The organism is Mycobacterium sp. SMC-19 (assembly GCF_045310815.1).
Taxonomy (GTDB): Bacteria; Actinomycetota; Actinomycetes; order Mycobacteriales; family Mycobacteriaceae; genus Mycobacterium.
In genome coordinates this window covers 223,864-337,408 of the sequence record NZ_JBJIAM010000006.1, presented here as the reverse complement: position 1 = coordinate 337,408, position 113,545 = coordinate 223,864, and the positions used below count along the sequence as shown (strand labels likewise).

105 protein-coding genes and 1 pseudogene (2 of these 106 running past the window's edge) are annotated in these 113,545 nt (G+C 67.5%); 63 read left to right on the top strand and 43 right to left on the bottom strand.

The genetic code is table 11. The annotated features are described in order from the left end of the window. The 7 genes in view from ACJH5R_RS16020 to ACJH5R_RS15990 are tightly spaced (at most 50 nt apart) and all read left to right on the top strand, a layout consistent with a single transcriptional unit that may run on beyond the window. Positions 1–30, top strand: partial view of a hypothetical protein gene (locus ACJH5R_RS16020; protein WP_406782343.1) — the end only. 528 nt of this gene lie to the left of the window's left edge; only the last 30 of its 558 coding nucleotides appear in the window; its start codon lies off the left edge, out of view; its stop codon occupies positions 28–30. Continuing rightward, positions 30–746, top strand: a complete 717-nt coding sequence (locus ACJH5R_RS16015; RefSeq protein ID WP_406758870.1) for an NIPSNAP family protein — start codon at positions 30–32, stop codon at positions 744–746. Before ACJH5R_RS16020 ends, ACJH5R_RS16015 begins: the two co-directional genes overlap by 1 nt. A 50-nt stretch (positions 747–796) precedes the next feature. After that, positions 797–1,972: a cytochrome P450 gene (locus ACJH5R_RS16010; protein WP_406782347.1), complete on the top strand. Its 1,176-nt coding sequence runs from the start codon at positions 797–799 to the stop codon at positions 1,970–1,972. 3 nt (positions 1,973–1,975) lie between these two features. After that, positions 1,976–2,944: a zinc-binding dehydrogenase gene (locus tag ACJH5R_RS16005; protein ID WP_406782342.1), complete on the top strand. Its 969-nt coding sequence runs from the start codon at positions 1,976–1,978 to the stop codon at positions 2,942–2,944. Then, positions 2,941–3,690 carry an HpcH/HpaI aldolase family protein gene (locus tag ACJH5R_RS16000; protein ID WP_406782341.1) on the top strand — a complete coding sequence of 250 codons (750 nt, stop codon included), beginning with the start codon at positions 2,941–2,943 and terminating at the stop codon, positions 3,688–3,690. Before ACJH5R_RS16005 ends, ACJH5R_RS16000 begins: the two co-directional genes overlap by 4 nt. After that, positions 3,687–4,418, top strand: a complete 732-nt coding sequence (locus ACJH5R_RS15995) for an SDR family NAD(P)-dependent oxidoreductase (protein ID WP_406782340.1) — start codon at positions 3,687–3,689, stop codon at positions 4,416–4,418. The genes ACJH5R_RS16000 and ACJH5R_RS15995 overlap by 4 nt, the downstream gene beginning before the upstream one ends. Further along, positions 4,400–5,881, top strand: a complete 1,482-nt coding sequence (locus ACJH5R_RS15990; RefSeq protein ID WP_406782339.1) for a flavin-containing monooxygenase — start codon at positions 4,400–4,402, stop codon at positions 5,879–5,881. The genes ACJH5R_RS15995 and ACJH5R_RS15990 overlap by 19 nt, the downstream gene beginning before the upstream one ends. Here ACJH5R_RS15990 and ACJH5R_RS15985 read toward each other — a convergent pair. Continuing rightward, positions 5,862–6,977 (bottom strand): alcohol dehydrogenase catalytic domain-containing protein, encoded by a 1,116-nt coding sequence (locus ACJH5R_RS15985; protein ID WP_406782338.1) that lies wholly within the window; start codon positions 6,975–6,977, stop codon positions 5,862–5,864. The genes ACJH5R_RS15990 and ACJH5R_RS15985 overlap by 20 nt on opposite strands. Before the next feature lie 14 nt (positions 6,978–6,991). Between ACJH5R_RS15985 and ACJH5R_RS15980 the strand changes: the two genes are divergently transcribed. The 16 genes from ACJH5R_RS15980 (at position 6,992) to ACJH5R_RS15905 (ending at position 23,152) form a co-directional block, all read left to right on the top strand. After that, positions 6,992–7,468: an acyl-CoA thioesterase gene (locus ACJH5R_RS15980; protein ID WP_406758875.1), complete on the top strand. Its 477-nt coding sequence runs from the start codon at positions 6,992–6,994 to the stop codon at positions 7,466–7,468. Positions 7,469–7,504: 36 nt separating this feature from the next. Beyond that, on the top strand, positions 7,505–7,945 hold the full coding sequence (locus ACJH5R_RS15975; RefSeq protein ID WP_406758876.1) for an SRPBCC family protein: 441 nt from the start codon (positions 7,505–7,507) through the stop codon (positions 7,943–7,945). Between the two features lie 20 nt (positions 7,946–7,965). Next, complete coding sequence (fadD5, locus tag ACJH5R_RS15970) at positions 7,966–9,549, top strand: fatty-acid--CoA ligase FadD5 (protein ID WP_406782337.1); 1,584 nt, start codon at positions 7,966–7,968, stop codon at positions 9,547–9,549. A 323-nt stretch (positions 9,550–9,872) separates the two neighbouring features. Beyond that, positions 9,873–10,610, top strand: a complete 738-nt coding sequence (locus ACJH5R_RS15965; RefSeq protein WP_109413487.1) for an ABC transporter permease — start codon at positions 9,873–9,875, stop codon at positions 10,608–10,610. 1 nt (position 10,611) lies between these two features. Further along, positions 10,612–11,481: an ABC transporter permease gene (locus ACJH5R_RS15960; protein WP_406782336.1), complete on the top strand. Its 870-nt coding sequence runs from the start codon at positions 10,612–10,614 to the stop codon at positions 11,479–11,481. A 5-nt stretch (positions 11,482–11,486) separates the two neighbouring features. Then, a complete protein-coding gene (locus ACJH5R_RS15955; protein ID WP_046190985.1) occupies positions 11,487–12,698 on the top strand; it encodes an MCE family protein in 1,212 nt (403 codons plus the stop codon). Beyond that, the gene (locus ACJH5R_RS15950; protein ID WP_046190986.1) at positions 12,695–13,723 is read left to right on the top strand and encodes an MCE family protein; all 1,029 of its coding nucleotides are present in this window, start codon (positions 12,695–12,697) and stop codon (positions 13,721–13,723) included. The genes ACJH5R_RS15955 and ACJH5R_RS15950 overlap by 4 nt, the downstream gene beginning before the upstream one ends. Further along, the gene (locus ACJH5R_RS15945; RefSeq protein WP_083071079.1) at positions 13,720–15,324 is read left to right on the top strand and encodes an MCE family protein; all 1,605 of its coding nucleotides are present in this window, start codon (positions 13,720–13,722) and stop codon (positions 15,322–15,324) included. The genes ACJH5R_RS15950 and ACJH5R_RS15945 overlap by 4 nt, the downstream gene beginning before the upstream one ends. Then, positions 15,321–16,886 (top strand): MCE family protein, encoded by a 1,566-nt coding sequence (locus ACJH5R_RS15940; RefSeq protein ID WP_046189170.1) that lies wholly within the window; start codon positions 15,321–15,323, stop codon positions 16,884–16,886. Before ACJH5R_RS15945 ends, ACJH5R_RS15940 begins: the two co-directional genes overlap by 4 nt. A gap of 14 nt (positions 16,887–16,900) precedes the next feature. Next, positions 16,901–18,052 carry an MCE family protein gene (locus tag ACJH5R_RS15935; RefSeq protein WP_046189171.1) on the top strand — a complete coding sequence of 384 codons (1,152 nt, stop codon included), beginning with the start codon at positions 16,901–16,903 and terminating at the stop codon, positions 18,050–18,052. Next, positions 18,046–19,638, top strand: a complete 1,593-nt coding sequence (locus ACJH5R_RS15930) for an MCE family protein (protein WP_046189172.1) — start codon at positions 18,046–18,048, stop codon at positions 19,636–19,638. The genes ACJH5R_RS15935 and ACJH5R_RS15930 overlap by 7 nt, the downstream gene beginning before the upstream one ends. Continuing rightward, a complete protein-coding gene (locus ACJH5R_RS15925) occupies positions 19,608–20,264 on the top strand; it encodes a hypothetical protein (protein ID WP_046189173.1) in 657 nt (218 codons plus the stop codon). The genes ACJH5R_RS15930 and ACJH5R_RS15925 overlap by 31 nt, the downstream gene beginning before the upstream one ends. Beyond that, a complete protein-coding gene (locus ACJH5R_RS15920) occupies positions 20,261–21,217 on the top strand; it encodes an RDD family protein (RefSeq protein WP_406782335.1) in 957 nt (318 codons plus the stop codon). Before ACJH5R_RS15925 ends, ACJH5R_RS15920 begins: the two co-directional genes overlap by 4 nt. After that, positions 21,214–21,762: a mammalian cell entry protein gene (locus tag ACJH5R_RS15915; protein WP_406782334.1), complete on the top strand. Its 549-nt coding sequence runs from the start codon at positions 21,214–21,216 to the stop codon at positions 21,760–21,762. Before ACJH5R_RS15920 ends, ACJH5R_RS15915 begins: the two co-directional genes overlap by 4 nt. After that, complete coding sequence (locus ACJH5R_RS15910; RefSeq protein ID WP_406782333.1) at positions 21,729–22,454, top strand: mammalian cell entry protein; 726 nt, start codon at positions 21,729–21,731, stop codon at positions 22,452–22,454. The genes ACJH5R_RS15915 and ACJH5R_RS15910 overlap by 34 nt, the downstream gene beginning before the upstream one ends. A 29-nt stretch (positions 22,455–22,483) precedes the next feature. After that, positions 22,484–23,152 (top strand): YoaK family protein, encoded by a 669-nt coding sequence (locus ACJH5R_RS15905; protein ID WP_406782332.1) that lies wholly within the window; start codon positions 22,484–22,486, stop codon positions 23,150–23,152. A gap of 23 nt (positions 23,153–23,175) precedes the next feature. On the opposite strand, the gene ACJH5R_RS15900 is transcribed toward ACJH5R_RS15905, so the two are convergent. The 10 genes from ACJH5R_RS15900 to ACJH5R_RS15855 all read right to left on the bottom strand — a co-directional run bounded on the left by ACJH5R_RS15900 (position 23,176) and on the right by ACJH5R_RS15855 (position 33,739). Further along, positions 23,176–23,961: a mannan-binding family protein gene (locus tag ACJH5R_RS15900; RefSeq protein WP_406758882.1), complete on the bottom strand. Its 786-nt coding sequence runs from the start codon at positions 23,959–23,961 to the stop codon at positions 23,176–23,178. Between the two features lie 10 nt (positions 23,962–23,971). Next, entirely contained in the window at positions 23,972–24,589 is a 618-nt protein-coding gene (locus ACJH5R_RS15895) for an Mce protein (protein WP_406782331.1), read from the bottom strand. Positions 24,590–24,608: 19 nt separating this feature from the next. Continuing rightward, entirely contained in the window at positions 24,609–25,859 is a 1,251-nt protein-coding gene (locus tag ACJH5R_RS15890; RefSeq protein WP_406782330.1) for an MlaD family protein, read from the bottom strand. Next, positions 25,856–27,103: an MCE family protein gene (locus tag ACJH5R_RS15885; RefSeq protein WP_406758885.1), complete on the bottom strand. Its 1,248-nt coding sequence runs from the start codon at positions 27,101–27,103 to the stop codon at positions 25,856–25,858. Before ACJH5R_RS15885 ends, ACJH5R_RS15890 begins: the two co-directional genes overlap by 4 nt. A gap of 2 nt (positions 27,104–27,105) precedes the next feature. Beyond that, complete coding sequence (locus ACJH5R_RS15880) at positions 27,106–28,245, bottom strand: MCE family protein (RefSeq protein WP_406782346.1); 1,140 nt, start codon at positions 28,243–28,245, stop codon at positions 27,106–27,108. Between the two features lie 62 nt (positions 28,246–28,307). After that, complete coding sequence (locus ACJH5R_RS15875; protein WP_406782329.1) at positions 28,308–29,360, bottom strand: MCE family protein; 1,053 nt, start codon at positions 29,358–29,360, stop codon at positions 28,308–28,310. 4 nt (positions 29,361–29,364) lie between these two features. Continuing rightward, complete coding sequence (locus ACJH5R_RS15870) at positions 29,365–30,444, bottom strand: MCE family protein (RefSeq protein ID WP_406758887.1); 1,080 nt, start codon at positions 30,442–30,444, stop codon at positions 29,365–29,367. Next, a complete protein-coding gene (locus ACJH5R_RS15865) occupies positions 30,441–32,009 on the bottom strand; it encodes an MlaD family protein (protein ID WP_406758888.1) in 1,569 nt (522 codons plus the stop codon). The genes ACJH5R_RS15870 and ACJH5R_RS15865 overlap by 4 nt, the downstream gene beginning before the upstream one ends. Position 32,010: 1 nt before the next feature. Next, positions 32,011–32,868 carry an ABC transporter permease gene (locus ACJH5R_RS15860; protein WP_406758889.1) on the bottom strand — a complete coding sequence of 286 codons (858 nt, stop codon included), beginning with the start codon at positions 32,866–32,868 and terminating at the stop codon, positions 32,011–32,013. A 1-nt stretch (position 32,869) separates the two neighbouring features. Beyond that, positions 32,870–33,739, bottom strand: a complete 870-nt coding sequence (locus ACJH5R_RS15855) for an MlaE family ABC transporter permease (RefSeq protein ID WP_406758890.1) — start codon at positions 33,737–33,739, stop codon at positions 32,870–32,872. A gap of 425 nt (positions 33,740–34,164) precedes the next feature. Between ACJH5R_RS15855 and ACJH5R_RS15850 the strand changes: the two genes are divergently transcribed. Both ACJH5R_RS15850 and ACJH5R_RS15845 read left to right on the top strand, forming a co-directional pair. Beyond that, positions 34,165–34,710, top strand: a complete 546-nt coding sequence (locus tag ACJH5R_RS15850; protein ID WP_406759024.1) for a hypothetical protein — start codon at positions 34,165–34,167, stop codon at positions 34,708–34,710. Between the two features lie 140 nt (positions 34,711–34,850). Further along, positions 34,851–35,486 carry an Mce protein gene (locus ACJH5R_RS15845; protein WP_406782328.1) on the top strand — a complete coding sequence of 212 codons (636 nt, stop codon included), beginning with the start codon at positions 34,851–34,853 and terminating at the stop codon, positions 35,484–35,486. A gap of 24 nt (positions 35,487–35,510) precedes the next feature. On the opposite strand, the gene ACJH5R_RS15840 is transcribed toward ACJH5R_RS15845, so the two are convergent. Both ACJH5R_RS15840 and ACJH5R_RS15835 read right to left on the bottom strand, forming a co-directional pair. Next, complete coding sequence (locus ACJH5R_RS15840; protein WP_406758892.1) at positions 35,511–36,599, bottom strand: phosphodiester glycosidase family protein; 1,089 nt, start codon at positions 36,597–36,599, stop codon at positions 35,511–35,513. A gap of 124 nt (positions 36,600–36,723) precedes the next feature. Beyond that, complete coding sequence (locus ACJH5R_RS15835; RefSeq protein ID WP_406758893.1) at positions 36,724–37,446, bottom strand: pirin family protein; 723 nt, start codon at positions 37,444–37,446, stop codon at positions 36,724–36,726. Positions 37,447–37,570: 124 nt separating this feature from the next. Between ACJH5R_RS15835 and ACJH5R_RS15830 the strand changes: the two genes are divergently transcribed. Beyond that, positions 37,571–39,484, top strand: a complete 1,914-nt coding sequence (locus tag ACJH5R_RS15830) for an alpha/beta hydrolase (protein ID WP_406758894.1) — start codon at positions 37,571–37,573, stop codon at positions 39,482–39,484. An 83-nt stretch (positions 39,485–39,567) separates the two neighbouring features. After that, the gene (locus ACJH5R_RS15825) at positions 39,568–40,041 is read left to right on the top strand and encodes an LppA family lipoprotein (RefSeq protein WP_406758895.1); all 474 of its coding nucleotides are present in this window, start codon (positions 39,568–39,570) and stop codon (positions 40,039–40,041) included. A 4-nt stretch (positions 40,042–40,045) separates the two neighbouring features. On the opposite strand, the gene ACJH5R_RS15820 is transcribed toward ACJH5R_RS15825, so the two are convergent. Continuing rightward, complete coding sequence (locus ACJH5R_RS15820; protein ID WP_067968924.1) at positions 40,046–41,170, bottom strand: NDMA-dependent alcohol dehydrogenase; 1,125 nt, start codon at positions 41,168–41,170, stop codon at positions 40,046–40,048. A 68-nt stretch (positions 41,171–41,238) separates the two neighbouring features. Further along, complete coding sequence (locus ACJH5R_RS15815; protein ID WP_406758896.1) at positions 41,239–41,982, bottom strand: glucose 1-dehydrogenase; 744 nt, start codon at positions 41,980–41,982, stop codon at positions 41,239–41,241. Positions 41,983–42,030: 48 nt separating this feature from the next. Between ACJH5R_RS15815 and ACJH5R_RS15810 the strand changes: the two genes are divergently transcribed. The 5 genes from ACJH5R_RS15810 to ACJH5R_RS15790 all read left to right on the top strand — a co-directional run bounded on the left by ACJH5R_RS15810 (position 42,031) and on the right by ACJH5R_RS15790 (position 46,225). Next, complete coding sequence (locus tag ACJH5R_RS15810; RefSeq protein WP_406758897.1) at positions 42,031–42,870, top strand: alpha/beta hydrolase; 840 nt, start codon at positions 42,031–42,033, stop codon at positions 42,868–42,870. A gap of 45 nt (positions 42,871–42,915) precedes the next feature. Then, on the top strand, positions 42,916–43,665 hold the full coding sequence (locus tag ACJH5R_RS15805; protein WP_406758898.1) for a DUF2786 domain-containing protein: 750 nt from the start codon (positions 42,916–42,918) through the stop codon (positions 43,663–43,665). Then, positions 43,662–44,171 (top strand): TIGR04338 family metallohydrolase, encoded by a 510-nt coding sequence (locus ACJH5R_RS15800; protein ID WP_406758899.1) that lies wholly within the window; start codon positions 43,662–43,664, stop codon positions 44,169–44,171. The genes ACJH5R_RS15805 and ACJH5R_RS15800 overlap by 4 nt, the downstream gene beginning before the upstream one ends. 59 nt (positions 44,172–44,230) lie before the next feature. Beyond that, positions 44,231–45,670 (top strand): hypothetical protein, encoded by a 1,440-nt coding sequence (locus ACJH5R_RS15795; protein ID WP_406782327.1) that lies wholly within the window; start codon positions 44,231–44,233, stop codon positions 45,668–45,670. Positions 45,671–45,838: 168 nt separating this feature from the next. Then, positions 45,839–46,225 (top strand): hypothetical protein, encoded by a 387-nt coding sequence (locus tag ACJH5R_RS15790; RefSeq protein ID WP_406782326.1) that lies wholly within the window; start codon positions 45,839–45,841, stop codon positions 46,223–46,225. Positions 46,226–46,323: 98 nt separating this feature from the next. Here ACJH5R_RS15790 and ACJH5R_RS15785 read toward each other — a convergent pair whose 3' ends face one another. Then, positions 46,324–46,680: a DUF732 domain-containing protein gene (locus ACJH5R_RS15785; protein WP_406782325.1), complete on the bottom strand. Its 357-nt coding sequence runs from the start codon at positions 46,678–46,680 to the stop codon at positions 46,324–46,326. A gap of 125 nt (positions 46,681–46,805) precedes the next feature. On the opposite strand from ACJH5R_RS15785, the gene ACJH5R_RS15780 reads away from it, so the two are divergent. Beyond that, positions 46,806–47,420, top strand: coding sequence for a transglutaminase family protein (locus ACJH5R_RS15780; RefSeq protein ID WP_406782324.1), 615 nt, complete (start codon positions 46,806–46,808; stop codon positions 47,418–47,420). A gap of 83 nt (positions 47,421–47,503) precedes the next feature. On the opposite strand, the gene ACJH5R_RS15775 is transcribed toward ACJH5R_RS15780, so the two are convergent. Further along, complete coding sequence (locus ACJH5R_RS15775) at positions 47,504–47,653, bottom strand: metallothionein (protein WP_125079112.1); 150 nt, start codon at positions 47,651–47,653, stop codon at positions 47,504–47,506. A gap of 122 nt (positions 47,654–47,775) precedes the next feature. Here ACJH5R_RS15775 and ACJH5R_RS15770 point away from each other — a divergent pair, with 122 nt between their 5' ends. Then, positions 47,776–48,435: an O-methyltransferase gene (locus ACJH5R_RS15770; protein WP_406782323.1), complete on the top strand. Its 660-nt coding sequence runs from the start codon at positions 47,776–47,778 to the stop codon at positions 48,433–48,435. 129 nt (positions 48,436–48,564) lie between these two features. Beyond that, positions 48,565–49,008 carry an SPW repeat protein gene (locus tag ACJH5R_RS15765; RefSeq protein ID WP_406758906.1) on the top strand — a complete coding sequence of 148 codons (444 nt, stop codon included), beginning with the start codon at positions 48,565–48,567 and terminating at the stop codon, positions 49,006–49,008. A 55-nt stretch (positions 49,009–49,063) separates the two neighbouring features. Here ACJH5R_RS15765 and ilvD read toward each other — a convergent pair whose 3' ends face one another. Next, a complete protein-coding gene (gene ilvD, locus ACJH5R_RS15760; RefSeq protein ID WP_406782345.1) occupies positions 49,064–50,788 on the bottom strand; it encodes a dihydroxy-acid dehydratase in 1,725 nt (574 codons plus the stop codon). Between the two features lie 73 nt (positions 50,789–50,861). On the opposite strand from ilvD, the gene ACJH5R_RS15755 reads away from it, so the two are divergent. From ACJH5R_RS15755 to ACJH5R_RS15740, 4 genes are all read left to right on the top strand, one after another. Beyond that, positions 50,862–51,434 (top strand): DUF305 domain-containing protein, encoded by a 573-nt coding sequence (locus ACJH5R_RS15755; RefSeq protein WP_406782322.1) that lies wholly within the window; start codon positions 50,862–50,864, stop codon positions 51,432–51,434. After that, positions 51,431–51,724 carry a metal-sensitive transcriptional regulator gene (locus ACJH5R_RS15750; RefSeq protein ID WP_406758909.1) on the top strand — a complete coding sequence of 98 codons (294 nt, stop codon included), beginning with the start codon at positions 51,431–51,433 and terminating at the stop codon, positions 51,722–51,724. The genes ACJH5R_RS15755 and ACJH5R_RS15750 overlap by 4 nt, the downstream gene beginning before the upstream one ends. Positions 51,725–51,803: 79 nt before the next feature. Then, positions 51,804–53,015 (top strand): MFS transporter, encoded by a 1,212-nt coding sequence (locus ACJH5R_RS15745; protein WP_406782321.1) that lies wholly within the window; start codon positions 51,804–51,806, stop codon positions 53,013–53,015. 160 nt (positions 53,016–53,175) lie between these two features. Beyond that, on the top strand, positions 53,176–54,306 hold the full coding sequence (locus tag ACJH5R_RS15740) for a L,D-transpeptidase family protein (RefSeq protein WP_406758911.1): 1,131 nt from the start codon (positions 53,176–53,178) through the stop codon (positions 54,304–54,306). A 45-nt stretch (positions 54,307–54,351) separates the two neighbouring features. Here ACJH5R_RS15740 and ACJH5R_RS15735 read toward each other — a convergent pair whose 3' ends face one another. Next, positions 54,352–56,358 (bottom strand): M13 family metallopeptidase, encoded by a 2,007-nt coding sequence (locus ACJH5R_RS15735; protein WP_406758912.1) that lies wholly within the window; start codon positions 56,356–56,358, stop codon positions 54,352–54,354. Between the two features lie 51 nt (positions 56,359–56,409). On the opposite strand from ACJH5R_RS15735, the gene ACJH5R_RS15730 reads away from it, so the two are divergent. After that, positions 56,410–57,132: a hypothetical protein gene (locus ACJH5R_RS15730; RefSeq protein ID WP_406758913.1), complete on the top strand. Its 723-nt coding sequence runs from the start codon at positions 56,410–56,412 to the stop codon at positions 57,130–57,132. After that, entirely contained in the window at positions 57,129–57,842 is a 714-nt protein-coding gene (locus ACJH5R_RS15725; protein WP_406758914.1) for a hypothetical protein, read from the top strand. Before ACJH5R_RS15730 ends, ACJH5R_RS15725 begins: the two co-directional genes overlap by 4 nt. Before the next feature lie 26 nt (positions 57,843–57,868). Here the strand turns inward: ACJH5R_RS15725 and ACJH5R_RS15720 are convergent, their stop codons facing one another. Beyond that, positions 57,869–58,363 (bottom strand): helix-turn-helix domain-containing protein, encoded by a 495-nt coding sequence (locus ACJH5R_RS15720; RefSeq protein ID WP_406758915.1) that lies wholly within the window; start codon positions 58,361–58,363, stop codon positions 57,869–57,871. Next, positions 58,360–61,359, bottom strand: a complete 3,000-nt coding sequence (locus ACJH5R_RS15715) for an MMPL family transporter (protein WP_406758916.1) — start codon at positions 61,357–61,359, stop codon at positions 58,360–58,362. Before ACJH5R_RS15715 ends, ACJH5R_RS15720 begins: the two co-directional genes overlap by 4 nt. Before the next feature lie 328 nt (positions 61,360–61,687). Here ACJH5R_RS15715 and ACJH5R_RS15710 point away from each other — a divergent pair. Then, positions 61,688–62,041: pseudogene (locus ACJH5R_RS15710) on the top strand (hemophore); the annotation flags it as partial. A 19-nt stretch (positions 62,042–62,060) separates the two neighbouring features. On the opposite strand, the gene ACJH5R_RS15705 reads toward ACJH5R_RS15710, so the two are convergent. Then, positions 62,061–63,245: a YbhN family protein gene (locus ACJH5R_RS15705; protein WP_406759025.1), complete on the bottom strand. Its 1,185-nt coding sequence runs from the start codon at positions 63,243–63,245 to the stop codon at positions 62,061–62,063. 153 nt (positions 63,246–63,398) lie between these two features. Here ACJH5R_RS15705 and ACJH5R_RS15700 point away from each other — a divergent pair, with 153 nt between their 5' ends. Beyond that, positions 63,399–64,547 carry an AI-2E family transporter gene (locus ACJH5R_RS15700; RefSeq protein ID WP_406758917.1) on the top strand — a complete coding sequence of 383 codons (1,149 nt, stop codon included), beginning with the start codon at positions 63,399–63,401 and terminating at the stop codon, positions 64,545–64,547. Here ACJH5R_RS15700 and ACJH5R_RS15695 read toward each other — a convergent pair. From ACJH5R_RS15695 to trmB, 3 genes are all read right to left on the bottom strand, one after another. Continuing rightward, positions 64,507–67,413 carry an MMPL family transporter gene (locus tag ACJH5R_RS15695; RefSeq protein ID WP_406758918.1) on the bottom strand — a complete coding sequence of 969 codons (2,907 nt, stop codon included), beginning with the start codon at positions 67,411–67,413 and terminating at the stop codon, positions 64,507–64,509. The two genes, ACJH5R_RS15700 and ACJH5R_RS15695, sit on opposite strands and share 41 nt — an antisense overlap. Positions 67,414–67,487: 74 nt before the next feature. Next, entirely contained in the window at positions 67,488–68,183 is a 696-nt protein-coding gene (locus ACJH5R_RS15690; RefSeq protein WP_406758919.1) for an NYN domain-containing protein, read from the bottom strand. Then, complete coding sequence (trmB, locus tag ACJH5R_RS15685) at positions 68,183–68,944, bottom strand: tRNA (guanosine(46)-N7)-methyltransferase TrmB (protein WP_406758920.1); 762 nt, start codon at positions 68,942–68,944, stop codon at positions 68,183–68,185. Before trmB ends, ACJH5R_RS15690 begins: the two co-directional genes overlap by 1 nt. Before the next feature lie 217 nt (positions 68,945–69,161). Between trmB and ACJH5R_RS15680 the strand changes: the two genes are divergently transcribed. From ACJH5R_RS15680 to fadD4, 4 genes are all read left to right on the top strand, one after another. Beyond that, the gene (locus ACJH5R_RS15680; RefSeq protein WP_406782320.1) at positions 69,162–70,106 is read left to right on the top strand and encodes a hypothetical protein; all 945 of its coding nucleotides are present in this window, start codon (positions 69,162–69,164) and stop codon (positions 70,104–70,106) included. Continuing rightward, positions 70,103–71,590, top strand: a complete 1,488-nt coding sequence (locus ACJH5R_RS15675; RefSeq protein ID WP_406758922.1) for a hypothetical protein — start codon at positions 70,103–70,105, stop codon at positions 71,588–71,590. Before ACJH5R_RS15680 ends, ACJH5R_RS15675 begins: the two co-directional genes overlap by 4 nt. 131 nt (positions 71,591–71,721) lie before the next feature. After that, on the top strand, positions 71,722–73,542 hold the full coding sequence (locus ACJH5R_RS15670) for a phosphoenolpyruvate carboxykinase (GTP) (protein ID WP_406758923.1): 1,821 nt from the start codon (positions 71,722–71,724) through the stop codon (positions 73,540–73,542). 141 nt (positions 73,543–73,683) lie between these two features. Further along, positions 73,684–75,225: a fatty-acid--CoA ligase FadD4 gene (fadD4, locus tag ACJH5R_RS15665; RefSeq protein WP_406758924.1), complete on the top strand. Its 1,542-nt coding sequence runs from the start codon at positions 73,684–73,686 to the stop codon at positions 75,223–75,225. Positions 75,226–75,231: 6 nt separating this feature from the next. Here the strand turns inward: fadD4 and ACJH5R_RS15660 are convergent, their stop codons facing one another. Beyond that, on the bottom strand, positions 75,232–76,608 hold the full coding sequence (locus ACJH5R_RS15660; protein ID WP_406758925.1) for a PGRS repeat-containing protein: 1,377 nt from the start codon (positions 76,606–76,608) through the stop codon (positions 75,232–75,234). Positions 76,609–76,927: 319 nt separating this feature from the next. Here ACJH5R_RS15660 and ACJH5R_RS15655 point away from each other — a divergent pair, with 319 nt between their 5' ends. After that, positions 76,928–79,213: a PGRS repeat-containing protein gene (locus tag ACJH5R_RS15655; RefSeq protein WP_406782319.1), complete on the top strand. Its 2,286-nt coding sequence runs from the start codon at positions 76,928–76,930 to the stop codon at positions 79,211–79,213. 75 nt (positions 79,214–79,288) lie between these two features. Here ACJH5R_RS15655 and ACJH5R_RS15650 read toward each other — a convergent pair whose 3' ends face one another. Continuing rightward, complete coding sequence (locus ACJH5R_RS15650) at positions 79,289–80,440, bottom strand: acyl-CoA dehydrogenase family protein (protein WP_406782318.1); 1,152 nt, start codon at positions 80,438–80,440, stop codon at positions 79,289–79,291. A gap of 27 nt (positions 80,441–80,467) precedes the next feature. Here ACJH5R_RS15650 and ACJH5R_RS15645 point away from each other — a divergent pair, with 27 nt between their 5' ends. Further along, positions 80,468–81,436: a MaoC family dehydratase gene (locus tag ACJH5R_RS15645; protein WP_406782317.1), complete on the top strand. Its 969-nt coding sequence runs from the start codon at positions 80,468–80,470 to the stop codon at positions 81,434–81,436. A 101-nt stretch (positions 81,437–81,537) separates the two neighbouring features. Here the strand turns inward: ACJH5R_RS15645 and ACJH5R_RS15640 are convergent, their stop codons facing one another. Genes ACJH5R_RS15640 through ACJH5R_RS15630 form a run of 3 tightly spaced genes read right to left on the bottom strand, consistent with a single transcriptional unit; the run spans position 81,538 to position 84,665 of the window. Beyond that, positions 81,538–82,695, bottom strand: coding sequence for an acyl-CoA dehydrogenase family protein (locus ACJH5R_RS15640; protein ID WP_406758929.1), 1,158 nt, complete (start codon positions 82,693–82,695; stop codon positions 81,538–81,540). 1 nt (position 82,696) lies between these two features. Beyond that, positions 82,697–83,764, bottom strand: coding sequence for an acyl-CoA dehydrogenase family protein (locus tag ACJH5R_RS15635; RefSeq protein WP_406758930.1), 1,068 nt, complete (start codon positions 83,762–83,764; stop codon positions 82,697–82,699). Between the two features lie 4 nt (positions 83,765–83,768). Continuing rightward, positions 83,769–84,665 (bottom strand): alpha/beta hydrolase, encoded by an 897-nt coding sequence (locus ACJH5R_RS15630; protein ID WP_406758931.1) that lies wholly within the window; start codon positions 84,663–84,665, stop codon positions 83,769–83,771. An 89-nt stretch (positions 84,666–84,754) separates the two neighbouring features. Between ACJH5R_RS15630 and ACJH5R_RS15625 the strand changes: the two genes are divergently transcribed. Together ACJH5R_RS15625 and ACJH5R_RS15620 are read left to right on the top strand one after the other, a co-directional pair. Continuing rightward, on the top strand, positions 84,755–85,987 hold the full coding sequence (locus ACJH5R_RS15625; protein WP_406758932.1) for an alpha/beta hydrolase fold domain-containing protein: 1,233 nt from the start codon (positions 84,755–84,757) through the stop codon (positions 85,985–85,987). 44 nt (positions 85,988–86,031) lie between these two features. Next, positions 86,032–87,450 (top strand): WS/DGAT/MGAT family O-acyltransferase, encoded by a 1,419-nt coding sequence (locus tag ACJH5R_RS15620; protein ID WP_406758933.1) that lies wholly within the window; start codon positions 86,032–86,034, stop codon positions 87,448–87,450. A gap of 3 nt (positions 87,451–87,453) precedes the next feature. Here the strand turns inward: ACJH5R_RS15620 and fadD12 are convergent, their stop codons facing one another. Further along, positions 87,454–89,088, bottom strand: a complete 1,635-nt coding sequence (fadD12, locus tag ACJH5R_RS15615) for an acyl-CoA ligase FadD12 (protein ID WP_406758934.1) — start codon at positions 89,086–89,088, stop codon at positions 87,454–87,456. Between the two features lie 5 nt (positions 89,089–89,093). Beyond that, positions 89,094–89,834 carry a 1-acyl-sn-glycerol-3-phosphate acyltransferase gene (locus tag ACJH5R_RS15610; RefSeq protein WP_406759026.1) on the bottom strand — a complete coding sequence of 247 codons (741 nt, stop codon included), beginning with the start codon at positions 89,832–89,834 and terminating at the stop codon, positions 89,094–89,096. Between the two features lie 189 nt (positions 89,835–90,023). Here ACJH5R_RS15610 and ACJH5R_RS15605 point away from each other — a divergent pair, with 189 nt between their 5' ends. The 4 genes from ACJH5R_RS15605 to ACJH5R_RS15590 are packed head-to-tail and all read left to right on the top strand — an operon-like array spanning position 90,024 to position 93,876. Beyond that, the gene (locus ACJH5R_RS15605; protein WP_406759027.1) at positions 90,024–90,854 is read left to right on the top strand and encodes an arylamine N-acetyltransferase; all 831 of its coding nucleotides are present in this window, start codon (positions 90,024–90,026) and stop codon (positions 90,852–90,854) included. Next, positions 90,854–91,480 carry a S1 family peptidase gene (locus ACJH5R_RS15600; protein ID WP_406758935.1) on the top strand — a complete coding sequence of 209 codons (627 nt, stop codon included), beginning with the start codon at positions 90,854–90,856 and terminating at the stop codon, positions 91,478–91,480. Before ACJH5R_RS15605 ends, ACJH5R_RS15600 begins: the two co-directional genes overlap by 1 nt. A gap of 50 nt (positions 91,481–91,530) precedes the next feature. Then, on the top strand, positions 91,531–93,366 hold the full coding sequence (locus ACJH5R_RS15595) for an acyl-CoA dehydrogenase (RefSeq protein ID WP_406758936.1): 1,836 nt from the start codon (positions 91,531–91,533) through the stop codon (positions 93,364–93,366). A 15-nt stretch (positions 93,367–93,381) separates the two neighbouring features. After that, complete coding sequence (locus tag ACJH5R_RS15590; RefSeq protein WP_406758937.1) at positions 93,382–93,876, top strand: hypothetical protein; 495 nt, start codon at positions 93,382–93,384, stop codon at positions 93,874–93,876. Between the two features lie 7 nt (positions 93,877–93,883). On the opposite strand, the gene ACJH5R_RS15585 is transcribed toward ACJH5R_RS15590, so the two are convergent. The 3 genes from ACJH5R_RS15585 to ACJH5R_RS15575 form a co-directional block, all read right to left on the bottom strand. Further along, entirely contained in the window at positions 93,884–94,639 is a 756-nt protein-coding gene (locus tag ACJH5R_RS15585) for a hypothetical protein (protein WP_406758938.1), read from the bottom strand. A gap of 65 nt (positions 94,640–94,704) precedes the next feature. Continuing rightward, positions 94,705–96,177 (bottom strand): aldehyde dehydrogenase, encoded by a 1,473-nt coding sequence (locus ACJH5R_RS15580; protein WP_406758939.1) that lies wholly within the window; start codon positions 96,175–96,177, stop codon positions 94,705–94,707. Between the two features lie 54 nt (positions 96,178–96,231). Further along, positions 96,232–96,999: a class I SAM-dependent methyltransferase gene (locus ACJH5R_RS15575; RefSeq protein WP_406758940.1), complete on the bottom strand. Its 768-nt coding sequence runs from the start codon at positions 96,997–96,999 to the stop codon at positions 96,232–96,234. A 123-nt stretch (positions 97,000–97,122) separates the two neighbouring features. Here ACJH5R_RS15575 and ACJH5R_RS15570 point away from each other — a divergent pair, with 123 nt between their 5' ends. Then, a complete protein-coding gene (locus ACJH5R_RS15570) occupies positions 97,123–98,277 on the top strand; it encodes a glycosyltransferase family 4 protein (protein ID WP_406758941.1) in 1,155 nt (384 codons plus the stop codon). Between the two features lie 12 nt (positions 98,278–98,289). Here ACJH5R_RS15570 and ACJH5R_RS15565 read toward each other — a convergent pair whose 3' ends face one another. After that, complete coding sequence (locus tag ACJH5R_RS15565; RefSeq protein ID WP_406758942.1) at positions 98,290–99,624, bottom strand: amidase; 1,335 nt, start codon at positions 99,622–99,624, stop codon at positions 98,290–98,292. Between the two features lie 115 nt (positions 99,625–99,739). Between ACJH5R_RS15565 and ACJH5R_RS15560 the strand changes: the two genes are divergently transcribed. After that, the gene (locus ACJH5R_RS15560; RefSeq protein WP_406758943.1) at positions 99,740–100,165 is read left to right on the top strand and encodes a thiol-disulfide oxidoreductase DCC family protein; all 426 of its coding nucleotides are present in this window, start codon (positions 99,740–99,742) and stop codon (positions 100,163–100,165) included. Beyond that, a complete protein-coding gene (locus ACJH5R_RS15555) occupies positions 100,166–100,945 on the top strand; it encodes a PhzF family phenazine biosynthesis protein (RefSeq protein ID WP_406758944.1) in 780 nt (259 codons plus the stop codon). It begins immediately after the preceding gene. Here the strand turns inward: ACJH5R_RS15555 and ACJH5R_RS15550 are convergent. Both ACJH5R_RS15550 and ACJH5R_RS15545 read right to left on the bottom strand, forming a co-directional pair. Then, positions 100,923–102,632, bottom strand: coding sequence for a hypothetical protein (locus ACJH5R_RS15550; protein ID WP_406758945.1), 1,710 nt, complete (start codon positions 102,630–102,632; stop codon positions 100,923–100,925). The genes ACJH5R_RS15555 and ACJH5R_RS15550 overlap by 23 nt on opposite strands. A 7-nt stretch (positions 102,633–102,639) precedes the next feature. Further along, entirely contained in the window at positions 102,640–103,908 is a 1,269-nt protein-coding gene (locus ACJH5R_RS15545) for a DUF3068 domain-containing protein (protein WP_406758946.1), read from the bottom strand. 104 nt (positions 103,909–104,012) lie between these two features. Between ACJH5R_RS15545 and ACJH5R_RS15540 the strand changes: the two genes are divergently transcribed. Beyond that, positions 104,013–105,203, top strand: a complete 1,191-nt coding sequence (locus ACJH5R_RS15540; RefSeq protein WP_406758947.1) for an acyltransferase family protein — start codon at positions 104,013–104,015, stop codon at positions 105,201–105,203. On the opposite strand, the gene ACJH5R_RS15535 is transcribed toward ACJH5R_RS15540, so the two are convergent. Further along, positions 105,140–106,468 (bottom strand): DUF2236 domain-containing protein, encoded by a 1,329-nt coding sequence (locus ACJH5R_RS15535; RefSeq protein WP_406758948.1) that lies wholly within the window; start codon positions 106,466–106,468, stop codon positions 105,140–105,142. The genes ACJH5R_RS15540 and ACJH5R_RS15535 overlap by 64 nt on opposite strands. A gap of 78 nt (positions 106,469–106,546) precedes the next feature. Continuing rightward, the gene (locus ACJH5R_RS15530) at positions 106,547–107,875 is read right to left on the bottom strand and encodes an oxygenase MpaB family protein (RefSeq protein ID WP_406758949.1); all 1,329 of its coding nucleotides are present in this window, start codon (positions 107,873–107,875) and stop codon (positions 106,547–106,549) included. Positions 107,876–107,966: 91 nt separating this feature from the next. Between ACJH5R_RS15530 and ACJH5R_RS15525 the strand changes: the two genes are divergently transcribed. Continuing rightward, positions 107,967–108,548, top strand: a complete 582-nt coding sequence (locus tag ACJH5R_RS15525) for a TetR/AcrR family transcriptional regulator (protein WP_406759028.1) — start codon at positions 107,967–107,969, stop codon at positions 108,546–108,548. A 4-nt stretch (positions 108,549–108,552) separates the two neighbouring features. Here the strand turns inward: ACJH5R_RS15525 and ACJH5R_RS15520 are convergent, their stop codons facing one another. Then, the gene (locus tag ACJH5R_RS15520) at positions 108,553–109,530 is read right to left on the bottom strand and encodes a phosphotriesterase-related protein (RefSeq protein WP_406758950.1); all 978 of its coding nucleotides are present in this window, start codon (positions 109,528–109,530) and stop codon (positions 108,553–108,555) included. Positions 109,531–109,583: 53 nt separating this feature from the next. Continuing rightward, positions 109,584–110,042: a MarR family winged helix-turn-helix transcriptional regulator gene (locus ACJH5R_RS15515; RefSeq protein WP_406758951.1), complete on the bottom strand. Its 459-nt coding sequence runs from the start codon at positions 110,040–110,042 to the stop codon at positions 109,584–109,586. Positions 110,043–110,200: 158 nt separating this feature from the next. Between ACJH5R_RS15515 and ACJH5R_RS15510 the strand changes: the two genes are divergently transcribed. The 3 genes from ACJH5R_RS15510 to wrbA are packed head-to-tail and all read left to right on the top strand — an operon-like array spanning position 110,201 to position 112,527. Next, positions 110,201–111,298: an LLM class flavin-dependent oxidoreductase gene (locus tag ACJH5R_RS15510; RefSeq protein ID WP_406759029.1), complete on the top strand. Its 1,098-nt coding sequence runs from the start codon at positions 110,201–110,203 to the stop codon at positions 111,296–111,298. After that, entirely contained in the window at positions 111,295–111,894 is a 600-nt protein-coding gene (locus tag ACJH5R_RS15505) for an FMN reductase (protein ID WP_406758952.1), read from the top strand. Before ACJH5R_RS15510 ends, ACJH5R_RS15505 begins: the two co-directional genes overlap by 4 nt. 30 nt (positions 111,895–111,924) lie before the next feature. Next, positions 111,925–112,527, top strand: a complete 603-nt coding sequence (gene wrbA / locus ACJH5R_RS15500) for an NAD(P)H:quinone oxidoreductase (RefSeq protein ID WP_406758953.1) — start codon at positions 111,925–111,927, stop codon at positions 112,525–112,527. Positions 112,528–112,536: 9 nt separating this feature from the next. On the opposite strand, the gene ACJH5R_RS15495 is transcribed toward wrbA, so the two are convergent. After that, positions 112,537–113,545, bottom strand: the 3' portion of a protein-coding gene (locus ACJH5R_RS15495) for an NADP-dependent succinic semialdehyde dehydrogenase (RefSeq protein ID WP_406758954.1). Its footprint extends 374 nt past the window's final position; 1,009 of the gene's 1,383 nt are visible here — the last part of the coding sequence; the start codon falls outside the window, past its right edge — the gene reads right to left on this strand; its stop codon occupies positions 112,537–112,539.

Here is a 113,545-nt window from a genome sequence, read left to right as displayed (position 1 = left end):
GTCAATTCCGACCTGGTCCCGGTCGGCTGATGCGCAAACACTACGACCACACCCTGCTGTATCTGCACGAGACGATCGACCTGGGCCGCGGCCTGCGCGACGAGTTCACCCGCAACTTCACCGAGATCTACCAGCCGATGATGACCGAGTTGGGCGCCCGCCTGTTCGCGCTGTGGGAGAGCACCGCCTACAACGGGCACTGGCCGCAGGTCACGGTCATCTGGGAGATCGACGCATTTGCCGACTACGCCCGAATCGGGCGGGCGCAGAGCAGCGGCGGCAGCCACGCCCAGCGCGCGACCGAATGGTCGACCTACCTCGGCGGTATCGGAGCGTCGGGGGAGGGCCGCATCATGTACCCCGGCCCGCACAACAAGACCCTGGCTGCGCTGCGCGCGGCGGAGTTCGACGCGACCGTGGTGATTCAGGAGATCATGCAGACCAAGCCCGGTCGCCAGGACGACTACATCCGCGAACTGGAGCGGCTGTACGTGCCGTGGTCGGAGAGCACCGGCAAGCGCTGGCTCGGTTCGTTCACCACCACGTTCCGCTACAACGAGGTCATCCACTACTGGGCGCTTGACGGCGGTTGGGAGTGCTTCGCCGAGCACTACCCGTCGTGGAAGGACCACCCGCCGGCGGAGATCGTGACGTGGATGAGCGTGGCGCCCGCGTTACGCGACGGCTGGGAGGACTCGATCCTGCAAGCCCTGCCGCCCTCCCCGCTGCAGCGAGACGCCACGTGACAAGCGTTGCCGCACCGCAGTTCTCCTACGATCCGTTCGACCCGGCGGTGATGGCCGACCCCCTGCCCTACTACCGCGTGCTGCGCGACCGGCACCCGATGTACTACGTCCCGCAGTGGGACCTGTACGCCTTGTCCCGTTTCGATGACATCTGGGATGTGCTGGCGGTCAGTGACGGAACCTTCGTGGCTTCCGAGGGAACGCTGCCGGCGGCCAATGTGCTGGCGCAGCACAACAACGGGGCGGTCCCGGATCCGCCGCTGCACCCGCTGCCCTTCCACGCCGTCTTCGACAAGCCGATCTACGACGACATTCGCCGCCTGCAGTCCCCGGCGTTTCGGCCCCGGTCGGTGGCCGACTGGGAAGACCGGGTCCGCAACTTGGCCAACCAGCGGCTCGATGAGTTGCTTCCGCTGGGCCGCTTCGACCTGACCTGTGACTACGGCGGAGTCGTGGTGGCCCAGGTGGTCTGCGAACTGCTGGGCATTCCGATCGAGTGCGCCGCGGAGGTACTGGCAGCGGTGAACGCCGGCAGTCTCGCGCAGGCCGGCAGCGGGGTGGACACGGCCGCGGCACGGCCCAACTACCTGCAATACCTCATCCCGGCCGTGCAACGCCGGCGCGCCGAGCGGGGTCCCGCCGAACTGCCGATCGTCGACGGGATGCTCGCCTACCGCCTACCGGACGGTAGCGATCTCGATGACGTCGAAGCCGCGACGCAACTGCTGTGCATCTTCATCGGCGGTACCGAGACCGTGCCCAAGATCGTCGCGCATGGGTTGTGGGAACTGGCTCGGCGCCCGGACCAACTGGCCGCGGTACGGGAGAACCCGCAGGACACGGTGCAGCTGGCACGCGAGGAGATGATCCGGTATTGCGCACCGGCGCAATGGTTCGCCCGCACCGCCCGCAAACCGTTCACGCTGCACGGGACGACGGTCGAGCCGGGCCAACGCATCATCACCCTGCTGGCGTCGGCCAACCGCGACGAGCGCCAGTATCCCGAGCCCGACGAATTCCACTGGGACCGGCCGATCAAACGGTCACTGGCATTCGGGCGCGGGCAGCACTTCTGCATCGGCTACCACCTGGCCCGACTGGAAGTGACCGTCCTGGTACAGGAATGGCTGCGCCGAGCTCCGAATTATCGGATCGTCGACGACGGCGCGACCAGGCTGCCGTCCAGTTTTCAGTGGGGCTGGAACACCATCCCGGTGGAGGTCTGAAACATGTGGGCATACCGGTTGATCGCGCCGTATGAGTTCGAGAAGGTCGAGCTCGCCGATCCCGCCGCGCAGCAGGTCGGTTCGGGGCAGGTGCTGTTGCAATTCATCGCCGCCGGGGTGTGTGGCAGCGACCTGCCGGCCTTTCGTGGCGCGCAAGGCAGATTGCCCGGTGACGACGGCGCCGGCGCCGCGGAGAAGCTCGGCTTCCCGATCCACGAAATCGTCGGCGACGTCATCGTCAGCCGGCACCCGCAGCACCAGCCCGGGGACCGCGTCGTCGGCTGGGCGTCGGGCTTCGACGGACTGAGGGAACAGGTGATCAGCGACGGCGAGGGCCTGGTGGCCTACGACCCGGCGCTGGCGCCCGCCCAAGCCGTAGGCCTGCAACCGCTGGCCTGCGTGCTCTACGCCGTCGAACAGTTGCCCGACCTGGCCGACCGCCACGTGGCGGTGATCGGTCAGGGCTCGATCGGTCTGCTGTTCAGCGCTGTCGCCAAAGCGGCGGGTGCGCGCCGCGTCACCGGCGTGGACCCGATCGACCGCCGAGATATGGCCTCCGCCTTCGGGGTTGACACCGTGGTGCAGGCGACCAGTGACCGGTGGGTACGCCACCTGGACGCGGGCGACCGCCCGGAGATCGTGATCGAGGCCGTTGGCCATCAGGTTGCCACCCTGGGCCACGCCATCGAGGCCGTCGCACCCGGCGGCACGGTGTTCTACTTCGGTGTCCCCGACGACGACAGTTATCCGATCAGTATGCGCACCATGCTCCGCAACAATCTGACCCTGATCTCCGGAGTCACCCAGGATCGGCGGCGGATGCTGGCCGCCGCAGGCCGATTCGCCGCTGATCATCCAGAACTGCTGGGCAACTACGTCACTCATGTCTTCGGTTGCCACGAAGCCCAGGCGGCGTTCGAGTTGGCGACCCGACCGGTGCCGGGCCGAGTCAAGATCGCCATGGTCGCATGACGTCGGCGCTGCGTGCCGCCCTGGCCGACCGGGCACCGCTCTGGGGCGGCTGGGTCACGGGGCCCACGGTGCTGGGCCCGGAGGAATTCGCCCGTGCCGGCTATGACTACGTGGGTTTCGACGCCCAACACAGTTACCTCGACGATGCCGATATCGCCGCCATGCTGCGGCACACCGAACACCTGCCGATCGCCACGGCGGTCCGGTTGCCCAATGCGGATCCGGCTCCCATCGGGCGGGTGCTCGATGCCGGGGCCGACGCGGTCATCATCGCTCTGATCGAGACCGCCGAGCAGGCGGCCGCCGCAGTGGCCGCCACGCGCTACCCGCCGGCGGGGGTCCGCAGCTTCGGGCCGCTGCGGCTCGGCCTGGGCCGCGACCTGGCCACGCTGGAATCGCGGGCAGACGTCTTCGCGATGATCGAGACCGCCGCCGCCTTGGCCGATGTGGAACGGATCTGCGCGGTTCCCGGACTGGCCGGCATCTACGTGGGGCCCGCCGACCTGGCGATCTCGATGGGCGTCGACGTCTCCCAATCCACCACGCACCCCGAACTGGTCACGGCGATGACACGAATCCAGTGCGCGGCAACGGAAGCGGGCGTGATCGCGGCGATTCACGGCGGATCGGGCGCGATCGGAGCGGCGCTGGCCGCGCGGGACTACCAGATGATCACGCTGGCCGCCGAGTCTGCGGCGCTGCGCCGCGGAGCCCTCGAACACCTCGACGAGGCGAGGGGCCGATGAGCTCAGCCCGCGTAGCGCTGGTCACCGGCGCAGCCCGCGGCCAGGGTTGGGCGATCGCCGAACGGCTGCGCACCGACGGATTCGCCGTAGTCGCCTGCGACATCAACGACGCCGAACTGAATGCCGCCGTCGCCGCGAGGGCCGACGATGCGCTGATCGGCGTTCGGCTCGACGTGACCCGCCCCGAGCAATGGAAGGCCGCGGTGGCCACCACCGTCGAGCGGTTCGGGGCGCTGACCGCGCTGATCAACAACGCCGGCACCCTGCGCCGTGCGGCGATCGCCGACGAAACACCCGAGGACTTCGAAAACGCTTGGCGGGTCAACTGTCTCGGGGCGTTCCTGGGAATCCAGGCGGCGCTTGCGTCCCTGTGTGCCGCCGACGGTGCCGCCATCGTCAACACCTGCAGCACCGGGGCGATCCGCCCCTTCCCGCAGCACAGCGCCTACGGGTCGTCGAAATGGGCGCTGCGCGGCCTGACCCAGACCGTCGCCGCCGAGCTCGTCTCGGCCGGCGTCCGGGTCAACGCGGTGTTTCCCGGGCCGATCGCCACCCCGATGCTCGACGACGTCACCCAGCAGCGCCTGGCCGCGGTGTCGGCGGGCGGCCGGCTCGGCCGGCCGGTCGAGGTGGCCGACGCGGTGGCGTTCCTGGTATCCGAAGCCGCATCGTTCATCACCGGCGCCGAGCTCGTCGTGGACGGCGGCCAATGCCTGCAGATCCGATGAAGATCGGCATCATCGGCGCCGGACCGGGCGGGCTGGCACTGGGAATCCTTTTGCGGCGTGCGGGATTTTCCGACTTCACCATCTTCGACCGGGAGGACGGGGTCGGTGGAACCTGGCGGATCAACACCTATCCCGGGCTGGCCTGTGACGTCAAATCACACCTGTACTCCTATTCCTTCGACCTGAATCCGCACTGGTCGCGGCAGTGGTCGCAGCAGCCCGAGATCCTGGCCTATTTCGAGCGCTGCGCGGCCGAGCACGGCCTCGATGCGCATCTGCGGCTGCGCACCGAGATCCGTGCTGCCCGTTGGGAGCCGGACCGACGGCAGTGGTGTCTGAGCAGCAGCGACGGCGCGCAGCATCGGTTCGACGTGGTGGTCTCGGCGGTCGGGCTGTTCACCCAGCCGGTGCTGCCCGATCTGATCGAAGAACAGCCCTTCGCCGGCACGGTGATGCATACGGCGCGGTGGGACCATTCGGTGCCGATCGCCGGAGCCAAGGTCGCCGTGCTCGGCACGGGTTCGACCGCGGCGCAACTGCTGCCGGAGCTGGCGGAGGTCGCCGAGAAGGTGTACTCGCTGCAGCGGTCTCCGACGTGGATCCTGCCCAAGCCGGACCGGCGCTACACCCCGCGGGAGCGGTGGGCCTTCGTCCGCATTCCGCTGGCCAAGCGGCTGTACCGGATGCGGCTGTGGCTGCGCAGCGAGTCGAACATCTCGGTGATCGAGAACGGCAGCGACAAGACCCGAGAGTTCACCGATATCGCACGAAAACTCTTGAACAACACTATTTCCGACGAGCAACTGCGGGCAGCGCTGACCCCGGACCACCCGCTGGGCTGCAAGCGTCTGGTGTTCTCCTCGGACTACCTGCCCGCGTTGGCCCGACCGAATGTCGAAGTGGTGACCAGCCCGGCCCGGGCGCTGCGCTCGCGATCGGTGGTCACCGAGGACGGCACCGAGTGCGAGGTCGACGTGGTGGTCTGCGCCACCGGATATGCCGCGGCGGACTACCTCGGTCAGATCGAGGTGACTGGCGAGGCAGGCACCACACTCAAGCAGGCCTGGCGCGACGGTCCGCGTGCCTACCTCGGTATGGCGATGCCCGGCTTTCCCAACTTCTTCATGCTCTACGGACCCAACACCAACGTCGGCTCCAACAGCGTCATCTTCGTGCTGGAAGCCCAGGCGCGCTACATCGTTCGGGTGCTCAAACATCTGCGGCGCACATGCAAGTCCTATGTCGCCGTGCGGCCCGCCGCGCTGACCGACTTCATCGCCAAGGTGGACCGGTGGATGCACGGCACGGTGTGGACCACCCGCTGCAGCAACTACTTTCGGGCTGCCAACGGCCGGGTGGTCACCCAGTGGCCGCGCAGTGCCGGAGCGTTCTGGGCGATGACCCGCCGGTTCCGGGCCACCGACTTCACCTTCGAACCGGCAGTCAGTGCGGATCGAAGGTAATGATCTGACGTACCGCGGCGCCGTCGGCGAGTTGGTCCATGGCCTCATTGATCTGCTCGAGCGGCACGGTCGCCGACACCAGCTGCTCAACCGGAAGACGGCCGGCCCGCCACAACTCCACGAAGCGCGGGATGTCGCGCGCGGGGACCGCCGAACCCAGATAGCTGCCGATCAGTGAGCGCCCCTGCGCAACCAGACCCAGCGGGGACACGCTGATCCGGGCATCCGGTGGCGGCAGCCCGACGGTGATGGTGCGCCCGCCCGGTGCGGTCAGACCAATCGCGGACTCCAGCGCGGCGGGATGACCCGCCGCCTCGATCACCACCGGTGCGCGCACGCCGCCGTCGAGCGCCTGCTGCGGGGTGTAGGTGCGATGGGCGCCCAGCGCGGTTGCGGCGGCCAGCTTCTCCGGAAGGCGGTCGATCGCGATGACCTGCACGCCGTCGTGGGCCAGCGCGGTCAGCACCGCAGCCATCCCGACTCCGCCGAGCCCGACCACCGCGACGGTGTCACCCGGGGCCGGACGGCCGACGTTGAGGACGGCGCCGCCGCCGGTCAGCACCGCGCAGCCCAGCAGGGCGGCCACCGTCGGCGGCACGTAGTCGGGCACCGGCACCGCGCTGGCCTGGCTCACCACCGCATGTGTGGCGAACCCGGAGACCCCAAGGTGGTGGTAGACGGTTTGGTCGGCGCGGTGCAGCCGCAGCCCGCCACCGAGCAGCGTGCCCGCGCCGTTGGCGGCGCTGCCGGGCTCACACGGCGCCAGGCCGTCGGTGGCGCACGCCGGGCAGTGCCCGCAGCGCGGCAAGAAGGTCAGCACCACCCGCTGGCCCGGCTGCATCCCGGTGACTCCGGCGCCGACCGCTTCGACGACGCCGGCGGCTTCGTGGCCGAGCAGCATCGGCACCGGCCGCACCCGGTTGCCGTCGACCACCGACAGATCGGAGTGACAGACCCCGGCGGCCTCCACCCGCACCAGCAGCTCGCCCTCGCCGGGCGGGGCCAGCTCCACCTCCGTCACCGTCAGCGGGCGCGAGACGGCGTAAGGGCGCGGCGCCCCGATCCGCTCCAGCACCGCCCCGCGGATCGTGGTCATGCTGGAATACAACCATGAGTTCGGACGCAGCGGTCCCGCCCGCTCCGGAAGGGTTGACCAGCCACGACTTCCCGGTGCACTGGCCGGTGCTGACCCGTTGGGCCGACAACGACATGTTCGGCCACCTCAACAACGCGGTGTACTACCAGCTGTTCGACACCGCGATCAACGGATGGATCGCGGCCCATGTCGACGTCGACCCGGTCGCGATGCCGGAGCTGGGGGTGGTCGCCGAATCGGGCTGCCGCTTCCTGGGCGAACTCGCCTTCCCGGACCGTCTCGCGGTGGGACTGGCCGTCACCCGGTTGGGCCGCAGCAGCGTCACGTATCGGCTCGCGCTGTTCCGGGCCCCTGAAATCGGAAGTGACACCGGCGCCGTACCGCTCGCCGCGCTCGGGCATTGGGTGCACGTTTATGTCGACCGCGCCACCCGGCGGCCGGTGCCGATCCCCGACGGTATTCGCGCGCTGTTGGCCACCGCCCAGGTTTAGCCCGGCGGCTTTTTCGCCGGTGGCTATGCTCGGCGGATGCCGCTCGTGAGCAAGACTGTCGAAGTCGCCGCCGACGCCGCCACCATCATGGGGATCGTCGCCGACTTCGAGGCGTACCCGCAGTGGAACGAAGAGATCAAGGGGGCTTGGGTGCTGGCTCGCTATGACGACGGCCGGCCCAGTCAGCTGCGGCTGGACGCGTCCTACTCGGGCTTCGACGGCACCTTTATCCAGGCCGTCTACTACCCCAGTGGCACCCAGATCCAGACCGTGCTCCAGCAGGGCGACCTGTTCACCAAGCAGGAGCAGCTGTTCTCGGCGGTCGAGATCGGCCCCACCACGTTGCTCACCGTCGACATGAACGTCGAGACCCAGATGCCGGTGCCCAAGCCGATGCTCAAAAAGGCATTCAGCAACGCCCTGGACTATCTGGCTGACAATCTCAAACGGCGCGCCGAAGAACTGGCTTCGGGCTAGCACGAAGCGGGAGACCCGAATTGAGCCACCCAACCGTCGATCCCGCCGAGCAGCCCTACCGGGCTCGTCGCCAGAACTGGGTCAACCAGCTGGACCGGCACGCGCTGATGCAGCCGGACGCTCCGGCGCTGCGGTTCCTGGGCCAGACCACCACCTGGTCGCAGCTGCGTGATCGGGTCACCGCGCTGGCCGACGCCCTGAGCCGCCGCGGGATCCGCGCCGGTGACCGGGTGATGATCCTGATGCTCAACCGCACCGAGTTCGTCGAGTCGGTGCTGGCCGCGAACATGCTGGGCGGCATCGCTGTCCCGGTCAACTTCCGCCTCACCCCACCGGAGATCGCCTACCTGGTCACCGACTGCGAGGCCAGGGTGCTGATCACCGAACCGGCGCTGGTGCCGGTCGCCACCGGTGTGCGCGAGCTGACCGGACTGCTGGACCACGTGGTGGTGGCCGGCGGTTCAGCGAGTGAGGGCCTGATCGCCTACGAAGACCTGATCAATGAGACCGGCGAGCCGCACGCGCCGGTGGACATCCTCAACGACTCACCAGCCCTGATCATGTACACCTCGGGCACCACCGGCCTGCCCAAGGGAGCGGTGCTCACCCACACCAACCTGGTCGGTCAGACGATGACGGCGCTGCACACCGCCGGAACCGGCACCGCCGACGTGGCCTTCATCGGGGTCCCGTTCTTCCACATCGCCGGTGTGGGCAACCTGCTGCCCGGCATGTGGCTGGGCATCCCGACCGTCATCAACCCCCTGGGTGCGTTCGACGCGGGCCAACTGCTCGACGTGCTGGCCGCCGAGCGGGTCACCGGAATCTTCCTGGTGCCGGCCCAATGGCAGGCGGTCTGCGCACAGCAGCAGGCCAACCCGCGCGACATCCGGTTGCGGACCATGTCGTGGGGAGCGGCGCCGGCTTCGGACGCCTTGCTGCGCCAGATGGCGGAGACCTTCCCCGGCACCAAAATCCTGGCGGCCTTCGGGCAGACGGAGATGTCGCCGGTGACCTGCATCCTGCTCGGCGAAGACGCCACCCGAAAGCTCGGCTCGGTCGGCACCGTCATTCCGACCGTCTCCGCCCGGGTCGTCGACGAGCAGATGAACGACGTCGCCGTCGGCGAGGTGGGCGAGATCGTCTACCGGGCGCCCACCCTGATGGCCGGCTATTGGAACAACCCGGAGGCCACCGCGGAGGCGTTTGCCGGTGGCTGGTTCCACTCCGGCGATCTGGTCCGGATGGACGAAGAGGGTTACGTCTGGGTGGTCGACCGGAAGAAGGACATGATCATCTCCGGCGGCGAGAACGTGTACTGCGCCGAAGTGGAGAACGTGCTGGCCGATCACCCCGCCATCACCGAGGTCGCTGTCATCGGCCGTCCGGACGAGCGATGGGGTGAGGTCCCCATCGCGGTCGCGGCGCTGTCCGGGGCGGGCCTCACCCTGGCCGACCTCGACGATTTCTTGACCGAGCGGCTCGCGCGCTACAAGCACCCCAAGGCGCTCGAGATCGTCGACGCTCTGCCGCGCAACCCGGCCGGGAAAGTGCTCAAAACCGAACTACGCATTAACTACGGGTCGGCTCAGGGATCCGAGTAGGACAGCGCCCCAAGCGATGCCGCCCGAAACAGCGATGAGTGAGGTCGCGGCACGTTACTCTCCGGTAGGAAACCCGCGGAGGTTCCTACCGTTCGATGCCCCTCTCACGCAGCCATCAGGTATTGTCCGATGGTCGCCAAGGGCACTTCGGGCCGATAAGGTGACGCGGGTCTCGCTGATCGACGGACGGGAGAAGACACTGTGCGACGCGGTTCCTTGCTGAGTCGTGCGGCGGGATTTCTAGTGAGGGGGGTGGTGTGACGGCTCCAGCGCGTCCTCGTGTCACCGACTTCCTCCGGGATCGGGTGCTGCCGCCGCTGATCATGGTCGGCGGATTCTTCAGAATGTGTGCTCTGACCGCTCGTGCGCTTTTCGTACGGCCGTTCCAATGGCGTGAGACTCTGCAGCAGGGCTGGTTCATCACCAGCGTCGCCATCATTCCGACCATCGCGGTCGCCATTCCGCTCACCGTGCTCCTGGTCTTCACCCTGAATATCCTGTTGGCGCAGTTCGGTGCTGCCGACGTTTCGGGTGCCGGAGCCGGCATCGCCGCGGTCACCCAGCTGGGTCCGCTGGTCACCGTGCTGGTGGTCGCCGGAGCCGGGTCCACCGCGATCTGTGCCGACCTGGGAGCCCGGACCATCCGCGAAGAGATCGACGCGATGGAAGTGCTCGGGATCGATCCGATCCATCGACTGGTGGTGCCCCGGGTGATCGCCGCGACCGTGGTGGCCTTGCTCCTCAACGCATTGGTGATCGTGATCGGCCTGACCGGAGGCTTCCTCTTCGGCGTGTACCTGCAGAACGTGTCCGGCGGCGCCTATCTCTCCACGTTGACTCTGCTCACCGGGCTGCCCGAGGTCATCATCTCGACCGTGAAAGCCAGTGTCTTCGGACTTATCGCCGGCTTAGTCGGGTGCTATCGGGGACTTACCGTCCGCGGCGGCTCCAAGGGGCTGGGCACGGCCGTGAACGAAACCGTCGTGCTGTGCGTGCTTGCGTTGTTCGCCGTGAACGTGGTGCTGACCACCATCGGCGTGAAGTTCGGAACGGGGACCTGACATGTCGACATCGACAGTGGTTCGGGGCCGCTTTCCCGGGCTGGTTGCGAACTACCAGCGCTACGTCGGGATGGCCGGCCGCGGGCTCGAAAGGAGTGGTCGGCTCGGCTGGTTCTCGCTGACGGCCCTGCGCCAGATCCCCTGGGCGCTGCGTCGGTATCGCACCGAGACGCTGCGCCTGGTCGCGGAATTGGGCATGGGCACCGGCGCCATGGCCGTGATCGGCGGCACCGTCGCCATCATGGGGTTCGTGATGCTGGCCGGCGGCTCGCTGATCGCCATTCAGGGTTTCACCTCGTTGGGCAACATCGGTGTGGAGACTTACACCGGTTTCGCCGCGGCCCTGGTCAACGTCCGCGTGGTCGGCCCGGTCAACGCCGGTATCGCCTTGGCCGCGACGGTCGGAGCGGGCGCCACCGCCGAACTCGGCGCGATGCGCATCAGTGAGGAGATCGACGCCCTCGAAGTGATGGGTATCAACTCGATCGCCTACCTGGTGTCCACCCGCGTGGTGGCCGGTTTCACCGTGATCATCCCGCTGTACGCGCTCGCGCTGATCATGGCGTTCGCCGCACCGCAGATCGTCACCACGTTGTTCTTCGGCCAGTCGTCGGGTACCTACGATCACTACTTCCGAACGTTCTTGCGGCCAGACGATGTGTTCTGGTCCTTCATCGAGACCATCTTGATCGCGGTGGTGGTCATGGTCACGCACTGTTATTACGGGTTCAACGCCAGTGGCGGTCCGGTCGGCGTCGGCGCCGCCGTGGGCCAGTCGATGCGCCTGTCCCTGATCACGGTGCCCACAGTCGTGCTGCTCGCAGCGTTGGCGCTCTACGGCGTCGACCCCAACTTCAACCTAACGATGTGACGGGCATGGCAACCGGCAAGCAGAACAAAGTGCACAACCCGCCGTTCCGGATCGCGGGCCTGGTGACCTTCGCGGTCCTGGCACTGATCGGCGGGCTGGTCTACGGCCAGTTCCGCGGGTCCTTCACCAAGACCACGTCGCTGACCATGGTGGCTCCGCGCGCCGGCCTGGTGATGGATCCGGGTGGGCCGGTGACGTACAACGGCGTCCAGATCGGCCGCGTGGCCGCCATCGCGCCGACGGAGTACGAGAACAAGCCGGCCGCCAAGTTCACCCTCGACGTGAACCCCAAATACATCAAGCTGATCCCCTCCAACGTCAAAGCCGACATCCTGGCGACCACGCTGTTCGGCAACAAGTACGTGTCGCTGACGGCCCCGGAGCATCCCGCGCGGGAACGCATCACCAGCAAGAGCATCATCGCGACCTCGGTGACGACGGAGCTCAACACGCTGTTCGAGACCGTGAACAACCTGTCGGAACACATCGACCCGATCAAACTGAACCTGACGCTGCACGCCGCAGCCGAGGCGCTGACCGGGTTGGGTGACAAGCTCGGCGAATCGCTGGTCAACGGCAATGCGATTCTCGACGACGTCAACGCGCGGATGCCTTCGTTCCGCCGCGACCTCAAGGGCTTCGCGACCCTGGGCGAGGTCTACGCCGACGGGGCGCCGGATCTGATCGGCTTCTTGGACACCTCGGTCGTGACGGTCAAGACGATCACCAACCAGCAGAAGGAACTGGACTCGGCGTTGCTGGGCGCCGCCGGAGTGGGCAACCTCGGGGCGGACGTCACCGAGCGGTTCGGGCCGTACTTCCGCCGGCAGTTCTCCGACTTGGTCCCGGTGTCGGCACTGCTGGATGAGTACAGCCCGGAGTTGTTCTGCGCCATCCGCAACCTGGCCGAGGGCGCGCCCAAGGTCTACGAATTCCTCGGCGGCGACGGCTACGCGCTCGACACCGTCAGTGAACTGGTCGGACCGGCCAACCCGTACGTCTATCCCGAGAACCTGCCGCGTTACAACGCTCGCGGTGGCCCAGGCGGTGCGCCGGGCTGCTGGCAGGAGATCACTCACGACTTCTGGCCGGCGCCTTACCTGGTGGCCGACACGGGAGTCAGCCAAGCGCCGTACAACCACTTTGATACCGGATCGCCCCTGGCCATTGATTACGTCTGGGGTCGCCAAGTCGGGGATAACACGATCAACCCATGAACATCACCAGAACCGCCCTCAAACTCGGCGCCGTCGGCTCGGTGCTGCTGCTCTTCACGGTTGGCCTCGTCGTGGTCTTCGGGCAGATCCGGTTCGACCGGACGGCCCGCTACTCCGCGGAATTCAGCAACGCCAGCGGCCTGCGTCAGGGGCAGTTCGTCCGCGCCTCCGGCGTGGAGATCGGCAAGGTCAAAAAGGTCCGGCTGGTCGACGGCGGCCGTCGGGCCGTGGTGGACTTCGACGTCGATCGGTCACTGCCGCTGTTCCAATCGACCACCGCGCAGATCCGCTACGACGACCTCATCGGCAACCGCTACATGGAGCTCAAGCGGGGCGAGGGTGAGGGCGCCGACCAGCGGTTGCCCATCGGCGGATTCATTCCTGCCTCCCGTACCGAACCGGCGCTGGACCTGGATGCGTTGATCGGCGGATTCAAGCCGGTGTTCCGGGCGCTGGACCCGGAAAAGATCAACACCATCGCCTCGACGATCGTCACGGTCTTCCAGGGGCAGGGCGGCACCATCAATGACATCCTGCAGCAGACCGCCCAGCTGACCGCCCACATCGCCGACCGCGATGCCGCCATCGGCGAGGTGGTCAAGAACCTGAACGTGGTGCTGGACACCGCGGTGCGGCATCGCCAGACCTTCGACGAAACGGTCGACAACTTCGACAAGCTGGTCAAGGGTTTGAACAGTCACGCCGACCCGCTGGCGAACGGTACCGCGGAGTTCGGTAACGCCGCCGGCAACCTGGCGGATCTGCTGGCCGACAACCGCACCCAGTTGCACAGCCTGTTCCCGGTGGCGGGCCCGGAGCCGCCAGACCGGCTCAACGACGTCGACGAGCTGCTGCAGAAGATTCCCAAGGCGCTGAAGCTGATCGGGCGCACCGGTGTCTACGGTGACTTCTTCAACTTCTACATCTGCGACGCGACCATCAAGCTTCCTGGCTTGCAGCCGGGCGGGCCGGTCCGAAACGTCCGGTTGTGGCAGCAACCGACGGGGAGGTGCACGCCCCAGTGAGGACCCTGGAACCGCCCAACCGGGCGCGGATCGGCATCATCGGTGTCGCCACAGTGGCGTTGGTGACCCTGGTGGGTCAGACCTTCACCACGGTGCCGATGCTCTTCGCCGAGCCGAGTTACTTCGGACAGCTCTCCGACACCGGCGGCCTGACCGCCGGTGACAAGGTGCGCATCTCGGGCGTGGACGTCGGCAAGGTCCAAGACCTGTCGATCGAGAACGACCACGTGCTGGTGAAGTTTTCGGTCGGGGCCAACCCGATCGGCAGCGACAGCGTGATCGGCGTCAAGACCGACACCATCCTGGGCCGCAAGGTTCTGTCGATCGAGCCCAAGGGCGAGCGCCGCATTGCGCCGCAGGCCGTCCTGCCGTTGGGCCAGAGCACCACCCCCTACCAGCTCTACGATGCGGTCTTCGACGCCACCAAGGCCGCCTCCGGCTGGGACATCGACACGGTCAAGAAGTCGTTGAAGGTGCTGTCGGAGACGGTCGATCAGACCTACCCCGACTTGAGCGAGGCGCTCGACGGCGTCGCGAAGTTCTCCGACACCATCGGCAAACGCGACGACGAGATCACCCATCTGCTGGCACAGACCAACCAGGTGGCGAGCGTTATCGGTGACCGCAGCAACCAGATCGATGCGCTGCTGCGCAATACCCAGACCCTCTCGGCAGCGGTCAACCAGCGCAGCCAGGCGATCTCGGCGTTGCTGGGCAACATCGCCTACTTCGGCGAACAGGTGCAGGGCTTGGTCCGCGACAATCCGGGCCTGGATCTGAGCCACGTGTTCACCGAGGCCTCCAACATCACCGACATGTTGGTGCGGCGCCAAGATGACCTCAGGGAGATGTTCACCATCCTGGGCAGGTACCTGACGATCGTGAATGACGCGATCGCCTCGGGGCCGTACTTCAAGGTCTCGACCCTGAACCTGATCCCGTACTGGATCCTGCAGCCCTGGGTCGACTCAGCCTTCAAGAAGCGCGGCATCTCGCCGGAGGAATTCTGGCGCAACGCCGGGCTGCCCGAGTTCCGCTACCCCGACCCCAACGGAACCAGGTTCGCCAATGGTGCACCGCCGCCTGCTCCGCAGGTGATCGAGGGCACCGCCGAGCACCCCGGGCCGGCCGTCGCACCCGGATCGCCGTGTTCCTACGCACCGGCTGCGGGCATGTTCCCGACTCCGGGCAACCCGCTGCCGTGCGCCAACCTGGACCCGAATGATGGTCCGTTCGGACGGAGCGGACCGTACCCGGGCCCGACCGATGTGTTGGTCTCGCCGGCAAACCCCGATGGCATCCCGTCCTCGCCGGGCATCTCGATCGCGGGCCGTCCGGGCGAGACGCCGCCGGTGGTGCCTGGCACCCCGGTCCCGATGCCCGACGCCAACCCCGGCGGGCGTTCCGAGCCGATGGGCCCGATCGCCGGTCCGGCTCCCGCCAACCCGGGCGCGGCACCGCCGCCGGCACCCCGGGCACCCGGTCCGCCGGCTCCGCCTGGACCCGGCAACCAGCTACCGGCACCGTTCATCACGCCCGGCGAAGGTGGCAACAGTCAGCCCGGTGGTGGCGGTGGCGCAAGAGGGAGTGAGCGGCCGTGAGTACCGTCTTTGATGTTCGCAACCTGCGACTGCCGGAGCGGTCCCGGTCGACGATGATCGTCGGTTCGCTGCTGCTGGCGCTGGCGCTAGTGGCCGGCTTCGGGGGCATGCAGCTCTTCCGCAAGCTGAACAGCACCAGTGTCGTCGCCTACTTCCCGCAGACCGACGCGCTGTACCCCGGCGACGCGGTACAGATCATGGGTGTCCGGGTGGGCGCGATCGACAAGATCGAGCCCGCCGGCGACAAGATGAAGGTCACCCTGCACTTCAACAACAAGTACAAGGTGCCCGCAGACGCCAAGGCGATCATCTTGAACCCGACACTGGTTGCGTCGCGGACCATTCAGTTGGAGCCGCCGTACCGGGGCGGGGCGGTGCTGGCCGACAAGGCCGTGATCCCGGAGGAGCGCACTGAGGTCCCGGTCGAGTGGGACACGCTGCGCAACGATGTCACCAACATCATCAACAAGTTGGGTCCGACGGCCGAGCAGCCGAAGGGGCCCATCGGTGACGCCATCGAATCGTTCGCCGATGGACTCTCTGGCAAGGGCCAGGAGATCAATACGGCGTTCAACAGCCTGTCGGATGCGCTGACCGCACTGAACAAAGGCCGCGGGGATTTCTTCGCGGTGGTGCGCAGCCTGTCGTTGTTCGTGAAGGCGCTGGACCACAACGACCAGCAGTTCGTCGCGCTGAACCATGACTTGGCCAAGTTCACCAGCAACCTGAACAGCACCGACCAGGCACTGGCAACGGCTACCGACCAGTTCTACGCCACCATGACGATCATCAAGGCGTTCCTGAACCAGAACGCAAAGCCGTTGGTACAGAGCATCAACAACGTGGCCGAGGTGACCACGGCGATCACGCAGCCGGATGCATTGGACGGTTTTGAGACCGCGCTGCACATCCTGCCGAACGTGCTGGCCGGTGTGGACGAGATCTACCACCCGGCGCAGGGCATGGTCCTCGGTTCCCCGGTTATCGTGAACTTCGCGAACCCGATGCAGTTCATCTGCAGCGCGATTCAGGCCGGCAGCCGTTTGGGCTACCAGGACTCCGCGGAGTTGTGCGCGGAATACCTGGCACCGGTGGCCGACGCGATCAAGTTCAACTACCTGCCGTTCGGTATCAACATCTGGACGAACGCGTACACCACGCCCAAGCAGATCGCCTACTCCGAGCCGCGGCTGCAGCCGCCACCGGGGTACAAGGACACCACCGTCCCGGGGATCTGGGTGCCGGACACCCCGACCTCCCACCGCAACACCCAGCCGGGCTGGATCACCGCGCCCGGGATGCAGGGTGTGGAGCCCGGTCATGACACGGCGCGACTGCTGACCCCGGAGTCGCTGGCGCAGTTGATGGGTGGCCCCGACCCGGCCCCGGTCGACTCGCAGTATCAGACGCCGCCTGGCCCACCAAACTCCTACGACGAGTCCGCCGGTCCGCTGCCGTTCATCGGCCTGCCTGCGGGTCAGGCGCCGATCGCGCCGCCCCCGCCGGGACCGAACGTGATTCCGGGGCCGGTGGCACCGATGGCGCCGCGAGGTGACGGCTGATGAGGAGGACAGCGATGAACACGGTCAGCCGCCGCGGCTGGCAGGCGCTGGTGCTGCTGATGGCCGCCCTGACGCTGACGTCCTGCAGCAGCTGGCGCGGTATCGCCAACGTGTCGTTGCCGGGTGGTCCGGGTAGTGGCGCCGGTGCCTACACGGTGTATGTCCAGGTGCCGGACACCCTGGCGCTCAACGGCAACAGCCGGGTCCTGGTCGCCGACGTCTTCGTGGGCGCGGTCGAGCGGATCGAGCTCAAGAACTGGGTCGCCACGCTGAAGCTGAAGCTGAACAAGGACGTTCATCTGCCGCGCAATGCCACGGCGAAGATCGGCCAGACCAGCTTGCTGGGTTCGCAGCACATCGAGTTGAAGGCACCCGACAACCCGGAGGGCGAACTCCGCAACGGCGACACGATCGGACTGAGCAACTCGACGTCGTACCCGACGATCGAACGCACGCTGGCCGGGCTGGCGCTGCTGCTGCAGCGCGGTGGGCTGTCGGATCTGGACACCATCACCACGGAGTTCGCTGCGCTGTCCACCGGGCGGGCCGACCAGATCCATGCGTTCCTGACCAAGCTGGACACGTTCATCGGCAACCTCAACGACCAGCGTGAGGACATCACCCGGGCGATCGACTCGAGCAACCGGTTGCTGAGCTACTTCGGTGCGCACAACGACAGCATCGAGAAGGCCCTGACGGACTTCCCGCCGCTGTTCAAGTACTTCAACGCGCAGCAGGGGATCTTCATCAACGCGGTCGAGGCACTGGGTGCGATGGGCACCCAGGTCAACCAGCAGATCGCACCCGCCCGGTCCGACCTGCACAAGGTATTGACGTCGTTCCAGTGCCCGGGACGGGAACTGCGGAAGGCGTCGCCGTACCTGCCCGACCTGTTGCAGGTGATGATCACCGCCCCGTACCACGTCGACGGTGCCTTCAAGGCGGTCCGCGGTGACTTCATCAACACCTCGCTGGTGGTTGACCTCACCTACGCGTCCATCGACAACGCGATCCTGACCGGAACGGGTTTCTCCGGGATGCTGCGGGCGTTGGAGCAGTCCTTCGGCCACGACCCGGCGAAGATGATTCCGGACGTTCGGTACACGCCGAACCCGGCTACCGCGCCCGGCGGTCCGTATGTGGAAAGGGCTGACCGGAATTGCTAAAGCCTCAGATCAAGCGTCAACTGGTCATCTTCAGCGTCTTGACCGCTGTGGCCCTGCTGGTGTTGGGCGTTTACTACCTGCGGTTGCCGACCTTGGCGGGCGTGGGCCAGTACTCGCTGAAGGCGGATCTTCCTGAGGCGGGCGGCCTGTACAAGACCGCGAACGTCACCTACCGGGGCACCATCATCGGCCGGGTCACGAGCGTCGAACCGACCGAGACCGGCGCCCAGGCCACCTTCCAGATCTCCAGCAAGTACAAGATCCCCGTCGACGCCAGCGCCAACGTGCACTCGGTGTCAGCGATCGGTGAGCAGTATCTGGATCTGGTATCGACCGGTAATCCCGGTCAGTACCTGAAACAGGGCCAGACCATCACCACGGGCACCGTCCCGGCGGCGATCGGGCCGGCGCTGGACACCGCCAACCGCGGGCTTGCGGCCTTGCCGGCCGGCAAGATCTCGGCCCTGCTCGACGAGACCGCGACGGCCGTGGGTGGGTTGGGCCCGTCCCTGCAGCGCCTCGTCGATGCGACGCAGGCCATCGTTGGCGACTTCAAGACGAACCTCGCCGATGTGGACGACATCGTGGAGAAGTCGGCGCCGATCATCGAGAGTCAGACTCAAACCGGTGACGCCATCCATCAATGGGCGCGCAACCTGAACGTTCTGGCCAGTCAGGCGGCCAGCCGAGAAGACACGGTGAAGCACATCGTCACTGATCTGCCGCCGCTGATCGACCAGGTGCACACCGTGTTCAGCGAGACCAAGGACTCGCTCCCGCAGCTGATGGCAAACGCGTCGATCCTGACCGAGATGGCCAAACGCTATAACCGGAACACCGAGCAGGTCTTGGTCTTCCTCCCCCAGGCCGGATCGATCATCCAGACGGTGAGCTCGACCTACCCTGGTCGCGCATCCCTGGGCGTGGCGCTCGGGGCGTTCCCCGGACCGATCTTCCCGGTGCCGGTTCCGGGCCTGAGCCTGAACACCCCACCGCCGTGTCTGACCGGCTATCTGCCGGCATCGGAGTGGCGGGCGTTCGCCGACACCAGCCCTGCCGAGCTGCCCGACGTCTCCTGCCGGATTCCGCAGGACACCCCGGCCAACAACGTGCGCGGCGTGCGCAACATCCCGTGTGTGGACGTGCCCGGTAAGCGGGCTCCCACACCGAAGGAATGCCGCAGCGACAAACCGTACGTCCCGCTGGGTACCAACCCCTGGTACGGCGACCCGAACCAGATCCGGAACTGCCCGGCCCTGGGCGCTCGCTGTGACCAGCCGGTCGAGCCGGGTCACGTGATTCCGGCGCCGTCGGTCAACACCGGCCTGAATCCGCTACCTGCGGATATGGTCCCGGCAACCCCCCCGCCGACCAGCGACCCGCTGTCTCGGCCGGGTACCGGTAGCGTGCAGTGCAACGGGCAACAACCGAACCCCTGCATCTACACCCCCGGTGGGGGACCAGCCGCGATCTACAATCCGCAGAGTGGCCAGGCGGTGGGGCCAGACGGCGTCGAATACTCCGTCGAGAACTCGATGAACATAGGAGACGACGCATGGAAGGGGATGCTGGCACCGTTCCGCTGAGCACGGACGAGGACCAGCAGACCGCAGAGACCTCGGCTGAGGACGCTGACAACGCGGTGGCGGACACGGAGCAGGAGGCTCCGGAGGAGTCGACCGACTCGGTGGCGGTAGACGCCGGACCGGCACCGTCGCGTCTTGGCCGTCGCCAGCAGGCGGGTATCTGTGTGCTGTTACTTCTGTTGGCAGCCGGCCTGGTGGCCGCGGGCTTCGTTGGGTTACGTGACCACGCCACAAGCCAGCAACTGGCCCGCGACAACGCCGAAGCCCTGGAGGCGGCCAAAGCCTGTGTACTCGTGACCCAGGTCCCGGACACCGGCGATGTGTCGCTGTCCCAGGAGAAGATGCTCAACTGTGCGGCCGGGGAGTTCCGCACCCAGGCAGCGCTGTACGCCCAGATTCTTCCGCCCGCCTATCAGGCGGCGAAGGTCCACGTCGAGCTGACCGAGATGGGTGCCGCGGTGGAGCGCAACAACCCCGATGGCTCCGTCGACATCCTGGTGGCCTTCCGGATCAAGGTCGACAACATCGAGGCCAAGGGCCGAGAGGTCGGTTACCGGCTGCGCGTTCAGATGGTCCGCGATGACGGCCAGTACCGGATCGGCAGGCTCGACCAGGTGGCCAAGTGACCGACACAGTGGCCGACCCGCCGCGTCCCGAGCCGACCAGGTGGGAAACCCGCGCGACGGCGTTGGTGATCGACCTGCTGCCGGGGTCGGCCGTGATGGTGACCATGGGCATGGCCGCGCTGTGCTTCCCGTCCGGTGGCCTGTGGCGGTGGCTCGCGACCATCGTCGGCGCCCTGGCATTCCTGGCTACCGAGGTCAACCGAGTTATTCTGCCGGTGCTCAAGGGGTGGAGCCTGGGCCGCGCGTTCACCGGAATCGAAGTGGTGCGCGGCGGTGAAGGGTCTGCCCCGGCTGTCGGTGTGGGCCGACTGTTGCTGCGTGAGATCGCGCACCTGCTCGACACGGCGCCGGTGCTATTGGGCTGGCTCTGGCCGTTGCGGGACCGACGGAGACGCACCTTCGCCGACGTGCTGGCGCGTACCGAGGTTCGCCCGGCCGGTGAGCGGCAGCCACCGGCAAACATTCGATCCGTCACGGTTGCGGTGTTCGTGGCCGCAGCTGCCCTGAGCCTGGTCGCTGCCGGCACGGCGTACTCCGTGGTCTACCAGAATGATCACAAGTCGGATCTGGCCCAGGCCGAGATCGCCCGGCAGGGCCCGAAGATCGTGGCGGACATGTTGTCCTACGACCCCGAGACTCTGCAGGACGATTTCGATCGCGCGCAGTCGTTGGCCACCGAGAAGTATCGCCAGCAGCTGGTTCCCCAGCAGGACGCGATCCGCGACGCCAACCCGGTTCCGAACTTCTATCGGGTGACCGATGCGGCGGTGCTCAACTCTGCCCCGCATCGCGCCACCATGCTGCTGTTCTTGCAGGGCCAACGCGGCACCCCGGGCAAGGAGCGCCTGATCAGCGCTACCGTCCAGGTGATGTTCGTGCAGAAATCGGGAATCTGGCGCGTCGACGATCTCGCTGTCGTGAGTAAGCCGCTGCCCGCCGAGGGGGACAGATGAGCCCGCGCCGCCGCGTACCCACCGAAGGGCAACCGCTGTTCGTCGACCGGGAGGTGCCACGGCGCAGACGGCTGCCGATGGTGATCGCGAGTTCGCTGGTGGTAACCGCTGCCGCCGTCGCGGTGTGCGCGGCGACGTTGGTGACCCACGAACAACACCGGCGGACAGTGCTGCGCAATCTCGAGGCGCGGGATGCGGTCGCATCGTTCATGACGATGTTCACCTCGCCGGATCCGTTCCACGCCAATGACTACCTCGCCAATGTCATGGACCATGCCGTCGGCGACTTCGCCAAGCAGTACCAGGAGAAGGCGAATCAGATCCTGATCGCCGTGGCACGCAGCGAGCCGACCACCGGGACGGTGACCGCGGCCGGTGTTGAACGGTGGAACGACGATGGCAGCGTCAGTCTGCTGGTGGCCGTAGAGAACAGCGGAAAGTCACCGGACGGAAAGCACGATGTCAAGGTGGCAACCCGCTGGCTCGCGACAGCGCAGAAGGAAGGGGACCAATGGAAGATCAGCAATCTGAACCAGGTGCTGTGACCGACGAGTCCTCCGGGGCCGAGGTCGATCCGGAGATCGATCCCGCCGCTGAACCTACGGACGACCTTGAGTCGGCAGCCGAGGGCACCGAGGCGGAGTCGGAGACCGAAGCCGAGGCCGCGACCGAGGAGACGGCCGAGACCGATCCGGTGGCGGACAAGCGCCCTGGGCGGCGCAAGTTCGGTGTGCGGCTTGCGGTTGCGGTCTCGGCCGCGGCATTCGTGGGCGCCGCCGCGTTCTCGGGTGCCGCAGCCCAGCCGTATCTCCTCGACCGGGCAGAGGTGGCGACCAAACTCGACATCGCCCGGACCGCGGCCAGGGCGATCCACACGCTGTGGAACTACACCCCGGAAAACATGGATACCCTCCCGGATCGGGCCTCGGTCTATCTCAGCGGCGACCTGGAAGCCCAGTACCGCAAGTTCATCGACGCCATCGCGGACAGCAACAAGCAGGCGAGGGTCACCGACACCACCGAGATCGTCGGTGCGGCCGTCGAGACCCTCGATGGCCCCGAGGCGACGGTGATCGTTTACACCAACACCACGGCAACCAGTGAACTGAGCAAATCGATCCCGCAGATCAAGTACCTGACCTACCGGCTCTTCATGAAGCGCGACCAGAACCGGTGGGTGGTCACCAGGATGCCCACCATCACCTCGCTCGACCTCACTCCGCGTCTCCAGGGCTAGCGCAGGCCGGGCGAAGGTAGCGGGGGAGCATGCCGATCGCGTCGCCGTTGTCGCAGCGGCGCACCGTGGTCGCGTTGCTTCTGCTGACCTTCGCCACGGGTCTGGTCGACGCGGTCAGTGTCTTGGTGCTCGGGCGGGTGTTCGTGGCGAACATGACCGGCAATGCGATCTTCCTGGGGTTCCTGTTCGTGCCCGGTACCGGGTTCGATCTGACCGCCGCGGTCGTCGCGGTCGCGGGCTTCCTTCTCGGCGCGGTCATCGGGGGGAGGCTGTTTCGGATCTTCGGGGAACAGCGACCCCGGGACTGGATCAGCATTGCGCTCGGTCTGGAGGCGGTGATGCTGTTGGTGCTGGCCGCCCTCGCCGGTCTGGGTGTGTTGCACTACGACGGCAACAGCAAGCTGCTCTTGATCGCCGGCCTCGCGGTCGCCTTCGGTGTGCAGAACTCGACCGCCCGCCAGTTCGGCATTCAGGAGCTCTACACCACGGTGCTCACCTCGACGATCGTCGGTATCGGGGTGGACAGCCGGTTGGCCGGTGGGACCGGCGAACGCGGAAAGCTACGCTACGGCGTCGTTTTCGTGATGATCCTCGGCGCCGTCGTCGGCGCAACGCTGACCCCCCTCGTCGTGGCGCCGATCATCGCCATGGCCGGGGTAGTGGTTCTGGTCAGCCTGGCGTTATTCCGGTACGGCTAGCGGCATCCGCGCGCCGAACGGGCTCATGCCCCGCCGTACTCCGGGCGCAGAATCGAACTGAGCGCCGACAGCGGGATGTGCGCCTGGACGTTGCCGCCGTCCATGTACCACTGCATCTGGTTGTACTGGATCGGACTGTCATGGCTGACCGGGTAGTCGGGCATGTACAAGATCAGCTCATCGGGTGTCAGCGCCCAAGACCGGTAGCCCCCGGAGAAGACCTTGTCGGGCGTGAAGCGCTCCGGGACGAACGGGTAGTCCCCCGGGCGGTGTTCCCAGAACGCGCGGTCCAGCGCCTCTACGATGTAGGGCTCGCCGAGCTGCGGGATCATCGCCAGCGGGTCGATGCCGGGCTTGGTGATGTCAGCCAATTGCAGCTGGCGGCCACCGGCCCCCATGTCGAACGTGAAAGTCCGGTAGGCGTTATTGATGTACGGGCCGTCGGAGTGGTAGTCCTCGTGGAAGACCGCGGTCAACGCGTTGCCGTGCTGGAAGATCTGGTAGTTCTCGTTCCCCCAACTGTCGGCGACCATGGAGGCGCCCTTGCTGCGCCAATTGGCGAACAGCTTCGACAGGTAGTCGCGGATCGGAGGCCCGGCGACCGGGTGGTCGACCAGATCTCCGGGCACCGCCATCCGGATATAGCGGGTGGCCAGCCGTTCGGAATGCACGTCGGTGGTGCAGTACTGCCCGTCCCAATTGCCGCCCAACCCGCTGCAGAACGACGGCGCCGAAGCGTCGGCCACGGGCGCCGCAGATACCGCAAGTGCCGCGGCCAGCAAGCCCGTCAATAGCCGGGTTGCCCACATAGCTTCTCTCCTAAGGCAATTCGACTTTGCTCGCCAGCCACCGGCCGTCGACCTTCTGCATCGTCATCTTCATTCGGGTGCGGTCTACCCGCGGGTCGGGACGCGTGGTGTTGGTGATCGTCTGGTTGACCATCAACAGGACCACCACTTTGTCGGTGGAACTGGACTGAACGGCCGACTCCACCACGGTGCCCTGTGCGGTCGCCTTGTTGTCGATCAGCAGCTGCCGAAGCTGGACGCTGGCCTTGGTGTAGGTGTCCTTGAACTCCCCGGTGGCGCCATTGAGCACCGTGGCGAAGTCATCGTCGACCTTGTTCGAGTCGATGCTGGTCAACACCTGGGCGTAGTCCACCGCTGCATGGCGTCCAGCCGCTTGCGCCGCGGAGATCCGATGCTGTTGCCACAGTTGCCATCCAAGACCGATGACCAACCCGAAGACGGCCAGATAGGTGGCCGCGATGGCTGCGTTCGGCCACAGGTCCCGACGTCTGCGAGCCGGCGCGGAGGATTTCTCCACCGGGGTGGCCTCGACCGCCTCTCCTTCGACGGCTTTCGACTCCGGCTCTACCGCCGTGGATTCCACGTCCTCGGGCGTGGCCTCGGCGTTCGGCTCGTCGGCGGTGCTCACCGCGATATCTCCTTGAGCATCAGCGAGGCGGCTCGATCAACAGTGGCGGACCGCCGTACGGGGTGGGAATGGTGTAGCGACCCTTGGGTGTCGGATCGGTGGTCGCCGCCAGGTCCGCGCCGGGTGGCGGGCCCGCGGTGTCATCGCCCGGCGGCCGGGGCGCATTGTGGGCGCCGCGCACCAGCACGGACTGATCGGTGTCGCGGCAGTAGCCATAGAGGAACGGTTCGGGGTAGTCCGCCTGCGACGGGGGCCGCCGGGGTGTGCCGTAATCGCAGGTGTAGCGCGGATAGATATCGACCGTCGCCCACATCCCATCCTCATGGATGGCCGAGCTGAGCGCCTCCACCGTCGACCCCCGGTAATTGGGGAACAGTGCGTTGAGCGCCGGAGTCCGTACGTAGAGCAGCTGAGCGGGGGTGACCAGATTCCCCAGCAGGCCGACCATCGTGTCGGAGTTGTCGTCGAAGAGCCCGTCGACCTGCGTCAGCATCCCTGGCGCCTGGTCCACCAGTCGGTGGTACCCACCGATCATCGGGTTGATGCCCTTGAGCACCTTGTCGAGGTTCTTCGAAGTTGCGGCCATGCCGTTGTTGACGTCGCTGAGCATGGTCAGCACGACCCGGCTCGACTTCAGCAGGCTCACTGTCTCCGGCAGCACCGAATCCAGCGTGGACAGCAGGAACGACCCGCCATCGACGATGTCGGTCAGCCTGCGCGGACCCTCGTCGGAGAGGCTGAGTTCGGACTTGATCAGATCGAGTTTGCGCGGATCGGTCTGGGCCAGCATGCCGTCCGCGTCGGCGAGCAACTGCGAGATCGGAATCGGAGTCGTCGCGCGATCCCGGGAGACCACGCTGCCGGCGGACAGGAACGGACCGGAGCTCGACGGGGGCTCGAAGTCGATGTACTGCTCGCCGGCGGCCGACAGGCCGGAGACGCGCACCGGGCTGGCGGCGGGAATCTTCACCGTCGAATTGATATTGGCGACCGCGTCGACGCCGTTAGGCGTGACGCGCAGTGACTCGATCCGGCCGACCGGGACGCCACGCACCGACACGTCCTGATTGGTGAGCAGGCCGCCGGAATCGGGCAGTGCGATGGTGATTTGGTAAGTGGATCGGGCCGGATTCACCCGCAGTGCGCCCACCAGCAGATAGGACACCGCCACCACCAGGGTTGTCGCCAACGCGAGCCCCGAAAGCAGGTTCTTCCGCCGGTAGCCGGCGCGGACCAGGGCCACGATCTGGCGACTGAGTGCGTCGATCATGGCGTCGGCCTCGGTATCAGCGGCACGGGTTCGGCATCTTCCATCTCGACCTCCGCCGGTGTGGGCGGTATCGGTGGACCGACCGCCGTCCACGGGGCCTGGCCCATGTCGGTGTCCGGGCCGCGACCCACCACCCGCTCTTGCAGCCGCCACAGCGCGTACTTGATCGATCCGGCCATCTTGGCCCAGTCGTAGCGCTTCGGGCCGTGGAAGGCCGGGTCGCCCTTGAACCCGGCGTCGGGCATCGAACCCCACACCAGGCGGTCGACGCTGGCGTGCACCGAGACACCCGAACCGGCCGTCATCTTGATGAACGGGGCCATCAGCCGGTTCAGGGCGGCCAGGCTGGTGCTGGGATCGGTTGCCACGTCATTCCAGGCGCCGGCCAGGATGTTGGCGTCCTTGATGAAACTGTGTCCGGAATCGTCGGTCCCGGCAATGGACGGGAACCGGGCCAGCTGTCGGCTGGTCGCACCCAGTTGCTCGACCAGGTCGGCGATCTGGCTGGTGTTGTCCACCAGCGTGTCGGTCGCCGGTCCTGCCGCGTTGAGCACGTCGGTGAGTGCGGCGCTGCGGGAATCGAGCTGGTCGGCGAGCCGGCTGGTCTCCCGCAGTGCCGTCTCGATCTCACCGGAGCGGGCGTTGAGCTTGGCCAGTAGATCGTTGGACTGGTTGATCAGCTTTCCGAACGCCTTGCCCTGGTCTCCGGTGGCCTTCCCGGCGCCGTTGACGATATTGGTGAAGTTCTGCACGGCACCGCCGTTCACCAGCAGCGCCGCCGAGCTCAGCACCGATTCCACGGTGGCAGCCGATGTGGTGGACTCCAGTCCGATGGCATCGCCGCCCTTCAGCAGCGGCGCCGACTGGTCGACCGGGACCGGCGGCTTGATCGCCACGAACACATCGCCGAGCGGAGTCGCCGACCGCAATTCAGCGGTGCTGCCCACCGGGATTCGGACACCGTCCATGATGCGCAGAGTGGTGACCGCGGTGTAGTTGCGCGCGATCATCGACTCCATCTGGCCGATGTCGGCGCCGGAGAGCTTCACCTTGGCGTGCCCAGGCAGGTTCAGCGCGTTCGCGAAAACCGCGGTGATCAGATATCCACCACTGCCGATACCAGGAGCCGGCAGCGGGAGGCTGTCCAGACCGCTGGTGCCGCAGCCCACCGCTGATGAGGCGACGACCGCGCTGCACAGCAGTGCCAGGGCAGTCCGCGGTGTCCGCTTCGATCGTGATGTCACGGCTACTGTCCCATCATCGAAAGGCCGTCGAGGACATAGGTGAGGCCGAAGTCCGGACCGTAGTCGGCCAAGGTTCCCGTGCCGCAGCCCAATTGCCGCAGATGCATCATGTTGCACAGTTCCTTGGTGCTTTGGCTGTCGACGAGGATCTTGTCCACCAGGGCGTGCAGGCGGACCGCCCCGTTGTTGGTGTCGACGGCGTTGTAGAGGTTCTCCATCGTCAGCGGCAACACGTTGATGAGCTCTGCCAGGTCGCGCTGCCTCTCGACGAGGGTGGTCACGGCGGTATCGCCGTTGAGGATGCTCTGCTTGAGGTTGTCGCGGTTGGCCTGCAGCAGCGACGTCGCCTGGGTGACGATCTCGTTGAACTTGCGGCCCGTGCGCCCAGTCCCGAAATCCTCGTTGGCAAGCATTTGACTCAACTGACGTGTGGTGGAGCCGAATTCACGCAGCTTCGCATCATTGCGGGCCGCCGCGTCCATCAACGAGCTGAGATTGGTGATGATCGTGGTCAGCTGATCGCCGGTCGCCTCACCCTGGTCGGAGCTGAGTCGCAATGCCCGGGACAGCTCGCTCAGTGCCGATTTGATCTTCTCGCCGTTGCCGTCGGCGATGTCGGCGCCGGCGTTGATCACATCGGCCACGGGACCATTGCCTTTGCCGTCGCCGCCGAGTGATTTGGACACCTTGTCAAGCATGTCCAGCACGCGATCGAATGCCACCGGTGTCCGGGTGCGGTTCAGTCCGATGGTGGTTCGGTCGGCCAACACCGGGCCGCCCGAATACGCCGGGGTCAGCTCGATCTGGCGCGCGGTGAGGATCGAGGTGTTGATGGTCACGGCATTCACGTCGGCGGGGACCTTCACCCCGCGGTCGACGGTGAACTCGGCCTCAACGTATTCGCCCTTCGGCGTGACCTTTTTGACCTTGCCCACCGGCATGCCGAGCACGGCGACCACGTTGCCTTCGTACAGCCCTGCGGCGCTGTCGAATTGGGCGGTGACGGTGATGTGTCCGCCGAACGGGTTGAGGTGCGAGCCGGCCACGACCGCGATGATCAGTGCACCGGCGAGCAGCGTTGTCACCAGCGCCATGGCCCGGCGACGGCTCTTTCGGGCAGCTGCCGGCTGAGGCTCGCGCATCGCGGAGTCGGTGTCCGTCGGCTCCTCGATCGGATCGTCAGCCGCGGTGGTCGGTGTCGCGCTCATTTGCAGTCCTTGAAGTACTCGATCATGCCGAACTGCTTGGCGCGGCCGCTGATGGCGCACATCCACGAGTCGATCGCAATGCCGTTGCCGGCGAAGAACTCGATGCCCGGGCCGTAACCGGTGGCGTTGGTGATACCCCGCAGGGTTGGTGGCGCGGACTGGATCAGACTGCGCAGCAGGTCGTCGTGCTGGCCCAGCATGTCCGAGAGCGCCCGCAGGTTGACCAGCATGTCGTCGAGCATCGACCGGTCGGTGACCACGACGTTGTTGAGTTGGCCCACCAGGCTGGTCAGCGCCGCCAGCATGGCGTGGAAGGTGTTCTGCCGTGCCACCAATTCCCCGAGGAAGTCTTGGCCCTGATCAACCAGGTTGCCCAGATTCGTCTGCTGGTTGCGCAGCGTGTTGGCCACCCGCTGGGTGCTGGCGAGCAGGGTGCCGAGCTGATCGCGTCGATCGGCGGTGATCTTGGACAGCGCATGCAGATTGGCCATCGCTTGCGGAATCACCGGGGGCAGTCCGCTCAGTTGTTGGCCGAGTACGGCCAGGGACTGCCCGAACTGGTCGGAGTCAACCTGGTCGAACGTGGTGGTGGCGTCCTCCAGCAGGGACTCCAGCGAGTAGGGCACCTCGGTGTGGGCGAGATTGATCCGTTTGCCGGGCAGCGAGCCGGGGCCGTCGGGCTCAAGCTTGAGATACCGCGACCCGAGGATCGTCATCACCTGGATCTTGGCCCGAGTGTCCTTACCCAGCGGGACGTCGTTGCGCACGGTCAGCCCGGCCACCACGTGATCCCCGGCGAGTCGCATGCTCGTGACCCGGCCCACCTCGATGCCGGCGACCATGATCGGGTTGCCGGGGGCCAGCGCGGCCGCCTGGGCGAACTCGGCGGTGTAGCGGGAATAGCCGAAGCCGATCACCTTGACGAACAGTGCCCCGGCTACCACGACCCCCACCATGGCCAGTGCCCCGAACCCCAGCCACGTGGTGTTGTAGGACTCCAGCGGTCGGGTGCGCCACTCGCGGAAGAACTTCTTGGCCCGTGCGGTCATGGCGCTATCCATCGACTGTGTTCCTGCATCGGGGCGAGTGCCATGCCAGGTTCTCCCGGGTTATCGGGCGAGCATTGCCGGGGGTGGCTGCGTTGACGATGATCGTGGTGACGTCGTTGAAGCCGGGGAAGAATCCCGTGGCGTTCAGGTCGCAGAGGTAGGCGTTGCCGTAGGCGCCGTCCCCGAATGCCCGGCCCAGGCCCTTGAGCATCAGCGGCAGGTTGGCACCGGTGAACGCCAACTGCGGTTCGATCCCGGCCATGTGCTTGGTGAAACCCGGCTCCCGGTTGATCATCTCTTCCAAGGAGGGGAAGACCTCATCGGCGATCCGTGCGAGCTGCCGAGTCGTCTGTGCCAAGGAACCGACCGAGGACTGCAACGCCGGACGGCGCGAGTCCAGATCGGTGACCGCTCGGCGGGCCTGGGTCAGGGCGTGGTCCAACTGATCGTTCTGTCCGGCGATGGTGCCGGTAAGCCTGTTCAGGCTGGTGATGAGGTCTCCCAGCACCTCGTCGCGCCCGGCCAGCGTCGCGGTCAGCGTTGACGACTGATCCACCAGCGCGGTGATCGAGGCTTGGTCGCCCGACAGCGACTCCAGCACTCCCCGGGTCAGATCGTCGGCCTGCTTGGGGTCCAGCAGCGACATCAACGGCTTGAAGCCGTTGAGCAGGGCGCCGACGTCGAAGGACGGATCGGTCTGCTCCACACTGATCACGCTGCCGCGGGGCAGCTCTTCACTGGTACCGAGTGTGCCCAGCGACAGCCCGAGATAACGCTGGCCGATGATGTTCTGGTACGTCACCGAGGCGACGGTGTTGCCGTACAGCTTCTGATCGTTTTGGACGATGAACGAGACTTTCGCCAGCTTCCCGTCCAGGGCGACCTTCTCCACCCGGCCCACCCGCACCCCGGCCATCCGGACATCGTCGCCCTCGCGCAGTCCGTATACGTCGGTGAACATGGCTGCGTACGGGGTCGTGGACCCGGCCACATCGCGGCGCAGCGTGGCATAGACCAGCCAGGTCAGCACCGTCGAGACGACCATGAAGATAGAGAGGCCGATCAGCGGTCCGCGGAATGTCACTTGTGGCCTCCCGTGCTGGCGGGGCCGGCTGGGGCCCAAGATACGGCGTTGCCCCGCGCGACCGGGCCGAGCAGCAACTGCGTGGCCACCGATGCCGGCTCGCGTTGCCCGGTGATCAGACCGAGCTGATTGCGCTCGGCCTGACTGCCGACCGGTCCGACGTTGCCGCCGAAGGACGCCGGCGCTGCCGGCTGCCACTCCGGTGCGTGGGGTTGGGCCGGGATCGGCGGGCTCGGCGGGGGCGGGGGAGCAGGGTCAAGCGGGTCGGCGTTGCTGGGCACCCGCGGGAAGGGCCCGGTCCACCAGGGCAGCGGCGGGTTGGTGTCCTCCAGGCTGCGATTCGGGTTGACCAGGGGCGGTCCGACGGCACGGAGGTTCCCGTCCGGGCCGATCTCGGTGCCTGCCGGCGGCTCGAGGCCTGCCGGGAAGTGGTAGTTCTGCGGCAGCAGTGTCTCGGGCAGTTCGGGCCGTACCGAGATCATCGGCGCGGTGTAGCAGCTTGGTCCCTTCACGTCGCCGTACTGCGGGCAGTCCGCCCGGGTGTAGGTGTGCAGCGGGGTGAAAGACAGGTTGGCCCGCATGTTCCGGGTGATCAACTTGGGATCGTAGAGCTGGTCGAAGAACTTGTCGGAGAGCCGGTTGACCCTGGTGAAGATCGGGACGTACTTATCGGCGTTGTTGGCCAGCACGCCGATGACGGGCGTGAGGTCGTGGGTGATCTGGATCAGCTGGTCGATGTGATTGTCGAGGGCTTCCCGGGCCACACCCACGGTGTGGTGGCCGCCGGAGACCAACGAGGCCAACTCGGCCCGCTTCTGGGCGAACGCGCGCATCGGTTCGACGGCCTGGTGCAGCGCGTCGACGAGGTCGGGAGCGGTGGACTGCAGGCCATGGGTGGCGTCGAGCAGGGCCGAGACGGTCGACGGCCCGGGCTCGGTGGCGACGATGCTGTTGAGCTGATCAAGCAGGCGAGACATCTGCCCTGCCGTGTTGAGCAACTTGACGCGGCGGTTGTCGGTGGCCGCGCCGACGGCGGCCAGGATGCCCAGACTGTGGTCTTCGCGCCCGCGGCCGGTGGCCGCCAGGATGTCGCGCAGTTTGGACACGGTGGTCTGGAAGATCACCGTCGACAGTTCACCGTTCTCGGCGATGTGGCTGCCGTTGCGGATAGTGGGCCCGCCGTTGCCGGAATCGACCAGCTGAATGGACGAAACCGCGAAGACGTTGGACGGCACCACTCGGGCGGTCACCGAACTCGGAATGTCTTTGGCGTAATCGGGTTTGAGGTTGATGTGTACGTAGTTGGGTTTGCCGTAGGCGGCTGGGATCACGTCGGTGACGCTGCCGACCAACAGCCCGTGGTACTTGACGTCGGACTGGGCCGGCAGCCCGTCGCCGACGTTGATCAGGTCGGCCACCACCCGCACGTAGGAGTTGAGCATGCCGGTGGACTTGGCCAACAGGCCGCCGGTGGTCAGCGCGATCACCAGCAGGACCGCGATCCCCGCGCCCAGCAGTTGGTGTTCGGAGGGGCCGCGGCCGTCGGTGTCCAGCGAATTGGTCATGTCAGCCACCGAACCTTGCGCCGGCGTCGATGCTCCACAGCGCCATCGTCAGCAGCATGTTGACCATGATCACGATCGTGATGCTGGCGCGCATGGCGCGGCCCGCGGCCACCCCGACCCCTTCGGGTCCGCCGGAGGCGTAGAAGCCGTAGTAGCACTGCACGGTAGAGGCCAGCCACACGAACACCACGCACTTGAGCACGGAGTAGACGATGTCCTTGCCGCTCAACATCATTGTGAAGTAGTGCATGTAAGGGCCGATGGAGCCGCCGCCGATGATGCCGGTGACCAGCTGGCAGGTCAGGTAGGTGATCGCCAGACAGGCCACGTAGAGCGGGATCACCGCGATGGTCGCGGCCAGCAGTCGGGTGGTGACCAGGAACGGAATGGGCCGGATCGCGATCGAATCGAGGGCGTCGATCTCCTCGGCGATTCGCATGGCGCCGAGCTGCGCGGTGAAGCGGCAACCGGCCTGCATCGCGAACGCCATCGAGGCCATGATCGGTGCCAGCTCGCGGGTGTTGACCAGTGAGGAGATGATGCCGGTCGCGGGCCCCAGCCCCAGCAGATTCAGAAAGTTGTAGCCCTCGATCGCCACCAGCGCACCGGCGGTGAAGCCCAGGACGATCGCCACCCCAGCGGTGCCGCCACCCACCACGATGGAGCCGTTGCCCCAGGCGATGTCGGAGAGCAACCGCAGAAACTCCTTGCGGTAGTGACGTAGCACGGTCGGAACACCGGCCGCGGCGCGGCCGAAGAACACCAGCATGTGTCCCAAGCGGATGGTCGGCTCGGACGCCATCCGGTAGGCGCGCAGCAGCGGGCGCGCGAATGCCGGGACATAGGACGACGCGGTCATCTCACAGCCCCGTCCGTGGGTAGAGCACGTTGTAGAGCTCGCTGATGCCGACATTGACGATCATCAGAACCAGGATCGACTCGACCACCGAAGCGTTCACCGAGTTGGCGACGCCGGCCGGACCGCCGCGGGTGGACAGTCCTTTCTGGCAGGACACCACCGCGACGATCGCGCCGTAGACCACGGCCTTGATCAGCGCGACGATCATGTCGCCGGTGGTGGCGAACGAGGAGAACGTGGCCACGAAGCTGCCTGGCGCGCCCTTCTGGAAATACACGTTGAACAGGTAGCTGGCCAAAAAGCCTACGAAGCAGGTGATTCCGGTCAGCGCTACGCCGATCATGATGGCCGCGGCGAAGCGGGGGACCACCAGCCGACGGATCACCGAGACGCCCATCACCTCCATGGCGTCGGTCTCCTCGCGCATGGTTCGCGAACCCAGGTCGGCGGTGATGGCCGACCCGACCGCGGCGGCCATCAGCATGGCCGCCACCAAGGATGCGGCCTGCCGGATGACGGCCAGCCCGGCGGCCGCGCCGGCCAGCGAAGTGGCGCCGACCTGGTTGGCCAACAGCGCGAACTGAATGGAGAGCGTGACCCCGATCGGCAATGCGACCAAAACCGTCGGCAGCACAGCGGTGTTGGCCATGAAGGCGCTCTGCCGGACGAACTCGCCCCATTGGAATCGGCCGCCGAACAGGTCGGAGAAGAAGTACTGCACGGTGCGCACCGCCAGTACGCACTGCTCGCCGACGGTGGTCAGCGAGGCCAGTGGGTGGCGGTTGACATACCCGGCGGTCCAGTCCTGGATAGCTGCCACACCGTCGAGCGGCGCCTCGGCGGCGAGGTCGCGGTCGTCCTGGGTGGTCATTTGTCGCCGATCGTGGTCGTGAGATCACCTGTGGTTGCCGATCGCGTGTACGGCAGATGATCCATGGCGGCCACCATAGTCAGCGTTCTTACTCCGCGGTAGGGTTCGGAACTTCTCGGACCAACTGGTGGGTAGATAGAAAGGATACGCATGGCTACCAATGGGGAGGAGCTCATGGGGTCTCGCCGCGACCTTTCATCCGGACATGATGTCGGACACAATGCCCCGGCAAGGGCGCTTCAGGCAACATGACTCCGGTTATGGCGGGGTTACCGGCCAGTAGCACGCGTTTTCGTGGTTTTGGCATCCTCGTGCGGGCGTCGATGGCGATACTCGACCGGGACAAGCGCGACACGTGGAAGGAGATCGGGACGGTGCCGAAGCGGGCAGGGTGGACCCAGATCGCTGCCATAGTCGCGTGTGCGATGGCAGTCGCCGCAGTGGTGGCACCGGGATCCGCCGTCGCCGATCCGGACCAACCGCCGGCGCCTCCAGGGTTCACCCCCGCGCCCAGCGACTGGTCTCCGCGGATGGACATCTGGCCGTACAGCACCTTCACCTATCAGGTGACTCCCGAGATGATCGGCGGCATGTCGGATTCGTGCCAGTGGTTCAACACGCAGTTCGACCCGCTGATGGGACAGATCAACGCCTTCAACGGCAATCTTGCCGACCACCGCGACGTCTACGCCAGCGTTCAGTCGCAGGCGGATGCGGTGGTGGCCGACATCGACCGGTCGACCGGCTTCTTGGGGCCACGACTTCAGCCGCTGACCATCCGCAACACGCCGGACAACTTCGGCCCCTACTCGCCGATCTACGGCGGGGAACAGCTGACCGGCGTGCTGTTTCAGCTTTCCCGCATCGCCGACAGCATGCGCAAGAAACAGCCGGCCGGCTTCGCGCGCCCCCACATCGACTCCGCGATCGGATGGGCCAACGCGTTGCGCAATTCCCGGGCCTGCACCTAGGCGGCGAGCGCAAGCGCGGCGCCGCCGGCCGCTGCAGGTCGCCGCCATCAGGCGAGAACCCGCCGGAGCGGGTTGGGGTAGGTTCGGGGGGCGTTGCGGCCGGACGGCCCCCAGCAGGCGGACCACGAGAGGTAGTTCAGGTGTCGGACCGTGAGGACGAGCAAGCGGCCGACCACGTCGAACCGGCGGTCGAGGCCGTCGACACCGAGGTAACCGAGGCTGCCGAATCCGCCGAGACTGCCGCCGCCGACGATGCCGCGGACGAGACCGCTGAGGGAGCCGACGAGCCCAAGGAACGCGGCCTGACACCGAACCGGCGGCGGATCGCCGCGGCGGTCTTGGCGCTGGGCCTGATCGGGGCGACCTACGAGGGCTGGCTGCTGTTCGCTCACCACCAGCGCACGGTTGCCGCCGAAGAGGCACTCGAGGCGGCCCAGAAGTACACCCTGGTGCTCACCAGTGTGGACCCCACCGCGATCGACAGGAACTTCGCCGAAATCCTCGACGGTGCCACCGGGGAGTTCAAGGACGTCTACAGCGCATCCAGTGAACAGCTGCGCCAATTGCTGATCGACAACAAAGCGTCCGCGCACGGCACCGTCATCGACTCGGCGGTCAAATCCGCCACGAAGAACAGGGTCGAGGTGCTGCTGTTCGTCGATCAGGCAGTGAGTAACAAAACCGCCCCCCAGGCGCAGATCGACCGCAGCCGCATCGTGATCACCATGGAGAAGGTGAAGGGCCGTTGGCTGGCCGCCAAGGTTGAGATGCCTTAAGCGGTGGCGGTGGCCCGCCGCTGATCAATTGAATCCGAGCCAGCTGGGCAGCCCGCGTTCGTGCGCGTCGCACAGCACCTGTGCGGTGTCGCAGGATCCGCGTGGCACCCCGGCGCCGGTCCACATGCCGCCGGAGTCGCGGCGCAGTACCACCGCCGACGAAGAACCGCCGTCGAGCAGGATGGCGTGGTCGCTGCCCAGGCCGCGGAACAGATCCTGCATGTTGTCGGGTGTGTAGTGGCCGCCCTGGAAGATATACAGCTCGTCCTTGGCTCGTGAATAGCCCACGGCGGTGCGTGCCGCGCTCGGCCCGCCGTCGTTCAGTTGCCCGGTGACGCCCGGGGCCAGCAATCCCAGTCCGCTCACCGCGACGAACCGGTCCCCGCGTTCCACCAGGCCGGTGACCGTCGGACCGGCCGAGTCGTAGTCCCCACCGTCGCGACCGCCGCGCGGCCACAACACATATGGTGCGCCGCGAGTCGGCAGGATCATCGTGGTCAGCGTCGACCAGTGCTCGTTGCCGCCGGACAGTCCTTGCTTGCCGGCGTAGGGGACGGTGCCGGTGACTGCGACGTTGGCCCGGCCCTTGCCGCGGGTGTTGTCGACGTAGGCGCCCAGTGGGGAACTGCACTTGGTGGTTCGCCAGGATCCGCCCCGCTGGCCGCGGATGTCGAAGAAGTTGGCGTTGATCGCCACCATCGGCCGGCCCAGCACCTGCCAGGCTTGCAGCGGGGTGTAGAGCTCGGAGGCCTGCATCAGGCCCTCGCTGGTGCGGGCCCGCGGATCGCGCTCGCAGCGGCTCTGAGCGCCGCTATGGCTGTCGACCAGCAGGTGCGGCTCGATGCGTTGCGAGGCCGACTTGAGGACTACCAGATGCCCGCCGCCGGACATCTCATACCAGTCGCCAGCGGCGTTGAGCATCGGTGTGGGATGCCCGCTGCCGAAGTTGTACACCAGGTAGGAGCCCGGGGTCCGGGCGATCGCGGCGGCCAACTGGTCTTGGGCGGCGGCACGCGCGGTCGGCTGGCCCGGGCCGATCGCCAGGGTTGCGCAGAGCAGCACCGCGGCGCAGCCGGCCGCCAGTCGGCGCGCGAAAGCCACTGGAGTCGACACTGTTCATCCCTTCGGCTCCGGACTGGGGGAGACACCAAATTCCTACGGTAGCCACCGAAACCGCAGAGACAACCTGCGTGACCGGATTGTGCTGCGTCGGTGGCGGATTGGTTATGGCCAGCGATCAGCCGCCGAGACGGCTGTGCATCTCCCAGATGAGGATCTCCGACTGTGCGGATGCGGTAAGGCGTTGACCGCCGCCGCCGGTGCAGCGGACCGCGTCACCGGTGTGTAGCGCACCGGCGTCCTCCAGATCGACGTGGCCGGCCGCGACGAACAGATGGGTATACGGCGCATCGGGTAGCCCGACCTGGTCTCCGGGCTGCAGCCGCGCCACGTACAGCGTGGCACCCGCATTGCCGATGCTGATCGCGGCGTCGGGGGCACTGCCCGAGGCGACGGTGATGAGCCCACCGCCCGCCAGTGCCTCGCCGATGTCGTGCTGCTGATAGCCCGGCGTGCGCCCCGCTGTATCCGGCATGATCCACATCTGGATGAAATGCACCGGCTCGCTGGCGGATTCGTTCTTCTCCGAATGCAGAATGCCGGTGCCTGCCGACATCCGTTGCGCCAGGCCAGGATGAATGACGCCTGCGTTGCCGATCGAATCGTGGTGGCTCAACGCGCCGGACAGCACCCAGGTGACGATCTCCGCGTCGCGGTGCGGGTGGGTGTCAAAGCCAGCACCCGGCGCGACGACGTCATCGTTGTTGACCAGCAGCAGCCCGTGATGGGTGTTATCCGGGTCGTAGTAATCGTTGAACGAGAACGAATGCCGCGAGTTCAGCCACGGCGCATGGGTGGTCGCGCGGTCATCAGCCCGTCGTACATCAAGCAGGCTGGTCATGACTTCCAAGGTTAGCGCGCAATCCGGCCGGTGCCGGTAGTCTCACTGCAACCGCCGAGGCGATACGGAGGTAGCAGGCGATGTCCGTCGAAACCGGCGCGCGCTATGACGCCGGTATCGTCGCGTGAGCCGTCCAACGCTGCAGCATCTGCAGATCGCCGAGCTCATTTCCCACGCCGGCGGTGATCCGTGGGCGGTCGATGACAGTCTGCAGGCCGGCAGCCCCACCCAGATCAACTTCCTGGCCCAGGCATTCCACTCCGCCGCCGGCTCGGCGACAACGGCCGAGGAAACGTTTGTCACCGCCCAGCAGCACTTCGAGCAGTACAACAGGGAGAACGGCGAGCAACCGATCAACAACAGCGCCGAGGTGCAGCGGGTCAAGGACGGCCTGCACGCCACCAATCAGCAGCTCGGCCAGATCGCCGCGGACCTGGAGACCATCGCCGCGGCTTTGGCGCAGGCCCGCGCCGCCTCGCTGGCCAACATCACCGCGCTCAACGCTAACCTGATCGTCCTCGACGCCCGTATCGGGGTGTACCTGGAGCAGGAGAACCAGGGCTACGACCACGACGCGGACATCGCGCAGTGCCGCCAGCTGGCCGAGGACGACACCGCGACCGCGCTGCACAACGCCACGGTCATCCGCAACGGCTACTCCAAGACCCTGCAACAGGCCCTGACGAATCTGCGGGTACGGGACGGCTACGACCCTGACGTGACGGTGCGCAAGTTCGACGCGGACGCGCCGGCGCCGCCCCCGGGACCCGTGCCCGACGATCCCAAGCAGTTCAACGACTACTGGAACAGCCTGACTCCTGGACAGAAGGACTGGCTCTACAACGCCGACCACAACATCGGCAATCATCCGGGCATGCCCAGCGATCCGCCGGATCACTTGGGTTACGACCACTACAACAAGCTGCACCTGGCCGACGAACTCAGCCGGGCACAGGGCGCCGCAGCGCAGGCCGACGCATTGAAGAACCAGCATCCGGACTGGGCTGCCGGCAACAACATTCCGCGTCCCAATGAGCCGGGGGCGATTTTTGATGACCGTGTTGCCTACGAGAATTGGCAGCGTCAGTACGACGCGGCAAGGGAGGCGTCCAAGTATCTACCCGACCTGCGGGCTGTCGACTCGGTGCTGCGGGCCAGTCCGGATCGCAAACTGATGCTGCTGGACACTCAGAGCGGAACGCAGGCCCGCGCGGCCATCGCGGTCGGGGATCCAGACAAGGCGACCCACGTGTCGGTCACCACCCCTGGGCTCAACACCACGGTGCACGGGGGCATCGAAAGCATGGCGGAAGAGGCCACCAACGTCAGGCGGGAAGCACTGCGGCAATTGCGGTTCGAGCCGGGACACGAGAGCGATACCGTCTCGACGATCGCCTGGATCGGGTACGACCCCCCGCAGGTTCCCGGCTTCGACGACAAGACCGCATCGCTGGCCGGAATCTGGGGAGTCACGCACGACGACCTCGCCCGCTCCGGCGCGCACGATCTGGCTCGCTTCTACGACGGGATCCAGGCCTCGCACCTGGGCGGCCCCGCCGACCTGACCGCGATCGGGCACTCCTACGGATCGCTGACCACCGGACTGGCCCTGCAGGAGCCCGGCGATCACGGCGTGTCGCGGGCGCTGTTCTACGGGTCTCCTGGCATCGAGGCGTCCACGCCGGGGGACCTGCACCTGCAGCCCGGTCAGGTGTTCGCCATGGAAGCCCCCGACGACAAGATCCAATGGGTCTACGACGCCAGAGCGGTCGGCCAGGGCATTCCGATCCTCGGCACCTACCTCAACAACGAGCTCGGCGATTTCGGGCCCAACCCGGCCACCAACCCCGAATTCACCCGCTTGGAAACCGGTGCCGCGACAGTGCCCGACGGCCACGGTGGCACCATCACCCTGCAAGAGGCTCACGGACACAGTGACTACCCCCGCTTCCCCGACGGTGGAGGCCTTCGAACGACCAACTACAACATCGCCGCCGTCCTCGCGGGCCTGGGCGACAAGGCGGTTCAAGGAAATTGATGTTTCACCGAGTGTCCCCACCCCAGCCGCGACGATGCCTGCTCGCTGTCTTGGCCATCGCCGCACTCACCGCAGGATGTCACATGACGCAACCGTATGAACCCACTCCGCCCAGCGTCGCCGCCGAGGCCCTGGCCGTGCTCAAGTCGTTGCCGTCGTTTGAGGACACTCAAACTCAGGTAGCCGCCACGATGAATGAGATAACGGCCGCCGCAAAACAACTCATCCCGTCGATCGTCTGGGAGACCCTGGACGAGGGCGACGGCGGAAATTGCGAGCGGCCATACGAGCAAACCGACGGTAAGCGTTACTTCCTACCGGACGCGGTTGCCCGCGATGTCGCGGTGTCAGAGCAGGCCTGGGCCCAGCTTGAACGGACCGCCAAGGAGGCGGCCGCCAAGCTGGAGGCCACCGAGGTGCAGGTGATGCAGAACCAGCCGGGCAATCACGACGTCGGCTTCTACGGTCCCACCGGCCTTTTCATCAAGGTCGGCTACCGCGGCAACCTGGTGGTCTCCGGTTACACCGGTTGCCGGCTGCCGCGGGAGGCGAAGTAACCGCCTACCAGTCCGACTCGTCGTAGGTGATCACGCCGCGGATGTTCTTGCCGTCGACCATGTCCTGGTAGCCGGTGTTGATGTCCTCGAGCTTGTAAGTCGTGGTGATCATCTCGTCGATCTTGAGCAGCCCAGACTTGTACAGACCCACCAGCTTGGGCGTCTCGATGTGCGAGCTGCCGCCGCCGAAGATGTTGCCCTTCAACGTCTTCTGCAACATGGTGAACAAGAACAGGTTCAGCTTGACATCGGCGTCGACCATCGAGCCCATCCCGGTGACCACGCAGGTGCCGGTCTTGGCGGTCAGGATGAGCGCCTCTTCGATGTACTCGCCCTTCATGTCGCCGACGGCGATGATCACCTTGTCGGCCATCAGGCCCCAGGTCTCCTCCATGACCGGCATGATCGCCTCGGCCATCGACGGGTAGACGTGGGTGGCGCCGAACTTGACGGCCTGGTCGCGCTTGAAGGGCACCGGGTCGATCGCGATGACGCGGCGAGCACCGGAGAGCACCGCGCCCTGCAGGGCGCTCATGCCGATACCGCCCACACCGATGATGATCACGGTCTCGCCGGGCTTGACCTCGGCGACGTTGGTGGCCGAACCGAAACCGGTCGGCACCGCGCAGCCCATGATGGCCGCGGTCTCGAACGGCACGTCCTTGTCGATCTTGACCACGGAGTCCTGGTGCACGGTCATGTAGGGCGAGAAGGTGCCGAGCAGGTTCATCGCCGAGACCTCGTGGCTGCCGGCGTGGATCCGGTTGGTGCCGTCGGCGATGGCCTTGCCGCCCAGCAGTACCGCCCCGCGGTCACACAGCGAGCGGAAACCCTTCATACAGGGCGGACAGTTGCCGCAGGCCGGGATGAAGGCCATGACGACGTGGTCGCCCTCTTCCAGGCCGGTGACGCCCTTGCCGACCTTGGTGATGACGCCGGCGCCCTCGTGCCCGCCCAGCGCCGGCAGGGCCATCGGGGTGGCTCCGGTGGTCAGGTGGTAGTCGGAGTGGCACATCCCCGCGGCGTGCATCCGGACCTGGACTTCGCCTTCAACGGGGTCGCCCAGCTCGATCTCGTCGACCCGCCACGGCGAGTTCAGCTCCCACAACAATGCGCCCTTGGTCTTCATGACCGGCCATCATAGAACACGTTTCAGAAGTTGCCCCGACGGGTGCTCTTAGCTGGGAGAATGCTGTCCTATCCAGTCTTGTGGGGGATACCCACCGACAGGCCCCCGTCGATCACGATGTCGGCCCCGGTCATGTAGGAGGACTCGTCGGAGGCCAGGAAAACCACCGCGGTGGACACCTCCGCCGACTTGGCGCCCCGGCCCAGCGGAATCTGCAGCGAGTCATCGGGGATCGCGATCGTCATCCGGGTGCGGATCAGCCCGGGCAACACACTGTTGATCCGGATGTTGTGCGGCGCCAGCTCGACGGCGGCGGCCTTGGCCAGCCCGCGCACCCCCCACTTCGACGCAACATAGCCGTAGAGGCCAGCGGTGCCACGCATGCCTTCTACCGAGGAGATGTTGATGATGGAGCCGCCGCCGGCGGCCTTCATCGGCGCGACAGCGGCGTGCATGCCCAGCATGGTTCCGGTCAGGTTGACGTCGAGAACCTGCTGCCAGGCGGCGGCGTCGAAGTTCTCCAGGGTGTTGTATTTGGCGATCCCGGCGTTGTTGACCACGACGTTGAGGCTGCCGAAAGCATCGACCGCGGTCTGGGCGGCTGCCTGCCACTGCTCGGCCTGGGTGACGTCGAGGCGGACGAACCGGGCGGTGTCGGCCCCCAGCTCATCGGCGAGTTTGCTGCCCTCGTCCTCCAGGACGTCCGCGATCACGATCTTGGCGCCCTCGGCGGCCAGCGCCCGGGCGTGTGCCGCGCCCATTCCCCGCGCGCCGCCGCTGATCAGCGCAACTTTGCCCTCGACTCGTCCCATGGCTGGCGAGGTTACCTGGGCGGGCGCTTTGCCCGTTACGCTGCCCTGATGGCTGTGACCCGCACCGAGCGAACCTTCGATGGAGTGCGGGCGGTACCGATCGTCTACGACACCTGGACGCCGGACGTGCCGCCGCGTGCCGTGGTGGTGCTGTCCCACGGTTTCGGCGAGCATGCCCGTCGCTACGACCACGTCGCGCAGCGGTTCGCTGCGGCGGGGTTGGTGACTTATGCGCTGGACCACCGCGGACACGGGCGCTCGGGCGGCAAGCGAGTGCTGTGCCGCGACATCGCGGAATACACCGGTGACTTCCACACACTGGCGTCTATCGCTGCCCGCGAGCACCCAGGACTGCCACGCGTGGTGCTCGGGCACAGCATGGGCGGGGCGATCGTGTTCAGCTACGGCGTCGACCGCCCCGACGACTACCAGCTGATGGTGCTGTCCGGGCCCGCGGTGGCCATGACCGACACGGTGTCGCCAGGCTTGGCGTTCGTCGCCAAGGCGGTCGGGGCCATTGCGCCGAGCCTGCCGGTGGAGAAGCTCGACAGCGCCCTGGTCTCGCGTGACCCGGCAGTGGTGGTCGCCTACAACGAGGATCCCCTCGTGCACCACGGTCGGGTACCGGCCGGTGTCGCACGGGCGCTGATCAAGGTCGGCGAGACCATGCCGACGCGGGCGCAGGCACTGACGGTGCCGCTGCTGGTGGTACATGGGGCCGAAGACGGTCTGGTGCCCGCCGAGGGCAGCACGCGGCTGGTGCAGTGCGTCGGTTCGGACGACGTGCAGCTGACCGTGTACCCGGGGCTCTACCACGAGGTATTCAACGAACCAGAGCGCGCGCAGGTGCTCGACGACGTGGTGGGCTGGATCGACGCGCACCTGTGAGTTGCCGTCGGCGCGGTGTCGCCGGCGTCGGTTAGCGTGGCGGCCATGAGCGACGACAAGATGTTGGCGCGGATCGCCGCCCTGTTGCGCCAGGCCGAGGGCACCGACAACGCCCACGAAGCCGACGCATTCATGGCGGCGGCGCAACGGCTGGCCACTGCGACCTCTATCGACCTGGCGGTGGCTCGTGCGCACTCAGCCACCCGAACAGCGGCCACCGCGCCGGTGCAGCGCACCATCACCATCGGAGCGCCCGGTGCGCGGGGGTTGCGCACCTATGTGCAGCTGTTCGTCGGGATCGCCACCGCCAATGACGTGCGCTGCGACGTGGCGACCAATTCGACCTATGTGTACGCCTACGGCTTCGCCGAGGACATCGACGCCACCCACGCCCTCTACGCCAGCCTGGTCGTTCAGATGGTCCGGGCCTCGGACACGTATATCGCCACCGGCGAGCACCGCCCGACCCCGACCATCACCGCTCGGCTGAACTTCCACCTGGCGTTCGGCGCCCGGGTCGGCCAGCGGCTGGCCGAGGCCCGCGATGAGACCCGACGCGATGCCGAGAAGGATCGGAGCCGGGCGCCGGGGACCGCGATCGCGTTGCGCAACAAGGAGGTCGAGCTGCGCGACTTCTACCGCGGTACGTCGAAGGCGCGGGGCACCTGGCGGGCCACCCGGGCGTCGGCGGGGTATTCATCTGCGGCGCGTCGGGCCGGGGATCGGGCTGGGCGCAAAGCCCGGCTGGGCGACAGCGCTGAGCTGTCGGTGGCGCGGTCCGCGCTGGAGCGGTGAGCGGCAACGCTTCAGAGCGCGATGGTCAGCGCGCCAAGGTCTACGCCGCGGAGGTCTTCGTCCGCACCTTGTTCGACCGCGCCGCCGAGACCGGCAGGCGCAATCTGGAGTTCTTCGGCGCCGAGCTGACCTTGCCGCCCGAGGCCCGCTTCGGTTCGGTGGCCGCCGTGGGGCGCTACGTCGATGACGTCATGGCACTGTCGACGGTGCGCGTTCGGTGGCCGGATGCTTCCGGGTTGGCCGTGCGCGCGCGCCGCGGCGCCACGGCAGCGCACTACGAAAAGATCGGTGCGGCAGGCGTTATCGCCGTGCCGGATCAACGCGGCGTGGACTGGGCGTTGCGAGAACTGGTGGTGCTGCATGAGATTGCGCACCATCTGTGTGATGCTCGGCCGCCGCACGGCCCCGAGTTCGTCGCGACGTTCTGTGAGCTGGCCGAAATGGTGATGGGCCCGGAGTTGGGATATGTGCTGCGGGTGGTGTTCGCCAAAGAGGGTGTGCGGTGACGTGCGCTCCGGTGCGGTGTCGGTCATGATCTGACGATGGCGAGTAGCGCGGGTGCGCCGTGAGTCGTCCGAGCCTGCAGTATCTGGGGCCCGGCGACCTGGCCGCTGCCGCGGGCGGTGATCCGTGGGCCGTTGACGACGGCGTGCAGGCCGGCAGCCCCGCCCAGCAGCACTTCGAGCAGTACAACCGCGAGAACGGTCAGCAGCCGATCAACAACGGCGCCGAGGTGCAGCGGGTCAAGGACGGCCTGCGCGCCACCAACCAGCAGCTCGGCCAGATCGCGGCCGACTTGGAGACCATCGCCGCCGCCCTGGCCCAGGCTCGGCAGCGCTGCGATGAGCAGATCGAGGCGCTCAATGCGAATCTGCGGGACTACGACGAGTATCTGGCTGACTACAACGCCCACTACTTGGCGTATACGTTGCACGGCGACGACATCGATGGCCTGATCGAAAAGTGTTGGGACGGTGCGATAACCGACACACGGACTGTCCTGTCAAACGTCACGCGCATCCGCGGCGGCTATGCCAAGGTGCTGCAGTCTGCGCTGACGAACCTGCGGGTCAAGGACGGCTACGAGCCCGATGTCGTGGTGCGCAGCTTCGAGGCCGGTCGCGACGTGCCGGCACCGGTGAACCCCGGCGATGTGGAGAGTTTCAAGGTCTTAGCCCAGGAGGTCCTGGCCAACGACGGTGTTCCGCCGGATCAGATCGGAGCGCGCATCAACGCGGCGGTGCTGCAGGCCCAACAGCCGCTATCGCGCTACGGTGCCCCCGAATCGCAGCGGCAGGCGCCGCTGGGGTTCGGTGATGCATTCGGGGACCGTTGGCGAACCACCGAAGAAGTCGTCAAGAACCTGCTCGGGCAGGGCGGCCCAGGCGCCCCCGGCGTCCTGGAATCGTGGGGTGGCCTGGCGAAGGGGCTCGGTGACTCCTTCCTCAACCCGGTCGGCGCGGGTGTCGCCCAAGTCAAAGACGCCCTGAACGCGCCCAGTCCCGCCTACTTCCTGGACGAGAAGGCTTTCGATGTCAGTGCCGCCGCCGTCACGCTTCCTTTCGGGGCGGAGGGGGCGTCGATTCGGGCCGGGCTCGGTGAGATCGGCCGCGGCGTACTCGACACAGGCCCGGTGGTTTCGTCATACGCAGATGTCGGATTCGACGTTCCCGCCACCTACCATCCGTGGGCGGAATACTCGGCGATGGATCTCAACTACGCGAGTAGGCACGGAGGGCCGACAGCCGGCTTCAGCGAGGAAGTCGCTGACATGTCCACCCACTATGTGGGCGACAACCCAGACCGGGTCGTCCTGGGTAAGTTCGACGGCCAAGAGGGCGGCTACATCGGCGAAGCCCGGGGACATGGTGGCATCTACTTCGATACCGGTGACCGAACCTGGGATGCGCTGACCAACGGATTTGGCGATACGCAGCAGCGAGGCGTGGCAAGTAAACAAACAGTTTCTCCGCGCTCAGATGGAAGAGGGTGTGCCGCGGATTGAATACGTAATTCCTGAGGGCTATACAAGCGTTGAGCAACTGGCAGTGGAGGACAGGTTGTCGTACTCCGCTGCTGAGATCAATTTTCTGAAAGAAAATGCCGCTCAATATGACTATCAACAATACGGAAATGTGTGGCTGTACGGAGGAGGCGGCTGACCATGAAACCAATGGATCTGGACCAGTTCCTCGGCCGCACGCTTTCCGGCGCCGGTTTAGAGATGGACGAAGTGCTGGACGACCTCATATATGCTGATCGCGGGGCATGGGCGATTTTCTACCGAGGGCCTGACTGCAAGTTGCAGCTCTATTGGTCTGCGCGAAATGGTGGCTTGAACTTCATGCTAGCGCCGCTTGACGCACCGAATGAGTTCGGTTTATCGAACCAATCGAGGGCGTGGCAGTCCATACTTCGTCTCAGCGATGCGCACGATCAGTTGAAGACCCCCGGAATGAGTGCTGACGATAACGAGATTATGGCGTGGTTGAAGGATATTTTTGAAATACACTTTGGGCCGGCGCGTGCAGCCTTATTGGCAGAGGAGCGTCCTCGCTAGTCCCTGCGCGGTCACTTGCAAGGACGCCTGACTGTTGGTATGTCGGGCAACGCGCCGTCGACGATTTCTGTCGAGAAGGCGCGCGTTCCGGCGACTAGTTAGGTATTCGGTTTTTCACTGGGCGCACCAAGGGTGTCAGGGCAAAGTTTCTCCTGTGCCGCCTGAGCAATCTCCCAATAAAAAAGCGGAAAAGCGTTGAGGATCGGGCTAAGCGACGCCTTCGGTTCCATCTGCTCAAGGGTCATGCCCTCTCTGAGGCCACGACAAGTCCCCAATCCTCCAGCAAGAGTGCTGTTGTCATCCGCACGCCCAAGGAAGCCGTACTGACTTGGTACGCCAAGCTCGTGAACCCGGTCGAGGAATGATTGATTACGGTCGAGGAGTGATTGGTCATCAGCACTGGCAATTGGTGCCGCTGCGATGCTTGCCGCGAGAGCGGCGATGAGTAGCTTCATCCCGACCTCTCCTTTTCTTGTGGTCGTGGTTTGAGGATGTGACGCGTTGGCGGGTTCACCCATCGATTTCGCTCATAATAGCGCCCCGTGGAGTGGCGGACTTTGGATCTAGCTAGGGTCAGTGAGTGACGAATTCCTTCCCGGTGCTTGAAGCCACAGGACCAGGGGCGTATCTGGGAGAAGATGAATTCGTCCAGTGCAACGGGTCGCCTGTCCGGAACCTTGCTCGGGAATTACGGCGGCCTGTGGTCGATGATTTTTCGTTCGCCCAGGCCGCGTTCGAGTGGGTGCGAGACGAGGTCGCTCACTCCTACGACGTTGCAGACCCCCGGGTGACGTTGACCGCCAGTGAAGTTCTCGAGCATCGCGTCGGACTCTGCTACGCCAAATCACACTTGCTGGCGGCACTGCTCCGAGCAGAAGGCATCCCAGCCGGTCTCTGCTATCAGCGTCTGGTGCACGGCGACAGCTACGTTCTCCACGGACTTGTCGCGGTCTATCTCGACGGAGCCTGGCATCGCCAGGACGCGCGCGGCAACAAGGACGGTGTTGACGCGCAGTTCTCCCTCGGCTCGGAACGACTCGCGTGGCCCGTTGACACCGCTCTCGGTGAGATCGACTACCCGCAGGTCTTTGTCTCCCCCGCGCGGTGTGTCATTGACGCTTTGCGTGACGCGACCGACGTCCTTGCACTGTGCGATGCGGGCCTGCCGAATGCGCTCGGTGCCGAAGCCTGCTAAACGGCCCCCGGGTGGTGTAAACCAAGAAGAGGCGCTGGTGACGCACAACGGTCGAGGTTGTGCGTCACCGGCGCCGTCTGTCGTCAGCTGCTGACGGGTACCAGTTCGTCGCCGCAGGTGCAGCGGTAGCTCACGTTCGCACCGGAGCAGTGGCACGCAGTCTCGATACGCACCCGGCATCCACAGCCGTCGTGGCCGCATGTCAGTACGGTCCCATCCTCGTAGTTCGCCATGTGTCACACCTTCCTCTGTGATCCCCAGCGGGTGCCGGGTTCCCTGACTATATACCCCATAGGGGTATGGGGTAAAGAAAATTCGGGAGCCAGAACCGCGATCGCGGGCTAGCCTGGGTTAAGTGACTGAAAAGCCCACGCCCCGCGAAATCGATGCCCTGCTGGACAACCTGTACGCCGGAGAGGATCCGGCGCTGACGGCGGCGCTGGCCGCCAGCGACGAGGCCGGACTGCCGCCGATCGCGGTCTCGGTACAACAGGGCAAGTTTCTGAATCTGCTGGCGACCGCAGCCCGTGCCAGCCGCATCTTGGAGATCGGCACACTGGGCGGCTACAGCACCATCTGGCTGGCGCGCGCCGTCGGGGCTACCGGCTCGGTGGTGACGCTGGAGTACGAGCCCAAGCATGCCGAGGTCGCTCGCGCCAACCTGGACCGCGCCGGCGTCGGTGATCGGGTGCAGATTCTGGTGGGTGCCGCACTGGAGACCCTGCCGACGCTGACCGGCGAGCCGTTCGACATGGTGTTCATCGACGCCGACAAGGAGAACAACGTCGGCTACCTGAATTGGGCTGTGCAGCTGAGTCGTCCCGGCTCGGTGATCGTGGTGGACAACGTGATCCGCGAGGGCGCGATCCTGGAGCCGCGCTCGGATGACGCGACGGCGCGCGGTAGCCGGGACGTGTTGGAGCTGATGGGCAAACATCCGCGGTTGCGGGCCGCAGCGCTGCAGACAGTCGGGGCCAAGGGCTGGGACGGCTTCGCCCTGGCCATCGTCGACTAGCAGTGGCCGACCGCCGTTTTGCTGGCTAATTTTTCGTTGCTGGCAAACCGTGTCCGGGCGTAATCTTTCATCAGATGGATGGGTGCAGCTGGCACCAAACCGCCTGTTAAATAACAGAAAGGTTACGAAATGAGTACAGTCCATTCATCAATCGATCACCACCCTGATCTGTTAGCTCTGCGTGCACGGTACGAGCGCGCCGCCGAGTCGATGACTGCGCAGGGAACCTTCGGATTGACGCTGCTTGCGGCCGTCTACGGGGCCGTATCCCCGTGGATTGTCGGATTCGACGCGAGCACCCGGCTGGCCGTCAACAACCTGGTCGTGGGACTCTGCGTCGCATTCTTGGCGTGCGGGATGGCGGCGGCGCTGGACCGCATGCACGGCCTGGCGTGGACCCTGCCGGTCTTCGGCGTGTGGTTCATGGCATCGCCCTGGATCCTGCTGCACGGATCACCGAGCACCGAGATGATCTGGTCCAACGTGATCACCGGTGCGGTGTTGACGATCCTCGGCCTTAACGCCGCGTACTTCGGTATGCGGGCGCGGGGTGAGTCAGCCCGGCACGCCTGATCACCCGATCGCGAAGAGTCCCCCGCGGGCTGGTGGGCCCACCGACCGCCGAAGGCTAGCCGCAGACCGCGCCGATGGCGGCGGAGCCCACCAGCTTGCGATACTTGGCCAGGACGCCGGTGGTGTAACGCGGCGGCGGCGGGGTGAAACCCTGGGCGCGCGTGGCGAATTCGTCCGGATCCGCCACCACGTCCAGGGTCGCGTTGGCCACGTCGAGGCGGATCTTGTCGCCGTCACGCAGGAACGCGACCGGCCCGCCGTCCACCGCCTCGGGGGCGATGTGGCCGACGCACAGGCCGGTGGTGCCGCCGGAGAACCGGCCGTCGGTCAGCAGCAGGACGTCCTTGCCGAGGCCGGCGCCCTTGATCGCGCCGGTGATCGCCAGCATCTCCCGCATCCCGGGTCCGCCCTTGGGGCCCTCGTAGCGGATCACCACGGCGTCGCCGGCGCTGATCGTGCCGTCTTCCAAAGCGTCCAAAGCGGCCCGCTCGCCGTCGAAAACCCGTGCGGTGCCCTCGAACACGTCGGTGTCGAAGCCCGCGGACTTGACCACCGCGCCCTCCGGCGCCAGCGAGCCACGCAGAATGGTGATGCCACCGGTCGGGTGGATGGGGTTGGTCAGCGCGTGCAACACCTTGCCGTCGACGACCGGGGGGTTGAGCTCGGCGATGTTCTCCGCCATCGTCTTTCCGGTGACGGTCAGGCAGTCGCCGTGCAGCAGACCGGCTTCCAGCAACGTCTTCAACATGACCGGCACCCCGCCGATCTTGTCGATGTCGTACATGACGTGCGCCCCGAACGGCTTGACGTCGGCAAGGTGCGGCACCTTGGCGCCCACCCGAGAGAAGTCGGCCAGGGTCAGATCCACCTCGGCTTCGCGGGCGATAGCCAGCAGGTGCAGCACCGCGTTGGTCGACCCGCCGAACGCCATCACCACCGCGATCGCGTTCTCGAACGCCTCTTTCGTCAAGATGTCACGAGCGGTGATACCCCGGCGCAGCAACTCCACCACGGCCTGGCCGCTGGCGCGCGCATACCCGTCACGGCGCCGGTCGATCGCCGGCGGGGAGGCGCTGCCCGGCAGTGACATGCCCAGCGCCTCAGCCGCACTGGCCATGGTGTTGGCGGTGTACATGCCGCCGCAGGCGCCCTCTCCGGGGCAGATCGACCGCTCGATGATGTCGACGTCCTCACGAGACATCAGTCCGCGCGAACAGGCGCCGACCGCCTCGAACGCGTCGATGATCGTCACTTCGCGCTCGGTGCCGTCGGACAGCTGGGCGTAGCCCGGCATGGTGGAGCCCGCGTAGAGGAAGACCGAGGCCAGGTCCAGGCGTGCCGCAGCCATCAGCATCCCGGGCAGCGACTTGTCGCAGCCGGCCAGCAGCACCGAGCCGTCGAGTCGCTCGGCGCACATCACGGTCTCGACGCTGTCGGCGATGACCTCGCGGGAGACCAGGGAGAAGTGCATGCCCTCATGGCCCATCGAGATGCCGTCGGAGACCGAGATGGTGCCGAATTCCAGCGGGTAGCCGCTGGCCTCCAGAACGCCCTCTTTGGCGGCTTTGGCCAACCGGTCCAGCGACAGGTTGCAGGGCGTAATCTCGTTCCACGAGGAGGCCACACCGATCTGGGGCTTGGCGAAGTCGTCGTCGCCCATGCCGACGGCGCGCAACATGCCGCGGGCGGCGGTCTTCTCCAGGCCGTCGGTGACGTCACGACTGCGCGGTTTGATGTCGACGGACGCCCCGGCGGCGTCGGTGCTCCCAGAATTCACCAGCTCAGTATGCCGCTAGGGTCGGACCGGGCAAAACGAATAAATACCCCGCGGGGGTATGCGCTAAAGTGGGCGCATGAGAACGCTCCTGACCGTCGTCGTCGCGGCCGGTGTCGGCATGGCCGCCGGCGGGTGCCATCACGCGCCCACGCCGGCGCCCGAGACGTCGACCAGTTCGGCGGGAATGGCCATCGGCAGTCCGGCGGACGTGACGTTTCTGGAGGACATGGTGATCCACCACCAGCAGGGCTTGGAGCTGGCGGCTCTGGCGCCCGGCCAGAGCGCGAACCCTGCGCTGGTGGCGTTCGCCGACCAAAGTGCAACCCAGCAGCGCACGGAGCTACAGGGATGCCAGGCGCAACTGTTGCAGTGGGAGGTCCCCGGCGGTCATTCCGGCCGGGACCACGCCGCTGAGATTCCCGGCATGGTGGACCAGGCCACCATCGACAAGCTGCGCGGTCTGCGTGGACAGGCGTTCGACACGTTGTGGCTGCAGTCGATGATCGCCCACCACCGTGGCGCTATCGCGATGGCGCAGAACGAAATCGAACACGGCGAGAGTCCTGAGGCCATCAGCATCGCGCATTCGCTCGTGCCGTTTCAGCAAGCCGAGATCAACCAGATGAACCAACTGTTGGGGGCGCCATGACCACCGAAGCTCCGGGATACTCCCCGCGCAAAGACAACTACGCCAAGCGGTTGCGCCGCATCGAGGGCCAAGTGCGTGGCATCGCCAAGATGATCGAGGACGACAAGTACTGCATCGACGTCCTCACCCAGATCAGCGCGGTCAACAGTGCGCTGCGGTCAGTGGCACTGAACCTGCTCGACGAGCACCTGGCGCACTGCGTCAGCGGGGCCGTTGCGGCCGGCGGCGCGGAGGGCGACGCGAAACTCACCGAAGCTTCTGCCGCAATCGCGCGGTTGGTTCGTTCCTGACCCCTGCGCCGCTACCATGTGACCCAGCAGTTACCGGGAGCGCCATGCGGCACACACCACTCGACGCTGCCCCCAACACATGACTGTCGAAACCGGAAATGCCCGATTGAGGCCGTGGACGCCACAGACCACGGCACGGTTGGCGATCCTGTCCGCGGCGGCGTTCATCTACGCCACTGCCGAGATCCTGCCGGTGGGTGCGCTGCCCGCCATCTCGGCCGGCCTGGGCGTGAGCGAGGCGCTGGTCGGGACCTTGCTGGCCTGGTACGCGGTGGTGGCAGCGGCGACCACGCTTCCGCTGGTGCGCTGGACCGCATTCTGGCCGCGCCGCCGGGTGCTGCTGCTGACCCTGGTCTGCCTGACCGCCTCGCAGGTGATCTCGGCGCTAGCGCCGAACTTCGCCGTGCTGGCCGGCGGGCGGGCGCTGTGCGCCGTCACGCACGGCCTGATGTGGTCGGTGCTGGCGCCCATCGCCACCCGACTCGTGCCACCCAGCCATTCGGGCCGCGCGACGACGGCGATCTACGTCGGCACCAGCCTGGCGCTGGTGGTCGGTATCCCGCTGACCTCGGCGATGAGTCTGCTGTGGGGTTGGCGGCTGGCCGTAGTGGTGATCACGGTGGCGGCGGCGGCCATCACCCTGGCAGCCCGACTTGCGCTGCCGGCCCTGGTGCTCAGCACCGACCAACTGGCGCTGGTCGGCAACCATCACCACCGCAACGGGCGGCTGGTGGCGGTGAGCACGCTGATGTTGATCGCCGTCACCGGGCACTTCATCTCCTACACCTTCATCGTGGTGATCATCGGTGACGTGGTCGGTGTCCCAGGGGCGCGGCTGGCCTGGTTGCTGGCCGCGTTCGGTGCTGCCGGGCTGATCGCGATGCCACTGTTGGCGCGACCGGTGGACCACCGGCCCAAATTGGTCACCGGCGGCTGCATGGCTGCGATGTCGGCGGCGTTCGTCGTCCTGGCGGCGCTGTCGATCGGGGGGCATCACACCACCGGCACCACGGTGGCGGGGGCGGCCGCGATCGTGCTGTGGGGGGCGATGGCGATGGCAGTCTCGCCGATGCTGCAGTCGGCGGCGATGCGCACCGCACCCGACGACCCCGACGGTGCGTCGGGGCTGTACGTGACGGCGTTTCAGGTTGGCATCACCGGCGGCTCGCTGGCCGGCGGGCTGTTGTTCGAGCGGGCCGGGACCTCGGCCATGTTGGCGGCGTCGGCGGTGCTGGTCGGCATCGCCGCAGTCGGCATCGTGGCCAGCAAGCGCCTGTTCATCGTTCCCTGACGGTCCTGGCTCGGTAACGTTCGCCACTTCGCTGACAGCCAAAGCCGCTGTTCAGAAACCTCCTTTCCGTCGTTGTGTGCGGAATTCCATCCGCCGTCGGAGTTAGCTGGCAACCGTCCTGTGAGACACTGGGATCAAGATCGTGACCGGAGGTAGGTAGATGTCGGGATGGAAGCTCGCGCAACTCGGCGCGTGGCTCAGCACCGCTGGCTTGGCCGCGAGTCTCACGCTCGGTTGCGGATCAGCACTGGCCGACCCGCCCCAGCAGCCCGGCGACCCGGCCGCAGCGGATGCCGGCCCGGCCGATCCAGCCGCGCCGCCGCCCCCGCCGGAGTTCCCGCCGCCCCCGCCTGAGCTGCCGCCTCCGCCGCCGCCGGGCGACCCGATGGCGTTCCCGCCGCCGCCACCACCCGAGCTCGCGCCCGGCCTACCCGCCGCGCCCGAGGGGGTCCCCCCGGGTCCAGACCCGCAGGCGGTTCCGGCAGGGTCGGCGGACCCGTCGGCCCCGGCGCAGCCCGGTGCGGTGCCGGCCGCCGCCACCGGGCCGGTCGTCGGGCAGAATCCGGAGCCGTTCACCGGCACGGCGCCGTTCCTGCCGCCGTCCTTCAACCCGGTCAACGGCTCGATGGTGGGTGTCGCCAAGCCGATCATCATCGACTTCCAGCGGCCGATCGCCGACAAGGCGATGGCCGAGCAGGCCATCCACATCTCGTCGAACCCGCCGGTGTCCGGCAAGTTCTACTGGATGACGCCTAGCCAGGTGCGATGGCGTCCGCTGAACTTCTGGCCCGCCCACACCGTCGTCAACATCGACGCGGGTGGCACCAAGTCGAGCTTCCGCACCGGGGACTCCCTGGTGGCCACCGCCGATGACAAGACGCACCAGATGACGATCACCCGAGACGGCAAGGTGGAGAAGACCTTCCCGATGTCGATGGGGATGAGCGCCGGGGGACACGAGACCCCCAACGGCACCTATTACGTGCTGGAGAAGTTCCCCACGGTGGTGATGGATTCCTCCACCTACGGGGTTCCGGTGAACTCCAGTTGGGGATACAAGCTGACCGTGCAGGATGCGGTCCGGATCGACAACAGCGGCGGGTTCGTGCACAGTGCGCCGTGGTCAGTGGCCGATCAGGGCAAGCGCAACGTCAGCCACGGCTGCATCAACCTCAGCCCGGCCAACGCCAAGTGGTTCTACGAGAACTTCGGCAGCGGCGATCCCGTCGTGGTGAAGAACTCCGTCGGTACCTACACCAAAAACGACGGCTCCCAAGACTGGCAGATGTAGGGGGCGCGCCCTCAACCACTGCTCGTACCGGGCACTCGGCGGCGATCAGCTCCAGATGCGCACCCGCGAAGCGGGATCCAGGTAGAGCGCATCGTCGGGCGTGACGCCGAAGGCGTCATAGTAGGCGTCCATGTTGCGGATCACCCCGTTGCAGCGGAACTCCGGCGGCGAATGCGGATCCACCGCCAGGCGCCGGATCGCCTCGGCATCACGGGATTTCGTGCGCCACACCTGCGCCCAGCCGAAGAAAACGCGCTGGGTACCGGTCAAGCCGTCGATCACCGGGGCCTCGGCGCCGGCCAGTGACAACTGGTACGCGAGCAGAGCTATGGAAAGCCCGCCGAGATCGCCGATGTTCTCCCCGACGGTGAACGCGCCGTTCACGTGGCGGTCGCCATCCAGTTCACGCGGCACATAGTTCTCGTATTGGGCGATCAACGCGCTTGTGCGGGAACCGAATTCGGCGCGGTCGGCGTCGGTCCACCAGTCGATCAGGTTGCCGTCGCCGTCGTACTTGGCGCCCTGATCGTCGAAGCCGTGCCCGATCTCGTGGCCGATCACCGCGCCGATACCGCCGTAGTTAGCAGCGTCGTCGGCATCGGCGTCGAAGAACGGCGGTTGCAGGATCGCGGCGGGGAAGACGATCTCGTTCATCCCCGGGTTGTAGTAGGCGTTGACGGTCTGCGGTGTCATGAACCATTCGTCGCGGTCCACCGGCTGGCCCAACTTGGCCAGTTCGCGGTCGTAGTTGACCGCATAGCCACGCAGGTAATTGCCGTACAGGTCCGTTGGGTCGGTGACCAGCGCGGAGTAGTCCCGCCAGGAGGTGGGGTAGCCGACCTTGGCGGTGAACTTGTCCAGCTTGGCCAGGGCCCGCTCGCGCGTTTCCGGGGTCATCCAGTCCAGGTTGGTGATGCTCGCCCGGTAGGCCTCGCGAAGGTTTCCCACCAGCTCGTCGATGCGCGCCTTGGCGTCCGGCGGGAAATGCCGTGCCACGTAAAGCTTTCCGACGGCATCGCCCATCAGGGACTCAACCACGGACACGCCGCGCTTCCAGCGGTCCCGGATCTGCTCGGTGCCCGAGAGTCGCCGTCCGTAGAACTCGAAGTCCTCGGCGACCAGCTCCTCGGTCAGGAGACCTGCGCGAGCATGAATGACGCGCCACCGTGCCCAGTCCTGCCAGTCGGCAAAGTCCGCGCTCTCCCACAGTGCGGCGAACGCTGTCAGGAAGTCCGGTTGGCGCACCACCAGCTCGTCGAGTCCGGCTGAGGCGCCGGGGTGCACGCCAAGAGCGTCCACCCAGCCGGCCCAGTCAAAGCCGGGCGCCTCGGCCGGCAGCCCGGCGAAGGTGCGCAGGTTGTACGTCAACTCGGCATCGCGCCGCTTCACCACGTCCCAGTGCGCGGCCGCCAATCGGGTCTCCAGCGCCACGATGCGTGCCGCGGTCCCGGCGTGGTCGTCCGGTTCGCCGCCGTAGGTCAGAGCAAACATCGCCGCGATGTGTCCGGGGTAAGCGGCCAGGATCTCGGCGTGCTGTTCCTCGCGGAAGTAGGACTCGTCAGGCAATCCGATGCCCGACTGGCTCAGGTGCAGCAGGTAGCGGGTCGAGTCCTTCGAGTCGGTGTCCACATAGAGTCCGACGCCGCCGCCAACCCCGGCGCGCTGACCTGCGCCCAGCACCCGCGCCAGGGCCTCGCGGTCACCGGCGTTGTCGATCGCGGACAGCTCGCGGCGCAGCGGCTCCACACCGCGCTGGCGGACGGCCTGCTCGTCCAAGAAGCTGGCGTAGAGGTCGCCGATCCGGTGCTCGTCGGTGCCGGCCGCATCCGCACTCGCCGCGGCCGAATCGCCGGCCTCGGTGAGCAGGTCGCGGACCTGGATCTCGGCCCGGTCGAACAGAGCGCGGAAGGCGCCGTCGGTGGCACGGTCCGGTGGCATCTCGTAACCGTCGAGCCAGCGGCCGTTGACGTGACCGAACAGATCGTCCTGCGGTCTCACGCCACTATCTATATAGGTGAGATCAAGGCCGGATCGGGTGGCTGATGAGGTCACCGTCCCATCCTTCCACGGCGAACCGTAAAGCTCTCCTGTAGCGTCACCGCCATGCCTGACGAGGAACAACCCGACGTCTCCAATGAGCTGGACGACGGAATCATCGAACCCGGCGCCGACACTGCTGAGAGCGCCGCGGACCAGGACGCCGACGCTGTAGAGAAGGTCGGCAAGAAGGCCCCGGCGAAAGCCGCCAAGAAGACCACCCACGGCAAGCCCGCTCCGGCGGCCTCAGGCGGCGGCCTGTCCGGCTACGGGTGGGGGTCGGTGGTCCTCGGCTTGGTCGCAGTGGCCGCATTGGTCTTCAGCCTGATCACCTTGAAGGTGCACTACGACGACGTCAACGAGCGCGGTTACCGCAGCCGGGTCTTGCAGACCGCGGCCAGCTGGACCAGCGTGCTGATCAACTTGAACGCCGAGAACGTCGAGAAGGGCATGGCGCGGCTGCGGGACAAGACTGTCGGCGAACTCAACAGCGAGTTCGACGCGGCCCTGGCGCCCTACCGTGACGTGGTGCAGCGGATCCAGTCGCGCAGTAGCGGCCGGATCGAAGCCGTCGCCATCGAGCTGGAGCACCACGACCTCGACGAGCCGGCCGCGACCGGCAGTGACAAGCCGTCGAACCCCGGCCGCACCGACCCGGTGATGGTGATCGCCACCTCCGTCGCCGAGAACGTCGGCGGCAGACCGCAGACTGTGCACTGGGCTCTGCACCTCGACGTCACCGACGTCGCCGGCAATCTGATGATCTCCCGATTGAGGTCGATTCGATGAGCAAGCTGGAACTTCTGAAATCGCGGACGCTGTGGCGGGTATTGGCCGTCGACATCGCCGCGCCGCTGGCCGCGATCGGTGGCCTGATGCTGGTCGGGCTGCCGCTGGACTGGCCGGTCTGGTACGTGTCGCTCTGCTCGGTGCTGGTGCTGCTGATCGTCGAGGGCATGGTGGTCAACTTCGTGCTGCTGCGCCGCGATGCGGTCACGGTCGGCACCGACAACGAACGGCCCGGCCTGCGCTTCGGGGTCGTCGGCCTGGCCGCGGCGGCGCTGGTGGCCGCGGCCGTGCTCGGGTACCTGCGCTGGACGGTTCCCGACCGCGACCTGGAGGCGGACTCGGGCGAGGCGGTCAAGACCGCCGTCGCCATGGCCGAGGCTGCGGCCACGGTCTCGCCGGCCAACCCTGACGCATCGATCGAGAAGGCTGCGACCTACATGGTCCCGGACCGGGTCAACGCGTTCCGGGAGAGCATCGGCCGGACCGCCACCGAGATGGCCAACCGCAACATCGCGGTCGAGGCGCAGACGCTCAGTGCCGGTGTCGAGGCGCTCGGGCCGTCGGCCGCGCGGGTCGCGGTCGTGATGCGCAGCGTCCAGACGGTGGCGAACCAGCAGGTCAAGCAGTCGGTAGTGCCGGTGCGGGTGACGCTGACCAAGCGTGGCGGTCAGTGGCTGGTGCTGGAGATGTCACCGATCCACGCCCGCTGACGCGCGGCAGAGGGGGGCGACCGGCGTCAGACGACGTCGGGCGCCTCACGCGTGTGGAGCTTGACGAAACGGTCTGACAGTCGGCGCATCCGGATCATCAGCGAGGCGGGCGGGCTGATCGTGCCACTGAGGTATTCGCCGAGCGTGTCGGCGGGAACCCCGACCCGCGAGGCGAACTCCTGCTGACTCAGGCCCGACCGCTCGATCAGCACCCGCATGTGACGCCCGACCTCGGCACGCTCGTTGGCCTCCAGGTGCGCTCTGGTGCGGGTCAGGACCTCCGACAGTGCCTTGGCGATGCCGAAGGATTCGGTGCCCTCCAGCACCTCCTCGACCTGGCGTGCGGTGCGACCGTAGGGGTCGCGCTTGAGTGCTACCACGATGAGCTGCCAGGTGGCGATGTCGCCGGTCTGCAGTGCAGCACGGATAGCCGACGTGGGCCAGAACTCGACCGGCCGGTCGGTGTCGCCGGACGGCTGCCGGGGCAGCGGCCCACGGCGTCGGTCCGCGGCCAACGTCACCTCGCCTCCTCCAGCATCGCCACGGCAACTGCCAGGCAGCGCCCTTGGACGTGTTCCCAGTCCGTACTCGCTCCAAGCGCATCGTCGCCGGTGGCGTAGTCGCCGCGTGCGGTGGGCTCCGGATCGGCGAGTCGACAGACCAGCTGGGTGGCCATCCAGTGTCCGTCGGCTGGTTGACCAGAGTAGTACGCATCGATTTCGCTGAGTGCCCCAGCAACGGTTTTCGGGCCCAGCGCATCGGCGAGCTCGGCCAGACCGGCGTAATCGCGGGGGCTGTTGCGCGCCAGTGCCAGGTAACCCGCCAGGCGCAGCGTTTCGGCGCCGGTGGGGATCTGCAGCCGGTCACCGGTGGGCAGTTGAACCGCGGCGGTCTCCATCGGACGGCACCGGGTCAACGACGGGACGTCAAGCCCGATCTCGTTGGCCGCCCATGACTCGGTTTCCAGCGCGTCGAGCGCGATGGCAAGCCGGCGCCGCCACACGGTGACCGGGTGAACCGGACGGATCGTGCGGGGCTGTGCCCGGTCGGTACCGGTTCGCGACTGCCAGCCACCGGCCAGCCGGGCCAGCGCATGGCTCACCGCCCTGCCGCCCGCCGCCGCGGGTGGTCCTGCCGGCCCGGTGGCGACCGGCAGCGCTTCGATCTTGCTGGTGGCCATCTCGGCCACGCCGCAGCCGCGCAGGGCCAACGGGTCGCTGACACAGACCGCGTCGGGAACCAGCCCTTTGAGTCGGGCCGCCGACTTGACCACCACCCGAAGGTCGGCGCTGGGCGTGATCAGGGCGGAGATGTCATCGGGGATCACCACGACGTCTCCCAAATCCACTGTGGGCAGCGGCTTCTCGAAGTCCACCGACGGCAGGATCCGGGCCAGCCAACATGGCAGCCACCAGTTCCACTCGGCGAACATCGCCATCAGTGCGGGAACCAGCACCAACCGCACCACCGTGGCGTCGACCGCGATCGCCACCGCGCAGGCCACGCCCAGCTCGGCGACCAGGGGCATGCCGGCGAACGCGAATCCGATAAAGACCGCGATCATGATCAACGCGGCGCTGGTGATGGTGCGTGCGCTGGTGCTCACGCCATAGGCGACGGCGTCGTGGGTGTTGCCGGTCTGCAGGAAGCGCTCGCGGATACGGGTCAGCAGGAAGATCTCGTAGTCCATCGACAAGCCGAACGTCATCGCCAGCACGAGCGGCGGGATGAACGTGTCGATGGACCCTGTCGCGGCGAACCCGAACCGCTCCAGCCAGCCCCACTGGAACACCATCACCAGGCTGCCGTAGGCAGCGGCCACCGAGAGCACCGTCATCACGACGCCCTTGAGCGCCAAGAACACCGACTGGATCGAGACCAACAGCATCAGGAAGGCGATCAGCGCCACGAAAACCAGCACCATGGGTTCGGCGGCCGCGACCCGGTCGTCGAAGTCCTTGATCAACGCGGTCGGTCCGCCGACATCCACCTGTACGGCCGGCGAGCCGGCCGCCGCCGGCAGGTGTTCACGCATCCAGTCCACGGTTGTCCGTGCGGCCATGTCCTCGGGATCGACGGACAGCACCGCAGACAGCAGCCCGCTGCTGTTGTCATTGCCGAAGACCGGTGGGGACACCGAAGCGATGTTGGGGGCCTGCGACATCTCCTGGCGGATTGCCGCGAACGTGTCGGCGTGGGCCGGCGCCGACGCGTTCGCGCCGGGGATGGTCACCAACACCCGGACGGGTCCCAGCGCACCTGGGCCCAGGGCTTGGGCAGCTGCGGCCACCCCGCCGCGGATTTCGTGGGAGGAGTCGAACTGGCGGAGCATGCTGTTGCCCAGCGACAACGACAGGGCCGGCGCCGCGAGCGCCAGCAGGAAACCCGCGGCCACCAGGGCCGAGGCCCAAGGGCGCCGCATCACCGAAGCCGTCCAGCTGGTCCAGAACCGTGACTGTGCGGTCTGCGGGCTGCGTGCCCAGTGCAGCAGCGCCGACCGTTTGGCCACCGCCCGGCCGAACAGGGCCAGCACCACCGGGGTCAGACTGACCGACGCCAGCACCGCCACCGAGACAGCCAGGATCGCTCCGGTCGCCATCGATACCAGCACCGGCGTATTGATCAGATAGATGCCGGTCAGGGAGGCCACCACGGTCAGGCCCGAGAGCACCACCGCCAACCCGGACGTCGCCATCGCCGCATCGACGGCCTCCTGCGGTTGGCGACCGGCCCGCAGTTCCTCGCGGTAGCGCATCAGAATGAACAGTGAGTAGTCGATCGCCAGCGCGATCCCGAACATCGACACCGTCGACGTGACGAACACCGACATCGAAGTGAACATCGACAGCAGATAGACCAGCCCCATGGTGACGATCACCGTGCCGATCCCGAGAGCCAGCGGGATTGCGGCGGCCGCCAGTGAACCGAACACCGCCAGCAAGACGATCAGCACGATCGGCAGGTTCCATCGCTCGGCTGCGCCGATGTCCTGTTTGGTCTTCGCCGACGCCGCGGCGCCGAGCGCGCCCTGCCCGATCACGTAGAGGTTCACCGAACCGTTGTCGATCCGGCCGGGATGTTCGCCTTCCACGCCCAGCTTCGTGCGCAGCTTCTTGGCGACGTCGACCGCACCGGTGTTGTTGAAGTCCACCCGCAGCGACACCACGTAGGGCCGGTCGGGCCGCGGCGGCGGCTGCGTCGTATCCGGCAGCACCGTCACGCTGGGAACCTCGCCGGCGGACCGTTGGAGCAGCGCTACGGCGTCTTTCATGTCCCGGTAGGTGGCGTCGGCGCGGGGTGCGGCCACCAAGGCCAGCGGTGACGCGCCCTGCTCGGGAAAGTGATCCTCGAGTTGGTACTGCACATGCAGTGACTGCGATCCCTGGACCTCGAAGCCGCCACCGGTGAGATGTCCGGACTGGGTGGCGGCGAGGTAGAGCGAGGGAATCACAGCCAGTAGCCACCCTGTGAAGACCACCCAGCGGAATCTGCGCAGGTTGCTGCTGAAGCGCATCATGAACTGCTGGATTTCGTCTCTCCCCGCTCTCGCCCGCACTGGTGCGCCGCGTGCTGCGAGCCTACCGCAGCAACGTGTCGCGCTGGCCGTTTCTCTCGGCTCTGAGCTGCTCCGATGCCGTCCGGGAACCGCATTGTGACCAGGCCGACCTGTGCTCGGGTGGCGGCATCTGGTGGTTACTGTCAGGATGGGGAAAAGGCCGTCTTTCGATCTGCCGTTGCTGCCGGGGGGCATTGCGCGCGCACCAAAACACCTTCGAAGCGTCATCCGCAACGTGGCGGGGCTCGTCGTGGCCGATCGGGAATCTCGCCAGTTGTGAGGAGAACACGTGAACATCACCAAACTGCGTCGCAGCCCGTCGGGCAAGGGCGTCCTTGCCGCCGTGCCCGTCTTGTTGGGCGGTGCCGTCACGGCGGCGCTGCTGGCCACCCCGTCGACACCCTCGGCGACCGCGGCCAAAGACCCCTGCGTGGCCAGCGAGATCGCCCGGACCGTGGGCAAGGTGGTGACCTCGACCGGTGATTACCTGGACTCGCACCCGGACACCAATCAGGTGATGACCGGTGCGCTGCAGCAGCAGCCCGGCCCGCAGACGCTGGCAAACCTGAAGGCGCACTTCGACGCCAACCCGAAGGTCGGGGACGACTTGGCCAAGATCACCGCGCCGGTGCAGGAGGTGACCGATCAGTGCAAGCTGGCGGTCAGCCTGCCGCAGGTGCTCGGGCTCCTGCAGGCCGTGCAGGCCCAGGGCGGCCTGCCGGGTGGCGGGTTGCCCGGCGGCCTGCCCGTCGGTGGTCTGCCCGTGAGCGGACCTGGAGCCGGGGCGGTGACTCAACCGATAGCGGTTCGCTGAGGACCGGCGCGTATTCGTCGGTGTCGTGGTCGGCCGCGTTGTCGGTGCGGAAGACGAAGAAGAACACCACCCAGCCGGCGGCTGATACCAGCACCCAGCTGATCATCCGATAGATCAGCACGGCGGAGATGGCATCCGGCAAGGTCAGCCCGCTCGATACCAGCCCCGGCACCAGCACGGCCTCCACGACCAGCAGGCCACCGGGGATCAGCGGAATGGTTCCCGCCGCGCGGGCGGCGGCGTAGGCCACCGTCAAACCGGCCACCGACGCCCGCCCGCCGGTGGCATAGGCGGCGCAGGCCAGGCAGGCGACGTCGGCGATCCAGTTGAACAGGGACCAGCCGAACGCCGTCGACAGATCGCGGCGGCCCAGGCTCACCGACTCCAGTTGGCCCAGTATCTTGCGCCAGGTCGCAAGCCCGGCATCCACGGGCCGGGCGCGCACCGAGTTGACCCAGGACAGCGCGCGGACGCCGATTCCGTCGATCAGCTCCGGTCGCGAGGCGACCGCCTGCGCCAGCAGCAGGAGCGCGATGAAGCCGCCGAGGGTGAACAACAGCGAGAACGGATTGCTACGGGCACCGAGAATGAACGCGCCACCCAGGCCCAGCACGGCCAGCCCGACCGCCTGCAGCACCCCCGACATCACCAGCTGCCACGACGCCACCACTGGCGATGCGCCCCAGCGCCGTTGCTGGCGATAGAGGAAGGTCGCCGACAGCACCGGGCCGCCGGGCAGGGTGGTACTGAGCGAGTTGGCGGCGTAGAAGGCGGCCTCGGACCGCCGCTGCGTGACGTGCACACCGGCCGAGCCCAGCAGGGTCCGCTGGATCTGCGCGAAGCTGTGCATCGACGCCGCCGCGGCCAGCACCGCTCCTAACAGCCAGCGGCCGTCGGCTCGGCAGAGACTGCGCCATGCGGCAGACACCTGGTCCCAGACCAGGACGATCTCGACCGTGAGCACCGCCGCGACCAGACCCACGATTACCGGGCGCACCCAACGGTATTTGCTGCCGGGGCGCTGGGGAGCCAAGGCTTCTCGCCCGACGGCTTCGCGAACGACGACGTCTTGCGCGACGCGTTCGTGCGAAACGGGGGCGGGGGACACGAATGTAAAGGTTAGCCGCGTCACGTCGATATTCGGCTACCTGATGTGCACCCGCTGCGGCATCGTTACGCTACCGGAATGTCAGCCAGCGCAGACGAATCCGTACATCCGACGGTCCGCAAAGCGGCGGCGTGGGCCTGGCGCCTGCTGGTGCTGTTCGCCGCCGCATTGGTGGTGCTGCTGGTCATCCGGCGCCTCGAAGTGATCGTCGTCCCGGTGGCGATCGCGATGATGATGTCGGCGCTGCTGCTGCCGGGCGTGGACTGGTTGTCCCGGCACGGAGTGCACCGGGGGCTGGCGGTGTTTCTGCTGCTGCTCAGCGGTCTGGCCGTGCTTGCGGCGTTGCTGAGCTTCGTCGTAGACCAATTCATCGACGGGGTACCCGAACTGGTCGAGCAGGTCACCCAGGTGGTCAACTCGACCCAGCACTGGTTGGTCGAAGGGCCGCTGCATCTGAGCAGCGAGCAGATCGACAGCGTCGGCGACACCGTGGTCAACGGCCTACGCAACAATCAGGCCAAACTGACCAGCGGTGCGCTGTCGACGGCCGAAACCATCACCAAGATCGTCACCGGCGCTTTCGTCGTGCTGTTCACGCTGATCTTCTTCCTCTACGGCGGCCGCGACATCTGGCGGTTCACCGTGAAGTTCTTCCCGAGCCAGGTGCGCGAGCGGGTGCACGCGGCCGGTGTGGCGGGATTCGAATCGCTGATCGGCTACGTGCGGGCCACCTTCCTGGTGGCCCTGGTCGACGCACTCGGAATCGGCATCGGTCTGGCGGTCATGGCCGTGCCGCTGGCGTTGCCGCTGGCCTCGCTGGTGTTCCTGGGCGCCTTCATTCCACTGGTCGGTGCGGTGCTCACCGGGCTGCTGGCCGTCTTGGTCGCCCTGATCGCCAAGGGCTGGATCTATGCGCTGGTCACCCTGGGGCTGATCATTGCGGTCAACCAACTGGAAGCCCATGTGCTGCAGCCGCTGGTCATGGGACGTGCCGTCTCCATCCACCCGCTGGCGGTGGTGCTGGGCATCTCCACCGGCGGAATCCTGGCCGGCATCGTCGGCGCGCTACTCGCCGTCCCGACCATCGCCTTCATCGACCGAGCCGTGCGGGTGCTGATCGGAGCGTCGGATTCGGGCACGCCGGACGGCGCGGACGCCGATACACCGGACTCAGAAGCCGACGACGTCAGTAGCGACCCTCCCGACGCAGCAGTTCAGCCGCGCTGAGACCGCCGGCAGCACCACGTCGCTGCGGGCTCTGTGGGTTGTCCGCAGTGGCGTCGTCGGGTTGGTCACCGACCGCGGTGAACTTCTCGGTAGCCGGGTTCTCGGGGTCGGCTAGGGCGCCCTGAGCCGGGATGGCCGTGGTGGGGGCATTCTCGGTGTTGCCCGCGTCCCCGGTGGGCTTGGGAAGTGACCGGGTCCGCTCGTCGGACGCTTCCGGATCGGTTTCGCCTTGTCGCCCGCGCCGGGCCTGCGCCGCGTCACGGCCGCCGCGCAGCTCGCCCAGCCACGACTCGATTTCGCGTTCCTCGCCCGGGCCGGCGGGCTCCTGGCCGGGGGACGTCACTCGCTCGGTCGCCGGGTCGGCTGCCGAGAAGCGCGTCGTGGGAGGTTCGGCCGGGCCGGTGTTGATCCGATTGGTCCGGGCGTTGGACGGATTACCGCTCACCGGCCGGGTCGGCAGCTGCTCGCCGGGACGCGACCGAGCGGGGGCGGCGCGGCCCGGGGCTGGGTGGGTGGGGTCGTGCGTCGGGCGCGGGGCGGCCGCGCCCACCGGGGTCGGTGCGACCGTTGCCGTGGCGGGGCGGCGAGTCACCCGACGCCGCTCGTCCGGCAGCCGGATCTCGCCCAGACCGATCCGGTTCTGGAGGCGCTTCATCCAGCGTGGCGCCCACCAGCAGTCGTCGCCGAGCAGTTTCATCACCGACGGCACCAGGAACATCCGGACCACGGTGGCGTCGAGCAACAGCGCCGCCATCAGGCCGAACGCCAGGTACTTCATCATCACCAGGTCGGAGAACACGAACGACGCGGCAACCACCGCGAGGATCAGTGCGGCCGCGGTGATCAGCCGGCCGGTGGTGGCTGTGCCGATCCGGATCGCCTCGGTGGTCGACATCCCGGATTCTCGTGCCTCCACCATCCGGGAGACCAGGAACACCTCGTAGTCGGTGGCCAGGCCCCAGCCCACCGCAACAACCAGCGCAATGACCACCACCATCAGTGGGGTCGGGGTGAAGTTGAGCAGCCCGGCGCCGTGCCCGTCGACGAACATCCAGGTCAAGATGCCCATCGTCGACCCGATGGTCAACGCGCTCATCACCGCCGCCTTCAACGGCAGCACCAGGGAGCCGAACGCCAGGAACATCAGCAGCGTGGTGGTGATCAGCAGGAGCGCCAACATCAGCGGTCCCTTGTCGACCATCGCATGGATGCTGTCCTGTTCGAGCGCGGGTGTCCCGCCGACCAGCACGTCCAGGCCCTTGGGTGTGCTCAGGGCGCGCAGCGCCTTGATCTTCTGCGCGGCGTCGTTGCGGTTGACCAAGCCGTTCTCGATCACCCGGACGGAGGGGGACTTGGAGGCCCCGGGAAGGTAGGGGCGCTCCTTCCACATCTCGGCCGGATCGTCATCGGGCACGACGAACCCGCTGATCGCCATCGCGCGGTTGCGGATATCGGCGACCTGCTGGTCGGTGACCGGTTTGTCGGTATCGCTCGTGATGACCAGGGTCAGCTTCTCGGTACGGAAGCCGGGGAAGATCTCGTCGAAGTGCTCTTGGGCCACACGGGCGGTGTTGTCGGGCGGCAGGTACTTCTCGCTCATCCCGCCGAACGACAACTTGCCCAGCGGGATGATCAACAGGATCATCGCGATGACGATGGGGATCGCGAATGCCAGCGGTCGCTGCATCACGTAGTTGACCAGCTTGCCCCAGAACCCGGCCTCGACCTCTTCGCGGGTCTTGGTCTTCTGGGTCTTCTCGGCGAACCAGCCGATGATGCGGTTGGAGAACTCCCATTCCCGCAGGAACGGTATCCGGTAGAGGGTCCGAACCCCGAGGGCGTCCACGTTGGTGCCGAGCACACCCAGAATGGCGGGCAGCAGCGTGATCGACAGGATTGCGGCCAGCCCCACCGAGGCGAAGAACGCGTAGGTCAGCGAGTGCACGAAACCCTGCGGCAGAACCAGCAGGCTGGCGCACGAGACGATGATCAGCACCGCAGAGAACACCACGGTGCGCCCGGCGGTCATCACCGAACGCCGTACCGCCGCCTCGGTGTCGTACCCCTCGGCGATCTCCTCGCGGAACCGGCTCACCACAAAGAGCCCGTAGTCGATCGCGATACCCAGGCCGATCAGCGAGACCACCGGTTGGGCGAAGAAGTGCACCGGCCCGAAATGGGTGGTGAGCTGCAGGATGCCCGTCGCCCCGGCGATGCTCAATCCGCCGACGATGACCGGAAGACTGGCGGCGATCACCCCGCCGAACACGAAGAACAACACCACCGCCACCAACGGCAGGGCCAGCACCTCCATGCGCTGTTGGTCGCTGGCGATAGTCCCGGTCAGGGCGTTGGCGATCGGTTGCAGGCCGCCGAGTTCGACCTTGCCGCCGTCGAGCTTTTGCAGATCCGGCTCGACCGCCTGGTAATTCTTCAGGATGGTGTCGTCGTCGTCGCCCTTGAGCTGGATCGACGCGAATGCATGCTTCTTGCCTGCGTCCGCCATGTTGGCCAGTGCTTCGGGATTGGTGAAATAGCCGACCCAGCTCATGATCTGATCGGGGTGGTCATTCTTGACCTTGTTCAGGCCATTCTTGACCGCGTCGAACCATTCCGAGTCGTCGACCGTCTCGCCCTTGGGCGCGGTGAAGACCGCCACCACATGGCTGGTGCGGTCCCGGCCGTAGACCTCGTCGCCGACGATCGACGCCTGCACCGACTGGCTGCCGTCGTCGTAGAAGCCGCTCTGGGTGACGTGGTCGCCCAGGCTCATTCCGTAGACGCCGCCACCCAGGCAGAGCGCCACCATCACGCCGATTACGATGAACCGGTAGCGGTATACAGTTCGACCCCACCAGGCGAACACCTATTCGCTCCTTACTAAGGTCTGTGGAGACATCTTTCGGACTCGCGCGTCCCTGACTTCAGGCTCTCCAGTTGTCACTCTCGCGAGGTAAGCAGTGAGCTCAGCGGCCGGAACGGCTGGAGCCACGCCCCCTGTTCCGGCAGCGAATCGAGGCTGATCCGCGGCAGCCGCTCCCGGAACACACCAGGGATGTCTTCCAGGTCGACGAACTCCAAGGTATCCGAGGCTAGCGCCCAGCTCGCATGTTCGCGAAATCCGAGCACCGTGGCACCTATACCGAGACCGCAGAGTTCTTCCAGCGGTTCCCGGAACGCCTGACCGTCGGCGGAGGCCACGGCCACCGCCACCAATCCCTGCTCTTTCCGCAGTGCGATGTGTTCAAGCATGTCGGAGTCGACATCGCTGTCCTCATCGATCTTCGGCTTGGCAAAGACCGCGAAACCCACGTTACGCAACGCTTCGACCCACGGCCGGACGACGTCGGCGCTGCCGGGCGCGATGTTGGTGAACACCGTCGCCTCGGGCTCGATCCTGCTCTGCGGATGCAGCGCCGCGACCTCCGCGGTGCGGTTGAGCAACCAGCGGCCCAACGCGTCGAAACGGGGCCGCTCCACGCCGGTCGGACGTCGGCCCAGGATGGCGCCCAGGCCCATGTCCAGATTCGGGGCGTCCCATACCAGCAGCACTCGCTGCGTCGGTGTTCCCTCGTTGGTCGGGTCGGTGCCGGTCGGCTCGGCGTCCGGCCCGGCTGCGAGATCGGGGCTGGTCATCAGGCCCGTACCCAGACGAACTCGTTGATCACGCTGCCCGCAGTGCGGCCCTTCGCCTCGTATTTGGTGGTGGGCCTGGCGATGGAAATGGGCAGGCCGGCGTCCCCGGAAGGGTCGGCCACCCGGCGCAGGCCCGGCTCGCCGTCGCCGGATTCGGCAATCTGCACCGCGTAATCGGCGTGGTCGGTGGCCGCGTGCAGCACCCCGCCCGGTCGCAGTCGATCGGCGATCAACGCCATGGTGGCCGGCTGCAGCAGCCGGCGCTTGTGGTGCCGGGCTTTGGGCCACGGGTCGGGGAAGAAGACGCGTACCCCGATCAGCGATGACGGGGCGATCAGGTATTCCAGCACATCGAGGCCGTCGCCCCGCAGCAGCCGGATATTGCTCAGCTGCTCGCGGTCGATCGCGCACAGCAGCTGTGCCAGCCCGCGCTCGTAGACCTCCACGGCCATCACGTCCAGGTCCGGCTCGGCCTGTGCCATCGCCACCGTGGAGGTGCCGGCTCCGCAGCCGATCTCGAGCACCACGGGGGCTTCGCGGCCGAACCAGCGGCGCGGATCCAGGGGCTGAGGGCGGTCGGGTCCGTCGGGCGGCACGACATCGGCGCCCAGGTCGGGCCAGAGCCGTTCCCAGGTCTGGCGCTGACCGGCCGACAGTGCGGAGTGCCGGTAGCGCACGCTGAAGTTGCGGAAACGGCGTGGAGCCGTGGGGTGGACGCCAGTGACGTCTGATGCCGACTCGACGTCGCGCGGCGCATGCATGCAGTCCATGGTGGCCCATGGACGCCTCTGTACCCACTTCGCGGTCCACATTGATACCCAACAGTTGCCTGAAACGTGTCGAGCGACACGCGGTACCCATTCGCCGGATCTCTTGTTCGCGGGACTACACCGCTCACCGAATCCGGCGGTGACTCGCGCCGCGGCGGAGCAGCTGACACCATGGCCCCCCGGGGCCGATTGCGCGGGAGGCAGGGTCGTGACACAAGGGCACCAGCTCTTCGCCGATGAGCTGACCGTGCTGGCCACGCAGAACTCCGACCCACGCTTGGCGAGAATTGTCGCAGGCATCACCGCGCCGGTGCAGGTCGCGGTGCACGGCCGCCGCGGTGTCGGCCGACGCACCGTCGCCGCGGCGCTGGCCGCCGCCGAGGTTCGCGTCGCCGCGGAGCCCGCCGGGACCGAACTCGCCGAATTGGCCGTGCATGTCGTCGCCGAGGTGGTCAAGCCGGAGGACACCGCCGCATTGCATGCCGCGCGTCGGCGCCCGGTGCTGGTGGTGCTGAACAAGGCCGACCTGCGCGGGCACGAGGTCGCGGTGATGCCGGTGCCGGTTGAACCGATGTCGGCGTTGTTCGCGCTGGCCGCGCTCGGCGGTGGGCTGGACGATCGACTGTGGGAGGCGCTGGGGTGCCTGGCCGTCCGGCCCGCCGATCTGTGCTCCGCCGAGCAGTTCATCAACTGCCCGCACCCGGTGCCTCGTCAGATACGGGAGCGGTTGTGCACCACCATCGACCTTTCCGGGATCGGGGCACTGCTCGATTTGGCCCGCCGGGACGGCACCCTGGCGCAGGCTCGCGCTCGGCTGGGCCGGCTCAGCGGCGTCGACCGGGTCGTCGCCCGGCTGGAGGTGATGGGCGCCGCCGTTTACTACCGGCGGCTGACGGAGGCGGTGACCCGGCTGGAAGCGATGGCGGTCGGCGACAAACGTATCGATGAATTCCTGGTCCGCGACGCGACACTCGCCGCCCGACTGACCGCTGCGGCGGCCGCGATCGACCCACCGGATGAGCCGGTGCTGGCGCGGGCCCGCCGCTGGCACGCTCACCGCAGCGCACCGGTCGGCGCCGCTGCGCGGGCCTGCGCCGCCGACATCGCCAGGGGATCGCTGCGAGCCTGGGCGGCGACGCGGGGCCGCCCATGACCTCCTCGGGTGCAGGTTCGTCCGATCCGGGCCCCGTCGCCGGGGTCGACGCCCTCGTTGCTGAGGTCGCGCCCGGAGTGCGCCCACCGGCGGTGCGGCGCTGCGACGTGGTGGTGGTGACCGGCCCCTGGCTGGCTGGGGTCAGTGCGATGACAGAGGCGCTGGCCGACCGGATGCCGCAGTGGCTCGTGATGGAAGCCACCGACTTGGCGCCCGGGGAGGTGCCGCTGGCGGTGGTGTTCGTGGTGTCGGCAGCCGCCGCACTGACGGAGTCGGACTGCGCGCTGCTCGATACCGTGGCCGCCCACACCGACGTGGTGATCGGCGTGGTCTCCAAGATCGACGCCCACCGGCCGTGGCGGGAGATGCTGTCGGCGGCCCGCGAAACCCTCACCGGCCACGCGCCGCGCTACCGCGACGTGCCATGGGTGGGCGCGGCCGCGGCGCCCGAACGCGGCGACCCGAGGGTCGACGACCTGATCGCCGAACTGACCAAACAGCTCGCGGACGGTGACACTCACCGGCGCAACCGGCTGCGCTCGTGGGAGTTTCAGTTGCGCACCGACGCCGATCGGATCGACCGCGACGCCCGCGCGCAAGGGCGGCGGGCCCGGGTGACGCAGCTACAGGAGCAGCGGGACGAGGTGGTGCGGCAACGGCGAATGTCGAAATCGGAGCGCGTGATCGCGCTGCGCAGCCGCATCGCCCAGGCCCGCGTCCAACTGTCCTACTTCGCCGGTAAACGGTGCGCCTCGGTACGCAGCGAGTTGGGCGAAGACGCGGCGGGCATGACGCGCCGGCGGTGGGCCGAATTCGAGTCCTACGTCCACGACCGGCTGACCGAGGTGGTGGCGGAGGTCGATCAGGGGGTCACCGAGCACCTGGCCGACGTCGCCCAGGAGTTGGGGCTGGCCGGAGACCCACCGTCTGCTGCGTCGTTACCGCAGGTCGACGCCGGCAAGCCGCCGTTGGAGTCCCGGCGGCTGGAGACCCAGTTGATGGCGGTGCTGGGGATCGGCTTCGGGCTGGGCGTGGCGCTGACGTTGAGCCGGGTCTTCGCCCATCTCGCCCCGGGACTGGCCGCGGTCGGTGCGGCCGGATGCGCAGTCGCCGGCGTGGCGGCCACGGTGTGGGTGGTCAGGATTCGGGGGCTGTTGCGCGACCGGGTGGTGCTCGATCGCTGGGTGGGACAGGCCACGAGCGCAGTGCGGTCCTCGGTGCAGGAACTGGTGGCCCTGCGGGTGGTGGCCGCCGAGTCGGCGCTCGCCGCCGAGCTTGCCGGGCACAACGAGACCGAGGCTGCGCGCGTGGCCGACCGGGTTGCCGGATTGGATCGGGAACTGCGCGAGCATGCGGCCGCGACGGCTCGCGCCGCCGCGGTGCGTGATCGAAGGCTGCCGGCATTGCGGCGTGCGTTGGAGAATGTGCGCGCTGAGCTGGGTGAATCAGGCCCGGTCAACGCCGCGGTAACTGGCGAGAGATAGCCCGAGTTGCGATTGTTTCGATCCGTGTAGCTATTGACGGTAATCTCTTATTTAATGACGGTATAAGAGGTGACAGCGGCGCGCAGCTGCGGCAACGCCACCGAGTGACACAGGTTACACAGGAGAGCTCAATGACCTCAGCGACCATTCCCGGTCTGGACACCGCCCCGACGAAGCATGGCGAGTTGCTGGCCTGGGTGCGGGAGGTCGCGGAGCTCACCCAGCCCGACCGGGTGGAGTGGTCCGACGGTTCCGAGGAGGAGTGGAACCGGCTGATGGCCCTGCTGGTGGAGTCCGGCGCGGCGGTCAAGCTCGATGAGGCGAAGAAGCCCAACTCCTACCTGGCGCTCTCCGACCCCGCCGACGTCGCGCGGGTCGAGTCACGCACTTTCATCTGTAGCCGCACCAAAGAAGGTGCCGGCCCCACCAACAACTGGATGGACCCGGACGAGATGCGGGCCACCATGACGGAGCTGTACCGCGGTTGCATGCGCGGTCGCACCATGTACGTCATCCCGTTCTGCATGGGCCCGCTGGGTGCCGAGGACCCCAAGCTGGGCGTCGAGATCACCGACTCGCCCTACGTGGTGGCGTCGATGAAGGTGATGACCCGGATGGGCACCGCGGCGCTGGAGAAGATCGGCGCCGACGGCGCCTACGTCAAGGGCCTGCACTCGGTCGGCGCCCCGCTCGCCGAGGGTGAGCAGGACGTGCCGTGGCCGTGCAACTCCGAGAAGTACATCACCCACTTCCCGGAGACCCGTGAGATCTGGAGCTACGGCTCGGGTTACGGCGGCAACGCGCTGCTGGGCAAGAAGTGCTACGCGCTGCGGATCGCGTCGGCGATGGCCCACGACGAGGGCTGGCTGGCCGAGCACATGCTGATCCTGAAGCTGATCTCGCCGGAGAACAAGGCCTACTACGTGGCGGCGGCGTTCCCCTCGGCCTGCGGCAAGACCAACCTGGCGATGATCCAGCCGACCATCCCGGGCTGGCGGGCCGAGACCCTCGGTGACGACATCGCCTGGATGCGGTTCGGCAAGGACGGCCGGCTCTACGCGGTGAACCCGGAGGCGGGCTTCTTCGGCGTGGCGCCGGGCACCAGCCGCAGCTCCAACCCGAACGCGATGATCACGCTGGAGCGCGGGAACACCGTCTACACCAACGTCGGCCACACCGACGACAACGACGTGTGGTGGGAGGGCATCGACGGGGAGACCCCGGCGCACCTCACCGACTGGAAGGGCAACGACTGGACGCCCGAGTCGGACACCCCTGCCGCACACCCGAACTCGCGGTACTGCACCCCGATGTCGCAGTGCCCGATCCTGGCGCCGGAGTGGGACGACCCGCAGGGCGTGCCGATCTCGGCGATCCTGTTCGGTGCCCGCCGCAAGACCACGGTGCCGCTGGTGAGCCAGGCCCGCGACTGGCAGCACGGCGTCTTCATCGGCGCCACCATGGGCAGCGAGCAGACCGCCGCCGCCGAGGGCACGGTCGGCAAGGTGCGCCGCGACCCGATGGCGATGCTGCCGTTCATCGGCTACAACGCCGGGGACTACATGCAGCACTGGATCGACACCGGCAAGCACTCCGACGAGTCGAAGCTGCCGAAGGTGTTCTTCGTGAACTGGTTCCGTCGTGGCGAGGGCGGCCGGTTCCTGTGGCCGGGCTTCGGCGAGAACAGCCGGGTGCTGAAGTGGATCGTCGAGCGGGTCGAGGGCAACGCCGGCGGCCAGGAGACTCCGATCGGCACGGTTCCGACCGCTGCTGACCTGGACCTGGACGGGCTGGACGTGACCGCCGCCGACGTGGACCAGGCGTTGATCGTCGACGCCGAGGAGTGGCGCGCGGAGCTGCCGCTGATCGAGGAGTGGTTCGAGTTCATCGGCGACAAGCTGCCCACCGGCCTGCGCGACGAGTTCGAGGCCCTCAAGCAGCGCCTGGGCTAGCAGCCCTTTTCGAATACATCCGGAACCGCACTCGGGGGATCCCCCGAGTGCGGTTCTGTTTTGTCCGAGTCGCGGGGACGGCACGCGTGACTCACGCCCCCACTTGACAGCCGTCAAGTTTGGTCCCAGTACAGTCAGCCCATGCAGATTCGCGAACACCTCGGGGCCGCCAACCCGGCCGTCATCCTGCACCCTTCGGGCACCGTCGTCAGCTTCGCCGAGCTGGAAGCCCGGGCGAACCGGTTGGCGCACTTCTTCCGGGCCGCGGGGCTGGTGGAGGGCGACGTCGTCGCGATCATCATGGAGAACAACGAGCACATCCATGCGGTGATGTGGGCGGCGCGGCGCAGCGGCCTGTACTACGTGCCGATCAACACCCATCTGACCGCTGCCGAGGCCGCCTACATCATCGACAACAGCAACGCCAAGGCGATCATCGGCTCGGACGCGCTGCGCCAAACCTGCGCGGATCTGGCCGAGCACTCCCCCGCAAGCGGGAGGGACCCCCAGCCGGCCGGCCTGCCCGGGCTGCTGCTGATCGCCGATGGCGACTTGGAGGGCTGGCAGCGTTACCCGGAATGTGTTGCTGACCAACCGGTTACACCCATCGATGACGAAATCGAAGGTGATCTGCTGCAGTACTCGTCGGGCACCACCGGGCGGCCCAAGGGCATCAAGCGTCCGCTGCCGCACCTGCCGCCGACCGAGGTGCCGGGGCTGATGGCGATGCTGGTGTCGGTGTGGATGGGCCCGGGTTCCGTGTATTTGAGCCCCGCGCCGCTGTATCACACAGCGCCGTCGGTGTGGTCGATGCAAGTGCAGGCGGCCGGGCTGACCACCGTCGTGATGGAGAAGTTCGACGCTGAGTCCGCGCTCGACGCGATCCAGCGCTACCGCGTCACCCACGGGCAGTTCGTCCCGGCACACTTCACGCGGATGCTGAAACTGCCTGCGGGGGTACGGGAGTCGTACGACGTTTCGAGCCTCAAGCGGGTCATGCACGCCGCCGCGCCGTGCCCGGTGGAGATCAAACAGCAGATGATCGACTGGTGGGGGCCGATCGTCGATGAGTACTACGCCTCATCGGAGGCGCACGGCTCCACGCTGATCAGCGCCGACGAATGGCTGAAGCACCCCGGCTCGGTGGGCAAGGCGATGTTCGGGGCGGTGCACATTCTCGACGAGGACGGCAACGAGCTGCCCGCCGGTGAGGCCGGCGAGATCTACTTTGAGGGCGGCAACGCCTTCGAGTACCTCAACGATGCGGAGAAGACCGCGAAATCACGCCACGCGCAAGGCTGGACGACCGTCGGCGACGTCGGCTACCTGGACGACGAGGGCTACCTGTATCTCACCGACCGGCGCCACCACATGATCATTTCGGGCGGGGTCAACATCTACCCGCAAGAAGCGGAGAACCTGTTGATCACGCATCCGAAGGTGTTGGACGCGGCCGTGTTCGGGATCCCCGACGATGAGATGGGCCAGAGCGTGAAGGCGGCCGTGCAGACCGTCGACCCGGCCGACGCCACGCCTGCGTTCGCTGCGGAACTACTTGACTGGGTACGGGACCGCTTGGCGCACTACAAATGTCCGCGGTCGATCTCTTTCGAGGAGCAGTTGCCGCGCACCGACACCGGCAAGCTCTACAAGAACGAACTGGTGACCAAGTATTCGGTGTGATGCCGGTTAGGAGGCGTTGCCCGGCTGGCCGGGGGCGCCTTGGCTGCCGGCCTGGCCGTGAACGGTGCCCGGGCCTGCGGCGCCGCCAGGGCCGCCGGCGCCGGCAATAGCCCCGTCGCCCCCGTTGCCGCCCGTGCCGCCGTTGCCGCCGTCACCGCCGAAGCCGACCCCGTGCCCGCCGGCGCCGCCGTGGCCGCCGGTCCCTCCGACGCCCCCGACGCCAATAGCGTTGCCGCCGTTGCCCGCCGCGCCGCCGTTGCCCCCGTCGCTGCCGCTGGTGCCGACCGTCACCGGGGTGGCACCGCCACCGGCTCCGCCATCGCCGCCGCGACCGCCCCGGCTGCCGGTCCCGGTGGCGGTGCCGCCGTCGCCTGCGTGACCGCCCTGCCCGCCTCCGGCCGCGTCACCGCTGCCCCCGACTCTGCCGCCGTCACCGCCGTTGCCCCCGGACCCGCCGACAGTGCTGTCGCCGGTCGCCGCCCCGCCCTGGCCGCCGTTGCCGCCGGCACCCCCGCCGCCGGCCAGCTGGCCGCCGTCGCCGCCCCGGCCGCCATTGCCCCCGGCCCCGGCGGTCCTACCGTCGCCCGCGGCGGCGCCACCTTTGCCGCCGTCTCCGCCGGCGCCCCCGCTGCCGTACAGGTAATTGCCGTCGCCGCCGTTACCACCGTTGCCGGCCGAACCGCCGTCTTCGGCACCGTCCCCGCCGTGCCCACCATTGCCGCCGTTGCCCCACACGTCGCCGCCGTTGCCGCCGGTGCCGCCGTCGGCGCCCAGGCCACCAGCCCCGCCGTCACCGCCGTTCCCGAACAGTCCGGCGCTGCCGCCGTTGCCGCCGGCTACGTCGTCAAGGTTCGACGTCCAGCCGTCGCCCCCGTCGCCGAACCACAGTCCGCCGGCCCCACCGTCGGGATGGTCCGCGGTCCCATCGACGCCGTTGCAGATCACGCCGCAGCCGCCCTCGGTCAGCGGTGCGAACAGCGGGTTGACCAGGTTGTCGAACAACTGGCCTGACGGACTGTCGAGCCAGTCCTGCACGGCGTCGTGCAGCCACTCGTAGAGGCCGGCGGTACCGGACGCGTCGGCAGCTAGCGCCAGCACGTCGCTGCCACCGAGGTCCGGGCTGCTCAAGCTCCAGACGGTGGGATCCAACCAGGCCAGGCCCGCGGTCGATGCGCCCATGTCTTGGTCCGTAAACCCGAAAAGCGGGCTGAGCATGTCGACGATCCAGTCGAACTCATCCGCTTGTGCGCCGGGAGCGGGACCGACCGGAGTCAGGGCGAACGCGGCCAGGGCCGCCAGCGCCGGAACTGCCCGTCGCACGCCATGATTCGGTGCGGGATGCGCCTGGCGGACCCGCGTGGCCTTACTGAGGTGAAGCGGCATTGCTGAGCAACCTTCCGGGTGGCACACATGGTGCGAAGCGGGCGTGCCCGACCGGGTGGGCCTTCACGAGCAGGTCAGGTCCTCATCCAGACGGCGACTGAGAGTCTACATATATGGCATAAATCAGACCATTAGTACGTCTTTATGGCATTCTGCCGTACGTTCAAGTGGACATTGGTCGGCTCAAACGCTACCGTCAAGCACCGTAGGGGGACGGGCACAGATTTCATTAAGCCCAAGCAAAGTTTCAGTAAAGTTCAGAAGGGGTGGGCCAACGGTGGCACATATTCGACGCGGTAGTCACAACACTCAATCGGCAGTGCGGCGGCGCGACCGCGCGATCGGGGCGGCCGCCTCGGTCGGGGCATTCTTCGCGTTCGGAATGGCACCCCTGGCGTCCGCCCCGACCGCGCAGGCCGACGACTTCGGCCTGGACGCGTTCTGGGACATGTTCGGCGTCGGCGACAGCAACACCTCGGGCTTTGACCTGTTCGACGTCTCCGCGTGGGGTGTCCCGGGCGCGGCCGACAGCGGCCTGTTCGACGCCGACTTTGCCCAGATGTGGCAGGAGAGCTTCTACCTCCCGCTGCACGCGATGATGCAGGACTGGATCACCAGCGACTTCGGTTCGAGCGTCAACGGTGTGGTCAACCAGTTGTTCGCGCCGTTCACCGACGGCTTCTGCGGGATGATCTGCAACGGCGCCGACGGCACCGAGACCAGTGTGGACGGCCAGGCCGGTGGGTTGTGGTTCGGCGACGGCGGCAACGGCTGGGGCTCGAACCTCGAGGGCGTAGGCGGCGGCAACGGCGGCCACGCCGGCGGTATCGGCAACGGCGGTGACGGCGGCGTCGGCGGCCTGGGCGCCGATGGCGGCAACGGGGGCCACGGCGGCGAGATGTGGGGCAACGGCGGCGACGGTGGCGCCGGCGGTAACGGCACCGCCACGTTGGACGCGGGTAACGGCGGCAACGGTGGCTCATCGGGCCAGGCCCAGGACTTCTTCGGTATGGGCGCGTGGGGCAACGGCGGCAACGGCGGGGCCGGCGGCGCCGGCTGGACCGGTACCAACGGCTCCGCGGGCAGTGGTTCCGGGGGCGCCGGTGGTGACGGTGTTGCCGGTGGCAACGCCGGCAACGGTGGCGTTGGCGGCGCCGGTTCCTCGTACGTCGGCATCGGTGGCAACGGTGGCGCGGGCGGAGTCGGCGGCTCCGGCGGAAGTGGTGGCAACGGCGCGGCCGGCGACGGTGGCACCTTCGCCAACAACGGTTCCGGAGACGGTGCCGTCGGCGGCAACGGTGGTAACGGTGCCGTCGGCGGCAAGGGCGGTGTCGGTGGTGCGGCCGGTGTCGGAGGTTCGGCCAACGGCACGATCGGTGCCGACGGTGACGGCGGCGTCGGTGGCAACGGCGGGCTCGGTGGCGACGGTGGTACCGGTGCTGCCGGCCTCGCGGTGAACGGCGTCGGCGCCAACGGTGCCGGCGGCGGTAACGGTGGCGCGGGCGGTAACGGTGGTGCTGCGGCAGCCGGTGGTGCGGCCGGTGGAGCCGGGGCCAACGTGGGCGCGGCCGGTGTCGACGGCGACGGCGGCGATGGCGGTAACGGCGGCAACGCCTCGGCCGCGACCGACGGCCGCGACGGCGTCAACGGCTACCGCGACGGCGGCACCCCGCCCGACATCTCGGCTACCAGTGGCGGTAGTGGTGCTGCCGGAGGTAACGGCGGCGCCGGCGGCAGCGGCGGCGGGACCGCCGGTAACGGCGGCAACGGCGGTGTCGGCGGTGCCGGCTCCGATGGCGGCAACGGCGGCCATGGCAGTGCCTCGATTCACGGGACGACCGATTCCGTACACGGCCTGTACAACGCCCCCGGCAATGGTGGCTCGGGCGGTGCCGGCGGTAACGGTGGTGCGGCCGGTGCCGGTGCGGCCAACGGCAACGACGGGCTGATCGGTGACGGCGGCAACGGCGGTAACGGCGGTGTCGGTGGCGATGTCGCCGATGTGCGGGACTACGCGTCGGTGGAGGGCCCGGCTGGTTCCGGAACCCTGGGACCGCAAGGTCAGGCTGGTGTGGGCGGTAACGGCGGCGCCGGTGGGTCTGGCGCGACGGGCGGTAACGGCGGCGCCGGCGGTGACGGCGGTAACGACCTGTACGCCGGTGGCACCCACGGCGGCAACGGCGGCACAGGTGGTGCCGGCGGCGCCGGCCTGGAGAACGCCGACGGCACCGGCGGTGTCGGAGGCGACGGCGGTGCCGGGGGTAACGGTGGTGACGGCAGCAACATCCGTTGGGGCGACCCGGACTGGCAGACCACCTCCGGCGATTCGTCCTCGGGCCCGATCGACGGCCTGCACGGCGGCGCCGGCGGCGACGGCGGTGCCGGCGGTGCTGGTGCCAGCACCGGTGGAAACGGTGGTAACGCCGGAGACGGAGGAAACGTCCTCACCCCGGCATTCGGTGACGACGGCCTCAACGGTGGCGCCGGGGATACCCCGGGTACCGGCAGCGCCGGTGGTACCGCCGGCACCGGTGGCTCCGCCGGTACCGGTCCCGACGCCGGTAGCGCCGGTCAGGACGGCACCCCGGGCGTCGTTCTGCCCTAGTAAGTCAGCTCGAGAGAAGCACCCCGCACACGCGTGCGGGGTGCTTTTCATTCCGGCCGCGACCGGTCCTAGGAGCTAAACGCCGCCTCGGGCAACCAACTGTGCCGCAATGACATTGCGCTGGATCTCGTTGGTGCCCTCGCCGACAATCATCAGCGGCGCGTCCCGGAAGTAGCGTTCCACGTCGTATTCGGTCGAATAGCCGTAGCCGCCGTGGATACGCACCGCGTCCAGCGCGATCTCCATGGCGGCCTCCGAGGCGAACAACTTGGCCATGCCGGCCTCCATGTCGCAGCGTTGCCCGCTGTCGTAGCGCTCCGCCGCGTACCGGGTGAGCTGGCGGGCAGCGGTGAGTTTGGTGGCCATGTCGGCCAGGTAGTTGCCCACACTCTGGTGCTTCCAGATCGGCTTGCCGAAGCTCTCCCGCTGCTGCGCGTAGGCCAGCGCATCCTCCAGCGCGGCAGTAGCCACACCCAAGGCTCGCGCCGCCACCTGAATACGACCGGTCTCCAATCCCTTCATCATCTGGGCGAAACCGTTGCCGGGCGTGCCGCCGAGCACCGCCGACGCCGGCACCCGGCAAGCGTCGAAGCTCAGCTCGCAGCTCTCCACCCCCTTGTAGCCCAGCTTCGGCAGGTCGCGTGAGATCGTCAGCCCGTCGCTGGGGTTCTCCACCAACAGCACCGAGATGCCGCTGTGTCGCGGGGTGGCCTTCGGATCGGTTTTGGCCAGCAGCGCAATCAATCCCGAGTAGCGGGCGTTGGAGATCCAGGTCTTGGAGCCATTGATCACCAGCGTGTCCGGGTCGGCAGAAGCCGCAGCGGACGTCGTCATGTTCTGCAGGTCGCTGCCCCCGCCCGGTTCGGTCAACGCCATGGTGGCGCGCAGCGCTCCGGTGGCCATGGCCGGCAGGTAACGCTGCTTCTGCTCGTCGGTACCGAACAGGGTCAGCAGCTTGGCGACCACGGTGTGGCCGCCCATCGCCCCGGCCAGGCTCATCCAGCCGCGGGCCAGTTCCTGTGTGACCAGCACGTAGCACGGCATCGACACCGGCGTCCCGCCGTACTCCTCGGGAACAGCCAGACCGTAGATGCCGAGGTGCTTCATCTGTTCGATCCACGCCTCCGGGTAGGTGTTGGCGTGCTCGACGTCGCGGACCGTCGGCTTCACCTCCCGGTCGATGAACTGACGCACGGTTTCGACCAAGATCGACTCTTCGTGGTTCATCGGTTCACCGTATGCCAGGATTTTCTTGTGACCAGCGGCCCCTACTTCGACGAACTCCAGGTCGGTCAGGTGTTCGACGCGGCCCCGGCAATGACCCTGACGGCCGGTGCGGCGGCGCTGCACCAGGCCATCCTCGGAGACCGGCTACGCCTGCCGCTGGACGCCGAGTTGTCCCGGGCGGTGACCGGGGCCACGACTCCCTTGGCCCACCCCGGACTGGTGTGCGACGTCGCGATCGGGCAGTCCACCCTGGTCACCCGGCGCGTCAAGGCGAACCTCTTCTACCGCGGCCTGGCCTTCTTCCGGTATCCGGTGATCGGCGATACGGTTTTCACCCGCACCGAAGTCGTTGGACTGAAGCAGAATTCGGCCAAGCCCGGGCGCGAACCCACTGGGCTGGTGGCGCTGCGGGTCACCACCATCGATCAGGTGGACCGGCTGGTGCTCGACTTCTACCGCTGCGCGATGCTGCCGCTGTCGCCGGGTGTCTCCGATACCGGCCACGCCGATGACCTGTCCGCCATCGGCGCGGGGCTCGCGGCGCCGCCGGACGTGACCGCGGATTGGAACGCCGCGGAGTTTCGTCAGCGGGTGCCGGGGCCACACTTCGACGCGGCGATGGCGGGGACGGTGCTGACCAGCACCGGTGATGTGGTCTCTTCAGCTCCGGAGCTGGCTCGGCTGACCCTCAACGTTGCTGCCACCCACCATGATTCGCGGGTGGCCGGGCAGCGGCTGGTCTACGGCGGACACACCATCGGCCTGGCGCTGGCGCAGGCTTCCCGGCTGCTGCCGAATCTGGCCACGGTGCTGGGCTGGCAGTCCTGCGATCACACGGCGCCGGTCCACGAAGGCGACACCCTCTACAGCGAACTGCACATCGAATCCGCCCGCGACAGCGTGTTGGAGCTGCGGTCGCTGGTCTACGCCGCCGGTGCCGACGGTGAACCGGACCGTCAGGTGCTGGACTGGCGCTTCACCGCCTTGCAGTTCTGAGGCCGGGTTCCTACTTTGCGCGAGCGCGCGTGTTTGCACCCGACACGCCGCGCTCTTGTGTACAACTGCGCACGTTCACGGCTGATCGCGAGCGTGCGCGGTTAGTGCGGTAGGTCCCGGAACGGGGCGTCGCGATAGGGGTCGGGTTCCTTGGGCAAGCCCAACACCCGCTCGCCGATGATGTTGCGCTGAATCTGATCGGTGCCCCCGCCGATCGAGGTGAAGTAGGCGTTGAGCGCCCGGAAGGTCACCGCGTCGCCGACCGGATTGTCCGGACCGCTCAGCAGCGACTCGACGCCGACGATCTCGGTCTGGACCCGGGCGGTCTCGTGCAGGATGCGCGACATCGCAATCTTGCCCAGTGCCAGCAGGGTGGCTGATTCGGCGCGGTCGCTGCTGGTCTTAGCCCGCTGATTGTTCCAGCGGTTCACCGTCGTCAGCGCCTGGATGCGGGCGATCTCCTGGCGGATGTGCGAATCGGGAAGGCAACCGGCATCGCGGGCCAATTCCACCAAACCGCTGGACTTCTCCTTGCGGCGCGCAGTGCGTGCGACGTCGCCCATCAGCCGGCGCTCGTAGCCCAATGCCACCTGCAGCACCGACCATCCCTCGCCCGGCTCGCCGATCCGGTTGGCGTCGGGGACCCGGGCGTTGGTCAGGAACACCTCATTGAACTCCGATTCGCCAGTGATCTGGTGGATCGGCCGGACCTCCACGCCGGGCTGGCGCATCGGCAGCATGAAAAAGGTGATGCCGTTGTGCTTGGGCACGTCCGGGTCAGTGCGCGCGACCAGCATGCCGTAGTCGGCGGTGGTCGCGAACGACGTCCAGACCTTCTGCCCGTTGATGATCCAGTCGTCGCCGTCGCGCTCGGCGCGGGTGCGCAGACCGGCCAGGTCCGATCCCGCGCCGGGTTCACTGTAGAGCAGGCACGACTTGGTCTCGCCGCGCAGCGCCGGCGGCAGCAGCCTGTGCTTCTGCTCGTCGGAGCCGCGGTCATGGATTGTGCAGGCGAACAGGTCGGCCCGGTCGTGGCCGGTTCCGGGAGCGCCGACGGCAGCGAACTCCGCTGCCACCAAGCGGGATTGGCGGTCAGTCAGGCCGCGGCCGTAGCAGTCCGGCTCCCAGCTCGGAGCGGTCCATCCGGCAGCGAGGATCGCCGCGGCGAAGGTGGCCCGGTCGGTACCGGGTGACCAGTTGGCGGCCAGCCAGTTGCGGACTTCACCGCGAAGTTCGTCGTTGGGGTCGGGCAGCGTCATCTCACGCTCCGATCTCTTGCAGGTAGCGCTCCCGGTGCCAGGAGGGGCTGCCGAACAGGTGGGCGTCACTGCGTGCCCGGCGCAGATACCGGTGGGCGGGATGTTCCCAGGTGAACCCGATCCCGCCGTGCACCTGAATGTTGGTGGCGCCCACAAAGACGAAGGCATCCGAGCAATACGCCTGGGCCAGTGCGAGATCGGCGGACCAGTCGCCGGATCCTTCGGCGCCGGCCGCGGCCACATGGCGCGCGGCCGTCACCGCCGACTCGGCCTCCAGCAACATGTCGGCGCACATGTGTTTGACGGCCTGAAAGCTGCCGATGGCCCGGCCGAACTGATAACGGGTCTTGGCGTAGTCGCGGGCCATCTCCATGGCGAACCGGGCGGCACCGGCCTGCTCGCCGAGCAGTGCCACCGCGGAACGGTCCAGCGCGGCGGTCACGGCGGCGACGCCGGCTCCGGCCGACCCCACCGGCGTTGCCGGGGCGTCGGCCAATCGGACGAGACACAGCCGGCGGGAGGGATCGACCGTGGTCAGCGGTTCCACCGTCACGCCCGGTCCGGCCGGGTCGACGGCGAAGATCCCGGGTCCATCCGATGATCCGGCCAGCACGTAGAGCAGGTCGGCGGCGTCCGCGTCGAGCACGAACCGCTTCTCGCCGGAGACCAGCGGGGTCGCTTCGCCGCGGGCCGTGGTGGTCGGCGTCGCGGGTGGACGGGTCGAATCGCCCTCGGCGAAGGCGACCGCGACCCGGGTGCGCCCGGCAGCGATGCCCGGCAGCACCGCCTCGCGCTGTGCCGGGTCGTCCGCTGTCATAAGAAGATTGACCGCAAGTACCGCCGAGGACAAATACGGACCGGAGTACAGGACCCTGCCCAGCTCTTCGGCTACTACGCCTACCTCGACCAATCCGGCGCCGGCGCCCCCGTACTGCTCGGGCACCAACAGTCCGAGCAGGCCCATGGCCGCCAACTCTGACCAGACATCGTCGTCGGGCGAGCGTTTGGTCATCAACTCGGCGACCCCGCCGCGCAGTGCCCGCAGTTCCTCCGGGCTGGAGCCGGCCACCGGGTCAGGCCTTCCGGCCGAAGGCTTGCCGCAGGCTCTCGCATTGGCCGGCGAAGAACGCCCGCGAGACTGTGGCTTTGGGCATCAACAGATCGAAGCCGTGGAACGCCCCCGGGACGGTCTCGACCTCGCAGGGGACGCCGGCTTGACGCAGCCGCTCTGCGTAGGCCAGATCCTCGTCGTGGAACAGGTCCAAGGTGCCCACCCCGATCCAGGCCGGTGCCAGCCCGCTCAGGTCGGCACGCCGTGCCGGTACCGCGACCTGTGGATCCGCGTCGCCCAGATACGCGGTCCAGCCGAACAGGTTGCTCCGCGGAGTCCACAGTCGGTAGCTCCGATTGGCCGGCAGTGCCGCGCTGCGATCATCGAGCATCGGGTACACCAGCAGCTGCAACACGGGGGATACCTCTCCGCGGTCGGCAGCCCATTGCGCCAGGGCCGCGGCCAGCCCGCCGCCGGCACTGGCGCCGCCGATCGCGATCCGGGCCGGATCGACCCCGGGCAGCTCAGCGAGCCGGGTCAGTGCCGCCCAGCAGTCCTCCAGCGCGGCGGGATAGGGGTTCTGCGGCGCCAGTCGGTAGTCCACTGACGCGACCGTGGCACCCAGTTCGGCGCTGAACCTGCGGCAGAGGCGGTCGTCCTGGGCGGCCGTGCCGATGACGTAGCCGCCACCGTGGATCCACAGCAGTGCCGGTGCGGGATCGGCGGGCCGATTCGGCGGCCGAAAGAGCCGGACGCCGGCGCCCGAGGGCAGGCTCAGGACCTCGACGTCGCCGGGAGTGCGCCGGCCCTGTATCCCGGTGAGTGTCTGCAGCACCGGCAGCGTCCGACGCCCGATCCCGCCTCGCGGAAGGAATCGGGCAGTTCTGCGCAGATCTGGATGGAACCCGCTGCTTACCATCGGCTCAGTATTACCGGCGCCGCACTGGCGGCGTCGCCAACCCACCCGATTGCGGTCGCCTCAGACCCCAAACGCGGTACCCTGCGCCAATGACGGGACGATCGCAGACCCCGGAGACCGGGCTCGACCTGGCCGGCCGGCTGCGTTGGCTGATGCGAGCTCGGCCGAGCGACTACCTGCTGGCACTCAGCGTTGCCTCAGCGTCCTTGCCGGTGGTCGGGAAGCACCTCGAACCCCTGGGCGGGATGACCGCGATGGGGGTATGGGGCACCCGCCACATGCCGGAGTTCTTCTCCAATGCCGCCAAATCCTGGCTGGCCCCAGGGGCCGCGACCATCCGCAAGCAGGAGCGCGAGCAGACCCATGTGGTCAGCGATGCCGCGCTGCGCGGTGTGGTCTCGGCGGCCGATCTCGACATCGATTGGCCCGAACCGGAGCAGGCTCCGCCGGTGGTGAAGGCGTTGCAGCACCGGCGGCACATCTATCGCTCCGGTGTGCAGTACGGCAGCGATCCCGCGCAGGTGCTCGATGTGTGGCGGTCCAGCGAGCTGCCGGACGGTCCGGCGCCGGTCCTGATCTATGTTCCCGGTGGTGCCTGGGTACACGGCAGCCGGCTCTTGCAGGGTTATGCGCTGCTGTCCCACTTGGCCGAGCAGGGCTGGGTGTGCCTGTCGATCGACTACCGGGTCGCGCCGCACAACCGGTGGCCGAGCCACATCGTCGACGTCAAGACCGCGATCGCCTGGGCGCACGCCAACGTCGACAAATTCGGCGGCGACCGCAATTTCGTGGCCGTGGCGGGTGCCTCGGCCGGCGGGCATCTGGCCGCCCTGGCCGGGCTGACCGGAGGCGCGGTCAGCGACCCTGAATTCGCCGACCAATTGCCGGCCGGCGGGGACACCTCCGTGGACGCCGTGGTGGGTATCTACGGGCGCTACGACTGGGAGGATCGCTCCACCCCCGAACGGGTCGCATTCGTCGACTTCTTGGAGCGGGTGGTGGTCGGTCGATCGATGCGGCGCCATCGCGACCTCTACCGGCAGGCCTCCCCGATCGCGCGGGTTCATCCGGATGCGCCGCCGTTCCTGGTGGTCCATGGCAGCGCCGACACGGTCATCCCGGTACAGCAGGCCCGTAGCTTCGCCGACCGCCTGCGAGCGGTGTCACGTTCCAAGGTCGGGTACCTGGAGCTGCCTGGAGCCGGGCACGGTTTCGACATGACCGACGGGGCCCGCACCGGTGCGACGAGCACGGCAATCGGTTTGTTCCTCAACCAGATTCACCGCGACCGCACCACGGTCGGGAGCAAACAGATCATCTGAACCCGTCCGCCACGGTATGGTCCGTGCATGGCGAGGGGTGTGGGGTGAAGCGGCTCACCGGGTGGGATGCGGTTCTGCTGTACAGCGAGACGGCGAACGTGCACATGCACACTCTCAAGATCGCGGTGATCGAGCTGGATTCCGATCGGCACGGCTTCGACGTCGAGGCGTTCCGGCGGGTGATTCATGGCCGGCTCTACAAGCTGGATCCGTTCCGCTACCAACTGGTGGACATCCCCGGCAAGTTCCACCACCCGATGTGGCGGGAGAACTGCGAAGTCGACCTGGCGTATCACATCCGGCCGTGGTCGCTGCCCGCTCCGGGCGGCCGCCGTGAACTCGACGAGGCGATCGGTGAGATCGGCAGCACGCCGCTGGACCGTAGCCGCCCGCTGTGGGAGATGTACTTCATCGATGGGCTGGCAAACAACCGGATCGCGGTGGTCGGCAAGATCCATCACGCACTGGCCGACGGGATCGCGTCGGCGAACCTGATGGCCCGTGGCATGGATCTGGTGGCCGGTTCGCAGAACGAGCGTGACTCTTACGAAACCGATCCCGCGCCCACCGGCGGCCAGCTGGTGCGGTCGGCATTCCGTGACCATTTCCGGCAGATGGGCAAGATCCCGGCGACCATCGGCTACACCGCGGCCGGCATCGGCCGGGTCCGGCGCAGCACGCGCAAACTCTCCGCCGACCTGACCCGGCCGTTCACCCCGCCGCCGAGCTTCATCAACCACGTACTCACGCCCGATCGCCGGTTCGCCACCGCCACGCTGGCGCTGGCCGATATCAAGGCGACCAGCAAGCAGTTGGGCATCACCATCAACGACCTGGTGCTGGCCATCTCGGCCGGGGCGCTGCGCACGCTGCTGCTGCGTTACGACGGGAAGGCGGATCACCCGCTGCTGGCGTCGGTGCCGATGAGCTTCGACTTCTCCGCCGACCGGATCTCCGGTAATCGGTTCTCCGGAGTGTTGGTGGCACTGCCGGTCGATGTGGCCGACGTTCGGGAGCGGATCGCAAAAGCCCGGGAGGCGGCCGATTTAGCCAAGGAGGCCCATCACCTGGTCGGGCCGGAGCTGGTCAGCCGGTGGTCGGCGTACCTGCCGCCGGCGCCGGCGGAGTCGTTGTTCCGATGGTTGTCGGGTAAGGACGGTCAGAACAAGGTCCTCAACCTCAACATCTCCAATGTTCCCGGCCCGCGAGAGCGCGGCAGGGTCGGCGGCGCGCTGGTCACCGAGATCTACTCGGTGGGGCCGTTGACCGCCGGCAGCGGTCTGAACATCACCGTGTGGAGCTACGTGGACCAGCTCAACATCTCAGTGCTGACCGACGGTGTCACCGTTGAAGATCCGCATGAGGTGACCAGTGCACTGGTCAACGAGTTCGTCGACATCCGCCGTGCCGCTGGGCTTTCCGAGCAGCTGACCACCGTCGAGACCGCGATGGCGCCCGCCTAGATCTCAGTCGGACGCCGCCAGCGCCTGCAGCTCGCGACGCAATACCTTGCCGGTGTTGTTGCGTGGCAGCGCCTCCATGATGGTGATGTCACGCGGCACCTTGTAGCCGGCCAGATTCTCCCGGACATGCTGCTTCAGCTCGTCGACCGAGGCCGAGCTACCGGGCGTCAACACCACGAAGGCCACCAGCCGCTGCCCGTAGTCGGCGTCGTCGACACCGATCACCGCCGCCTCGGTAACGGCACCGTGCTTGATCAGTGCCTTCTCCGTCTCGATCGGGTAGACGTTCTCGCCCCCCGAGACGATCATCTCGTCGTCCCGGCCGACCACGAAAAGCCTTCCGGTGTCATCGAAGTAGCCCAAGTCGCCGGACGCCATGAAACCGTCGTGGAACAGCTTCGAGTCACCCCCGGTGTAGCCGTCGAACTGCGAGGAGTTGCGCACGAAGATCTGCCCGGTCACCCCGGCCGGAACTTCGGCGAAGTCAGCATCCAGGATCCGGACCTCGCTCCCCGGTGCGGGGCGACCGGCGGTGTCGGGGGAGTAGCGCAGGTCTTCCGGTGTTGCCAGCGCGATCATGCCGGCCTCGGTTGCGTTGTAGTTGTTGTAGACCACGTCGCCGAAAGTGTCCATGAACGCCGTGACCACGTCGGGATGCATCCGCGAGCCGGAGGCCGTCGCGAATCGCAGTGACTTGCAAGGGTATTGAACCTTAACCGCGTCCGGCAGTGCCATGATCCGGTCGAACATGACCGGTACCACGCACAGTCCGGCCGCGTGGTTGGACTCGATCAAGGCCAGGGTGGCCTCGGGGTCGAACTTCCGCCGGGTGGCGATCGTGCAGGCCATGGTCAGCGCCAGCGCCAGCTGGGAGAAGCCCCAGGCGTGGAACATCGGCGCGGCGATGACCACGGTTTCCTCGGTGTGCCAGGGGATCCGGTCGAAAATGGCTTGCAGGTCGGCGATCCCGCCCCCGCCACGTCCGGAGCGGCGTGCCCCCTTGGGGGTACCGGTGGTTCCGGAGGTGAGCATGACCAGCTTGCCGCTCCGCGACGCTTTGGCCGGTCGACGCCCGGCGTTGGCGTCGATCAACTCGTCTGCGGTCAGGCCGGGGACCTCGCTGTCGGTCCAGCTCACCACCCTCGTGCACCCGGAGGCTGCCGGCACGGCCAGATCCACGGCGGCGGTGAACTCTTCGTCGTAGAAGATCAGGTCGACGCCTTCGCGGGCGACCACTTCGGCCAACGCCGGCCCGGCGAAGCTGGTGTTGAGCAACAGCACGTCGGCGCCGACCCGGTTGGCGGACGCCAGCGCTTCGATGAAGCCGCGGTGGTTGCGGCACATCAGGGCGATTGCCCGGGGCGTGCGGCCGGGCAGCCGTTGCAGGCCGGCGGCCAGCGCGTTGCAGCGCCGGTCGAGCTCGGCGTAGGTGCACGTGCCGCGCTCGTCGAGGATCGCCGCGCGGTCGCCACACCTCTGGGCCGCCATGGCGATCCCGGTGGTGGTGGTTCCACCCTCGGCGGCGGCAGCGGCGGCTATCCGGAGGTATTTGTCCGGGCGCATGGGCGCCAACAGTCCGGCCCGGCTGAAGGTCACCAGCATCGAGCCGACCCGATTGAGCGAGTCGAACAGGCCCATACCGCTCAGCCCAGGATCGGTAGACGGCGCTCGCTGGCGAGCTTGTCCAGCGCCTTCTGCATGACTTCGCGCACGTGCGCGTCGACGACGTCGATGTCGGGGTCCTCGCCGAACTCCGCGACGATGTCGATCGGCTCGCATACCTGCATGACGATCTTGGTGGGCAGCGGCAGGTTGACGGGCAACACCGCGGAAAGCCCGAACGGGAAACCGAACGAGATCGGCAGGATCTTGACCCGCATCAGTTTGTCCAGCCGCAGAGCCTTGGCCAACCCCGTGCCGCGGGTCAGATAGAACTGGCTCTCCTGGCCGCCGATCCCTACCGTCGGCACGATCGGCACACCGGCGTTGAGCGCGGCGCGGATGTAGCCCTTGCGGCCGCCGAAGTCGATCTTGTTCTCTTCCAACGTCGGTCGGTACACGTCGTAGTCGCCGCCCGGGAAGACCACCACCACACCGCCGGAGCGCAGGGCCTCGTCGGCGTTGGAGTGGTTGGCCGGGATGAACCCGGTCTTGCGGAAGAAGTCGGCGGTGAAACCGGTGAAGATCAGGTCATGGCTCAGGGTGTAGACCGGACGCTCGTAGCCGAACGTGTCGTAGAAACCAGTGGCGAACACCGGGACATCCATCGCGAACAGGCCGCCGGAGTGGTTCGACACCACGAGGGCGCCGCCGTTCGGGAATGATTCGAAGCCCCGTACCTCGGCGCGGTGGTAGCCCTTGATGAATGGTCGCAACAGGCCCATCACCCGTTCGGTCAGGCCCGGGTCCCACTTCGTGATGGGCCGTGGAACGTCGTCCGACCAGTCGTTGTCCGGCGTGTCCACCGCGGCCCCCTCAATTGAAACGTGTTCTAGTTTTACCTATATTACCGGCTCAGACCCGCTGGTGGATACCATCAGCGCACTTGTTCCGAGAGCCGAGGGGAGCTCCGCATCGACCTGCAGGCGTACTTCGACCGCATCGGCTATCGCGGTGGCACCGAGCCGACGCATGAGACGCTCACCGCCCTGGTGTCCGCGCACGTCCGGCGCATTCCGTTCGAGAATCTCGACCCCCTGATGGGTGTACCGGTGATCGACCTCAGCTCGGCGGCACTGAGCGCCAAGCTGGTGGCGCGACGCCGTGGCGGCTACTGCTACGAGCACAACAACCTGATGTGCGAGGTGCTGTCTGAACTCGGCTTCGGGGCCGAGCGGCTGGCCGCGCGGGTGGTGTGGATGGCCCCGGAAGGGCTGGAAGGCCCGCCGAGCCCTCAGACGCACCAGGCCTTGGCGGTGACGATCCCGGGCTCGGACCAGCTCTATCTCGTCGACGTGGGATTCGGCGGGCAGACACCGACCGCACCGATCCCGATGGTCCCCGACGAAGTTCAGCAGACCTCGCATGAGCCGTTCCGGTTGCGTCGGCACGGCAATGACGCGGACGAGTTGGTGTTGGAGACGCTGATCGGTGAGCGCTGGCGGCCGCTGTACATCTTGGGCCTGCGGCCGCGGCCGCTGATCGACTTGCAGGTGGGCAGTTGGTATGTGTCCACCTTCCCCGAGTCGAATTTTGTGGTCGGCCTCAGCGCCTCCTTGGTGACCGACGATGCACGCTGGAACCTGCGCGGTCGCAACCTCGCCATCCACGCCGGCGGTGGCACCGAGCGGATTCGGTTCGACGACGCCGCCCAGGTGTGCACGGCCCTGACCGACCGCTTCGGCATCGATCTGGCCGAGCTGGGCGACGTCGAGGCCAAAGTGGCATCGGTGCTGGACACCTGATGGGCAAGATCGCGTGGGCGGGCGTCATGACGGCCGCGGGACTGGCCTTTGCCGGTGTCGCGTCGGCCGGGCCGATGCCTGGCATCGAGCTGCTGGACGACAACAGCAGCTGCACGGCGGGCTTTCTCACCCAGGACGACGTCGGCGGCTACTACCTGCTGACCAGCGGGCACTGCGACTCGCATGACGGATCGCAGTGGACCGACATCTTCGAGACGCCGCTCGGCATAATCACCGCCAGCGAGGACAACGGTGAGGACCGCGACGCCGCGATCATCCGGCTCGACCCGGATGCCGGTCGACCCAACCCCAAGATTGCCGGCCGCTACCCGGTGGCGGGCGTGCTGTCGGCGGATCAGATTCACGTCGGGATGACGATTTGCAAGACCGGCGCCCAGACCGGTGAGACCTGTGGTCCGGTGACCGCCGTCAACGGCAACCTCGTGGAAACCCGCGTGTACAGCACCATCGGGGACAGCGGCAGTCCCGGCTTCGTGGTCAACCCCGACGGCAGCGTCAGCGCGGTCGGGATTCTGCAGGGTGGACCCGTGGACGACGACTCCAGCACCGACTTCGTCCTGGTGGAGCCGATCCTGCGCCAATGGGGATTGCACGTAGTGCGTTAGAACGTTGCGATTCCGGCGACCCGCGCATCGTCAAGGTGCATGCTGGAATCATGGGTCACTTCAAGAGCAATGTGCGCGACCTGGAGTTCAATCTGTTCGAACTGCTGAGCCTGGAGAAATGCCTGGCTGATGGCGCGTTCGGAGATCTCGACGGCGACACCGTGCGCCAGATGCTGGCCGAAGCCGCCCGGCTGGCCGAGGGGCCGGTAGCCGAGTCCTTTGCCGCCAGCGATCGCCATCCGCCGGTGTTCGATCCGGCCACCCACCATGTGACGCTGCCCGAACCCTTCAAGGAGTCGTTGCGGGCCTGGAAAGAGGGCGAGTGGTTTCGGATCGGCCTGGTCGAGGAGGTAGGCGGGGTGCCGGCGCCGTCGATGGTGTCCTGGGCGATCAACGAACTGGCGCTGGGCGCCAATCCCGCGGTGTTCATCTTCATGGCCGGCCCGATCTTCGCCAACATTCTCTACGGGCTGGGCAACGAGCAGCAGCGGCACTGGGCCTCCATGGCGATCGAGCGGAACTGGGCCGCCACCATGGTGCTCACCGAACCCGACGCCGGCTCTGACGTCGGGGCGGGCCGAACCAAGGCCATCGAGCAGCCCGACGGCAGCTGGCACATCGACGGCGTCAAGCGATTCATCACCAATGGCGACACCGACGACCTGTTCGAGAACATCATGCATATGACCCTGGCCCGACCCGAGGGTGCCGGACCGGGGACCAAGGGGCTCAGCCTGTTTCTGGTGCCGAAGTTTTTGCCGGACCCCCAGACCGGGGAGCCCGGCGAGCGCAACGGGGTCTTCGTCACGGGGCTGGAACACAAGATGGGACTGAAGGTTTCGACCACCTGCGAGCTGACCTTCGGTCAGCATGGCATCCCGGCGAAAGGGTGGCTGGTCGGCGACACTCGCAATGGCATCGCGCAGATGTTCCACGTCATCGAATATGCGCGAATGATGGTGGGAACCAAGGCGATCGCCACGCTGTCCACCGGCTATCTCAATGCCCTGGAGTACGCCAAGACGCGCATTCAGGGGGCCGACCTGACCCAGATGACCGACAAGACCGCGCCGCGGGTGTCGATCATCCATCACCCGGATGTGCGGCGCGCCCTGATGATGCAGAAGGTCTACGCCGAGGGCATGCGGGCGCTGTACCTCTACACCGCCGCCCACCAGAACCCGCAAGTTGCCATGCAGGTGTCGGGCGCCGACGCCGAGATGGCCGAACGGGTCAACGACCTGCTGCTTCCGATCGTCAAGGGCGTCGGCTCGGAGCGGGCCTATCAGTACCTGACCGACTCGCTGCAGACCTTCGGCGGCTCGGGTTTCCTGCAGGACTATCCGATCGAGCAGTACATCCGTGACGCCAAGATCGATTCACTGTATGAGGGCACCACCGCGATTCAGGCGCAGGACTTCTTCTTTCGCAAGATCGCCCGCGACCGCGGGGTGGCATTGGCGCATCTGGTAGCCCAGATCGAGGCGTTGATCGACAACGCCGACGGCCACAAGGAGCTGGCCGACTCGCGCAAGCTGCTGGCCGCCGCGCTCGACGATGCCCGGGCGATGGTGGCCGCCATGACCGGATACATGTTCGGCTCACAGCAGGACCCCCGAGAGCTCTATCGGGTGGGCCTGGGCTCGGTGCGGTTCCTGCTGGCCGTCGGCGATCTGGTGATCGGCTGGCTGCTGATGCGTCAGGCCGAGATCGCGCTGACGGCGCTGGACCAAGGGGCGTCCGGTGACGAGCAGCATTTCTACCGCGGAAAGGTGGCGGCGGCAAAGTTCTTCGCGGCCAACGTGTTACCCCGCCTCGGCGCAGACCGACGCATGGTGGAAAGCGAGGATCTCGCGTTGATGGATCTCTCCGAGGACGCGTTCTAGCGAAGACGTCCCGCCGTGGACACCCACACCCGGAAGTACCAGCTGCCCGACCACGGCTATGCCATCGTGCGGTGGGCCCACGAGCTGGCCCAGGGCCGCGGCGCGGTCGTGGTGGAACCGGACATCGAGGCGGTCCGCCGTCGTGACGGCGCACTGACCTTCGTCGACGTGGCACCGTTCAAGACCGTGCCGGACGGGCCGCTGTCGGTGCTGCGCGAACTGCTTGACCTCGAAGTCCTGGAGCTGCGCGCCTGGAGCAAGCGCGGATTCGCCCGGTTTCACAAGCGCGCCGCCGCCAAGCGGGCCGAGCGGATCTGCCGGGAACACGGCAGTGACGCCGCGGTCGAATGGGTGCTGGCCAACGCCAGCACCGATCAGGTGGATGTCGGTGAGCTCCGGGACCGACTCGGCGCGCGGCTCTACACCGCCGGCGGGCGCGACGAAGATTTCTACCGCGCCCAGGTGGGGCGCTGCATCGAGCACCGCCGACGCCGCCGACTCAACGGCTGAGCGCGGATCAGCTGCGCCGTTGGCGAACCTTGTAGGTGGACGGCCACGACACTCGGGTGTCGTCGCCTGACAGCGGGGTTCCCTTGGTGCCGACGGTGACGTTGTAGGCCTCCTCGCCGGGGCCGACTTCACGGGTGGCGTGTTCGGTGGCCAGGTAGTACAGCTGGTCGATCTCCAGGTCGACGAAGGCGACAAAGCTCGTCTTGCGCACCGCGTCGCCGAAGCCGGCGGTCATCCGATCCGACAGGATGCGCGATGCGATCGCCGCCGCGGCCAGGGTCGCGAACGGAATGACCCAGGAGCACAGGTAGATCAGCGGTGTGCCGGCGTCGGGCAGCAAGATCTCCGGGATTACCGCCGAGACCAACATTGCCGTCACAGCGCCCACCCAGATCCACGTCACCCGATCCACGACGGGACGCAGCAGTTCGGATTGCGCCACCGCCGCCGGCAGATCCGCCTTGACGGCGGCTGCTACCACGGATCTGCCCAGGGCCATGCCGACAAGCAGCGTCGCGAGCAGTCCGGCGAAACTCAACGCCAGCACCCAGCGCTGCGCCCCGGTGAACGCCAGCGGCAGCGCCGCCAGCACCGTGAAGGTCGCAACGGCGCCGATACTCACGGGCCGTTCCGACGAGTCGCGGTTGCTGACCAGGACGGTGAACGCAACAACCAGCGCCACCGCCGCCGCGATCACTGGCGGCGCATTTCCTACCAACACCCAATACACCGCCCAGGGTGCAAACCACACCAGCACGCCCACGCACGGCAGTATAGGGACTTACCGTTGCAGCAACGGCAAGGTGAACTGATCTGAGCCGCTACCGATCAGGCGTCCAGCGTGTAGCCCATCGGCATCAGCACGCTCTTCTGCTGGGTGAAGTGCTCGACGCCCTCTTTACCGTTCTCCCGGCCGATCCCGGAATTCTTAAAGCCGCCGAACGGGCAGCACGGGTCGAAGGCGTACCAGTTGATCCCGTACGTCCCGGTGCGGATCTTGTTGGCGATCTCAATCCCGCGCGGGACATCGGAGGTCCACACGCTGCCGGCCAGGCCGTAGACCGAGTCGTTGGCGATCGCGACCGCGTCGTCCTCGGTGTCGTAGGCGATGATGGACAGCACCGGCCCGAAGATCTCCTCCTGGGCGATGGTCATGGAGTTGTCCACGTCGGCGAACACGGTCGGCTCCACGAAGAAGCCGGAGTCCAGGCCCTCGGGGCGGCCGCCGCCGCAGACCAGCCGGGCGCCCTCCTCGATGCCCTTGGCGATGTAGCCCTCGACCCGCTCGCGCTGCTTCTCACTGATCAGCGAGCCGATCTGGGCGCCGGGGTCATTCGGCAGGCCGACCGGCAGTGCGGTGACGAAGTTCTTGACCGCCTCCACGACCTCCTCGTAGCGCGAGCGCGGCGCCAGGATGCGGGTCTGGGCCACACAGGCCTGACCGGTGTTCATGATCCCGGAGAACACCAGCATGGGGATCGCCGATGCCAGGTCGACGTCCTCGAGGACGATGGACGCCGACTTGCCGCCGAGCTCCAGCGTGCACGGCTTGAGCAGGTCCGCGGCGCGCTTGCCGATCTCCTTGCCGACGGCCGAGCTGCCGGTGAAGGAGAAGATGTCCACGTCCGGGTTGGAGGTCAGTGCCTGGCCGGTCTCGGCGCCGCCCGGCACCACCGACAGCACGCCTTCGGGCAAGCCCGCGTCGGCGAACGCCTGCGCCAGCAGGTTGGCGCTGAACGGTGTCTCGGCGGCGGGCTTGAGCACCACCGTGCAGCCGGCCAGCAGCGCCGGCCCCAGCTTGTTGACCGCCAGGAACAGCGGCACGTTCCACGCCACGATCGCGCCGACCACGCCGATCGGTTCGCGGCGCACGATCGTCTGACCGTAGGCGCCGGTGCGGACCTCTTCCCAGCTGACCTCGTCGGCGGCGGGTCCGGCGAAGAAGTTCAGGGCGCCCAGCGAGCTCATCCAGTGCATCGTCTCGACGCTCAGCGGGGGCTGGCCGGTCTCGGCGCCCAGCAGCGCGGTGAACTGGTCCTTGCGCTCTTCCATCAGCTTGATCGCCGCGGCGATCACCGCGGCCCGCTCGGCCGGCGGGGTCGACGGCCACGGGCCCGAGTCAAACGCGGTGCGTGCGGCGGCCACCGCGGCGTCCACGTCGCCCTTGGCTGCCAGCGGCACCTTGCCGACATACTCGCCGGTGGCCGGGCTGTGAACTTCGATCACCCGATCGGTGGACGGGGCGGTCCACTTGCCGCCGATGAAGAGGGTGTCGTATTCGGTGATGCTGGAGTCGGTCATGGGCGCCACCCTACCTAGCCGGCGGACGGATTAGAACACGTTGCAGTCAATCCGTTATTCCGGTTGCAGCACCAGCACCAGGTTGCTCACACCGAACTCGCGAATACCCGGCACCTTCGTCATCGACCACGCCCATCGCGGGTGATAACGGGGGAAAGCCGCGACCAGGGCGCCGGTGTGGCGGGCCCAGTCCAGACCCTCGGCGGCGGACACCGCGAACAATGACGAGCCGTAGTTGTTCTTCGGCGGATGACCATGCCGGCGGGTGTAGCGCCGGGCGGCGCGCTGCCCGCCCAGATAATGCGTCAGACCCATTTCGTGGCCGCCGAACGGGCCCAGCCACACCGTGTAGGACAGCACCGCCAGGCCGCCGGGCCGGGTGACCCGCAGCATCTCGTCGCCGAGCTGCCAGGGCCGCGGCACGTGCTCGGCGACGTTGGATGACAGGCAGATGTCCACGCTGGCGTCGGCGAAGGGCAGGGCCATGCCCGAGGCCCGCACGAAGCTGCCTGTGGCATCTGCGGGCCGCGGGCCCGCCGCGTGCATCTCGTCAGGGTCGGGTTCCACCCCGATGTAGCGCAGCCCGGCGGCGGCGAACGCGGCGGCGAAGTAGCCCGGCCCGCCGCCGACGTCGAGCACCGTCTTACCGGCCGGATCGTCGCCGCAGACCCCCCGCCACAGCTCGCTGACCATGGCGGCAGTGTCGTCGGCCAGCGCGCCGTAGAACCGGGCCGGCTCGCTCTGCTCGTAGCGGAACTGGGACAGCAGGCGCACCGAACGGGCCAGCGTCGCGCGTCGCGCGAACAGGTCGGTGGCAGCCACCGAGCCAGCCTAGAACCCGGCCTTGAACCCGCCGAGGGTGAAGGTGGTCGCGCGCCGGGGGCCGAACGTGCAGCTGGCTTCACGCTCGACGGGGCGAGGAGACGGCCGACTACCCTTGTCGGCGTGCCTGCTGTCCGCTCTGTCCTGCTGCTGTGCTGGCGTGACACCGGGCATCCGCAGGGTGGCGGTAGTGAGACCTACCTGCAGCGCATCGGCGCCGAGCTGGCCGCCGCCGGCGTGGCGGTCACGCTGCGTACCGCCCGCTACCCGGGCGCGCCCCAACACGAGATCGTCGACGGGGTGCACATCAACCGGCGCGGCGGGCCGTACACCGTGTACCTGTGGGCGGGGGCGGCCATGGTGGCCGCCCGGTTCGGTCTCGGCCAGCTGCGCCGGGTGCGGCCCGACGCGGTGATCGACACCCAGAACGGGTTGCCGTTTTTGGCCCGGCTCGCCTACGGGCGGCGGGTCGCGATGCTGGTGCACCACTGCCACCGCGAGCAGTGGCCGGTGGCTGGGCCGGTGCTGAGCCGGATCGGCTGGATGGTGGAGTCGAGGTTGTCGCCCTGGCTGAACCGGCGTAATCAGTACCTGACCGTGTCACTGCCCTCGGTGCGCGACCTGATCGAGCTCGGGGTGGGGCCCGAGCGCATCGCGGTGGTGCGCAACGGCCTCGACGAGGCGCCACCGGCGACGCTGACCCATCCACGCTCGCCGACGCCGCGGGTGGTGGTGCTGTCCCGCCTGGTGCCGCATAAGCAGATCGAGGACGCGTTGGATGCGGTCGCGGCCCTGCGTGCCCAGGTGCCGGGTCTGCACCTCGACGTCATCGGTGGAGGTTGGTGGAGCGACCGGCTGGTGGAGCACGCCGCGGAGCTGGGGATCACCGACGCGGTCACCTTCCATGGCCACGTCGACGAGGTCACCAAACACGAACTGGTGCAACGGGCATGGGTGCACGTGTTGCCGTCCCGCAAGGAGGGCTGGGGCCTGGCCGTCATCGAGGCGGGCCAGCACGGCGTGCCCACCATCGGTTACCGGTCCTCGGGTGGGCTGTCCGATTCGATCGTCGACGGGGTCACCGGGATGCTAGTCGACGACCGCGACGAGCTGGTCGAGCAACTTCACCGGCTGCTGGCGGATCCGGTGCTGCGCGAGCAGCTCGGCGACAAGGCGCAGGACCGCAGCGCCGAATTCTCGTGGCGGCAAAGCGCCGAAGGGCTGCACACCGTGCTGGTGGCGGTCCGAGAACGCCGCTACGTCAGCGGCGTGGTGTGAGGTTTCGGCTCGCTAAGCAGTGCGCGGCCAGGGTTGGAGCCGCTCGAGGTGAGCGGCGAGGCCCAGCAGGGTGCGCTCGGACCCGGGTTTGCCGACCAACTGCACGCCGACGGGCAGGCCGTGGCGGTCGAGTCCGGCGGGCACGGTCATCGCGGGCCAACCGATGATGTTCCACGGTGCCGCGAAGGGGGCGTAGCGCGCGTTGGTGACCAGCGAGGTGAGCCAGCCCCGCTGAGCCCAGCGTCGCGATCTGATCGGCGGCTGAGCCAGCGTCGGCGTGACCAGGACGTCGGTGTCGGCGAAGAAGTCGAACGCGCGCTGCCGCCACACCTCGCGCCCCTTGGGGTTCGCAAGACCCCGCTTCTCGACAGCGTCTCCGATCCGCACATGGATGCGGTTGCGGCGCTCCAACAAGGACGTGTTCACCGAAGCGCGTGCATCGGCCGCGGCTCCCGCCGTCCACAACGCCAGCGCGGTCGTGTTCATCAGCGTGGCCGGGTAACGCGGGGTCGCCGACCGAATAACGTGGCCGCCGCCGCGAAGAAGATCGGCCGTCCGATGGACCGTCTCGGCCCAATCTCGCGCTACCGGCGTCGCCAGGCTGGGGGCCGAAGTCGACACGGCGATCCGCAGGGTGGGCCCAGGGATCAGAACCGCGGCATCGGGATCGTCGGCCATGACGGAGAACATCAGCGCGGCATCTGCGACTGTGGTCGCGAGCGGTCCGTTCTCCGACATCCCTCCCCAGGATGCGTGCGCCTCTCCGACCGGCACCACCCCGTGACCAGGCTTGAGGCCAACCAATCCACAGCAGGCGGCCGGGATCCGAATGGAGCCCATGCCGTCGTTCCCGTGGGCGATGGGTACCGCTCCCGATGCGACCGCAGCCGCGGACCCTCCGGACGAGCCTCCCGGAGTCCGCTCCGGATTCCAGGGATTGCGGGTGACGCCGAAGGCTGAATCGGTTGCGCCCCAAATGCAGAGTTCGGGGACTCGAGTCAGCCCGACGATCACCGCGCCGGCGGCGCGAAGGCGACGAACCACCTCGTGATCGGCTGCTCGAGGCGCCGCACTGGTGGCCAGCGTGCCGTCCCGCATCGGTTCACCGGCGACGGCGATGTTGTCCTTGATGGCAATCGGAACGCCCGCCAACGGAAGCGACCCGCGATCGTCACGGGCATCGATCGCGTCCGCCTCGGCCAGCGCAGCGTCGTTGCGGATCACCTGCCACGCGTTGAAGATCGGCTGGGTCTGCTCGATCCGGTGCAGCGCCCGCTGTGTGGCGGCTCGGGCCGTCAGCATTCCGCGCTGAACTGCGGCCGCAATCTCGGTCGCGGTGAACTCCACGTCGAGACCCTATCGCCCGCAATCCTCAGTTGGCGCCGACTTCCTACCGGTTGGCGAACTGCTTCATACTGGCCTAAGAGCCTAAGAGGTTGTGCAGACACGTGGAGGTGCGCCGGTGACCGACGACCACCCAGCTCCGGTGCTGCTTTACGACGGCGTCTGCGGAATCTGCAATCGATCGGTGCAGAGCATTCTGCGGTTCGACCGGCGCGGCACCCTGCGATTCGCGGCACTGGAAAGCGACTTCGCTCGCGCGATCATCGAGCGCCACCCGGAGCTGCGGGATGTCGATTCGATGGTCTTCGTGGAGAACCCCGGCCGGCCCGATGAGCACATCGACGTTCGATCCGCGGCGGCCCTGCGGGTGCTCAGTTATCTCGGTGGCCCGTTCCGGCTGCTGCTTGCGGCCCGCGTCATCCCGGCACGGCTGCGTGACTGGCTCTACGACCGCTTCGCCGCCGTGCGTTATCGATTGGGCGGTCGGCACGACACCTGCCCCATCCCGGGCCCCGGCGTGCGGGCCCGCTTCCTGGACGCCTAGGTGCCCGTCCCCGCTTATTTGGTAGACACTTTCACGACGACCAGGTTCCGCGGGAACCCCACCGGCGTGGTGCTGCTGGACGGTCCGGCCGACACTAGGTGGATGCAAGCGGTCGCAGCAGAGTTCAACTGCCCGGCAACAGCATTCATCGGTCTGGCCGAGTCGGACCCCGCTGCGCGACCCCTACGGTGGTTCAGTCCGGTGGCCGAACTGGCGTTGTGCGGTTCGGGAACCCTGGCCAGCGCTCATGTCCTTGGCGGTGATCAGTCGTTCAGGGCGGGCGACCGGGTGTTGTTCTGTACGACGGGGCCCGATGGTGCGATCAGCATGGGTTTTCCGGCGGATCCGGTGCGCGCCGAGTCGCCGACAGCGGAACTGGTGGCGGGCCTGCCCGGGGTGAGCATCCGCTCGGTGTGGCGGGGAAGCATGGACGTGGTGGTGGAAGCCGGCTCGGCCGCCGAAGTCCGTGCGCTGAACCCGGACACGGCGTCGCTGGCGAAGGTCGACGCCCGCGCCGTCGTGGTGACCGCAGGCGGTGACGGCGCCTCCGACGTCGTGAGCCGGGTGTTCGCGCCCCGCTTCGGGTTGCCCGAGGATCCGGTGACCGGCTCAGCGCACTGCACCCTCGCGGCGCTGTGGGGCGAGCGGCTGGGGGTCGCCGAGTTCTCGGCCGAGCAGGCCTCAGCGCGCGGCGGGGAATTGCGGGTCCGTTGCGACGGTGACCGTGTCCTTCTGATCGGTCACGCCGTCACAGTCTTCAGTGGCGAGCTGCGCCGTTAGCCGGCAGATGACGTCGTAGCGCGGGCGCCGCCAGTCCTCCCGCGCCCACCGCCAGCATCGCCAGCCACACCAGGTGGGCGGCCAGCGCGGCCCGGCGCGGCCCGGCCGAAGCCTTCGGCGCACGGCCCCCGACCCGGTACACGATGAAGTCCGAATCCTTGTAGGCCACCGGAAGCCGACTCAACGTCTTTGCTGCAGAGCCTATTTCGCCATCCGCGTCGGTCTCCTTGACCACCCATCCCACTCCGTTGACGCCGAGCGTGGCGGGTTCAGCGCCGGACAGCAGGGCCTGCTGCACCGCCCGGGCGTGGGTGCCCTCGCCGGGGACGGTCTGCCCGCCCACGGTCAGGTCACCGGTGGTGAGCACCTCGGCACGCACCCACCGGGGCAGCGGATCGAGCACCGGAGCCGGTCCCACCCAAAGGAAGTGGCGCATGGTGTCGGCCGGCAGCACGGCCACCGGGCGCGGATCGGCGTTGATCTTGGCCGCCACCGCCGCCCACCCGGGCGGGTAGTGCACCGGAGTGACCCGTCCGGCCACACCCCAGGCCAGGTCGGGCAGCACGACGACCAGCGCGACACAGCACACCAGCGCCGCGCGCGCCGGCGGCAGCCGGTCCCGCAGCCCCACGACCGCCCCTGCGCCGGCCAGCGCGTAGCCCGGCACCGCCAACGCCACCCACTTCTGACCGTCGCGCAGCATCCCGATCCCGGGCGCGATATCGGTGGCCCAGCGCAGCAGCGCCAGCCCCGGCCCGGTGGCCAACAGGGTGAACGCCAGCACCGTCGAGCCCGCCAGGATCAGCAGCGGCCGCGCCGCAGGCAGGTCACGCACCGACGACCAGCCCAGCCCCAGCACCCCGATGAACGCCGCCGTCGCCAGCAGCGCAAAAGCCGTTCGTCGCGAACCGGGCACCGCCTCGGCGTTCCAGATCCCGCCGAGCCCGGCGAGGCTGCCCAGGGTGCCCAGGCCGGGCTCGGCGCGGGCCGCGAATGCCGCCACCCCGGCCGACTCGCCCTGTGCGGATCCGGGGCTCAGCACCACCGCCATCAGCCAGGGCAGGGCGGCGGTCGCCGCGATCGCCACCGCACTCACCGCGCACCACCATCGCGGCGGCCCGGCACCGGGCGCCGCGACGCACACCAGCGCCACCACCGCCGCCAGCAACAGCCCGGTGGGGGTCAAACCGGCCAGCGCCAGGAACAACACCAGGCCGAAGAGTCCGGTCGCTCCGGCGCGCAATCCGAGCATCGCCGCCGCCACCCACGGCAGGCAGCCGTATCCGACCAGCAGGCTCCAATGGCCCTGCAACAGCCGCTCGGCCACATAGGGGTTCCAGATCGCCACGGTGGTCGCCACCAGTTGACCGGGCAGCCCGGCCTCCGGCAGCACCATCGCCACCAGCCGTGCCGCACCGCATCCGGCCAGCCACAGGCCCGCGAACAGCAGCGCCTTGACCACGGTGCCGCCGTCGATCAGTCGCGACGCCAGCGCCACCGCGAAGTCCTGCGGCACCGCTCTCGGTGACGCCTCACCCAACCCGAGGGCAGCCCCGGTCAGATATGAGCGGGGCGTCGAAACCGCGTCTCGCAACAGCAGATAACCCGGACGCAGCACTGGCGCCAGGATGAACAACGTCAACCCGAGTGCATAGCAGGGCGCGATCGCGCGCCTGGCTCGCACCACCGCGGAACTACGACTGGTCGGGAGCTGAATCCGGGGTGGCGCGCTCCGGGGGGCTCGATTCCGGAGGCCCCGACGGGCGGTCCAGCTGGGGACGTTGCGCCGGCAGCTTCTCGGTCTCGGCCTCGGCCCCCGACGGGCGGTCGGCCGTCGGGGCCTTGGGCGCGAACCCGCCGAAGAATCCACCGTCGGAGCCGTGCCGGTCGCCACGGCCCAGCGCGGCCTCGGCCGGCAGGCTGAACCAGCCGACCAGGATGCCGCCGATCAAGCAGATTAGCCCGGCCGCGGTGAAGGTGATCGGCAGGATCCGGGACCACAGTGCCACCCGGTCGCGCTCGTTGCGGGCCGCGTTGACCTGCGCTTCGATGGTCTCCTCGGAGCTGGTGACCGTGTAGTCGGCCAGCGCAATCTCGGGCTTGAGCGCATCCCGGGCGTAGTAGTGGTTGGCGTGCAACTTCGACTTCACGATGGTGCCTGAGACGGGGTCGACCCACATCGTGCGCTGCGCGGCGTAGTACCGCGTCATCGTGACGTCCTCGTCGGGGTCGGCGCCTTCGATGTTCCAGAGTCGGGCGGGCGCGGTGATCTCACCGTCTTCGTCGTGGCCGTACAGCGACGGGTAACGCACCGGCTCGGCCAGGCTGCCGTCGCCGTCGTAGCCGACGTTCTGGACGAACCGGTAGGTGGTCAGCCCGTTGACGTCGTCCTCACCCTCGTAATTGGCCTCGTAGGCCTTCTGCGCGATCGGGTCGAAGTACTGGTAGGACTGCTTCTTGGTGTCGAAGGGGAACCGGTAGGACAGTCCCTCGTGCGGCAGGGCGATGTTGGTGGGCGGGGTCTCGTCCTCAAAGTTCCGCGGCCGCTGGACCGAGCCGCCCGGGTGGGTGTCATCCGAAATCGCCTCGGCGGTCGTGCGGTTCAGCGTCACGGTGTCGACGATGGCCAGCAGCAGCCCGGTGTCCTTCTGCCGGTCCGCGCGGCGCAGCGACGAGCCGACCTGCAGGGTCACCACGTCTGCGTTGGCGGGCGATTCGACACCGATCTGCTGCTGGGACACCAGCGGCACGTCCTGGTCGACGACGGCGTGCTCACTGCCGAGGGACTCCGGGTCCAACGCGGCGCCGCTGCCGTTGCCGATCAGCGTGACATCGATGTCGAGGGGAATCTTGGCGATCTTGCCCACCGTGTAGGTGGACAGCAACAGTGCCGCGACCATCAGGGCGGCGCCGAGACCCATGACTGCGCATGCCGCGATACGCATCATGATTGCTCGGTTCACGTCGCCGCTTCCTCCTTTTGACCCCGTACCCAAATTTGTTTGACCCTAACAGCAGCAGACGCAACAGCTACTGTGTGTCCATCGATGCCTCGGTCGGAAAACAGATGAGTCAGCAGGTAGGTGGCGTACGCAGCTTCCTGCCCGCCGTCGAGGGTATGCGCGCCTGCGCGGCCATCGGGGTGGTGATCACGCATGTCGCGTTTCAGACCGGGCATTCGACGGGGATCAGCGGCCGGCTCTGGGGTCGTTTCGACATGGCCGTCGCGGTGTTCTTCGCGCTGAGCGGATTCTTGCTCTGGCGTGGCCACGCCGCGGCCGCGCGCGGACTGCGCCCCGCGCCGCCGACCGGGCATTACCTGCGGTCGCGGGTGGTGCGGATCATGCCGGCCTACCTGGTGTCGGTGGTGGTGATCCTCGCGCTGCTGCCCGACGCCGGGGGCGCCAGCCTGGTGGTGTGGCTGGCCAATCTCACGATGACGCAGATCTATGTGCCGCTGACCCTGACCCCGGGCCTGACCCAGATGTGGAGCCTGGCCGTGGAGGTCAGCTTCTACATCGCACTGCCATTGCTGGCGCTGGCGGCGCGGCGGCTACCGGTGCGCGCCCGGATACCGGCGATCGCGGGCGTGGCGCTGCTCAGCCTCGGCTGGGGATTCCTGCCCATCCACACGCCCTACGGGGTGAACCCGTTGAACTGGGCGCCGGCTTACGGCTGCTGGTTCGGGGCGGGCATGCTGCTGGCGGAGTGGGCGTACAGCCCGGTCGGCCGGGTGCACCGCCTGGCCCGTCGGCGGCTGCCGATGGCGCTGCTGACCGTGGTGGCGTTCGGAGTGGCGGCGTCGCCGCTGGCCGGACCGGAGGGGCTGACCTCGGCCACCGTCGGGCAGTTCATCGTGCGCACCGCGATGGGCGGCGTGCTGGCCTGGGCGCTGTTGGCACCGCTGGTACTGGACCGGCCGGACACACCGCACCGGTTCTTGGCCAGCGCGCCGATGGTGACGTTGGGTCGCTGGTCCTACGGGATCTTCATCTGGCACCTGGCGGCCCTCGACATGGTGTTCCCCGTGATCGGCCGATTCGCGTTCACCGGGGACATGGCGGTGGTGCTGGCGCTGACGATGGTGTTCACCGTCGCTATCGCCGCGGTCAGCTATGCCCTGGTCGAGCAGCCGTGCCGGGAGAAGCTACGCGGCTGGGAGACCCGGCGTCCGGCGGAGCGCCCCGATGTCGCTCAGGCGGCTTTGCCCGACGGGGTGTACTCGGCGGAGTCGCTGGTGAATTCGGGCGTGCCGTAAGCGGCCAGTCGCCGTTTGAGCAGCCGCAGCACGTAGGCGTTGGTAAGCCGGCGCAGGCCGGGGGTGCGCACCGCGCGTTGCACCACCAGCAGGCGGCCCGTCACGAACGGAGCCGTCAGGGCGATCCGCGCATAGTCGCCCGCACTGAGAGTGACGCTCATCTTCTTGGCCACGTCACGTTTCCCGCCGCAGAACGTCTTGACGAAAAAGGCCTTGCTGTAGCTCTTCTCGACCGCATCGGCGATGCGCTCACTGAGGGTCTGCTCCTGGCGCAGGTAGGCGGCCATCGTCGAGCGAACCAACTCTCCGCAGGTGGAGTCGTCGAAGTCGTCGCGCAACAGCGCAGCACGGGCGCTGAACACTCGGATGATCTCGTCGGGTGTGGTCGGCAGCAGCTCCTCGGGCAGGCCGAGCAGAACGCAGCGGTAACGGGTGAACTCGACCTGAGCGCGCTCGCTCGGCGTGAACTCCGTGCGCTTTTGGCGGCGGGCGTCCATCGCCAGCACGAAGAGGTTGATCATCCCGGCCGGCATCTGGTCGATCTGCGGAATCGGCAGGCCGTAGATGCCGATGTCCCACTTCGGGGATCGCTTGAGCGCGTTGAAGCGGACCATCGAGTGCATCAGCCGCACCATGGCCGCCGCCTCGAAACCCGGGCCGTGCCGGTCCAGCGCGCCGGGCAGCGTGGTGACGGCGAAGAAACTGGTGGTCTCGTTTACCCGCCCGGCGGCACGCTTGCCCGAGAGTGCGCCGGTCAGGGCCATCGGCAGGGCGGCGTAGGTGTTGAGGAAGGTCGCGATGAACGCACCGCGGACGACGAACGGCGCCAACAGCGCCATCGGGAGTCGGGAGTGCTCGGCGCCTTTTCGGACCAGGTCCATGTCCAGCCAGTCCGGGGTGGCCTCCATGTCGGCGATGAACGCCGCCAGCTCCGGCGGCGCGTCGGCCACGGCGTCGATACCGTGGCGACAGGCCTGCTTGAGCATGCCGATCAGGGTGCTGACGCTGTACTGGCCCATCAGTGCGGCGTAGGAGTCCGACACCACATCGCCCAGCCAGGTGGCCGTCGTGATCAATTCGACGGCGGCATCGTCGGCCAGCAACTTGGCCCGGTTGGCCGGATTGCCGGGCAGTGACGAGATGTCGTCGGGGGAGTTCGCCGTGCGGTAGGGCTGTACGTCGAAGTCCAGGTCGCCGTAGAGCTCCGGCAACAGCTCGGCCTGACGGCGCACGCGCTGGTGCAGGTCGGGGTAGTGCGTGGGCATTCAAGGACCTCCGAATTAACTAACAAGCTGTGAGTTGCAGCCAACAGAACCGGTGCCGGCGTTGTCAAGCGGGTGCGGCTACACGGGCTTCTCGGCCGGGGTGTAGTCGGCGGCATCGCTGGTGAATTCGGGTACCCCGTAGGTCTTCAACCGGTATTTCAGCAGCCGGATGATGTAGTCATCGACGAACGGCTGCAGCAGGGAGGAACGATTGGCTTTCTGCACGATCAGCAGTCGGCCGACGATAAACGGTGCGGTCAGCCCGATCCGGATGACGTCGGCCACCCCGATCGGCACGCCCATCGATTTCGCGACGGCACGGTCGCCACTGCAGAACGCCTTGATGAAAGCCGCCTTGCTGTAGCTGCGCTCCACCGTATCGGCGATGCGTTCGCGCAGGCTCTCGTTCGGGCGTAGGTAGGCGGCCATTGTGGAGCGGATCATCTCGCCGCAGGTGGCGTCGTCGAAGTCGTCGCGCAGTAGTGCCGCACGCGCGTGGAAGACGCGGACGATCTCCGCCGGTGTGCGGGGCAGCAGCTCGTCGGGCAGCCCCAGCAGGAAGTTGCGGTAGTGCGTGAACTCGACGACCGCGCGTTCGCGGGCACTGAACTCGGTGCGGCCCTGGCGCTGTGCGGCCAGCGACAGCAGGTAGAGGTTGATCATGCCGGCGGGCATCTGGTCGACTTGGGGGATCGGCAGCCCGTAGACGTCGACGTCCCATTTCGGGGACCGTTTCAGGGCGTTGTAGCGCACCATCGAGTGCATCAGCCGCACCATGGCCGCCGCCTCGAAGCCGGGCCCATGCCGCTCCAGGGCGCCGGGCAGGGTGGTGATCGCGAAGAAGCTGGTGGTCTCGTTGACGCGTCGGGCGGCCCGTTTGCCCGACAGTGCCCCGGTGAGCGCCATCGGCAGCGCCGCGTAGGTGTTGACGAACGTCGCGATAAACGCGCCCCGGGTGATGAACGGCGACACCAACGCCGCCGGGATGCGGGACTCGCGGGCACCGCGGCGCACCACGTCCATGTCCAGCCAGTCCGGTGCGTCTTCCATCGCGGCGATGAATGCGTGCAGTTCCGGTGGCGCGTCGGGGACGGCCTCGATTCCCTTGCGGCAGGCCAGCTTCAACATGCCGATCAGGTCGGTGACGCTGTATTCCGACATCAGGGTGGCGTAGGCGTCGGCCACCGCATCGCCGAGCCAGGTCGCCGCGCAGATCAGCTCGACCGCGGGCTCGTCGGCCAGATAGGGGTCGCGCTCGGCCACCCAGGCCGGCAGCGACGACACGTCGTCGGGTGAGGTTGCCGTCCGGTAGGGCTGGACGTCGAAGTTCAGCCCGCCGTAGAGAGCCGGCAGGATCTCGGCCTGGCGGCGAACGCGCTCGGCAAGCTCGGGGTAGTGCGTGGTCATCGACGGCCTCCGCATAACTCACAGGTTGTTAGTTACAGCTAACAGAGCGTTAATTATGCTGTCAAGTGTGATCGGGGGCAGTCGGCAGCGGATGACGGGCGAGGCACGACGCGAGCAGATCCTCGACGTCGCCCACGCGATCGTCGACGCGGAGGGCTTCCACGCCGCCACGCCGAACCGGGTCGCGCTCGGCGCCGGAGTCAATCGGTCACTGATCTATCAGCAGTTCGGAAGTCCCGCAGGTCTTTTCGTCGCACTCATCGATCGTGAAGCGGCCCGTGCCGCGGCCCAGTTCACCGCCGCGATCACCGGCACCGAGAACCCCGGCGCCGACGGCTTCCTGGCGCGGGTCTTCGACGGGGTGCTGCGCGCCACCGACGGCCACGCCGCCACCTGGCGACTGTTCCTGTTTCCGCCTCAGGGTGCGCCACCGGAGCTGCATGAGCGGCTGGCCGGCGCCGAGGCCGCCGTCCGGGCCTTCCTCACCCGTGAACTGCTGCGCAGCCTGCCCGATCTGCCGGATCCCGACTACACCGCGCGCGTCGTTGCCGCCATCGGCCGCGAATTGCTGCAACTGCGACTCAGCGATCCCGATCAGGCCACCCCCGAGCGGCTGCGCGCGATTCTCGATTCGCTGGAGCTCAATGTCGGCAGCCGGTCTCGACGAACGTAGGGCCTCAGTAGCCGCCGGAGTGCTCGAAGATCTTGCGCGGGTTGTCGACCAGCATGGTGCGTAGCTGCTCCTCGGTGACGCCGCGCTGTCGTAGCGCCGGAATCACGTCGTTGTGGATGTGCAGGTAGTGCCAGTTCGGTGCGGCCACCGAGCTCAGGTCGCCGGGCAGTGCATCGAAATAGCAGTTGGCATCGTGGGAGAGCACCATCTTGTCGGCGTGGCCGCGCTCGCACATGGCTGCCACCGTGTTCACCCGCTCCTCGAACGGCAGGATCAGGTCGATCCCGAAGCGGTCCATGCCCAGATACGATCCCGCCGCGATCAGCTCTTCCAGATAGCCCAGGTCGGTGCTGTCTCCGGAGTGCCCGATCACCACCCGGGACAGGTCGACGCCTTCTTCCTCGAAGATGCGCTGCTGTTCCAGGCCGCGGCGGGTGCCGGCGTGGGTGTGGGTGGAGATGGGTGCGCCGGTCCGGCGATGGGCGTTGGCCACCGCGCGGAGCACCCGCTCGACGCCGGGAGTCACGCCGGGTTCGTCGGTGGCACACTTGAGGATTCCCGCCTTGATCCCGGTGTCGGCGATGCCGGACTCGATGTCGCGGACGAACATGTCGGCCATGATCTCGGGGCCGTCCAGCATGGTGCCGGGCCCGCGATAGTGGTAGAAGAACGGCACGTCGTTATAGGTGTAGATGCCGGTGGCCACCACGATGTTCAGGTCGGTACCGGCGGCGACCCGGGCGATCCGCGGGATGTAGCGGCCCAGTCCGATCACCGTGAGGTCGACGATGGTGTCGACTCCGGCGGCCTTCAGCGCGTCCAGCCGGGTGATGGCGTCGGCTATTCGGGCGTCCTCGTCGCCCCAGGCTTCCGGATAGTTCTGGGCGATCTCGGTGGTCATGATGAACACGTGCTCGTGCATCAGGGTGACGCCGAGGTTCGCGGTGTCGATGGGCCCGCGCGCGGTGTGGCAGTGCGACATGGCTCGATCGTATGGAGATCGACGCGGCGGTCGGTTGCCTTCGCCGAGAATGCCTACGGGTGCTCGAGCAGATTGTCGCGGATTCGCGCGTAGGAGTGGGTGAACAGTTCCACCTCGCGCGGACTGAGCGAGTCGAACAGGCCGGCCCGCACCGCTTGCACGTGACCGGGTGCGGCGGCTCGCAGCTTGTCCATGCCTGACTCGGTGAGCTCGGCGTATTGGCCGCGTTTGTCTTCCTCGCACTTGACCTGGTGGACCCAGCCGGCGTCGGTCAGCCGTTTGACCGCTCGGGTCACTCCGCTGCGAGTCGTCACGGTGATGTCGGCCAACTCGTTCATCCGCAGCCGGCGTTCCGGCGCCTCGGACAGCAGCGCCAGGATCTCGAAGTCGGACAGGGTCAGTCCCGCATCGGCGGCCAGTTGTCGGTCCAGGCTGCGTAGCAGCAGCCGGGTGCTGTCGAGGTAGCCCCGCCACATCTGCTGTTCCTCCTCGTTGAGCCACCGTGTCTCCATGACGCCGAATATAGTTGACATGAGCACAATCGTCCAGGTGGCGTGGCGCGTTAAGCGGCCAGAAAATGCGGAAATGGACCGTCAACTAGTTGCGTTAGCAACTATCAGTTAGAGTGCTGACAACGAACCAAGGAGGGCCCGCAGTGACGACCACCGGTATGCAGTTCGGCATCTTCACCGTCGGCGATGTGACCGTCGACCCGACCACCGGCCGCGCGCCGACTGAGGCCGAGCGCATCAAGGCGACCGTGGCGATCGCCAAGAAGGCCGAGGAAGTGGGCCTGGACGTCTTCGCCACCGGTGAGCATCACAACCCGCCGTTCGTGCCGTCGTCGCCGACCACCCTGCTGGGCTACATCGCGGCGCAGACGCAGCGGATCCAGCTGACCACCGCCACCACGCTGATCACCACGAACGACCCGGTGAAGATCGCCGAGGACTACAGCGTGCTGCAGCACCTCGCCGACGGCCGGGTGGACCTGATGCTGGGGCGGGGCAACACCGGACCGGTGTACCCCTGGTTCGGCAAGGACATCCGGACCGCGCTGCCGCTGACGGTGGAGAACTATCAGTTGCTGCGCCGGTTGTGGCGTGAGGAGGTCGTCGACTTCAGCGGTGAATACCGCACCCCGCTGCACGGATTCACCCTGGCACCGCGTCCGCTGGACGGGGTTCCGCCGTTCGTCTGGCACGGGTCCATCCGCACGCCCGAGATCGCCGAGCTGGCCGCGCACTTCGGCGACGGCTTCTTCGCCAACCACATCTTCTGGCCGGCGTCGCATACCAAGCGGATGGTGCAGCTGTACCGCCAGCGCTTCGAGCACTACGGCCATGGTGGTGCCGACCAGGCGATCGTGGGCCTGGGCGGTCAGGTGTTCCTGCGGCCCAACAGTCAGGACGCGGTCAACGAGTTCCGGCCTTACTTCGACAATGCCCCGGTCTATGGGCACGGTCCGAGCCTGGAGGAGTTCAGTGATCAGACCCCGCTGACGGTCGGCTCGCCGCAGCAGGTGATCGACAAGACCCTGAGCTTCCGGGACTACGTCGGCGACTACCAGCGCCAGCTGTTCTTGGTCGACCACGCGGGTCTGCCGTTGAAGACGGTGCTCGAACAGCTCGATCTGCTGGGCGAGCACGTCGTCCCGGTGCTGCGCAAGGAGTTCGCCATCGGACGGCCCGCGCACGTTCCCGGTGCGCCGACGCACCAGTCGCTGGTCGAGGCTGCGCGGCAACCCGAGATTCAGGAGGCGTCATGAAGTTGATCGTGATCAGTGGCGGCCTGCGTGAGCCGTCGTCCACCCGACTGCTGGCCGACCGGCTCGGCGCGGCGGTCCGCGCCGAGCTCGGGCAGGTCGACATCGAGGTCATCGAGCTGCGCCATCTGGCCCGAGCGATCACCGACGCGATGTTGACCGGGTTCGCCTCACCGGAGCTGGAGGAGGTGTTCGGCGCGGTTGCGGGCAGTGACGGAGTGGTCGCGGTGACGCCGACGTTCAACGCGACGTTCAGTGGGTTGTTCAAGTCGTTCTTCGACGTGCTGCCCGAGCAGACGCTGGAGGGGATGCCGGTGCTGATCGCGGCGACCGGCGGTACGCAGCGCCACTCGCTGGTGCTGGACCACGCCCTGCGTCCGATGTTCTGCTATCTGCATGCGCTGGTATCGCCCACCGGGGTGTTCGCCGCCACCGCGGACTTCGGCGCGGACGGGTCCGGCTCGGGCCTGCCCGAACGGATCGCCAAGGCGGCCAGGGATTTCGCTCGGCTGTTGCGGGCGAGCGGCTCACGGCCGCACCGAGACCAGTTCAACGACGAGCTGACCGAGATACAGGGCCTGCTGACCGGCACGCACTGACACGACACAACAACCAAAGGAGAGATGGCAATGACGAAGTTGGCGGTTATCTACTACTCGGCCACCGGGCACGGCACCAAGATGGCCGAGCGGGTGGCCCGGGCGGGCGAGGCGGCTGGCGCCGAGGTCCGCGTGCGGCACATCGAGGAGACACGCGACCCGGAGACCTTTGCCCACAACCCGGCGTGGTCCGCCAACTACGCGGCGACCAAGGATCTGCCCGCGGCCACCGGGGACGACATCGTCTGGGCGGACGCCGTCATCTTCGGCTCGCCCACCCGCTTCGGTTCCCCCTCCGCGCAGTTCCGTAACTTTCTGGACGGGCTGGGTGGGCTGTGGGCCAAGGGCGAACTCGCCGACAAGGTCTATGCCGGCTTCACCTCGAGTCAGACCGCCCACGGCGGGCAGGAAGCCACGCTGCTGAACCTCTACGTGTCCCTGATGCATTTCGGCGGCATCCTGGTCCCGCCGGGCTACACCGACCCGATCAAGTTCGCCGACGGCAACCCGTACGGCGTCGGGCACATCACCGGACCGAACAACCAGAACGAGCTGGACGAGCCCACCCTGGCCGCCCTCGACCACCTGGCCACGCGGGTGGTGGGCGTCGCCGGCAAGATCGCGGCGGGCTGACGGCCGGCGTCAGGCCACCCAGACCGTCTTGAGGTTGCAGAACTCCCGGATGCCATGGCCCGAGAGTTCCCGGCCGTACCCGGATCGCTTGATCCCGCCGAACGGCAGCTCCGGGTAGGACACCGTCATCCCGTTGATAAAGACCTGGCCGGCCTCGATCTCGTCGGCAAACCGGCTGATCTCCGCCTCGTCGCGGGTCCAGGCATTGGATCCCAGCCCGAACGGGCTGGCGTTGGCGATCTCGATGGCCTCGTCGATGTCGGCGGCGCGGTACACCGATGCCACCGGGCCGAACACCTCTTCGGTGAAGATCGCCATGTCACGGCTGATGTCGGTGATCACGGTGGGCGGATAGAACCAGCCCGGGCGGTTGAGTCGCTTGCCGCCGCAACGGATTACCGCGCCGGCGGCGGCAGCGGCATCGACCTGCTGCGCGACCTCGTCACGGCCCGATTCGGTGGCCAGCGGTCCGACATCGGTATCCGGGTCGGTCGGGTCGCCGACCCGCAGTGCCGACATCTGACTGACGAACTGGGCGACGAAGTCGTCGTAGATGTCGGTGTGGACGATGAATCGCTTTGCCGCGATGCATGATTGGCCGTTGTTCTGCACCCGCGCGGTGACCGCGGTACGCACCGCGGACTCCAGGTCGGCCGAGGGCATGACAACGAACGGGTCACTGCCGCCCAATTCCAGCACGGTGTGTTTGACCTCGTCGCCGGCGATAGCGGCGACCGACCTCCCGGCGGGTTCGCTGCCGGTCAGGGTGGCCGCCACCACCCGCGGGTCGCGCAGCACCCGCTCGACAGCGCCCGAGGAGATCAGCAGGGTCTGGAAGCAGCCCTCGGGGAAACCGGCACGGGCCAGCAGGTCGGCGAGGTACAGCGCGGTCTGCGGCACGTTCGAGGCGTGTTTGAGCAGGCCCACATTGCCGGCCATCAGGGCCGGGGCGGCAAATCGCACCGCCTGCCACAGCGGAAAGTTCCACGGCATCACCGCCAGCACCACCCCGAGCGGC

Excerpts from the sequence above, each read along its gene's own strand:
- ACJH5R_RS15530 (WP_406758949.1), bottom strand. The coding sequence starts at position 107,875 with ATGACCACGCACTACCCCGAGCTTGCCGAGCGCGTTCGCCGCCAGGCC.
- ACJH5R_RS15580 (WP_406758939.1), bottom strand. The coding sequence starts at position 96,177 with ATGACCGACTCCAGCATCACCGAATACGACACCCTCTTCATCGGCGGC.
- ACJH5R_RS15860 (WP_406758889.1), bottom strand. The coding sequence starts at position 32,868 with ATGACCGCGTCGTCCTATGTCCCGGCATTCGCGCGCCCGCTGCTGCGC.
- ACJH5R_RS15700 (WP_406758917.1), top strand. The coding sequence starts at position 63,399 with ATGTCAGCCAGCGCAGACGAATCCGTACATCCGACGGTCCGCAAAGCG.
- ACJH5R_RS16015 (WP_406758870.1), top strand. The coding sequence starts at position 30 with ATGCGCAAACACTACGACCACACCCTGCTGTATCTGCACGAGACGATC.
- ACJH5R_RS15815 (WP_406758896.1), bottom strand. The coding sequence starts at position 41,982 with ATGGGACGAGTCGAGGGCAAAGTTGCGCTGATCAGCGGCGGCGCGCGG.
- ACJH5R_RS15805 (WP_406758898.1), top strand. The coding sequence starts at position 42,916 with ATGAGCGACGACAAGATGTTGGCGCGGATCGCCGCCCTGTTGCGCCAG.
- ACJH5R_RS15670 (WP_406758923.1), top strand. The coding sequence starts at position 71,722 with ATGACCTCAGCGACCATTCCCGGTCTGGACACCGCCCCGACGAAGCAT.
- ACJH5R_RS15675 (WP_406758922.1), top strand. The coding sequence starts at position 70,103 with ATGACCTCCTCGGGTGCAGGTTCGTCCGATCCGGGCCCCGTCGCCGGG.
- ACJH5R_RS16000 (WP_406782341.1), top strand. The coding sequence starts at position 2,941 with ATGACGTCGGCGCTGCGTGCCGCCCTGGCCGACCGGGCACCGCTCTGG.
- ACJH5R_RS15600 (WP_406758935.1), top strand. The coding sequence starts at position 90,854 with ATGGGCAAGATCGCGTGGGCGGGCGTCATGACGGCCGCGGGACTGGCC.
- ACJH5R_RS15965 (WP_109413487.1), top strand. The coding sequence starts at position 9,873 with ATGGTCGGCGGATTCTTCAGAATGTGTGCTCTGACCGCTCGTGCGCTT.
- ACJH5R_RS15660 (WP_406758925.1), bottom strand. The coding sequence starts at position 76,608 with ATGCCGCTTCACCTCAGTAAGGCCACGCGGGTCCGCCAGGCGCATCCC.
- ACJH5R_RS15515 (WP_406758951.1), bottom strand. The coding sequence starts at position 110,042 with ATGGAGACACGGTGGCTCAACGAGGAGGAACAGCAGATGTGGCGGGGC.
- ACJH5R_RS15790 (WP_406782326.1), top strand. The coding sequence starts at position 45,839 with ATGGATCTGGACCAGTTCCTCGGCCGCACGCTTTCCGGCGCCGGTTTA.
- ACJH5R_RS15850 (WP_406759024.1), top strand. The coding sequence starts at position 34,165 with ATGGCAGTCGCCGCAGTGGTGGCACCGGGATCCGCCGTCGCCGATCCG.
- ACJH5R_RS15835 (WP_406758893.1), bottom strand. The coding sequence starts at position 37,446 with ATGACCAGCCTGCTTGATGTACGACGGGCTGATGACCGCGCGACCACC.
- ACJH5R_RS15810 (WP_406758897.1), top strand. The coding sequence starts at position 42,031 with ATGGCTGTGACCCGCACCGAGCGAACCTTCGATGGAGTGCGGGCGGTA.
- ACJH5R_RS15650 (WP_406782318.1), bottom strand. The coding sequence starts at position 80,440 with ATGAACCACGAAGAGTCGATCTTGGTCGAAACCGTGCGTCAGTTCATC.
- ACJH5R_RS15625 (WP_406758932.1), top strand. The coding sequence starts at position 84,755 with ATGACGGGACGATCGCAGACCCCGGAGACCGGGCTCGACCTGGCCGGC.
- ACJH5R_RS15975 (WP_406758876.1), top strand. The coding sequence starts at position 7,505 with ATGCCGCTCGTGAGCAAGACTGTCGAAGTCGCCGCCGACGCCGCCACC.
- ACJH5R_RS15740 (WP_406758911.1), top strand. The coding sequence starts at position 53,176 with ATGTCGGGATGGAAGCTCGCGCAACTCGGCGCGTGGCTCAGCACCGCT.
- ACJH5R_RS15905 (WP_406782332.1), top strand. The coding sequence starts at position 22,484 with ATGCCGATCGCGTCGCCGTTGTCGCAGCGGCGCACCGTGGTCGCGTTG.
- ACJH5R_RS15520 (WP_406758950.1), bottom strand. The coding sequence starts at position 109,530 with ATGTCGCACTGCCACACCGCGCGCGGGCCCATCGACACCGCGAACCTC.
- ACJH5R_RS15745 (WP_406782321.1), top strand. The coding sequence starts at position 51,804 with ATGACTGTCGAAACCGGAAATGCCCGATTGAGGCCGTGGACGCCACAG.
- ACJH5R_RS15995 (WP_406782340.1), top strand. The coding sequence starts at position 3,687 with ATGAGCTCAGCCCGCGTAGCGCTGGTCACCGGCGCAGCCCGCGGCCAG.
- ACJH5R_RS15715 (WP_406758916.1), bottom strand. The coding sequence starts at position 61,359 with ATGATGCGCTTCAGCAGCAACCTGCGCAGATTCCGCTGGGTGGTCTTC.
- ACJH5R_RS15775 (WP_125079112.1), bottom strand. The coding sequence starts at position 47,653 with ATGGCGAACTACGAGGATGGGACCGTACTGACATGCGGCCACGACGGC.
- ACJH5R_RS15750 (WP_406758909.1), top strand. The coding sequence starts at position 51,431 with ATGACCACCGAAGCTCCGGGATACTCCCCGCGCAAAGACAACTACGCC.
- ACJH5R_RS15535 (WP_406758948.1), bottom strand. The coding sequence starts at position 106,468 with ATGCCCACGCACTACCCCGACCTGCACCAGCGCGTGCGCCGTCAGGCC.
- ACJH5R_RS15630 (WP_406758931.1), bottom strand. The coding sequence starts at position 84,665 with ATGGTAAGCAGCGGGTTCCATCCAGATCTGCGCAGAACTGCCCGATTC.
- ACJH5R_RS16005 (WP_406782342.1), top strand. The coding sequence starts at position 1,976 with ATGTGGGCATACCGGTTGATCGCGCCGTATGAGTTCGAGAAGGTCGAG.
- ACJH5R_RS15955 (WP_046190985.1), top strand. The coding sequence starts at position 11,487 with ATGGCAACCGGCAAGCAGAACAAAGTGCACAACCCGCCGTTCCGGATC.
- ACJH5R_RS15935 (WP_046189171.1), top strand. The coding sequence starts at position 16,901 with ATGAACACGGTCAGCCGCCGCGGCTGGCAGGCGCTGGTGCTGCTGATG.
- ACJH5R_RS15730 (WP_406758913.1), top strand. The coding sequence starts at position 56,410 with ATGCCTGACGAGGAACAACCCGACGTCTCCAATGAGCTGGACGACGGA.
- ACJH5R_RS15820 (WP_067968924.1), bottom strand. The coding sequence starts at position 41,170 with ATGAAGACCAAGGGCGCATTGTTGTGGGAGCTGAACTCGCCGTGGCGG.
- ACJH5R_RS15595 (WP_406758936.1), top strand. The coding sequence starts at position 91,531 with ATGGGTCACTTCAAGAGCAATGTGCGCGACCTGGAGTTCAATCTGTTC.
- ACJH5R_RS15690 (WP_406758919.1), bottom strand. The coding sequence starts at position 68,183 with ATGACCAGCCCCGATCTCGCAGCCGGGCCGGACGCCGAGCCGACCGGC.
- fadD4 (WP_406758924.1), top strand. The coding sequence starts at position 73,684 with ATGCAGATTCGCGAACACCTCGGGGCCGCCAACCCGGCCGTCATCCTG.
- fadD12 (WP_406758934.1), bottom strand. The coding sequence starts at position 89,088 with ATGGGCCTGTTCGACTCGCTCAATCGGGTCGGCTCGATGCTGGTGACC.
- ACJH5R_RS15785 (WP_406782325.1), bottom strand. The coding sequence starts at position 46,680 with ATGAAGCTACTCATCGCCGCTCTCGCGGCAAGCATCGCAGCGGCACCA.
- ACJH5R_RS15925 (WP_046189173.1), top strand. The coding sequence starts at position 19,608 with ATGGAAGGGGATGCTGGCACCGTTCCGCTGAGCACGGACGAGGACCAG.
- ACJH5R_RS15755 (WP_406782322.1), top strand. The coding sequence starts at position 50,862 with ATGAGAACGCTCCTGACCGTCGTCGTCGCGGCCGGTGTCGGCATGGCC.
- ACJH5R_RS15890 (WP_406782330.1), bottom strand. The coding sequence starts at position 25,859 with ATGATCGACGCACTCAGTCGCCAGATCGTGGCCCTGGTCCGCGCCGGC.
- ACJH5R_RS15990 (WP_406782339.1), top strand. The coding sequence starts at position 4,400 with ATGCCTGCAGATCCGATGAAGATCGGCATCATCGGCGCCGGACCGGGC.
- ACJH5R_RS15525 (WP_406759028.1), top strand. The coding sequence starts at position 107,967 with ATGACGGGCGAGGCACGACGCGAGCAGATCCTCGACGTCGCCCACGCG.
- ACJH5R_RS15980 (WP_406758875.1), top strand. The coding sequence starts at position 6,992 with ATGAGTTCGGACGCAGCGGTCCCGCCCGCTCCGGAAGGGTTGACCAGC.
- ACJH5R_RS15825 (WP_406758895.1), top strand. The coding sequence starts at position 39,568 with ATGACGCAACCGTATGAACCCACTCCGCCCAGCGTCGCCGCCGAGGCC.
- ACJH5R_RS15505 (WP_406758952.1), top strand. The coding sequence starts at position 111,295 with ATGAAGTTGATCGTGATCAGTGGCGGCCTGCGTGAGCCGTCGTCCACC.
- ACJH5R_RS15855 (WP_406758890.1), bottom strand. The coding sequence starts at position 33,739 with ATGACCACCCAGGACGACCGCGACCTCGCCGCCGAGGCGCCGCTCGAC.
- ACJH5R_RS15510 (WP_406759029.1), top strand. The coding sequence starts at position 110,201 with ATGCAGTTCGGCATCTTCACCGTCGGCGATGTGACCGTCGACCCGACC.
- ACJH5R_RS15540 (WP_406758947.1), top strand. The coding sequence starts at position 104,013 with ATGAGTCAGCAGGTAGGTGGCGTACGCAGCTTCCTGCCCGCCGTCGAG.
- ACJH5R_RS15875 (WP_406782329.1), bottom strand. The coding sequence starts at position 29,360 with ATGACCGCACGGGCCAAGAAGTTCTTCCGCGAGTGGCGCACCCGACCG.
- ACJH5R_RS15900 (WP_406758882.1), bottom strand. The coding sequence starts at position 23,961 with ATGTGGGCAACCCGGCTATTGACGGGCTTGCTGGCCGCGGCACTTGCG.
- trmB (WP_406758920.1), bottom strand. The coding sequence starts at position 68,944 with ATGCATGCGCCGCGCGACGTCGAGTCGGCATCAGACGTCACTGGCGTC.
- ACJH5R_RS15915 (WP_406782334.1), top strand. The coding sequence starts at position 21,214 with ATGAGCCCGCGCCGCCGCGTACCCACCGAAGGGCAACCGCTGTTCGTC.
- ACJH5R_RS15985 (WP_406782338.1), bottom strand. The coding sequence starts at position 6,977 with ATGACCACGATCCGCGGGGCGGTGCTGGAGCGGATCGGGGCGCCGCGC.
- ACJH5R_RS15765 (WP_406758906.1), top strand. The coding sequence starts at position 48,565 with ATGAGTACAGTCCATTCATCAATCGATCACCACCCTGATCTGTTAGCT.
- ACJH5R_RS15610 (WP_406759026.1), bottom strand. The coding sequence starts at position 89,834 with ATGGGCCTGTTGCGACCATTCATCAAGGGCTACCACCGCGCCGAGGTA.
- wrbA (WP_406758953.1), top strand. The coding sequence starts at position 111,925 with ATGACGAAGTTGGCGGTTATCTACTACTCGGCCACCGGGCACGGCACC.
- ACJH5R_RS15725 (WP_406758914.1), top strand. The coding sequence starts at position 57,129 with ATGAGCAAGCTGGAACTTCTGAAATCGCGGACGCTGTGGCGGGTATTG.
- ACJH5R_RS16010 (WP_406782347.1), top strand. The coding sequence starts at position 797 with ATGGCCGACCCCCTGCCCTACTACCGCGTGCTGCGCGACCGGCACCCG.
- ACJH5R_RS15880 (WP_406782346.1), bottom strand. The coding sequence starts at position 28,245 with ATGCGCGAGCCTCAGCCGGCAGCTGCCCGAAAGAGCCGTCGCCGGGCC.
- ACJH5R_RS15640 (WP_406758929.1), bottom strand. The coding sequence starts at position 82,695 with ATGACGCTGCCCGACCCCAACGACGAACTTCGCGGTGAAGTCCGCAAC.
- ACJH5R_RS15910 (WP_406782333.1), top strand. The coding sequence starts at position 21,729 with ATGGAAGATCAGCAATCTGAACCAGGTGCTGTGACCGACGAGTCCTCC.
- ACJH5R_RS15950 (WP_046190986.1), top strand. The coding sequence starts at position 12,695 with ATGAACATCACCAGAACCGCCCTCAAACTCGGCGCCGTCGGCTCGGTG.
- ACJH5R_RS15960 (WP_406782336.1), top strand. The coding sequence starts at position 10,612 with ATGTCGACATCGACAGTGGTTCGGGGCCGCTTTCCCGGGCTGGTTGCG.
- ACJH5R_RS15865 (WP_406758888.1), bottom strand. The coding sequence starts at position 32,009 with ATGACCAATTCGCTGGACACCGACGGCCGCGGCCCCTCCGAACACCAA.